A 112,320-nucleotide genomic window follows, 5' to 3' on the forward strand; every position below is an offset into this window, starting at 1 on the left:
GGGCCGGCGTAGCGGCGATGAAGCGCGGCGAAGGGTTCCTGCGGGCGATGCCGCGCCAGGTAGCAGGCCGCGTCGACAGCGACCCAGGCGACGATCGAAAACAGGTAGATGTGGGCATTGGCCAGGACCGGCCCGGCGTCGAGCACGATCCCGCGGCTTGCGAGCAGGGCCGCACAGAGCGCAAACAGCGCCAGCGTGGCGACAAAGACCGGGATTTCCCCGCTCCAGCGTCGCAGGATCGTGTCTCGCGTATCCATCGCAGCGCGGATAGAGCGATATGGTAAGCATCGCCCTAACGCCCGCGCGTTCGCCGCGATCCGCTTGTTTGCATCGCGCCAAGGCTCTAGATGGCACGGATGGCAGGCGAACTGGTCGATAACAAGGGACGCGGGGACATTGGCTGGCATTGGCCGCCGATTCACCCCGAAGGGCGCAAATTCGGGCTGATCGCGATCGGCATCAGCCTGTTCGCGGCGTTCATGGCGTGGGAGACGATCGCCTGGCCGATGGCCTTCCTGTCGCTCGGCGTGTTCGCGTTCTTTCGCGATCCCGAACGCGTGGTGCCCCAGGACGAGCGGTTTATCGTCTCGCCCGCGGACGGGCTTGTCTCGCTGATCGCGCAAGTCGAACCGCCGGCGGAACTGACGATGGACGACGGCAGCGGAACGCCGTCGCTGGCGCGCGAGCCGGTGACGCGAATCTCGATCTTCATGAGCGTGTTCGACGTTCATATAAACCGCGCCCCGATCGGCGGCACGGTGCGGCGGCTGGTCTATATCCCCGGCAAGTTCATGAACGCCGATCTCGACAAGGCGAGCGAGGACAACGAGCGCCAGCATATCCTGATCGAGCGGCACGACGGCCTCATGCTCGGTTTCACGCAGATCGCCGGTCTCGTCGCGCGGCGGATCGTCCCGTTCGTCAAGCCGGGCGACACGCTGGCCGCCGGCGCGCGGGTCGGCCTGATCCGTTTCGGCAGCCGGGTCGACGTCTATCTGCCGGCGGGGACCGATTCCCGGGTTCTGGTGGGGCAGAAGGTCGTTGCCGGCGAAACCGTGCTGGCCGAAATCGGCGAGCGTCGGCTGATCGAGGGCATCGCCCAGTGAACGACGACTATCCGCGCCTCGGCCCCAAGGCCGCGGAAGACGAAGTCCCCATTCCGGCGGGGCGGACGCGGGGGCTGTCGCTCCGCGCGGTCCTGCCCAATGCGATCACCGCCGCGGCGCTGTGTTCGGGCCTCACCGGCATCCGCTTCGCCATCGCGGAAAACTGGAGCCTGGCGATCTTCGCGGTCATTCTGGCCGGCCTTCTCGACGGTATCGACGGACGGATCGCCCGCCTGTTGAAAGCGCAGTCGCGATTCGGCGCCGAACTCGACAGCCTGGCCGATTCGCTTTCGTTCGGTATGGCGCCGGCGATCATCTTCTACCTCTGGACCTTGCAGGATCTTCCCCGGCTCGGCTGGTTCGCGGCGCTGGCCTTTGCCATCTGCTGCGCGCTGCGACTGGCGCGGTTCAACGCGCAGATCGATGTCGATCACCAGCCCCACAAATCGGCCGGCTTCCTCACCGGGGTGCCGGCGCCGGTCGGGGCCGGCCTGGCGTTCCTGCCGTTCTATCTCTGGATGGCGACGGGGCGGGAGGAATTTCGCGAGCCGATCGTCTGCGCCGTGTGGATGGTGGCCATGGCATTCCTGATGATCTCCAATATCGCGACGTTGAGCTGGACCTCGATCCGGCCGCGCAGGAACGTGCGCCTGGAACTGATCGCCGGGGTGGGGATTCTGTGCGCCGCGCTCTTGCTGGAACCGTGGTGGGCGCTGGTTGCGATTTGTGCGGTCTACCTCGCGCTGATGCCCTATGCACTGGTGCGCTATTCCCGGGTCAGGCGGCTGCGGCAAGCGAATGCCGGGCGCACGCCACCCCCCGCACCGGACGCGGCAGACGGTCGCCCGCCGGCCGACTGACCGGGCGAGGGCGCGATTCGCACAGTCCCCGGATATCGGTGGAGCACGCCGCCGGCCCCTCGATCGCAACCCGAACCGCACCGGCCGGCGCCTCGCGCCCCAGATCGCGCCGCAAGCGGGCGAATGCCTCCCGCCCGCGCAGGAAGCCGTCGATCAGCACCGCCAGCGAGGCTGCGGCTGCGGTGACGAACAGGGCAAACAGAATGGCGCCGAGCATGGTTTCGATCCTTACTGAGCCGATCCCGGCTGTTGACAGCCTGTGGATCGCATGTGGATAATCTGGCCGTCGCCCGGCTTGTTCCGTTCGACAGCGCCAATGTTCACTATTTGTTCCAACATGTCAAGCGCAAATGTGCGCGGCGCCGTTTTTTTGCGGCGAATCGAGGCTGGATTCGCCGCCCGCTTCGGGCTATGGGCGCCTCCGCGCAGCGAATCCGTGGGCGTTCCACCGGGCTCCGACTGTGCAAAATCCACATGGGGAGCGCCACATACCGGTGCCTGCCGCGGGATCTCCGCGAAAGGTTCCAGCTCTCCAGAGGCATAACCGGAAAGGAATTACCTATGGCGGCTTCCACCGTCACCATGCAGCAATTGATCGAGGCCGGCGCGCACTTCGGCCACCAGACCCACCGCTGGAACCCGCGGATGAAGCCGTACATCTTCGGCGCCCGCAACGGTGTTCACATCATCGACCTGTCGCAGACCGTTCCCCTGTTCTCGCGCGCGCTCGACTTCATCGAGCAGACCGTGCGCTCGGGCGGCAAGGTCCTGTTCGTCGGCACCAAGCGCCAGGCGCAGGAACCGATTGCCGAGGCGGCGCGTGCCTCGGGCCAGCACTTCGTCAACCACCGCTGGCTGGGCGGAATGCTCACCAACTGGAAGACGATTTCCGGTTCGATCAAGCGCCTCAAGACCCTGGAAGAGCAGCTTTCGGGCGACACCTCCGGCCTGACCAAGAAGGAAGTTCTCCAGCTCACGCGCGAGCGCGACAAGCTGGAACTTTCGCTCGGCGGCATTCGCGACATGGGCGGCATTCCCGACGTGATGTTCGTGATCGACGCGAACAAGGAAGATCTCGCGATCAAGGAAGCCAACGTGCTCGGCATTCCGGTGGTCGCGGTGCTCGACACCAATGTCGATCCCAGCGGGATCGCCTTCCCGGTGCCGGGGAACGACGATGCCAGCCGCGCGGTGCGCCTCTATTGCGATGCCGTGCGCGATGCGGCGGTGGCGGGGCGCGGCGGCAAGGTTGCCGAAAGCGGCGACGATGTCGGCGCGATGGAGGAACCCCCGGTCGAAACGGCCGCCTGATTTCAGGCGACTGTCACAAACATGACCTAGCGCGCCGGACCTGACCCTCGGGCCCGGCGCCCGGAATTTACACAGAGGAAACGATCATGGCTGCATTCACTGCCGCTGACGTGAAGACCCTGCGCGAGAAAACCGGCGCGGGCATGATGGACGCCAAGAAGGCGCTCGAACAGGCGAACGGCGATATCGAGGCCGCGGTCGATGCACTGCGCGCCAAGGGCCTTGCCACCGCCCAGAAGAAGTCCAGCCGCACCGCGGCGGAGGGCCTCGTCGGCGTCGCCGTCGAAGGGACCCGCGGCGTCGCGGTCGAGGTCAACTCGGAAACCGACTTCGTCGCCAAGAACGACAAGTTTCAGGACTTCGTTCGCAAGACCACCGAAGTCGCGCTCTCGGTCGAGGGCGACGATGTCGAGGCGCTCAAGGCGGCTGCCTATCCCGACGGCGGCACGGTGTCCGACAAGCTGACCGACAACGTCGCGACGATCGGCGAGAACCAGCAGGTTCGGCGGATGAAGACGGTGTCGGTCGATAACGGCGTCGTCGTCCCCTACGTCCACAACGCCGCGGCCCCCAACCTCGGCAAGATCGGCGTGCTCGTCGCGCTCGAAAGCGAGGCCGACGCGGCCACGCTCGAAGCGCTGGGCAAGCAGCTGGCGATGCACATCGCCGCCGCTTTCCCGCAGGCGCTCGATGCCGACGGTCTCGACCCCGAAGTGATCGAGCGGGAGCGCAAGATTGCCGCGGAAAAGGCGGCCGAGAGCGGCAAGCCGGCCGAAGTGCAGGCAAAGATGGTCGACGGCGCGGTGAAGAAATTCGCCAAGGAAAACGCGCTGCTGAGCCAGGTCTTCGTGATCGACAACAAGACCCCGATCGCCGATGTCGTCGCCAAGGCGGGCAAGGACGCCGGGCATGCCATCGTGCTGAAGGACTACGTCCGCTTCCAGCTCGGCGAAGGCATCGAGAAGGAAGAAAGCGACTTCGCGGCCGAGGTTGCAGCGGCCGTCGCCGGCTGATTCCTCGTCTCACACGAACATGCGGCCGCCGGACTTCGGGTTCGGCGGCCGTTTTCGTTCGGCGGGCCGCTGCCGGCTTTCCCTTTGCGCAGGCGGGGCGGGGCGGCTAAGGACGCCCGCGACCCTCACAATTTTCCGGAACCCGTTTCGTCCATGTCTTCCCCGAATTACAAGCGGATATTGCTCAAGCTCTCGGGCGAGGTGCTGATGGGGGATCAGCAGTTCGGGATCGATCCCGCCTTCGTTGCCGAACTTGCGCAAGAGGTGAAGGCGGCCAAGGATACCGGGCTGGAAATTTGCCTCGTGATCGGCGGCGGCAACATCTTCCGCGGCATGGCCGGCGCGGCGCAGGGCATGGACCGCGCCCAGGCCGACTATATGGGTATGCTGGCGACGGTGATGAACGCGCTCGCGATGCAGAATGCGCTCGAACAGATCGGCGTGCAGACCCGGGTCCAGTCGGCCGTGCAGATGGACCAGGTGTGCGAGCCGGTGATCCGGCGCCGTGCCGAACGCCATCTTGAGAAGGGGCGGGTGGTGATCTTTGCCGCCGGGGTCGGCGCGCCCTATTTCACCACCGACAGCGGTGCGGCGCTGCGCGCGGCGGAAATGCGCTGCGACGCGCTGTTCAAGGGCACCAGCGTCGATGGGGTCTACGACAGCGACCCCAAGAAGAACGCCGCTGCGAAACGATTCGACACCGTCAGCTACGACAAGGTTCTGGCGGACAATCTCAGAGTCATGGATGCCTCGGCCGTCGCGCTGTGCCGCGACAACGGGATTCCCATCGTGGTCTTCTCGATCCGCGAGAAGGGCAATCTCGCGCGGGTGCTCGCCGGCGACGGCGTCCAGACGGTAGTGAAAGAGGAAGCCTGACAATGGCCAAGTACGACAAGAGCGATATCGAACGTCGCATGCAGGGCGCCGTGGACAGCCTGAAGGGCGACCTGTCGGGGCTGCGCACCGGGCGCGCCAACACCAGCCTGCTCGATCCGGTGCAAGTGGAAGTCTATGGCGCGATGATGCCGCTCAACCAGGTGGCGACGGTCAACGCGCCCGAACCGCGCATGCTCGCGGTGCAGGTGTGGGACAAGGCGAACGTCACCGCGGTGGAGAAGGGGATCGCGCACGCGAACCTCGGCCTCAATCCGATGACCGACGGGCAGACGATCCGCCTGCCGATGCCCGACCTGACCGAAGAGCGGCGCCGCGAACTGGCCAAGCTCGCCGGCAAGTATGCGGAGAACGCGAAGATCGCGATCCGCAACGTGCGCCGCGACGGCATGGAAGCGCTCAAGGAAGATGAGAAGAAGAAGGAAATCTCCGAGGACGATCGCAAGCGCAGCGAGGAGGAAGTGCAGAAGCTGACCGACAAGTACGTCGCGGAAGCCGATGCCGCCGCGGCGCAGAAGGAGAAGGAAATCCTGACCCAGTGAGCGGGCTCGGGTCACGATATGCATTCGTGTCCCCCGGGGATACGATCGGCAACCGCGTGAAAGCTATGCGATGACGATCGCCAGGCACGTCGCCATAATCATGGACGGCAATGGCCGCTGGGCCAGGCGCCGCCATTTGCCGCGCGCGATGGGGCACCGGCGCGGGGTCGAGGCCGTGCGCGAACTCGTGCGCGGTCTGGCGGGCACCGGAATCGAGTGCCTGACGCTCTATGCCTTCAGTTCGGAGAACTGGAAGCGCCCCGGCGAAGAGGTCGACGACCTGATGAACCTGATGCGCAAGTTCGTGAAATCGGACTTGCCGGAATTCGTCGCCAACGACGTCAGGCTGAAAATTATCGGCGACTGGCAAGGGCTTGCCCCGGATATCGTCGCCATGTTGGAGGATGCCCTGGCACAGACGAGCCAGGGTTCGCGCACGCTCGCGGTGGCATTGAACTACGGCTCGCAGCAGGAAATCGCCCGCGCGGCAGCGAAAGCGGCGGCCCGGGGGGAGATCACGCCCGAGACGATCGCCGCGCAGCTCGACACGGCCGATCTGCCCCCGCTCGATCTGCTTATCCGCACGAGCGGGGAAGTGCGCCTGTCGAACTTCCTGCTCTGGCAATGCGCCTATGCGGAGATGATTTTCGTCGACACGCTCTGGCCCGATTTCACGCTGGCCCATCTGGCCGAGGCGCTGGAGGAATTCGCGCGGCGGGAGAGGCGATATGGCGGGCGGTAACGGCGAAACGGCGGTGTCGGGGGCGAAGCGTTCGGACCTGCCGGTCCGGCTGGCTTCGGCCGCGGCGATGCTCGCGGTTGCGGGGGCCGCGTTGTGGCAGGGCGGGCAAGTGCTGGACCTGTTCATCGGCCTGGTCGCCTTCGCCTGTTTCGCCGAGTTCACCGTGCTGGTCGTGCGCGCGACCGGCAACGTGCCCTACCGGCTCGCCGCGCTGATCGCGGGCGGGCTCTACATCGCCGCCGCCGCCGCCATCCTGGTGGGGGCGGGCGACTTCCTCCTCGTGCTGATCCTTGGCGCAACGATCTTCACCGATACGGGCGCCTATTTCGCGGGCCGGGCGATCGGCGGGCCGCGAATCGCCCCGAGCATCAGCCCGTCCAAGACCTGGGCGGGCCTCTTCGGCGGAATGATCGCCTCGGCCTTGTGGACCCTGGCCTGGGTGATGGCGATCGATTCCGGGCTCGACTGGCTGGGTCCGCGCTTCGCGCTCGGGATCCCGCTCGACGGTGCCAATCTGGCGTCGATCGCGGCTCTGGGGGCGGGGCTGGCGGTCGTGGCGCAGGCCGGCGATTTCTTCGAAAGCTGGCTGAAGCGGAAAGCCGGGGTGAAAGACAGCTCGCGCCTGATCCCCGGGCACGGCGGCGTGTTCGACCGGGTCGACGGGCTTCTGCCGGTCGCCATTGCAGTGGGCGGCATCGCCGCCTCGGTGGCCAATTGACCCGTTCGATCTCCATCCTCGGCGCGACCGGCTCGGTCGGTGCATCGACGCTGGACCTTATCCGCCGCAACCGCGATGCGTGGCGCATCGTTGCGCTCACCGCGAATTGCAACGCCGGCGAACTCGCGGCGCTCGCGCGCGAGTTCGAGGCCGAAATCGCGGTTGTCGGCGACGAGGCGTGCCTGCCCGAATTGCGCGCTGCACTGGCCGGTTCCGCGATCGAGGCGGCCGGCGGGTGTCAGGCGCTGTGCGATGCGGCCGGGCGCCCGGTGGACATCACGATCGCGGCCATTGTCGGCTGTGCCGGCCTGCGCCCCACGATGACGGCAATATGCCGCGGCGGTGCGATCGCCCTGGCGAACAAGGAAGCTCTGGTATCGGCCGGCGCCGTCATGACCGCGGCGGTCGCGGAACACGGTGCAACCCTGCTGCCGGTCGATTCGGAGCACAACGCGATCTTCCAGTGCCTGCAGGGCGGCAGAATCGCGGACGTGCGCTCGATCACGCTCACCGCCAGCGGCGGACCTTTACGGACCTGGAGCGCCGAACGTCTCGCCCGGGCCACGCCTGCCCAGGCAGTGGCGCACCCCAACTGGGACATGGGCGCGAAGATCAGCGTCGATTCGGCCACGATGATGAACAAGGGGCTGGAATTCATCGAGGCGCACCACCTGTTTCCGGTCGGCCTCGACGCCCTGCGCATCGTCGTTCACCCGCAAAGCGTCGTGCATTCGATGGTCGAGTATTGCGACGGTTCGACGCTGGCGCAGCTGGGACCGTCCGACATGCGGGTTCCGATCGCCTCGTGCCTCGCCTGGCCGGAGCGAATGGATACGCCGTGCGCTCCGCTGGATCTCGCGGCGATCGGGTCGCTGACCTTCGAAGCGCCGGACGAAGACCGTTTCCCCGCCACCCGTCTTGCGCGAAATGCCGCCCACGCCGGCGGTGCGGCGCCCGCCGTTCTCAACGCCGCGAACGAGGTGGCGGTGGCGGCCTTCCTCGCCGGTCAGATCGCGTTCACCCGCATTGCGCCAGTGGTGGAGGAAACCCTCGATCGCTATGCCCCCTCGGCACCTTCGACGCTCGACGACGTTCTCGCTGTCGATACGGAGGCGCGCTCTCGGGCTCGCGAAGTAATGGAGACCGCCGCAATTGGCTGATACCCCTTCGTTCTGGATGTACGTCGTCGGCTTTCTGCTCGTCCTCGGGCCGCTGATCACGATTCACGAATTCGGTCACTATCTCATGGGCCGTCTGTTCGGAGTCCATGCCGATGCGTTCTCCATCGGTTTCGGCAAGGAAGTCGCCGGCTGGACCGATCGCCGCGGGACCCGCTGGAAGCTTTCGGCCCTGCCGCTTGGCGGATATGTCCAGTTCCGGGGCGACATGAACCCGGCCAGTATTCCCGACGAGGATGGACTGGCGGCCATATCGGAGAGCGAGCGGGCGGGCGCGTTCCATTTCAAGCCGCTGTGGCAGCGCGCGTTGATCGTCTTTGCCGGGCCGGCAACCAACGTGCTGGTGGCGCTGGCGATCTTCGCCGCGTTCTTCATGGTCGTGGGCAAGCCGGTGCCGGTCGAAACGGACAGCCAGCTCACCGTGGCCGGGTTTGCCGAGGAATCGGCGGCGCGTTCGGTCGGGATCGAGATCGGCGACCGGATCGTGTCGATCGACGGCGAGCCGATGCACGATTTTCGCGATATTCAGGACGCGGTGATGCTCTATCCGGGGCGGACTTTCGACATTGTCGTCGATCGCGGCGGGCGCAGGCTGGATTTCGAGGTCACGGCACAAGCGCATGAGGTCGAAGACAATTTCGGCAATGCATCGACCATCGGCCTGATCGGCATCGCGCCGGCGGCGGTGGAGTTCGAGTTTGCGCGGCAGGGCCCGATAGGCGCGCTGGGCCTGGCGGTCGATCACAGTATCGACATCGCGCGGATGATGGTGACCGGGGTGGGGCAGATCCTGTCCGGCGACCGCTCGGTGCGCGAGCTGGGCGGACCGATCAAGATCGCGAAATATTCGGGCGAGCAATTCAGCCTCGGCCCGCTTGCCTTCATCAACTTCATCGCGCTGATCTCGCTTAATTTGGCATTCATCAACCTCTTGCCAATCCCCGCGCTCGATGGCGGGCACCTGGCCTTCTACGCTGCGGAGGCCATCCGGCGGAAGCCGGTGGGGCGGCGGGGGCAGGAACTGGCGTTTCGCACCGGGATCGCCCTGGTGCTGGCACTGATGGTGTTCGTCACGATCAACGATTTGGTTTCGCTGCCGATCTTCGGGAGCTGACCGCCCCGGGGGACGAGAGAGCGCGGGGGACTCGTTCCTTCCTTCGCTTGATCGGGGGCACGGCATCGGGCAAGGGCGGCATTTGCCGCATCGCCCGATGGATGGGCTGCGGCCCATTGGTGCAATGGATAAGGATTGGACGGGATCACCGTGGCGATGACAGAACGCGAGAAAGCCGCCGGCGCATTCGGCAAGACCGGCGCACGTTTCGCGCTTGCCCTGCTCGGGGGTACGATGCTGGCCGGGGTTCCCGCGCCGGTGCTGGCTCAGGACGCGGCGACGGCGGCCCAGCCGCCCGCTTCGCAACCCGCTCCGGCGCCGCAGGGCGATACGATCCGTTCGATCACGGTCGTCGGGGCGCAGCGGCTGGAGCCGGGAACGATCCTGTCCTACATCCAGATGCGCGCGGGGGATACCTACTCGCAGGCGCTCGCCGACCAGGCGCTGAAGGACCTTTACGCGACCGAGCTTTTCTCGGACGCCAGCGTTCGCAACGATGGCGGCAACGTGGTGATCTCGGTGACCGAAAACCCGGTGATCAACCGGATCATCCTGGAGGGCAACAAGCGGATCAAGAACGACAAGATCCTGCCTGAAATCCGCCTTGCGCCGCGCCAGATCTTCACCCGGTCGAAAGTTCGTGCCGATACGGCCCGCATCATCGAACTCTACAAGCGGCAGGGCCGCTTTGCCGCTTCGGTCGAGCCGAAGACCGTCGAGCTGAGCCAGAACCGCGTCGATATCGTGTTCGAGATCAGCGAAGGTCCCAAGTCCAAGGTCCGCCAGATCAACATCCTCGGTAACGAGGAGTTCGACGACGGCGAACTGAAGGGCGAGATGGTGACGAAGGAAGCGCGCTTCTTCCGTTTCTTCAGCTCGAACACCAGTTACGACCCGGACCGCCTGGCTTTCGACCAGCAGAAGCTGCGCCAGTTCTATCTCACCGAAGGCTATGCCGATTTCCGCGTCGTTTCTGCCGTGGCCGAGCTGACGCCGGACAAGCGCGACTTCATCATCACTTATGTGGTGGAGGAAGGGGAGCGCTATCGCTTCGGCGATGTCGAGGTGGACAGCCAGATTCGCGATTTCGACAGCGATCGGATGACCAACAATCTCGCGATCAAGAGCGGCGACTGGTACAACGCCAAGCTGGTCGAAGACACGGTCGAGCAGATGAACGAACTGGCCGGAACCTTCGGCTATGCGTTTGCCGATACCCAGCCGCAATTCGTGCGCAACCAGGAAGACCTCACGATGGACGTCACGTTCGTCCTTCGCGAGGCGCCGCGCGTCTATGTCGAACGGGTCGACGTGAACGGCAACACGCTGACGCAGGACAAAGTGATCCGGCGCGAATTCCGCGTGGCCGAGGGCGACGCGTTCAACTCGCTGCAGGTGAAGCGTTCGACCAACCGGATCAAGTCGCTCGGCTATTTCCAGGAAAACTTCGAGATCGAGCAGAAGGAGGGCAGCGCCCCCGACCGTATCGTGCTCGAAGCGAACGTGGAGGAGCAGCCGACCGGCGAGTTGCAGCTTTCCGCCGGTTTCTCGTCGATCGAGAATTTCATTCTTGCCGGCTCGATAAAGCAGAACAACTTTCGCGGCCGCGGTCAGACGGTTGGCGCCTCGGTGAACTACTCGCGTTATTCGCGTTCAGCCGCGCTGAGCTTCACCGAACCATACGTCTTTGATCGTAATATTTCCGCCGGGATCGATATTTACCGCAAAGATTACAACAGCTTCAATTTCACCAATAACGACCGGAACCGTACGTTCGAACAGTCCACCACTGGGTTCTCGATGCGCGTGGGCGTTCCGCTGACCGAATATATTTCGGCCATCGGCAGCTATACGCTCAACTACGACGACGTTTCGCTGGACGAGTTCACCTACTACAGCGATATCGACGGTGACGGGGTAACGGAATGCGATCCCGTTCTGGCCGGGCGTTACCTGTGCGAAGCGGTGGGCAACCGGTTGAGTTCGATCCTCGGCCTCACGCTGTCGATGCGGACGATCGACAATCCCTATCGCCCCACCCGCGGCCACACGCTGTCGCTCAGCACCGAATTTGCCGGCCTGGGCGGCGATGTGAAGTATCTGCGCCTGCGAGCGAAAGGCGCCAAGTACTGGCCCGTGTTCGGCGGCTTCATCTTCTCGATCCAGGGCGAAGGCGGCGTGATCAAGGGCCTTGAAGATCGCGGCCCGGGCGTGGACGATGTGCGCCTGACCGACCGCTTCTTCCTCGGCGAACCGCAGTTCCGCGGTTTCGACATCCGCGGCGTGGGTCCGCGCGTATTGCGCCAGCCCATCCGGGACCTTGATGGCGACGGTGTGGGCGAGGTGATTACCGACCGCGACCAGGTCGGCGACGACGCGCTGGGCGGCAATGCCTTTTACCTGGGCCGGGCGGAGCTTGAGATCCCGCTGGGGTCGGGCGCGCGCGAGATGGGGCTGCGCCCGTCGATCTTCGTCGACGTCGGCGCCCTGTTCAACGTCACCAAGCCGGTGTTGCAGAGCGCCCCGTTCCCGGACGGTATTCAGCGGCAATTGTTCGACAGCGACGGCAATCCGCTTTACGTCGACCCCGACGATCCCAACCAATGGACCACCGACCCGACCGACGGGTCCGGCAATCCGAACGATCCGTGGATGTATCAGGTCGCGGCCCCATTCCAGGAAGTCTTCCTGGGCGATTCCGCCAGCCCGCGTGTTTCCGTGGGTATCGGCGTCAACTGGAACTCCCCCTTCGGGCCGTTCCGCATCGACTTCGCTCACGTGCTCAAGAAAGAGCCGGGCGATGATACCAAGAGATTCACTTTCAATGTGGGGACACAATTCTGATGAAGAACTTTCTTAAACCGGTGGTCGCCGCCGGTCTCATGCTCACCGCTTCGGCCGCGCCGATGCTGGCGGTTCCCGCCGTGGCGCAGGATGCGCGCGGCGTGGGCGTCGTCAGCCTGCCGGCGGTGATTGCCAATTCGAACGCATACCGCACCGCCGAACAGCAGCGCCAGACCACTTACCAGGCACAGATCAGCCAGGCCGAAGCGCGCCGCCAGCAGATCGAAGCCCAACTGACCCCGTTGATCCAGCAGTTCAACACGGCGCGCCAGGCGGCCAACCCCGACCAGCAGGCATTGCAGCAGCAGATGGCGCAGATCCAGCAGATCGAACAGGCCGGCCAGCGCGAGCTGCAGACCATCCTGGCGCCGGTTTCGCTGAGCAGAGCCTATGTCACCGAGCAGATCGAAGATCGTCTCGACGAAGCCGTTCAGGCAGCTGCCGCCAAGCGCAACGTCAGCCTGATCCTCGACGCCACGTCGGGCCAGGTGGTCTACGCCGGTGCGCAGCACAACCTGACGCAGGACGTGCTGACCGAACTCAACACCCTGGTGCCGAGCGTGCAGATCACCCCGCCCGAAGGTTGGGTGCCGCGGGAAGTCCGCGAACAGCAGCAGGCTGCTGCCCAGGCTCAGCAGGCGACCCAACAGCAGCAGCCGAGCGGCCGCTGAGCGGTCGATCGACCGGCGACGAGCGAGAAGAAGGCAGGGCGATGAGCGAAGACACGGGTGCACGACCCGATTACGATATCCACAAAGTGCTCGGCGCCCTGCCGCACCGCTATCCGCTGTTGCTGGTCGACCGCGTCCGCTCGCTCGAACCGGGCGAACGCATTCACGCGGTGAAGGCGGTGACCTTCAACGAGGATTTCTTTCAGGGGCATTTCCCCGGCGCGCCGATCATGCCCGGCGTGCTGCAGGTGGAGGCCATGGCGCAGGCCGCGGCGATCCTGGGGATCGAAACGCTCGGACTCGCCGGAACCGGCAAGCTGGTCTATTTCATGGGAATAGAGAGCGCCAAGTTCCGCGCGCCGGTGACGCCGGGCTGCCTGCTCGACCTGGAGGTCGAATTTGTCCAGAAGCGCAGCCGGGTCTACAAGTTCAAAGGGCGCGCCAGCGTGGAAGGCAAGACCACGTCGGAAGCGGAGTTCACCGCGATGATCGCCGATCCGCCGTCCACCTGACGCAACCGCTGTCGCCGCTTTGCCGCGACCAGCGCGATCGGGGTTGCTTTCCAGCGCGAACCCGACTAGGCGCGCGCCTTTCCCGAGACTGCCGACCGGTCGGAACCGGTCACATGCACAAGGATTATCCGCCATGAAGGCCGACGCACATCCCGATTATCACACCATCACGGTCAAGATGACCGATGGTACCGAATTCCAGACTCGCTCCACATGGGGCAGCGAGGGCGATACGCTGACGCTCGATATCGATCCGACCAGCCATCCGGCCTGGACCGGCGGCAAGCAGCAAATTCAGGAAGGCGGCCGCGTCGCTGCGTTCAACAAGCGTTTCGGCGGGCTGTCGCTCAAGAAGGGCTGAGCCGTTCGGGTTCGCGGGGCCGGGTGCGCCGCAAATCAGCCGATAGAGGGCGGTCCGGCGGGCCGCCCTTTTCTTTGTGCAAGCTCAGGCGGTAACGGCACTGGCTCGGCACGCCCCCCGGATATTGCGTGCGTTCGCCGGATTCGTCCGCAGGATTGCAGGATCCGGGCGGCATCTGTCGATGCCGAACGGCAGGCGAAATAATCTTGCGCTTGCAAGGTCGCTGCGCAGTTTTCGCTTTGCAAACGGGCGTGCTTGTGCAACAGGCGCGCGCCTTGGCGGTTCGCGTCTTGACCGCGAAGCGCAGGGGCGTATCAGCCCCGCTTTATACGGCAGGCCCAGGTCGGGCCGGGTATGTGGCGATCGTAGCTCAGTTGGTTAGAGCGCCGGTTTGTGGTACCGGAGGTCGCGGGTTCGAACCCCGTCGATCGCCCCATTTTCCCAGTTTTTGTGCCGTCGTTTACAGCGGGGCTTTCTCACGGACATGACGGCTTTCTGGACCGAAGCGGACTTCGACGATCACGAACTCGTGCAGCTCGTGCGGGATCGCCGATCGGGACTTACCGCTATCATCGCGCTCCATTCCACCCACCTCGGGCCGGCGGCGGGGGGCACGCGGTTCTGGCACTATGCCGACCCGGGCGAAGCCATGCGCGACGCCCTGCGCCTGAGCCGCGGGATGAGCTACAAGAACGCCATGGCCGGCCTGCCGATGGGTGGCGGCAAGGCGGTGATCCTGGCGCCCGAGGACAAGGCCAAGACCCCGCAGATGCTCGCCGCATTCGGCGACGCGGTCGAGGCGCTGGGCGGGCGTTACGTCACGGCGGAAGACGTGGGCATCGGCGAAAGCGACATGGTCGCGGTGTCCGAACGCACCGAATACGTTTCCGGCCTGCCGGTATCGGGCGAGGGGGCCGCGGGCGGCGACCCGGGGCCGTTTACCGCGATGGGCATCTATCACGGGATCAAGGCGGCGGTTCGGTACAAGCTGGGCAAGGAAAGCGCCGAAGGGGTCCATGTCGCGATTCAGGGCACGGGCAGCGTGGGCGGCGGGGTCGCCCGGCTGCTGGCGAAAGACGGGGCCCGCCTGACGCTGTCCGATATCGACGAGAGCCGAGCCGCAGCGCTGGCCGAAGAACTTGGCGCTGCGACCGCTCCGCCCGATGCCGTCATGAGCGTTTCGTGCGACGTGTTCAGCCCGAATGCGCTGGGCGCGATCCTGGACGACGAGGGCATTGCGCGTCTCGACACGCCCATCGTGGCCGGCGGTGCGAACAACCAGCTTGCGCGGGCGCATCACGGCAGGATGCTGGCCGAGCGCGGTATCCTTTACGCGCCCGACTACGTGATCAATGCCGGGGGCATTATCAGCGTTACGCTGGAGTACCTCGCGCGTCGAAACGGCGAGCCGAGCGATATCAACGAAGTTCGCAAGCGTATCGGGCGGATTCCCGACCGTCTGGAGGAAGTGTGGCGCAAGAGCGACGCGAGCGGCGAATCTCCCGACGTGGTGGCCGACCGTATGGCACAGGAACTGATCGGGCGCGGATAGAACCCGGCCGGTTCGATCCTCGCATCGATCGCTGCCCCGCCTATGAAGCGATGGGGAATCGCGCGTGAATCGCTTGCCCCCGGGTTCGTGTCCTGCCATTGCGCCCGGCGAACGGACCTGATCGATGCATGGCTTTGCCAACCCCAAACGGTTCCTCTCCCTCGCTCGCTGGCTGACTCCACTATTGCTTGCGAGCGGGCTCCTGCTGTCTGCAGGAGCTTTGGCGTGGGGCCTTTTTGCCGTTCCACCCGACCGCTTGATGGGGGAAACGGTGCGGATTCTCTTCCTCCACGTCCCGGCGGCATGGCTGGGCATGGGCGGGTGGGCCGCTATCGCGCTGGCAAGCGCCGTATTCCTGGTGTGGCGCCATCCGCTGGCCGATCTCGCGGCGCGGGCGGCGGCCGTACCCGGCATGGTTTTCACGGCTGTATGCCTCGCCACAGGCTCGATCTGGGGGCGACCGACCTGGGGCACCTGGTGGGTATGGGACGGCCGCCTGACGTCGATGCTGGTGCTGCTGTTTCTATACCTGGGATATATCGCGCTGGCGCAGGCCGTTGCGCGGGAAGGCGGGTCGAGCCGGATACCGGCGATTTTCGGGCTGGTCGGTGCGATCAATATCCCGATCATCAACCGCTCCGTCGTCTGGTGGAATTCGCTGCATCAGCCGCCCAGCATCACCGTGGGCAAAAGCGCCATCGATGCCGAATTCCTCGTCCCTCTCCTGATTGCCGTGGCCGGATTTTCGCTGATATTCGGCGGTGTCGTACTTGCGCGGATGCGCGCGCTACTGGGCGATATCCAGGCGGATGCGCGCCTGCGGCGCAAGGCGAGCGAGGCGGCGTGATGCGCGAAGGGCTGGACCAGTGGGACTTCGTGATCGCGGCCTATGCGGTCGGGATCGTGGCGACCCTGGCCCTGGTGGTCTGGGCCTGGCGGGACATGCGCCGGGCGGAACGCCGACGTGACGAGGCGCGCCGCAAATGACCGCATTTCCCGATCGGATGAAGGCCAAGCATCAGCGGCTCGTGCTCGTCGCGATCGCGCTCGTCGCGCTCGTGTGCGCCGGGCTCCTTGCGGCCTGGGCGCTGCGCAGCCAGGCCAGCTATTTCTACGTGCCGGAGCAGATCGCGGCCGATCCGCCGGAAGCGGGGCGCGCGGTGCGCCTGGGGGGGATGGTCGAAGAAGGCTCGATCCGGACGTTGCCCGACGGTGTGACCACGGCATTCGTCGTCGGCGACGGAAAGGCGCGGGTCCCGGTGCGCTTTGCCGGGATTCTCCCCGATCTGTTCGTCGAGGGGTCGGGCGTCGTGGCGGAAGGCCGGTTGAATATCGATGGCACTTTCGTTGCCGACAATCTCCTCGCCAAGCACGACGAGAACTACGTCCCGCGCGAATTGCGGGAAATGACCGAACATCAGAAGCGCGAAGTCGTCGCCGAAACGGAGCAGGGCGCTTGATCGCGGAACTCGGCCTGGCCGCGCTGTGGCTGGCGGCGGCGCTGGCTGCCTTGCAGCTCTATGCCGGCGCCATGGCCCAGCGAGGCCACGCCGGCGGGCTGGCCGTGCTCGTGCGCCCGGCCGCCATCGTTCAGGGGCTGGCCTGCGCCTTTGCCTTTGCCATGCTGCTGTGGCTGTTCGCCATCACCGACTTGTCGGTCAAACTGGTCGCCACCAATTCGCATTCGGCCAAGCCGCTGCTTTACAAGCTGACCGGAGCCTGGGGCAACCACGAAGGCTCGATGCTGCTGTGGGTCGCTGTAATGGCCCTGTCCGGCGCGCTGATCGCGCTGGTGGAGCGCCGCTTGCCCGAACGGACGATGCTGGCCACGCTGGCCGCGCAGGCTTTTGTCGGCCTGGGCTTCTATGCCTTTCTCATCTTCAGCTCCAACCCGTTCGAGCGCCTTGTGCAGCCAGCGGCGGAAGGGCTGGGCCTCAATCCCCTGCTCCAGGATATCGGCCTCGCGCTCCATCCACCGACGCTGTACTTCGGCTACGTCGGGCTGTCGGTGGCGTTCAGCTTCGCCGTCGGCGCGCTGCTGACGCGGCAGGTCACGCCCGAATTTGCGCGGGTGATGCGGCCCTGGGTGCTGGGCGCCTGGGTCTTCCTGACGCTGGGGATCACTGCCGGATCGTATTGGGCCTATTACGAGCTGGGCTGGGGCGGCTGGTGGTTCTGGGACCCGGTCGAGAACGCTTCGCTCATGCCCTGGCTGGCGGCGACGGCGCTGCTCCATTCGGCGAGCGTGCTCGCCGCCCGCGACGCCTTGCGTGCCTGGACGATAATGCTGGGCGTCGTGGCGTTCTCGATGTCGATGCTGGGCACGTTCCTGGTCCGCTCCGGCATTCTCACCAGCGTTCATGCATTCGCTGTCGATCCCCAGCGGGGGACGTTCATCCTCGTGCTGCTCGCTCTCTACATCGGCGGGGCGCTGGTGCTGTTCGCGCTGCGTGCCGCCTCGATAGCGGAGGGCGAGCGCTTTTCCGCGACGAGCCGCGAAGGCGCGCTGGTGTTCAACAACGTCATGCTCACCGCGATTCTGGGAATTGTCCTGCTGGGCACGCTCTATCCCCTGTTGACCGAGGCGTTCGACGTGCGCGTCTCCGTCGGGCCGCCCTATTTCAATCCGGCCGGTGCCTTTTTCGCGGTCCCCATGCTGCTGGTCATGGCGGTGGGGCCCTTGCTGCGATGGCGGCGCGACAGTCTCGGGCGCATTCAGCGTCCGATCGTCCTATGCGGCGTGATTGTTCTGGCTACCACGGTCGCCGCGCTGGCGATAGGAGAGATGAGCATTCTCGCCCTGCTGGGCCTGGCGCTATCGGCTGGGCTGGCAGTGGCCAGCCTCCTGCCGCTGCGCGGAAGGAGGCTGCGGCGGGTGCCTTTGGCCGTGTGGGGCATGGTCGTGGCGCACTTCGGACTGGCCGTTGCCGTGTTCGGCATGGCGAGCGAAACGGCTTTCTCGCAGGAACGGCTCGCTGCGGTGACGGTCGGTGAAACGGTCCGGGTCGGTCCGTGGCAAGTGACGCTGACCGAAGTTCTGCCGAACGCCGGGCCCAACTGGACGGCGATCGAAGGCCACCTTGCCGCCAGCTATGCCGGCGGCGCTCCGGTCGAGTTGGACCCGCAATCGCGCAGTTTCTGGGCCCCGGTTCAGCAAACGACCGAGAGCGCGCTCGCAACCCGGTGGAACGGCCAGCTCTATGCCGTCGTCGGCAGCGAAGCCCGGGAGGAGGGGGCAGAGGCGCGATGGCAACTGCGCCTGTGGTGGAAACCCTTCGTGACCTTCATCTGGTATGGCGGCGTTCTGGTGGCGCTGGGCGGGGCGATCGCGCTGGTCGGGCGGGTCGGTGCCGATCTCAGGCGGCGGACCGTTCGCAGACGCGCGGCCGAGCGTCGTGCGGAAGGGACGGCATAATGCGTTGGTGGTGGATACCTCTCCTGCTGTTCGCCTTGTTCCTGGGTGTCGCTGCCTATCAGCTGACGCAGCCCAAGGACGAATTCGTGCCCAGCGCGATGATCGGCGAACCTTTGCCCGCGTTCGACTTGCGGCCGGCGCTGGAGGGAATGCCCGGTCTTTCCAGCGAGGATTTGCGCGACGGGAAGCCGCGCCTGCTCAACATCTGGGCCAGCTGGTGCGTCCCGTGCATTGCCGAAGCTCCGCAGTTGGAGCGTCTGCGCGACGAAGGGGCCGAAATCGTTGGCGTTGCGATCCGCGACCGGCCGGAGGATGTTGCAGCGTTCCTCTCGCGCTATGGCAATCCCTATACGCGTATCGGGGCCGACGATCTGTCCGAAGTGCAACTGGTGATCGGATCGTCGGGCGTGCCGGAAACGTTCGTGATCGACGGGGAAGGGCGGATTGCCTATCAGCACATCGGCGATATTCGGGCCGAGCACGTTCCCCGTCTGCTGGCGGAATTGCGAAAGGCCGGGGAATGAAGCGGTTCTGCGCCCTGCTTGCCCTGGGATCGCTCGTTTCGCCGGTTGCGGCGCAGGATGATGTGCCCCCGGCGCCCTATGCCTATCGCCAACTCGCCGACCCGGAGCAGGAGGCGCGAGCACAGGCCCTGATGGAAACGCTGCGCTGCCTGAAGTGCCAGAGCCAGTCGATCGCCGACAGCGACGCCCCGATGGCGGGCGACATGCGGCATCAGGTGCGCACACGCATTGCCGCGGGGGAGGAACCGGAAGCGATCCGGGCCTGGCTCGTGGCGCGTTACGGCGACTATGTCAGCTACGCTCCGGCGATGAGCGAAACCACCTGGCCGCTGTTTGCGATTCCGGTATTTCTGGCCTTGGTCGCCGCGGCGATCCTGTGGCGACGCCTGCGGGGCTCGCCATGAGCTGGCTGCCCGCCATCGCGCTGGCAGCGGCGCTGTTCCTCTTCGCCGCCTTTGCGCTCCGCCTGCCGCGCGGCGCATGGACGGCGTTCGCCTCCGCCCTGGGGTTCGGACTGGCAGGCTATGCTTTTCAGGCGCAGCCCGGTCTGCCGTCCGCCCCGAGAGTTGCCGCGCCCGAGGCGAACGAGACGAATGCCGCCATGATCGAGGCGAGGCGCACACTGTTCGACTCGTTCCTGCCGCCGAGCAAGTTCGTGATCGTCGCCGACGGCTTCGCCCGGCGGGGCCAGTATGCCGATGCGGCCCAGATTCTGCGCGGCGAAGTGCGCAAGGATGCCGGCAATGCGGAAGCCTGGGTGGCGCTGGGCAATGCTCTTGTGGAACATGCCGAAGGCAATCTGACGCCGGCCGCCACATATGCTTACGACCGGGCTGCGCAAGTCGCGCCCGGACATCCCGCGGCCCCTTATTTTCAGGGGCTTGCGCTGTTGCGGACCGGGCAGATCGACGAGACGCGGGCGCTCTGGGCCGATGCGATCGCGAACGCGCCGGAAGGCGCGGAATGGCTGCCGGAAATGCAGCAGCGGCTCGACCGGCTCGACGCTCTCATTGCGGCTCTGGGCAGGAACTGACCGCCCATGCGCCGTCCATGTTGCAGGCGCGAAGGGACGGTGCTAAGCGCCGCCGCCTTTGCAAAGGCGCATCGAAGGCAGCTCCGGGCAGAATCGGGAACGCCGTTTATATGAGCGAGACTTCCGTTTCACAGGAACCTGTGCCTTCGGGCGGCAGGCAGGCGGGCGCCCACGGCGCCCCCTCGTCCAAGGCCGCGCTGGCCGTGGGCGCGATCGGCGTGGTCTTCGGCGATATCGGCACCAGCCCGATCTACGCCTTCCGTGAAACTTTCGTCGGGCCGCACCCGCTCGCGCTCGACACGCTCCACCTTCTCGGTGTTCTCAGCCTGATTTTCTGGTCGATGACGATCGTCGTCTCGATCCAGTACGTCACGATCATGATGCGGGCCGACAACAAGGGGCAGGGCGGCACCCTAGCCCTGGTCGCGCTGATTTCGGGCCGCGTGGGCCGGACCGGCTATGGCTGGGCCGCGGTCATGCTGGGGGTGTTCGCGACCGCGCTGTTCTACGGCGACAGCATGATTACGCCCGCCATCTCGGTCCTTTCCGCGGTGGAAGGGCTGACGACGGTGGAAGACAGCTTCGAACCTTTCGTCGTGCCGATCGCGTTGGTCCTGCTCATTGGGTTGTTCCTGTTGCAACGGCGGGGCACGGCCAAGGTCGGGCGGCTCTTCGCGCCGGTCATGCTGATCTATTTCAGCGTGCTCGCGATCCTGGGCCTGATCCAGATCGTCCAGAACCCCGGGGTGCTCGCGGCGCTCAATCCCTGGTACGCCGTCCAGTTCTTCATGACCGACAAGCTCCTGGCCTTCCTGGCCCTCGGCTCGGTCGTGCTGGCGGTAACGGGGGCGGAAGCGCTCTATGCCGACATGGGCCATTTCGGCCGCGGCGCGCTGCGGATCGGGTGGTTCGGGTTCGTCATGCCCTGCCTCCTGCTCAACTATTTTGGCCAGGCGGCGATGATCATGGGGCTGGAAGCGGCCGCGGCGGCCGATGCGATCCGCAACCCGTTCTTCCTGATGGCGCCCGACGCCTATCGCTTGCCGCTCGTGCTCCTGGCGACATGCGCGACCTTCATCGCCAGCCAGGCGGTCATCACCGGGGCATTCTCGGTCACCCACCAGGCGATCCAGCTCGGTTACGTCCCGCGCCTGTCGATCCTGCATACGAGCGAGACCGAGCACGGGCAGATCTATATTCCGTTCGTCAACTGGGTTCTGATGATCGCCGTCATCCTGCTGGTGCTGACGTTCCGCAATTCGTCGAACCTGGCGAGCGCCTATGGCATCGCGGTGACCGGCGCGATGCTGATCGATACCTGCCTGATGGCGGTCCTGTTCATCGCGGTCTGGCGCTGGAAGATGTGGATCGTGATACCGGCTGCCGCGCTGTTCTTCGTGTTCGACGGCGCCTTCTTCGGCGCCAATCTGACCAAAGTGCCCGACGGCGGGTGGTTCCCGCTGCTGGTCGGCGCGATCGCCTTCACCTTCCTCACCACATGGTCGCGCGGGCGCAAGCTGATGCGCGAGCGGATGAGCGAAGTCGCATTGCCGATCGAGATCTTCGCCAAGTCGGCCAAGAACAGCGCCATCCGCGTGCCGGGCACGGCCATCTTCATGGCATCGAGCACGGCCGGCGTCCCTTCCGCGCTGCTGCACAATATCAAGCACAACAAGGTGCTGCACGAGCGGGTCGTGATCCTGACGGTCGAGATCGCGGAAGAGCCCTACGTCGATCCCGAATACCGCAGCGAGTTCCACGATCTGGGCGACGGCTTCTACCGCATGGTGCTGCACTACGGCTTCATGGAAGAAACCGACGTGCCTGCCGCGCTCAAGCAGGTGAAGAGCTGTGGCGGGGCGTTCGACATGATGAACACCAGCTTTTTCCTCAGCCGCCAGACGCTGTTGCCTTCGCGCAATCCGAGCATGATGATCTGGCGCGAGAAGATCTTCTCGTGGATGTTGCGCAACGCGGCGACGGCGATGGAGTTTTTCCGTCTGCCGACCAATCGCGTGGTCGAACTGGGCAGCCAGGTCGAAATCTGAGGCGTCGGTCCGCGACCGGCGGTCAGGCGGTCAGGCCGTCGGCGGCGGCGTCTGCTCCTCTTCCTTCACCCCTTCGGCGGCGAGCCCGTGCCGCAGGAGCATCGGGATCTGGGTGAAAGTGAAAAGGAAGCTGAGCGGGAGGAAGACCCACAGCTTGGCCCAGAGCCAGGATTCGAACGACAGCGTGGCGCGAAGGACCTCGTTCAGGCCGGCGAGGGCGAAGAAGAAGAACGCCCAGTTGCGCGACAGTTTGAGCCAGCCCTGCGCGTCCAGCCCTTCGAACGCGGCGCCGAGCAGGATTTCCAGCAGGGCCTTGCCGCGCAGCCACCCGACGATCAGCGCACTGCCGAACAGGACATAGATCACCGTCGGCTTGATCTGGATGAAGCTTTCATCGCGCAGCCAGATGGTCAGCGCACCGAAGCCGACAATCAGCGCGGTCGAAAGCCACAACATCGGCGAGACGCGGCCGAATTTCCACTTCGAGAATCCGAGAGCGAGAACGGCGGCAAGCATGAAGGCGACCGTGCCCCGGATAACAGCGGCAATCTCGCCCAGCGCACTCGATTCTGCGGGCGCGTAGAACTTGTAAACGCCCAGGAAGACCAGCAGCGGCCCATAATCGACGAGGATGTTGAGCCAGCCCGATTTTTGCTTCGTTTCTTCCATCAGGCCACTCCTGCGATAACGCGCGCGACCAGGTCGGGATCGAACGGCCGGAGGTCGGAAATCTTCTCTCCCACGCCGATCGCGTGGATCGGCAGGCCGTATTGCTCCGCTGCGGCAACGAGCACACCGCCGCGTGCCGTCCCGTCGAGCTTGGTCATGATCAGACCGGTCACCCCGGCCACTTCCCGGAAAACGTCGATCTGGCTGAGCGCGTTCTGCCCATTGGTCGCGTCGAGAACCAGGACGACGTCATGCGGCGCCTCCGGATTGAGACGGCCGAGCACGCGGCGGATCTTGGCCAGCTCGTCCATCAGCTCGCGCTTGTTCTGAAGCCGGCCGGCGGTGTCGACGATCAGCGCATCTGTCCCGCGGTCCGTCGCGGCCTTAACCCCGTCGAAAACTACCGATGCCGGGTCGCCGCCTTCGGGGCCGCGAACGATCGGAGCATCGATCCTTTCCGCCCATGTGGCCAGTTGGCCGATGGCGGCGGCGCGGAACGTGTCGCCCGCCGCGAGCATGACGTCGTAGTCTTCTTCCTGAAACCAGTGCGCCAGCTTGGCGATGGTGGTGGTCTTGCCGCTGCCGTTGACGCCGATCACCAGGATCACCTGCGGGCGCGGGAAAGCGACGATCTCCAGCGGTTTTGCGACCGGGCGCAGGATCGCGGCGATTTCCTCGGCCACCGCCTCCTTCAGCTCGCGCTCCGAGATTTCCAGGCCGAAGCGTTTCTCCGACAGCCGGGCGCGTATCCGTGCCGCTGCAGAGGGTCCCAGGTCGGACAGGATCAGCGCGTCCTCGACATCGTCGAGCGTAGCATCGTCGAGCTTCGCCGTGCCGATCACGCCGGTGAGATTGGTGGAAAGGCGGTCCGATGTCTTGCGGAACCCGGCAAAGAGACGTTCGCTCCAGCTCGTCTCGCTCATAGGAGCAGGCCTTTCTCGTGTCGCTGGGGAGTGAGGGTGACGATGGCGCCTGCGGCAACGCCGGCGGGAAGGGCGTGGCGGGCGAAAGTGTCGGAATAACCGGTGCCGTCGCTTTCCGCGAGCACCGTCTGCTCGCGTCCGACCAGGGTATCAAGCCACGCGTCCCGCACGCGCGTGACTTGCTCGCGCAATTCGGCCGCGCGCTGTTTCACCACCTGCCGATCCACTTGCGGCATCCGTGCAGCGGGCGTGCCCGGGCGCGGCGAATAAGGAAAAACGTGACCGTGGACGATCCCGAGTTCTCGCACGATCGACAGATTGTCCTCATGCGCGGCATCGCTTTCCGTCGGAAAGCCGGCAATCAGGTCTGCTCCGATGGCGATCTCCGGCCTTGCCTGCTTGAGGCGTCGGACCAGCGCCACTGCGTCTCCGCGCAGGTGCCGCCGCTTCATCCGTTTGAGGATCAGGTCGTTGCCGTGTTGCAGCGAAAGATGCAGGTGCGGCATCACGCGCGGTTCGCTGGCGAAAAGCTCGAACAGAACCGGATCCACTTCGATCCCGTCGAGCGAAGACATGCGCAGGCGCTGAAGTTCGGGAAAGGTCTCGAGGATCGTGGAAACCAGCCGGCCCAGCGGCGGCTTGCCGGGCAGGTCGTGTCCCCACGAGGTGACGTCGACTCCGGTCAGCACCACCTCGGGCGCGCCTTGGTCGAGGTGACGCTCCACCTCGTGCAGAACTTGCGCGATGGTGAGCGAGCGGCTCGGGCCGCGGCCTTGGGGGATGATGCAGAACGTGCAGGCGTGATCGCACCCGTTCTGGACCGCGACGAAAGCCCGGGTGCGTCGTGGCGGCGGCGGCGTGGTGCGTTCGGGAGCATTCCATGCCCGCGGATCGAGTTTGCGCTCGTTCGCGATAAAGCCGTCGATCTCGGGCATAGCGGCAAGCTGCTCGCGCTCGACCTCGGCCGCGCAACCGGTAACCAGCAGCCGCGCATCGGGCCGTTCGCGGCGCGCGCGGCGAATGGCCTGACGGGTCGTGCGCACCGCCTCGGCCGTTACGGCGCAGCTGTTCACCACGACCACCTCGCGCTCGCCGGAAAGCATTGCGCGAATGCGCTCGCTCTCGGCGATGTTGAGCCGGCACCCGAGCGAGATCACCTCGGTCCCGGCCGTCATGCGAAATGGCTCCATTCGAAAGTGCCGCGATAGGCTTCGGTTGCTGGGCCGGTCATGGCGATCCGCTCGTCCTCGCCCCAGGCGATCTGCAACGGCCCGCCCGGCAGGACCACCTCGACCTCGCGTTCGACCAGTCCGCGCCGCATGGCGGCGACCGCCGTGGCACAGGCGCCCGTGCCGCAGGCCCGCGTGAGGCCCGCGCCGCGTTCCCACACACGCAGTCTGATGCGCGTGGGCGTCTCGATCGTGGCGACGTTGACGTTGACGCGGCGGGGGAACAGCGGGTCGTGTTCGATTGTCGGCCCGAGATCCTCGAGCGGAACGGCATCGCAATCGGGGACGAAGAAGATCGCGTGGGGATTGCCGACGTTTACCGCTGCGGGGTTCTCCAGACCATCCCAGCCGACCGGCATGGAAAGGGTGTCCATCGCGTAGGAGAGCGGAATATCGTCCCACCCGAACCGCGGCACGCCCATGTCCACGGTGACACCGTATTCGCCGGGCCTGGCGTGCAGCAGTCCGGCCGCGGTTTCGATCGTCGCCGGGGCGCCGTGAAGCATGACCACCGCCCGGGTGGCATTGCCGCAGGCTTCGACCTCGCCGCCGTCGGCGTTGACAATGCGCATACGGAAATCCGCATTGTCGGCAGCTTCCAGAACGATCAGCTGGTCGCAGCCGATTCCCGTTCGCCGGTCGGCAATACGGGCGGCGATAGCGGGCGTCATCGCCGGGATCGCCTCTTCCCGCGCGTCGAGCACGACGAAGTCGTTGCCCAGGCCATGCATCTTGATGAACGATACCCGCATTGCCCGGCGCATCTATGCGTCGTGCGGGGGCGCGTCCAGTGCCATGGTCCGGTCAGGCTTTCTTGCGCGGCGCCTGTTCTGCCAGTTCGGGCGCGTTCGCGCCGTGCCTCGGGCCGGCCGGTGCCGCCAGGCGACCGAGCCCTTTCAGCCGTTCACGCACTTCCTCGATCGTTTCGGGGCGTCCATAGATGTAACCCTGCCCCTTGAGCTGCCCGAGCGCGCGCAGATTGGCGAGGATCGCGTCATCCTCGATCCCCTCGGCGGTGATCGGCATGCCGAGCCCCTGGCCCAGCGAAATGATGGCGTTGACGATCTGCGCGGTACCGCCCTCGCGCCCGATCTCGCCCACGAAGCTGCGATCGATCTTGATCCGATCGAACGGAAGAGAGCGCAGTTGCGCGAAACTGGAATAGCCGGTGCCGAAATCGTCGAGATTGACCTTGATACCCTGGTTTCTGAGACTCACGATCATCGAACGCACGAGGGGGACGTTCTCGTGCAGGCAGCTTTCGGTGATCTCGATCTCGAACCGCTGCGGTGGGAAATTCGCCTTCACCAGCAGTTTCAGGAGACGTTGCGGGAACCACGGATCGTTGAATTGCAACGGCGAGATATTGACCGATAGCGTCAGGCTCGGATCCCAGTCTCTGGCATCTTCCAGGGCTCGCTCAATCAATTGTTCCGACAATTCGGCGATCACGCCGATGCTTTCGGCAACGGGAATGAACACCTCCGGCGAAACCAGGCCCAGTCGCGGCGAGTGCCAGCGCGCGAGCATTTCGAAGCCGGTCAGTTCGCCGCTTTCCAGGTCGATCTGCTGCTCGTAGTACGGCAGGAATTCACCGGCCGCGAGGCCTTCGCGAATGCCGGTTTCGAGCGAGTTGCGAAACTGCAACTCGTCTTCCATCTGCGATTCGAACCAGTAATATCCGTTCTTTCCGCACTTCTTGGCGTGATACATTGCGATATCGGCGCGATGCATCAGCTCCTGCGCGTCGAGCGGTGTGTCGCGCGCGGTATCCGCCGGCAGCGTGGCCGCTATGCCGACCGAGACGGTCGCTTCGACTTCGCGATCTGCAATGGCGATCGGTTGGGCAATCGTGTCGATCATGCGCTGCACGAGGCGGTCGAGCTTCTCAGGTTGTGTGGCGTCGTAGGACAGAACGCAGGCGAATTCGTCCCCCCCGAGCCGGGCCACCAGCGTATCGCGCGGCATCAGCGCGACGATCCGCCGGGCCGTTTCGCGCAAAACCTCGTCGCCCGCGACGTGGCCGTTGATGTCGTTGACGCGCTTGAAATTGTCGAGATCGACCATGGCGAAGGCGACCCCGTTCCCGGCCGGGGCATGGAGCGCGATCAGGTCGTCGGTGGCCGGGGGCAGGCTGCGGCGATTGAGGCAGCCGGTCAATGGATCGGTTTCGGCCAGCATGCGCGCCTTTTCCTCTGCCGCCTTGCGATGGCTGATCTCTTCCACCAGCTCGCTGTACCGGCGCCAGCCGAAGATGATCAGCGCGATGTTCAGCAGCAATGCGTTGACGAGAAGGACGTCGGGCGCTTCGCCCACCCCTGTCCAGGAGCCGATGACTTTCGGGAGAACCGCCCCTCCGGTCCCCACGAACATGAGGATGGCGGCCACGGCGATGCCGATCGCGACGAGATCGCGCTCGGCCCTCTGGCCCGTCTCCCGGCTTGTGCTGTCCGCTGCCATATCTCCGGCGGCCCGACGCCGCCCCGCCCCTCGTTGTTGTTCGCAGCGCTTATGCGCCCACGGGTTAAAAGATAGGTTAACCAACCCTTCGGACCGTGACGGGGCGTGGCGCTGGCGCGGCAATGCGAGGTTCGCTATCGCGGGAGCCCGATTGAACGAACACAACTGCAGGAGCGCCGGCGTGCCGCGATACTGGCTGATGAAATCCGAACCCGACGTCTATGGCTGGGACGACCTGGTGGCCGAGAAGGAAGGGACCTGGGACGGCGTTCGCAACCACCGCGCCAAGAACAACCTTGCGGCGATGAAAGTGGGGGACCTGGCGTTCTTCTATCATTCCAATATCGGGCTCGAGATCGTCGGTATCGTCGAGATCAGCGAAGCGGGAATAGCCGATCCCACCGATCCCGAAGGCAAGTGGGCGGCTGTGAAAGTCGTGCCGCGCGAAAAACTGCCGCGGGCGGTGACGTTGAAGGAAATCAAGGCCGAACCAACGCTTTCCGAAATGGAGCTGGTCCGTCAATCGCGACTGTCCGTGTCGGAAGTGCGCCCGGATGAATGGAAGAAAATTCTTTCAATGGCAGGCGCTTAAGCCACGGAACCGCCCGCTGTGTCGGTGGTTGGTTGGGCATTGCGGCGCGCAATTGCGCCGCTGGAGAAGCAGGAGACCGATCATGGGCGAGATGAAAGACAAGGCCAAGGGAATGGGCAACGAGATTGCCGGAAATGCGAAACAGGCAGCTGCGGAAGCGACCGGCAATCCGCGTCTGGACGCCGAGGGCAAGGCTCAGGAACGCAAGGGCGAGGCGCAGAACCTGTCCGGGAAGGTGAAAGGCGCGCTGGGCGACAAGGTCTGAAGGGTTCATTCCCCCGCACACTCATGGGGCCGCCCGCCGGGCGGCCCTTTCGCATGGTATCGCGCGAGCACCGGTCTCGCTGTCGCAAGTGTCTCGCAATGCGACGCTTTGCAAAGCGCGGGAGCATAATGGTTAGTAAAGCGTTAACGTCGCTATCATGCGCCGTTGCCTTGTTCTTACCGATGAAGCCGCCCGTCACCCTTTCCGGGCGAGCCTTCCGCCGCACGTCTGCAGCCTGAAAGAAAAATCGGAAGAGGAGGTGGCAAGCTGGCGCGTCACGCTCGCGGACGTGCGGGGCTTCGCTTCTGCCTACGTCGCCTGCGTCGTGGCCGCCATCGCCTTCATCGCATGAGAAGCGGTCATCTTGCAGCCGCGGCCTTTTCCGCGTCGTAGAGCTTCTTTCCAAGCCAGCTGGACACGAGGCACATCGCCGCGCTGAGCAGCAGCTGGTCGACAATGGCGATATCCACCGCGCTCAGTCCCATAGCCAGCAGCGCCCCGCCGACCATCGCGCCCGAGTTGACGATATTGTTGGCGGCTATCGTGCGCGCAGTCTGGGTCTTGGGGACGAAGGTCGTCAGAAAGGCGTAGAGCGGCACGACGAACATTCCGCCCGCAATTGCAATGCCCAGCAGGCATAACAGCGCCGCGATGGCGAGCGGCTGCGCCATGAACTGCCCCACATCCATCAGGCTTTCCTCCGGAGCGGGCGTCCAGGCCCGGCATACGAGATAGAAGGCGAGCACGAACAGCGCCATCACGATGACCGATGCCGGCGAATAGCGGGCCGACACCGTGCCTTTGAGCAGCGCGTTCACCGAAACCGATCCGATCGCCACGCCGACCGAGAAGATGACCAGGAACAGGCTGGCCACTTCCTTGCTGGCGGTGAGCACGTTCTTCGCCAACGGGGGGAACTGGATGAACAGGACGGCGCCGATGGTCCAGAAGAAGCTGATCGCCATGATCGCCAGGAACACGCGGCGATCGTCGCTCGTGGATCGCACAAGCTTGAACATGGAGACAAGCTGGTCCGCAATCAGGACCGGCCCGAAGGCAAGGGCAGTGAACACGGGGCCCCGGCCCGAGCGCCGAAGCGGATCGAGAAGGGGGAAATCGAGTTCGTTGATCGCCCCCTGCGGCGGCGCCGGTGGAACGAACTGCGAGGTGATGAAGCCGAGCACCGCGATCGCGACGACCACGCCGGCCGCGACTTCGACCGGGATCCATCCTGCCAGGATCGTGCCGAACAGGATCGCCAGATAAGTGCCGGCTTCGACCAGGCCGGTGCCGGCCAGAACTTCATCGGGGTGCAAGTGCTGAGGCAGGATCGCGTATTTGATCGGCCCGATAAACGTCGAATGGACGCCCATCGCGAACAGTGCGGCGAGCAGCAGGGGAATCGCCATCTCGGCCGCCGCGGCGGGCGGACGGAACAGGCATGTATCGGCCGGACCGGCCGCGCATTGCACGGCCTGCCATGCGATGAGCAGACCGGCTGCACCCACGATCATGATGCCGATTTCGCAAGCTTTCACTATTCGGATGATGCGGGCCTTGTCCCGCATGTCGGCCAACTGGCCGGCAAGCGCGGACAGCACGAAGAAGGGCAGGATGAACACGCCCGACGCGACGGCGCTGAACAGCGCCTCCTCCGCCTCGGAGTTGTAGACGCTGTAGACCACGAACAGCACCATCGCGGTCTTGTAGAGATTGTCGTTGAAAGCGTTGAACAGCTGCGTGACGAACAGCGGCAGGAACCGCCGGCGCCGCAAGATGTGCGTCGATGTTGTCATGCGGCTCCATGCGCCCTTGCCAAGTCCCGGCACGCTGTAAAGCACGCGAGGATGCGGACAAGGGTTAATCCGGCTTTTGCCCGGGGCGGGGACGCGCTAGGAGGGAACTGCCGTGCTGAACCTGCCCAACATTCTCACGCTCTCGCGAATCGTCACCATTCCGCTGCTGGTGTTCCTCTTGTGGTGGCCGGGCTGGGCCTTCGGCTACCTCCTGGCATTCGCGCTCTATTGCCTGATGGGGATTACCGACTATTTCGACGGCTATCTGGCGCGGGCGAGCGGGACGGTGTCCAAGCTCGGCGTGTTTCTCGACCCGATTGCGGACAAGATCATGGTCGCCGCCGTCATCCTCGTGCTGACTGCGCAAGGCTGGCTGCGCGGGCCGGTGGCGGGCGATTTTCACGTTATCGCAGGGCTGATCATCCTCATGCGCGAGATCGCCGTCTCCGGGCTGCGCGAATTTCTCGGGCCCCTGCAGGTTTCGGTCCCGGTCAGCAAGCTCGCCAAATGGAAGACGGCGGCGCAGATGGTCTCGCTCGGCGCGCTGATCCTGGCAGGGGCCTTGCCCGGCTGGAACATGCAACTGGGGGATGCCATCTTCAACGTCCCTCACCTTACCGGAATCGTGACCTTGTGGACGGCGGCGGTGCTGACGTTGGTGACCGGTTGGGACTATCTTCGGGTCGGCATCAGACACATGGACTGACGGTGCCCTGCGCCGCCGCCGTCAAGGCATCGCGATAGGCGCTTCGCACGCGGCGCGAGCTGCGGACCGACGGGCCCGGGGATGGGGGCGATACGCGGAGTGCCGGGGAAGCGCTGCTCATGAATTCGCTCGTGAGATTTTCGACTTCGGCCAACGTGGCTTTGCTGGCGCGGGCGAGATCGGGAAGAAGCCGCAGATCGAGGTGAGTCAGGCCGAACTGGAACAGTTCGCGAAAGGCCACCCGCTCCGACAATCCCTGGCCGATACGGAAATCCTGCTGTTCCGCCAGTTTGGACAGAGCGGCATCGATCCGCTCGATCTGCCGGCGTTCGCAGCTGCGCACCCGGTTCTTGGCAACCAGCCAGTCGACAGGAGCGAGGCCGATGCGCCGCCGTGCGCTGCGCAGATCGGCCACGGTTCGCCCGAAACAGGTCACAAGGCCAGGACGGCCCGATACCGGATCGATCCGTCCGAAAACCTGCAGATCGACGAACGAGGCGTTGATCGGGGTCACCAGCGTTCCTGCCATGGCGACGGCGCGACGGAAAATCGGGCTGTCGGCGCCCGGCGCGTCGAGCACGATGTAATCGGCGTTGGCGTCGAGCCGGGTCACTTCCTGCTGGAGCTGGGCGGCGGAAGGGTGGTGCAGGACGGCATGCCGGGGCATCGGCAGATCGACGTGCAGAACGCGCGCCGTGCCCTCGCGGAACGACAGGCTCTGATCGAGCGTGGCCTGCCGCGAATCGAGATCGAGCGCGACCACCCGATATCCGGCGTGCGCCAGGGCGACGGCGCAGTGGAAGGCGAGCGTCGACTTGCCGACGCCGCCTTTCTCGTTTGCGAAAGTGATCACCCGGCCGACGGGAAGGTGTGCAGCCACGTCGGCGACTACGACCTGAGGGTGCTCTCCGTCGGTCCAGCGCGGGTTGGGCGGACCGTGATCGTCAATCGGACATTTGGCATCTTTCCACACCGCGCAGTTCCCCAGTCAGCGCCCACCGAATCGGTTATCCACAGCTTTATCACATTTTCCCAACAAGACCTTGCCGTGGTTTCAGGGGGAGGTCGCCGGTTCTCCGGTCGGGTGCGGGCCGGTGCCGTCTCGATGAAAACGACTTTAACCGGCGCGCAGTTCTTCCGCGAGAAGTTCGAAATCGGCCTTGCGCGGCGAATTCTTGCGCCAGATCAGCGCGATCTCGCGACTGGCGGCCTGCGACTTCAGCGGGCGGGCAACGACCTGGGTGTCGTGCAGAATGCCGGCCTCGATCGCCATTTCGGGAAGCATTGTCAGCCCCAGATCGTTGTTCACCATTTGCACGAGCGTGTGCAGCGAAGTGCCGATCATGGTCGCCGAGGCGCGCAGTTCGGGGCGGTTGCAGGCGGCGAGGGCATGCTCCTTGAGACAATGCCCGTCCTCCAGCAGCAGCAATCGCCCTTCGTCGATCATCGACGGGGGAACGACTGCGGGCGGGTCGCGCGGATCGTCCTGGGGAAAGGCCACATAGAGACGGTCGTTGCCGATGTGGGCCTTGTCGACCTCGCCAGTGGCGAACGGCAGCGCGAGGAGCACGCAATCGACTCTGCCGTGATGGAGGCTCTCCACGGCATCGTGGCTCGTTTCCTCGCGCAGGAACAGCTTGAGATCGGGGCGCTCTGCGCGCAGCCGGGGGAGGATGCGCGGCAGCATGAACGGAGCGATCGTCGGGATCACGCTCATGCGCAAAGTGCCCGAAAGCGGCTTGCCGCTCGCGCGCACGAGGTCGGACAGTTCCTCTGCCTCGCGCAACAGGCGATGGGCCTTCTCGACCACCTGTTCGCCCAGCGTGGTGAAGCGCACCACGCGCCGGCTGCGTTCGACGAGCGTCACGCCGAGCAGCGATTCCAGCTCGCGTATGCCGGCGGAAAGCGTGGATTGCGAAACGAAGCTGGCTTCGGCAGCGCGCCCGAAATGGCCGTGTTCGTGCAACGCGACCAGATACTGCAGTTGCTTGATCGTGGGCAGGTAAGTGCTCACTCGGCCGCCTGCGCTTCGGCCATATCATCGGCCATGTCGTCGATGTGGGTCATGTGCAGCTTGCCGCCCTTGACCGCGAAGGCCAGCTTGCCTTCGACCAGTTCCAGCGCGTCGCGCCCGAACACCTCGTAGCGCCACCCTTCCAGAACCGGCAGCTTGCGCACGCCGGCCGCCAAAGCCTCCATTTCATCGGAACGGGTCAGCAGGCGTGCCGCGACATCGATTTCGCGCGTGCGGATCTTGAGCAGGAGCTTGAGAAGATCGGCCACCAGCGCGCCTTCCTTGCCCAGCGGCGCGCCGCGTTTGGGCTTGTCGGGCATTTCGTCGGCCGGCAGCGGCTCGGCCTTCTCGAGCACTTTCATCAATCGCTTGCCTATATCGTTGTCTTTCCAGGCATTCGACAGACCGCGTACCTTAACCAGATCGCCTTGCTGCTTCGGGGGATGGCTGGCGATATCGGCCAGCGTTTCGTCGCGCATGATCCGACCGCGCGGGATATTCTTGTGCTGCGCCTCTCCCTCGCGCCAGGCGGCAAGCGCCTTGAGCCGGCCCAGGACCGCCGGGTTGCGCCCGGCCTGGCGAATGCGGCGCCAGGCATCGCCGGCATCGTTGCGATAATTGGCCGGGTCGGCCAGCTTTTCCATCTCCGCGTCGAGCCATTCGCCGCGTCCGGTCTTGATCAGCTTGCGCAGGATCTTCGGAAAGATCTTCGAAAGATGCGTGACGTCGCCGATCGCATACTCGATCTGGCGTGCGGTCAGCGGCCGGCGGCTCCAGTCGGTAAAGCGCGCGCCCTTGTCGACCGTTATGCCGAGCCAGCTTTCGACCAGGTTGGCATAGCCGATCTGTTCCGACTGGCTGATCGCCATCATCGCGATCTGCGTGTCGAAGATCGGGTGCGGCGTCTTGCCGGTGAGGTTGTAGATGATTTCCACATCCTGCCCGCCGGCATGGAAGACTTTCAGAACGTCCTCGTTGTTGCACATCAGGTCGAGCAGGGGGGCGAGGTCGATCCCGTCGGCCAGCGGGTCGATCGCCGCGGCCTCTTCCGCGTTGGCGATTTGCACCAGGCACAGTTCCGGCCAATAGGTGTTTTCACGCATGAATTCGGTATCGACGGAAACGAAGTCGGACTTCGCAAGGCGTTCGCACAAAGCGGCGAGCCCGTCGGTGGTTGTAATCAGATCGTGTATCTTCATAGGTCTTTTCTGTTGTCGGGCGGAGTACCGCCGCTCGGCCGGCCCGGCGCCTTGACAAAGCTCCGTGCTTGCCCTGTTAGCGCGCGCGATATGCGCAGTGCGCCGCTCGGTGGCGCGCCCTTAGCGCCATAGCTCCAAAAATGGAAAGATTTTAGATGCACGCCTATCGAACCCACAACTGCGCACAGCTGACCAAGGCGGACGTCGGCGATACGGTTCGCCTGTCGGGCTGGATCCATCGCAAGCGCGATCACGGCGGCGTGCTGTTCGTCGACTTGCGCGATCACTACGGCATGACCCAGATCGTCGCCGACGAGGATAGCGAGGCGCTGCCGATCCTCGAAGCGCTCAAGCTGGAATCGGTCGTGACGATCGACGGTACGGTCAAGGCACGCGGCGAGGGCACGGTGAACCCGAACCTGCCGACCGGCGAGATAGAGGTCTTCGCCCGCGGCGTCAGCGTCCAGAGCCAGGCGGAAGAGCTGCCGCTGCCGGTGGCGGGCGAGCAGGACTATCCCGAGGATATCCGCCTGAAGTACCGCTTCGTCGACCTGCGCCGCGAGACCATGCATCGCAATATCATGCTGCGCAGCCAGGTCATCGCTTCGATCCGGCGCCGCATGACCGATCAGGGCTTTACCGAGTTCCAGACACCGATCCTCGGCGCCTCCAGCCCCGAGGGCGCGCGCGACTACCTCGTGCCCAGCCGCCTCCACCCGGGCCGCTTCTACGCACTCCCGCAGGCGCCGCAGATGTTCAAGCAGCTTCTGATGGTCGCCGGTTTCGACCGCTATTTCCAGATCGCGCCGTGCTTCCGCGACGAGGACCTGCGCGCCGATCGCAGCCCCGAGTTCTATCAGCTCGACTTCGAAATGAGCTTCGTCACCCAGGAAGACGTGTTCCAGGCGCTCGAGCCGGTGCTCGCCGGCGTGTTCGAGGAATTCGCCAACGGCAAGAGCGTGACGCCCGCCGGCGAGTTTCCGCGCATCCCCTATGCCGAAGCGATTCTGAAATACGGCACCGACAAGCCGGATCTGCGCAATCCGCTGATCATCAGCGACGTGACCGATCATTTCGAAAAGTCCGGGTTCGGATTGTTCGAGAAGATCGTCGGTTCGGGCGGCCGCGTTCGTGTCGTTCCCGCGCCGAATACCCATGAGAAGAGCCGCAAGTTCTTCGACGACATGAACGACTGGGCGCGGCGCGAAGGCTTCGCCGGGCTCGGCTACGTCACCCGCAAGGGCGGCGAGTTCGGCGGCCCGATCGCCAAGAACCACGGCACCGAAGGCATGGAGAAGCTCTACGCGGAACTCGGCCTGGGCGAGAACGACGGCCTGTTCTTCGCCGCGGGCAAGGAGAAGGACGCGGCGAAGCTCGCCGGTGCCGCCCGCACCCGCGTGGCCGAGGAACTGGGCCTGATCGAACAGGGATGCTTCAAGTTCTGCTGGATCGTCGACTTCCCGATGTTCGAGTACGACGAGGAACTGAAGAAGGTCGATTTCAGCCACAATCCGTTCTCGATGCCGCAGGGCGAGATGGAAGCGCTGGAAACGATGGACCCGCTGGAGATCAAGGCCTGGCAGTACGATATCGTCTGCAACGGCTACGAGCTGTCGTCGGGCGCGATCCGAAACCATCGGCCGGACATCATGTACAAGGCATTCGAGATCGCCGGCTATTCGAAGGAAGACGTCGACGCGAATTTCTCCGGCATGATCGAGGCGTTCAAGCTCGGCGCCCCGCCGCACGGCGGCTCGGCGCCGGGGATCGACCGCATCGTCATGCTGCTGGCCGACGAGCCGAACATCCGCGAAGTCATCGCCTTTCCGCTCAACCAGCGCGCGCAGGACCTGATGATGGGCGCCCCCTCGATGGTCAGTCCGCGTCAGCTGCGCGACGTGCATATCCGCACGGTCGATGCTCCCAAGCCGGAAGGGGCCGAGGCGACGCGGATCGATCGGGCAGGGGATTCCTGACAATGGCATTGGCAATGCGCAGGACGTGGACCGGCCGGACCGACCCGGCGTTTCGCGGTGTCGCCCGGCAATAGCGCCGGCGCCTTTCCCATGCGCGGACGATCGATTTCGTTTTTCCACGAGCAACGTGTGTTGCGAGCCATTGCCGGAATCGCGCTCTCGCTGATCCTGGTCGGGGCGGTTCCGGGCGGTGTCGCTCCGGCAGTCGGCGCCGCGCCGCGGACTGAGGTGGGGCTTCCGCTGGCCAATGAGGCGAACCCTTACGAGCGGCCGGTCGCGAGAATGATGACGCTCCTGGCCGGCTTTACCCACTGGCCCGACCGCCCCGAGTCGCTGCGTCTGTGCGTTGTGCAGCCGGCCGATCACGCCGGGGGTTTGACAGCATCGGGTTTTGCCCGCGAAACGGGCATCCGCACAACTCTCGTGACGGCGCGCACCGTCGCCGAGGAGAATTGCCAGATCGTCTACGTGGGACGCATGTCGATTGCCGAACAGCGCGCGATTACCGATGCCTTTCGCGACCGGCCGACGCTGACGGTGGCCGAAAACGATCCGGCGTGCCGCAGCCGGGCGATGGTCTGCCTGTTGTTCGGCACCGATTCGCTCTCGTTCCGCCTGAATATCGATGCCGTTTCGAGATCCCGCGTCAGGATCGACCCGCGGGTGCTGCGCATGGGCATGGGGGCGTCGCAATGAACCTCGCCGAACGTGCTCCGGCAGGAAGCCTTCCCTTGCGCCAGATGCTGGCGCGGGGGCATTTCCGCCTCGTTATTCTGGCCGTCCTGCTGGCGGCTGTGACGCTGACCGTTAGCGGCGTGGTCCTGATTCGCAGCCACGCGGCGGCCAACGCTGCGCTCACGGCGCGCACCGTCAGCTATGCGGTCGAGCCTGCGGTTCTCTTCGGCGATACCGAAGCGATAGACGAAGCGATCGAGACCGTGGGCAAGACCGGCGGCGCGGATCGGATCGCGGTGATCGACGCGCAGGGCAATCCGCTTGCGGTATGGGAGACCGACCATGACGGTCTCACGGGCTCGATCGAGGCTCTCGCTTCGGGCGCTCTCCGCGGTCCGGCCGAAGTGGTGCCGGTCACGAGCGGCGGGCGCAGGATCGGTTCGGTGATCGTGCGCAGCAGTCTTGCCGATATGCTGCGCTACGCAACGACGGGCTTCGTCATTGCGCTTTGCTGCCTCGGCCTTACGATCATCGCCACGCGCGTGTTGGCCCGGCGGCTGGAGGAAGCCGTGGTCGTGCCGCTGGAGCATGTGGGCGAAATCGCGCACGCCGTCCGTGCGGATCGGACCTTTGGACGCCGCGTGACCGTGTCGGGCATTGCGGAAATCGATCGTCTTGCCCGCGATTTCAACGCATTGCTGGCCGAATTGCAAAGCTGGCACGAAGCCCTGCTGTCGGAAAACGTCGAATTGGCGCGGCGGGCGGAGCACGATGCCCTGACCGGTCTGGCCGGACGCCGGCGGTTCGAGCGCGATAGCGAGAAGATCATCGAACGGGCCCGGTGCGACGGAACCTCGTTCGCGGTACTCTACCTCGATTGCAACGATTTCAAGGAGGTCAACGACGATTTCGGCCACGACGTCGGCGACATGGTCCTGTGCGCGATCGCCGATCGATTGCAGAACAGCGTGGGCGATTGCGGGCACGTCTATCGATTCGGCGGCGACGAATTCGCCGTGGTCTTGCCCCAGACCGGCGAGGACACGTTCGTCGACGGTATATGCGAAAGCATTCGGAAAGCGATGGCCGAGCCGTTCACCCTTGCTCTGCGCAAGGAACGGCAGCTCAGCGTAAGCCTTGGACGTGCGGTCTATCCGCGAGATGGCGAGAGCTGGCGCGAACTGCTGCGCGTGGCCGACAGGCGCATGTATCAGGAGAAGAGGAATGTTCCGAGCGATCCGGCCAGCGCGCGCTAGTTTCGCCCGATTGCGCGCTCTGATCCTCGCCATCGGCCTGGGCCTGGTTGCAGCCTGCCAGACGGTGCCGGAACGGCCCGCCTTCACGCCGGAGCAGGTCGAGGCGCTCGAACGGGCCGGATTTTCCCGCGACGGGGACAGGTATCTCCTGGGGATTCCCGATCGCCTGCTCTTCGCGTTCGACAGCAGCGACTTGCTGCCCGAAAAACGGGTGGCGCTGAACGAGATCGCGGCGGCGCTGTCCGATGTGGGGATTCTCGGCGCCCGGATCGAAGGCCACACCGACTCCGTCGGCGCAGAAGAATACAACCGGGCTCTTTCCCATCGGCGAGCCGAAACCGTCATGCGGGCGCTGGCATACGGCGGGATGAACGCCGGCGCCATGGAGGTGCTGGGGCTTGGCGAGTCGGACCCTATCGAGACCAACGACACCGAAGAAGGCCGCAGCCAGAACCGCAGAGTCGTCATCATCGTCACGCCTGGCGCGGCAATCCCGCTCTGAACGGAAGCCGAAGAAACGCGGCCGCGCGTTCGCATGTCAGGCACTTGCCAGCGGGTCCGGCGTTCATTAGGGCGAAAGCCAATTCCTAACCCCAATCCAAGAGGGCATAACATGAGCGATACCGCCGACCGCGTGCAGAAGATCGTTGTCGAGCATCTGGGCGTCGAGGCCGACAAGGTCACGCAGGATGCGAGCTTCATCGATGACCTGGGCGCCGACAGCCTCGACATCGTCGAGCTGGTGATGGCATTCGAGGAAGAGTTCGGGGTCGAGATTCCGGACGACGCAGCCGAGAAGATCACCACCGTCGGCGACGCGACGAAGTATATCGAAGAGCACAAAGGCTAAGCCGGCGGGAGGTCGCTTCCGTTCGCCTCGTCCCGGCCCCGCGGCTACGCAGGAGGGAACGAGAGGAGGGGAGGATCGGTTTCCGCATGGGCGGGAACGAGCAGGCTCAGCCCGGGCGGGTTGGGCCTGTTGCTCTATCTGGCGGATTTATTCGGATATTCGGAGATGCAGATGCGCCGTGTGGTCGTTACCGGACTGGGTCTCGTCACTCCGCTGGGCGGTGATGTCGAAACAACCTGGGCCAACCTGATCGGGGGTAAAAGCGGGGCGGGGACCATTACCCGTTTCGACGCGAGCAATCAGAAATGCACCATCGCTTGCGAGGTGAAGCCCAAGGATCACGCCTGGGGTTTCGACCCCGACAAACGCGTTGACCACAAGGTGCAGCGGCAGGTCGATCCGTTCATCGTTTACGGTATCGATGCGGCAGGGCAGGCCCTGGAAGATGCCGGCCTGGACGAAATGGGCGACGATCTCAAGCTACGCACCGGCGTCTCGATCGGCTCCGGCATCGGCGGGTTGCCTGGGATCGAGAGCGAGTCGATCGTTCTGCACGAACGTGGCCCCGGACGCGTTTCGCCGCACTTCGTTCACGGCCGGCTGATCAATCTGATCAGCGGACAGGTTTCCATCAAATACGGCCTGATGGGCCCCAACCATGCCGTGGTCACCGCGTGTTCGACCGGTGCGCACTCGATCGGTGACGCGGCGCGGATGATCCGCGACGGTGACGCCGATGTGATGCTGGCCGGCGGGGCGGAATCGACGATCAATCCGCTCGGCGTCGCCGGATTCGCGCAGGCGCGGGCGCTGAACATGAGCATGAACGACACACCGGAAAAGGCCAGCCGGCCTTACGACCGCGACCGCGACGGTTTCGTCATGGGCGAGGGTGCAGGGGTCGTCGTTCTCGAAGAATACGAACATGCCAGGGCGCGCGGGGCGAAGATCTATGCCGAGGTGGTCGGATACGGCCTGTCGGGCGATGCCTATCACGTCACTGCGCCGCACCCGGAAGGGAAGGGCGCGGAACTGGCGATGCGCATGGCGATCGAAAAGTCGGGCTTGCAGCCGGGAGACATCGATTACGTCAATGCCCACGGCACCTCGACAATGGCCGACACGATCGAACTGGCGGCGGTGAAGCGCGTGATGGGCGACGATCTGGGCGGCGCCTCCATGTCGAGCACGAAGTCGGCGATCGGTCACCTGTTGGGCGGTGCCGGTGCCGTCGAGAGCATCTTCTGCATTCTTGCCATCCGCGATCAGATCGTGCCTCCCACTCTCAACCTCGACAATCCCGACGAGGGGACCGAAGGCGTCGACCTGGTGCCCCACACCGCGAGGAAGCGCGAAGTTGCAGCCATCCTGAACAACAGTTTCGGATTCGGCGGTACGAACGCCAGCCTGGTGATGAAGAAGGTGGACTGATATGCGCCGCAGGGGCTGCCTGGCCATCGGGGTGCTCGGCGCCCTTGCGCTGCTGGCAGCCGTGTTCGGGGCCAGGTTCGCGTTCGGCAGCGCGCAGGTGGACGAGGAAACGGCGTTCGTCGTGCCCTCGGGCTCGACGCTCACCGCAGTCGCGCACAAGCTGGAAGACGAGGGGCTGATCACGTCGGCGGAAGGGTTCCTCCTGCGGGCAAAGCTGCTCGGCAGTTCCGACCCGATCCAGGCGGGCGAGTTTCTGCTACCCGCCGGGATCGGATTGGGCGGTATCCTCGACACGTTCCAGCACGGCGAGGTTATCCGGCGTTTCATCACCATACCCGAAGGCATGCCCTCGATCCTGGTGCACGAAAAACTGATGGCGGAACCGTTGCTGACCGGCGAGATTCCTGTGCCGGAAGAAGGATCGGTGCTGCCGGATACCTACGATTTCGAGCGCGGAGAGGCGCGCACCGCGGTATTGGCGCGAATGCAGGCGGCGATGCGCAATTACCTGGCCGAAGCCTGGCCGAGGCGACGGCCCGATATTGCGGTCGACACCGTCGAAGAAGCGGTGACGCTGGCGTCGATCGTCGAGAAGGAGACTGCGCTGCCCAGCGAGCGCCGGATGGTCGCGGGCCTCTATTCGAACCGTTTGAAAGAGGGGATGTATCTTCAGGCGGACCCGACGATTATTTACCCGATAACCCGCGGCAAGCCATTGGGGCGCCGGATTCGCCAGTCCGAAATCGCGGCGGTCAACGATTACAACACGTACGCCATGGCGGGGTTGCCGAAAGGGCCGATCACCAATCCCGGGCGCGAAAGCATCGCCGCCGTGCTCGATCCGGCCGAGACCGACGCGCTCTACATGGTGGCGGACGGAACTGGCGGGCATGTCTTCAATTCCGATTACGCCGCGCATCAGGACGCGGTGGACAAGTGGTTCGAACTGCGCCGGAAACGCGGGGAGATGTGAGCGGAGGCCTGATAGTCACGGCCGAGCTTCCCCCCGATCTCCACAGCTGGGCCACCCGGTTGCGGACCGCGCATTATCCGGCCGAGCGCAACCTGCTGGAAGCGCACGTCACGCTGTTTCATGCCCTGCCGCCAGGCAGCGAGCCCGAGCTGAAAGGGCGCCTTGCCGCGATCACGGCAGAATATGCGCCGGTTGCCGCGCATCTCGACGGTGTGATGCCGCTGGGTGGGGGTACAGCGTTGCGACTGACCAGTCCCGGCATGCTGGCGCTCCGCGACCGGCTGGCAGAGGAATTGCACGGGCTGCTGACGCCGCAGGATTGGCAGGAGCCGCAGCTGCATGTCACGGTTCAGAACAAGGTTTCCAACCGCGCGGCGAAAGAACTGCAGGCGACGCTGGCAGCGCAGATCGAGCCGCGCGGATTCCGCTTTTCCGGTCTTGCGCTGCATCGATATCGGGGCGGCCCCTGGGCGCCTGTGCGACGATGGCCGTTCAGGGGCAAAAGCGAGGTTGACCGGGCCACAAGCCGGCCCTAAATGCGCCGCCTGTCCTTGCTCCGGCAAGGGCGCGCCGAGCTCGCTTCGCGGTCGGCAGGGCCCATGGGGCGGAGTAGCTCAGGTGGTTAGAGCAGCGGAATCATAATCCGCGTGTCGGGGGTTCGAGTCCCTCCTCCGCTACCATTTTCCGGCATAAAGTCAGCGGCTTGAAATATCGCAAGGTTTCCGGCGGTTGGCCGGTTTACAATGCTTCTGCCTTGTCGTCCCTCGAAGCGCCACTTTTTGGCTTCCCCTCCGTCGCAGACGTGCCAATTTGCGAGGGTGCCGGAATTTTGCATCAGGAAAGCAACTTATGCAGACGCGGTGGAGGGCGCCGAGGTGCTGCGGCGCTCGATCGCGGAGCTGTGTCAGGCAGACCACAACGGCGATAAAGCGGCAATAGCCGCGTGGAGCGCCAACAAGACACCCGAGATGTGGAAGGTTTGGGTCGATCAAGAGGCGACCGAGCTTTACGTCGCCGTAGAGGCCGACCGCATTCTGGGTGTCGGAATGCTCGGTCGAACGGGTGAAATAATGCTGAACTATGTCGCCCCCGACGCTCGGTGGCGCGGGGTGAGCAAGAAGTTGCTCGCACATATGGAAGCCGAAGCCCTCAGCAGCGGCTTGCAGCAATGCACACTGGACAGCACCAGGACTGCCCGTGCTTTCTACGAAGCTGCAGGGTATCGTTCCACGGGCGTTGGCAGCGTCATGTTCAAGCACCTGACCGGTGCGGTCGAGCAACGGAGGCCGTAGGCGGTCCGGGAGCGGGATGGGGTGGCTGCCAGACAGCCGAAACCCCAAGTCCCTCCGCTGCCATTCCTGCCTGGGCTGCTGCCTATTTGCGCTTACCGGCAGGGCCGGGATTGTTCCCTTTGGGCCGCTTGTCCCCCTTCGCGGCGCCATTGTGTGCCTTGCCTCTGCCCTTTTCGAATTTCTTTCCGCCCTGCCGAGCCTTTGCACGGGGAGGGCCGCCTCGGTCGCGCGGATGGGGACGCTTGCCACCGCCCGCGGCTTCGGGAGGGCCGCCTTGCGACAATGCGATCGTGACCGGTTCCTCGTCGCCGTCGTTCCCGGCGGTTCGCGCGGCAGCGGCGGCAAACTTCTCGGCAATATTGCGCGGGATCTGGAAATAGGTTTCGCCCGGACCGATACGGATCGCCCCGATCTCGTTCCGGGTTATGTGCCCCCGGCGGCATAGCAGGGGCAGGATCCAGCGCGGATCGGCATTCTGGCGCCGGCCGATGTCCATGCGAAACCAGACCACGTCCTCGAACCCGGGACGATGCCGTTCCTTCTGCGCCTCCCGCCGTGCTTCGGGCGTATTGGCGATCAGATCTTCCGGCTCCGGCAAATGCGAACGATGCGAATGGACGAGCATCGCGGCAATCTCCGCCGGCGTGCGCTCGGCGAGAAGGCGTTCGGCCAGTTCCCGATCCCCTTCGTCGACGTCGACCGGCTCCAGCAGCTTTGCCAGCAACCGCTCGCGGTCCCTGGCCTTGATCGCATCGCGATCCGGGGTATCGATCCATTCGGCCGCGATGCGGGCGTGCCGCAACATCGATTCCACGCGCTTGCGCCGGGAGAATGGCACGATGAGAACGGCGGTTCCCTTCCGTCCGGCGCGGCCGGTACGCCCCGAACGGTGCTGCAGCGTTTCCGCATCGCGCGGTATTTCCACATGCACGACCAGGCTCAGCGAAGGCAGGTCGATCCCGCGCGCGGCGACGTCGGTTGCGACGCAGACCCGCGCCCGCCGGTCGCGCAGCGCCTGGAGGGCCTGGTTTCTCTCCGACTGCGAGTGCTCGCCCGATAGTGCGACCACGGCAAAGCCGCGTTCGCGAAGCGTGGCGTGCAAATGCCGGACCTTTTCGCGCGTGGCGCAGAACAGGATCGCCGTGTCCGCCTCGTGATAGCGAAGGAGATTGACCACAGCGTTTTCGATCTCGGGCGGAGACACGGTGACGGCCCGATAGGCGATATCCCCGTGACCGCGGCTGTCGCCGATCGTCGCGATTCGCAGGGCGTCGCGCTGGTAACGGCGTGCCAGAGCCTCGATCGGGCGCGGCATGGTGGCCGAGAACAACAGCGTCCGGCGCGCTTGCGGCGTGGCGTCGAGGATTTCCTCCAGCTCTTCGCGGAAACCCATGTCGAGCATCTCGTCGGCTTCGTCGAGCACGACCGCCGCAAGCCCCGACAGGTCCAGCGCACCGCGCTCCAGATGGTCGCGCAGGCGGCCCGGCGTGCCGACCACGATGGTCGCCCCGGAACGCAGGGCCTGGCGTTCCTGCGATGGATTCATCCCGCCGACGCAGGTCGCGATCCGCGCACCGGTCTGTCCATAAAGCCAGGCCAGTTCGCGGCTGACCTGCAAGGCCAGTTCCCGTGTCGGCGCAATTGCCAGGGCGAGCGGCGCGCCGGCGGGCGCGACCCGGCCGTTCGCATCGAGCAGCTCCTTCGCCAGGGCGAGCCCGAATGCGATGGTCTTGCCCGACCCCGTCTGGGCGGAAACGACAAGATCCCGCCCGCGTGCATTCGGTTGGAGAACCTCGGCCTGAACCGGGGTTGCGGTCGTATAGCCGCGCTCCTGAAGGGCGGCTTCGAGGGTGGGCGGAAGATCTGGAAATGTCATGGCACCGGCTTGCAGAAGAGGGCGCGCGCAAAAAGCGCCGCAACGGCTGAATGGCTTCTGGGATAGAAGGAGAGGCGCAAATCGCCTGCGTTTCGGGTGTCTCCATAGGCGTGTGAATGGCGTTTGGCTTGCCAAAAATGCCCGGCGGCCCGGCCATGCCCGCATTTTCGGGCAAAGGTGCACTTTCACGCCGGTGCATGACCCGGCCGGAAATGCAGTCCGCCTGCGCCCCCGAGCATTGTCGACGCCGGAAATCGTATTCGGGTTTGACGTGGGAGTTTGCTGGACTAAGACCCGGCGCGGATGGACGGCGCAATCGAACTTCCCCCTCCGCCACCGCTCGTGCGGTTGATGGAAAAACGCGCCCATGCGCTGTTTCTCGATTTCGACGGCACACTGGTCGATATCGCACCGACACCGGGCGGGATTGCCGTGCCGGATCGTCTGGCCGATCGACTGCGCGCTTTGTCGCAACGGTTGGACGGGCGGTTGGCCCTGGTCACGGGCCGGTCGCTCGAAGACCTTGCCGGACACTGCCCGATCGATGGCATAGCCTGCGCGGGCTCGCACGGCGCGGCGCGGCGCGATGCCGAGGGGCGGCCGCTGGGCGCCGCGGCACAGCCGCTGCCCGATGCCGTGTTCGAGGCTCTTCACCAGGGTGCCCGCGATCTCGGCGTCGTTCTCGAAGCGAAAACGCATGGCGCGGCGCTGCACTTCCGGTCCGATCCCGAAAGGGCCGCACAGGCGCACGCTTTCGCAGCGGATCTGGCCGGCCGGCATGCGCTCGCGGTAAAGCAGGGCAAGGCCGTGGTCGAGATCACCCAGGCTGGGGCCGACAAGGGAGGGGCGGTGCGCGAGTTCCTGAAGCATCCCCCGTTCGTCGGCGCGGTCCCGATCTTCGTCGGTGACGACGTCACGGACGAGGACGGGATGGCCGCCTGCAACGACGCCGGCGGTTTCGGCGTTCTGGTGGGCGACCGTTCGCCCACCGTCGCACGATACCGCTTGCCGAACGTTTCCTCCGTCTACGAATGGCTCAGCCTTTGACACGCAACGATCAATCGTCGCTCGACCTCTGGCCCGTCGGCAACTGCCAGGTAAGCGGGCTGATCGACCGTCGCGGCGCGCTCGTCTGGGGATGCGCTCCGCGGGTCGATGGCGACCCGATATTCTGTTCGCTGATAAACGGCGATCGTCACGATGTGGGCGAGTGGCGCTTCGAGCTGGAGGGGCAGATCGCCGCGAGCCAGTATTACGAGCGCAATACGCCGATTCTCGTCACCCGGCTCGAGGCCGACGACGGCAGTGCGGTCGAGATCCGCGATTTCTGCCCGCGTTTCGAACGGTCGGGGCGGATGTATCGTCCCGTCGCGTGGGTGCGGATCGTTCATCCGATTGCCGGCGCCCCGCGCATGAAGGTCGTCCTGCGGCCCACGCGCGGCTATGGCGAGCACGTTGCGGAAACGACCAACGGCACCAACCATATCCGCTATCTCGTCGGCGCACAGGCAATCCGCCTCAGCACCGACGCGCCGGTGGGCCATGTTCTGGCGGGCCGCGTGTTCCGGGTCGAAAGCGACCAGCACTTCTTCCTCGGTCCCGACGAGCCGTTTTCGGGCAATCTGCGCGCGGAATTGCGCCAGATGCACGAGCAGACCCGCAAGTACTGGACGCTTTGGGTGCGCGGCCTCCACATTCCGCTCGAATGGCAGGACGAGGTGATCCGCTGTGCGATCGCGCTGAAGCTTTGCCAGCACGAAGAAACCGGCGCGATCGTCGCCGCGCTGACGACCTCGATACCCGAAGCGCCGCATAGCGAGCGGAACTGGGACTATCGCTTCTGCTGGATTCGCGATTCGTATTTCACCGTGCAGGCCTTGAACCGGATCGGCGCGCTGGACGTGCTGGAGAAGTATCTCGCTTATCTGCGCAACATCATCGATTCTGCGCAAGGGGGGCAGATTCAGCCGCTCTATTCGGTGATGGGGGACAGCGAACTCGAAGAGACCACCGCCACCCACCTCGCGGGATATCGGGGAATGGGCCCGGTGCGGGTGGGGAACGCCGCTTACTATCAGGTCCAGCACGATTGCTATGGTCAGATCGTCATGCCGACGGCGCAGGCGTTTTTCGATCGGCGGCTTCTGCGCATGGCCGACGATCGCGATTTCGCCAGCCTCGAGAAAGTCGGGGAGATGGCCTGGAAGATGCACGACCAACCCGACGCCGGGCTGTGGGAGTTTCGCACGCGCCGGGAAGTTCACACATACTCCGCGGTCATGTGCTGGGCAGCCTGCGATCGCCTGGCGAACGTGGCGGCCCATCTCGGCAAGGACGATCGCCACGCGCTCTGGCGCGAACGGGCCCAGACCATCCGCGAGAAGATCGAGCGCGAAGCCTGGGTGGACGATGGCGGCGAAGGGCATTTCGGGGCCAGCTTCGAAAGCGACTATCTCGACGCCAGCCTGCTGCAGATGGTCGAACTGCGCTTCCTGCGGCCCGAAGACCCGCGCTTTCAGAGCACTTTCGCCGCGGTGGAAAAGGCCCTGCGCCGCGGCGAGCACATGCTGCGCTACGACAGCGAAGACGATTTCGGACTGCCCGAAACCGCATTCAACGTATGCACATTCTGGTTGATCGAGGCGCTGCACATGGTCGGCCGCGATGAAGAGGCGCGGGTTCTGTTCGACACCATGCTCGCCCACCGGACCGCCTCGGGAATGCTGTCCGAAGACATCGATTTCGACAGCGGCGAGCTATGGGGGAACTTCCCCCAGACCTACTCGCTTGTAGGGATAATCAATTGTGCCGGCCTGTTGTCCAAACCATGGAGCGAAGTCCGATAAACCGTTTAGTCGTCGTTTCGAATCGCGTTGCAGTTCCCAAGGCGCGGGGAGTGGCCGGGGCCCAGGGCGGCCTGGCCGGCGCTCTCAATGCCGCGCTCAAGAAGCATGGGGGCGTCTGGTTCGGCTGGTCGGGCCAGGAATGCGAGGAATTCACCGGCAATATCAATCTCCAGCGGCATGAAGGGGTGACCACCGCCACTGTCGACCTCGGCCATCAGGACATCGAAGAATACTACAACGGTTATGCGAATTCGACGCTCTGGCCGCTGTTCCACTTCCGCCTCGACCTGACCGAGTACGAGCGGGAGACGGGTAAGGGGTACGAGCGCGTCAACGAGCGCTTTGCCGAGAGCGTGGCACCGCTGGTCGATCGCGACGATCTGGTCTGGGTCCACGATTACCATCTTCTGCCGCTCGGTGCGCGATTGCGGGAGCGGGGGCTGAGGAACCGGATGGGGTTCTTCCTCCACACGCCGTGGCCGCCCACCCGCCTGTTCGTTTCGCTGCCGTATCACGAGCGCCTGGTGCGCACGATGCTGGAATACGACCTGATCGGCTTCCAGACCGATGAATGGCTCGAAAGCTTCTGCCATTACTGCAAGAAGGAACTGGGCGCCGAAGTCGACGAGGACAGCGGGCGGATCGCCTATGACGGGCGGGTGACCCATGCCCGCGCCTATCCGATCGGAATCGATTACGAACACCTGATGGCCCAGGCCGAGACCGGGGAAGCCCGGCAGGCCGGCCAGCGCCTGCTTGCCAGCACCCGCCGCCGGACGGCGATGATCGGGGTGGACCGGCTCGACTATTCCAAGGGGCTGCCCGAACGGCTGGACGGAATTGCGCGATTTTTCGACAATCATCCAGAACGGGTGCGCGATGTCGTGTTCATCCAGATCGCCCCGCCGAGCCGCGAGGATGTGGAATCCTATCAGCGCATTCGCGCGACGCTCGAACAGAAGGCGGGCCAGATCAACGGCGCCCGTTCCGAAGTCGACGTGGTGCCGATCCGGTACGTCAACAAGGGGCACTCCTTGGCCGAACTCTGCGGATTCTACCGCGCGGCGAAGATCGGGCTCGTGACTCCGCTGCGCGACGGGATGAACCTGGTCGCCAAGGAATATGTCGCCGCGCAGGACCCCGAAGATCCCGGCGTGCTGATCCTGTCGCGCTTTGCCGGCGCCGCGCGCCAGCTCACCGATGCGGTCCTGGTCAATCCGCACAGCCCCGACGATCTGGCGCAAGCGATCGACATGGCGCTGTGCATGCCGCTGGAGGAGCGCAAGCGGCGGTGGGAGGCGATGATAAAGACCGTGCGCGAGGACAATGTGCAGCGCTGGACGGAGAACTTCACCAACGACCTCGCGGCGCTCCAGCCGCAAGACCGATCGGGCTGAAGCCCACGCTTGTGCCGGGCGCGGGCACATGGCAGGGCCGGGCGCGATGGATCGAGATCGCGTAATTCCCCTCGACGGGATTCACAACTTCCGCGACTACGGCGGATATCCGGTGGCCGGCGGCAGGCGGATGAAGCGTGGCCTGTTGTTCCGTTCGGGGCAGCATGTGGAGGCGAGCGACGCCGACCTTGCCGCCATCGACCGGCTCGGCCTGCGTCATGTGATCGATTTTCGCGGCGCCAGCGAACGCAAGAGCTATCCGTGCCGTCGGGGAGAAGGCTTCTGCGCGCAAGTCATCGCGTTCGACGGAGAGACCGCCAATCTCGCCCCTCACATGGAAGCGGCCGACGGCGTCCTGACGTCGGAGGGGGCCCATCGGGCGATGGAGCGCATCTACCGCAACCTTCCGGCGCGAGAGCCGGTGCTTTGGGTCATGCGGCAGTATTTCGCGGCCCTTGCCCGCGGGGACGGGGCGAGCCTCGTGCACTGCCTGGCGGGCAAGGATCGCACCGGCATGGCGGTGGCCCTGCTGCATCATGCCGTAGGCGTCCACCCGGATGATGCGATGGAGGATTTCCTGCTGACCAACAGCGCCGGCAATATCGAGGCGCGCATTGCCGCCGGCGGCGATGCCATTCGTGCAAAGTACGGTGCGATAGACGACGATACGATTCGCGTCCTGATGGGGGTCGATCCGCGCTATCTGCATGCTATGCGCGAAGCTGTGGAGGAAGCGCACGGTTCGCTCGACGCATTCCTGGCCGATGTGCTGGAAGTGGACGATGCGCGACGCGAGGCGCTGCGCTTGCATTTGACCGAGGGGTAACCCACTTCTCCGGTCCGCCCCAACCACACGGAAGGTCCCGATGGCTACCCACCGCACCAAGATGCTCATCATAGGTTCCGGCCCCGCCGGGCTGTCAGCGGCGATATACGGCGCACGCGCGATGATGGAACCGATCGTGGTGCAGGGGCTCCAGCCTGGCGGGCAGCTGACCATTACGACCGATGTCGAGAACTATCCCGGCTTCAAGGACGTGATCCAGGGCCCCTGGCTGATGCAGGAAATGCAGGCGCAGGCCGAACATGTCGGCACCCGGATGATGTGGGATACGATCGTTTCGGTCGATGTCGAAAACGGCTCTCCGTTCCGCGCGGTCGGTGACAGCGGGGACGAATATCTCGGCGATACGCTGGTGATCGCCACCGGTGCCTCGGCGAAATGGCTTGGCGTTCCGGGCGAACAGGAACTGGGCGGCAAGGGGGTGTCGGCGTGTGCCACATGCGACGGGTTCTTCTATCGCGGCAAGAAGGTCGCGGTGATCGGCGGCGGCAATACCGCGGTTGAGGAGGCGCTCTATCTCACCAACCATTCGGACGATGTGACCCTGATCCATCGCCGAGACGAATTGCGTGCGGAGAAGATCCTGCAGGAACGGCTGTTCAAGTCGGACAAGATATCGACCCTGTGGAACAAGACGGTGGAAAGCTTCGAGGGCGATCCGGCGGCCGGGGGTCTGACGCATCTCGTGCTGCGCGACACCGTGACCGGCGAAAGCTCGAATCTGGAAGTCGACGGTGCCTTCGTCGCCATCGGCCATGCGCCGGCGACCGACTTGTTCAAGGGCAAGCTGGACATGGACGAGAGCGGGTATCTGGTTGTCGAGCCGGGGTCCCCGAAAACGGCCGTGCCCGGCGTGTTCGCCTGCGGCGACGTGATGGATCACGTCTATCGGCAGGCCGTCACGGCCGCGGGCACGGGATGCATGGCTGCGCTCGACGCCGAGCGCTTTCTGGCTGCGCGGGACTTCGCGAAGGAAGAAGTCGAGGTCGCAGCCGCGGAATAGGGGCAGCCCGGCCAGAAGCAGCGGGGCCGGGCTGCCTGTTCAGGCGAGTTCGAACACCGCTATCGCCGCATTGATGATCAGCGCGATGAGCACGAGGCTCGACAGAGCGAAGAGCACGAACCGCACCATGACTTTGTTCGCGGTCGCCTGAACCAGCGAATGGATCACGCGCAGGCCGACATAGATCCACGCGATCAGCGCGTTCATTCCGTCGCCCTGTCCGATCAGCGCCAGCACCAGACCGACCGCATAGAACAGCGTCGGGGCTTCGTGCAGGTGGTTGTAGTTATGGGCTTTCCACTGGACCCTGTCGGGCACGACGCCGTCCAGATCCTTGCCAGTGCCGCCCGTCAGGTTCGCGGTGTCGATCTTGGCCCGGCTCATCGCCGGGATCCGCGTGACATACATCCACAGCCACATGATCATGGTCCAGACCATGAGAGCGATCAGGGGCTGGAGAATCGTCATTCCGATCATGTGGTCATTCTCCAATCAATAATTCAGCGTCAGCACGACGGCGCGAACCGACAGCACGATGAGACAGATGGTCGAGGCAAGGAAAAGCAGAAAGCGCACCGAAACCTTGTTGACGGTCGCCTGCCAGATCGAATGGATCACCCTGATCGCGACGTAGGCCCAGGCGAAGGCGATATCGTGCGCCTGCGGCCCCAGAATCGCGAGAATCACAACCACCGCGTAAAACAGCGTCGGCTGTTCGTGCAGGTGGGTATAGTTGTGCGATTTCCAGTTGATCCGGTCGTCGATCACTCCTTCCAGATCCTGCCCGCGGCCGCCGGGTTTTGCGTTGGCCATTCCGCCGAGATTCTTCAGCGCAGGCAGCCGCGTCATTGCCATCCAGACCAGCATGACAAGGGTCCACGCCACCAGCACGGCGGCGGGTGCGAGTATCTGAGCCTGCATCGAAGTGACCCTCCCTTGTTCCCGCGGGGAGATTGCGCCGGAGCGGTTTCGTTGTCAAACCTCTCCGGCGCTCAGCGCGAGATGCTGGCAATATCCGAAACGACCCCGGCGGTACCGACACGACAGCGCCCGGTCCGCCGCGATCCGTTCCCCGACGGCGGCCAGACGGTTCCGGGGTTCGACGTGGAACCTGGCCAGCCAGGCCCGCAGCCCCCGCGCAAACGGTGATGGCAAGCCCTCCAGGTCGCCGAAATCGACGACGTGGAGCGTGCCCCCGGGCGCAAGCAGGCTCGCGGCATGGTTCAGCGCCGCTTCCCAGTCGGGGATCATCGACAGCGAATAGGAAAGAACGACGCGATCGAACAGGGCGCGCCCCAGCACTGCCTGCGGATCGAAGCCGCAGGCATCGGCGGCCGCCAGAACGGCCCGGTCGCCCAGGCTGGCCTCGGCGGACCGCAGCATTTCCCGCGATATGTCGATCCCGTAGAGCTGTGTGCCCGGCCAGCGACGTCCCACCTTGGCGAGGTTCCTGCCCGTGCCGCAGGCGATTTCCAGCACTGCGTCGCCCGGCCGGCAGGCGAGATCGGCGATCAGCCGGTCACGCCCGAGCAGATAGTATTTCCGTGTAAGGTCGTAGATATGCCGCTGGCCGCGATAGACGCGGTCCATCAACGCGGCGTGATCGCGCTCCCTCTGCGGGAAGGGCGCTTCCATCAGGCAAGCTCGTAGAGATGGACGCCGCCGTAGATCGACGACCGGTCGCGCGCGGTGAGATCCGATGACAGCTCCTCGCGATAGATCCAGCGGTCGAGAAGATCGGGGGCGAGGCGACCGGGCAGGAGGGTCGGCGCGGCAGCGGTGCGGAACAGGACCCGTGCACCGGGGCGCGCCGTGCGCGTGATCTGCGCCCACAGCGCGTTGAGCTGGCCGTCGTCCATCCAGTCCTGCGCATCCAGCAGGACATAGCGGTCGTGACTGGTCGCATCCCGATCCTCGAGATAGTGCACGAGGTTCGCATTGCGCAGGTCGATCCGATCGGCGCGCTCGCGCAGGGTTTCCCAGTTCGCGCGCTGCAGATAGGGTGGCAGCGAAGCCTCCGGCCGGCGATCGTATCCGCGGGCAAAGGCCTGCCAGGCGAAGTAGTTGTCGGCCACCGAGAAACCGCAAGCGAGCTTTTCCAGCCTCCGGCGGAGCACGGCCGCCATTCTTTCGTCGCCGGCAAGCACCGTATACTGCGCCGGCGGGATTCCCAGCCCGAACAGAGAAGCCGGATGATCGGTCAGCCAGCGAACGAAGCGCCGGTCGAACACCGGGGCCAGCTCGCGCTCGAACACTTCGCGCTGTTCCTCCAGCGTGGCGGCTGCCAGCACCCGCGACAGGTCGATACGGTACAGGCGGGCGAAAAGATGCGCGAGGCCGATAAAGCCGCCGAGCAGCCCCTGGCGGTAGATCCCGCGGGTGAAATGGGTGATCCGGCGCCGGCCGGTGATGTCGCGACTTTCCCAGTACCGGCGGCTCTCCGGGTCGAGGTGGGGGGCGATGAGAGTGTCGTAAACCTCGCGGTTTTCCTTGTGGTCGGCCTCCGCGAAAAAGCGGCGGAAGCGGTCGTAAGTCGGCAGATGGCGGATCGCCGCGATCTTGAGTCGACCGAGCGCGACATGCGCGCGGTTGAGGTCCACCGCGACCACCTGCGCCGGGTCGGCCACAAGGTAGGACAGGGCATTGCAGCTTCCGCTGGCGATGCACAGGACCCGGCTGTCGGGTTCGATCGCCAGACCTTCCATATCGACCACCGGGTCTTCCCAGATCTGGGCATAGACCAGCCCCTTGAACGCGAGCGCGAAGGCCCGGTCGAGCAGCCTTTCGCCCGGCTTTGCCGCCTTGCGCACCACTGCATCGTCGATGATGCGCTTTGCCTGTACCGTCATCTTGCCCGCTTCCCGCTGGTGGTTTCGGGTCGCGATTAGGTCGCCTGCATGTCCGCCGTGTGACGGTTTCCACAACTGCCGCGCTATCCGGCGGCGGCAAGCGTCTCCGCGAAACGCTGCGGATCGCAGTTCCCCCCGGTCAGCATGACGACGCTGCTGTCATCCACCGTCACTTTCCCGGCCAGCACGGCGGCAAGTGCAGCCGCACCGCCCGGCTCGACCACCAGCCGCAGCTTCGCGAAGGCGAACCGCTGCGCAGCGCGGACTTCCTCGTCGGTTACCGTAAGCCCCGGTTCGCTGCGGCCACGCAGGACCGAGAGGTTGATCGGCGCAGTGGCGGTGGGTTGCAGCGCATCGCAGATCGTCTTCGGGGCATCGTCGCCGGCGCGCACGATCTCGCCGGCGGCGAGGCTGCGTCCGACCACGTCCCACCCTTCCGGCTCGACCGGGTAGATACGCGAGTCGGGGCAGGCGAGAGCCAGCCCCGCGCTCAATCCGCCGCCGCCGCACGGGACGACGATGCGCGAAGGCGCACGCCCGAGCTGTTCGGCGATTTCGATGCCTGCGCTGCCCTGGCCCTCGATCACCCATGGATCGGCGAAGGCATGGACCAGCACCGCCCCGCGCCGCTCCACCTCGCGTGCGGCGACTGCGTCGCGATCCTCGCCCGGGCGATCGTAGAGCACGATTTCCGCCCCCAGTGCGCGCGTGGCGTCGAGCTTCACCCCGGGCGCGTCGTGCGGCATCACGATGGTCGCGGCAATGCCCAGTCGCCGTGCGGCCCAGGCCACACCCTGCGCGTGGTTGCCGCTCGACACGGCGACCACGCCGCGCGCGCGCTCGTCTTCGTCCAGCGCGTTCAGCCGGTGCCATGCGCCGCGGATCTTGAACGCACCGATCGGCTGGAGCATCTCGGCCTTGGCCCATATGCGCGAGCCTGCAACTTCGACCGGCAGCAGCGGGGTCGGGGGCAGGATCGCGGCAATGGCCGAGGCGGCACGAAGCACGCCATCGCGATTCGGGGCGGGGGTCGAGCGGGGCTGGGCGGTCATTTCTGGATATCCTCACGCGAGAGAGGGACTGCATGGTCGCAGTCCTGAAGCAACACGCCGCGCGCGACGCTGGCAAACCGGTGCCGGAAGGGCGGCGGAACAACGGGCGCGACGCAAGGGCGCATGCGCACGCCATGCCCAATCCGGGCGGAGTAAGGAACCGATTTCGGATCGTATTGCGATGGCGGCGCATTTCCCTATGTGAGCGGGCATTATCCATGAGCCTGCGCGAAGGCTCATCAGAAACGAGATTGGAGCAGCTATGTCGAAAGTGCTGGTAATCGGGGCAGGCGGGGTCAGCTCGGTCTGCGTCCACAAGATGGCGATGAATCCCGACATTTTCAGCCAGATCCATCTCGCCAGTCGTACCAAATCGAAATGCGACGCGATCGCCGAATCGGTCAGGCAGCGCACCGGGCAGGAAGTGGCCACATACGAGATCGACGCGGAGGAAGTCCCCGCGATGGTCAACCTGATCCGCAAGCTGGGGCCGAGCCTGGTGGTCAACCTTGCGCTCCCTTACCAGGACCTGCCGATCATGGACGCCTGCCTGGAGGCCGGCGTCGATTACCTCGACACTGCCAATTACGAGCCGAAGGACGAGGCGAAGTTCGAATACAAGTGGCAGTGGGCTTATCACGACCGGTTCAAGGAAGCCGGGATCATGGCGCTGCTGGGCAGCGGTTTCGACCCGGGCGTGACCAGCGTGTTCACGATGTGGCTGAAGAAGCACAAGCTGAAGACGATCCGTCAGCTCGACATCCTCGACTGCAATGGGGGCGATCACGGACAGCACTTCGCGACCAATTTCAATCCCGAAATCAATATTCGCGAAGTGACCGCGCCCGCCCGCCACTGGGAAAACGGCAAGTGGGTGGAAACCCCCGCCATGGCGGAGAAGGTCGAGTTCGAGTTCGAGGGTGTCGGCCCCAAGAACATGTACATGATGTATCACGAGGAGCTGGAAAGTCTCGCGAAGTTCAATCCCGAGCTGGAGCGGGCGCGTTTCTGGATGACGTTCGGCGACGAGTACATCAAGCATTTGACCGTGCTACAGAATGTCGGGATGACGCGGATCGACCCGGTCAAGTACCAGGGGCACGATATCATTCCGCTCCAATTCCTCGCCGCCGTGCTGCCCAAGCCGGAAACGCTGGGGGAAACGACCAAGGGGAAGACCAATATCGGCGTGATCGCGACCGGCGAGGCGCTCGACGGTTCGGGCGAGAAGACGTTCTATATCAACAATATCTGCGATCACGAGGACGCCTACGAGGAAACCGGCAACCAGGCCGTGAGCTATACCACCGGCGTTCCCGCGATGGTCGGTTCGGCGATGATGCTGCAGGGCAAATGGTGCGCGCCCGAAGGCGAGGGCGGCGTCTTCAATATGGAGCAGTTCGACCCCGATCCCTTCCTCGACATGCTCGGCGAGCAGGGCCTGCCGTGGAACGTGAAAGAGCTGGACGGTCCGGTGGACTTCTGAACGCACTCGCTTCGCGCGGCGACGCGGACGGGGAATAGTGCGGGCACAGACCTGCCTTGATTTCCGCAATGAGGCTTGAACATGGAAACCAGAGCCGGCGATCCGGGCGCTTTCGCCCACTTCGACCTGAACCGGGTCGATAGCCCGGCGTTCGTCGTCGACACGGCCAGGCTGCGCGCCAACCTGCAAGTGCTTGCCGACATCCGCGACGCGGCGGAGATCAAGGTGCTCGCCGCGCTCAAGGCGTTTTCCATGTGGTCCGTCGCGCCGATCGTCGGCGAATACCTCGACGGGGTGTGCACGTCCGGGTTGTGGGAGGCGCGGCTTGCGGGCGAATTCTACGACGGCGAGATCGTGACCTATTCGGCTGCGTACAAGCCCGACGAGCTGGAGGAGATCTGCCGCCTTTCGGATCACGTCATCTTCAACACGCCGGGCCAGCTTGAGCGTGCGGCGCTGATCCTCGAGCAGGCCCGTGCCGGGGGGCAGGATTTCGATGTCGGCCTGCGCATCAATCCACAGGTGCCGACCGGGGACGTTCCCCGCTACGACCCGTCCTCGCCCGGTTCGCGGCTCGGCTTCCCGATCGACCAGCTCACGCCCGAGATCATGGATCGGGTCGACGGAATCCATTTCCACAATCTGTGCGAGCAGGATTTCGAACCGCTGCGCCAGACATGGGACAAAGTGTTCGACGCGATCGAACCGTGGTTCGGCCAGCTCAAATGGATCAACATGGGCGGTGGCCACCACATCACCCGCGCCGACTACCAGCGTGAGGAACTCGTCGCGTTCCTGCGCGACGCGCGGGAGGATACCGGAGCGGAAATATACCTGGAGCCGGGCGAGGCCGTGGCGCTCGATGCCGGCATTCTGGTCGGCACAATACTCGATTCGCACTGGAACGGGATGCCCCTCGCCACGCTGGACGTTTCGGCAACCTGCCATATGCCCGATGTGATCGAGGCGCCCTACCGTCCGGCATTGATGGGCGAGCGCGCTGCCGATGCGGGTGAGGCAGTGCGCCTCGGCGGCCCGTCCTGCCTCGCCGGCGACGTAATCGGCGACTATCGCCTGCCCGTGCCCTGCGAGCCGGGCCAGAGGATCGCCTTTCTCGACCAGGCGCACTATTCGATGGTGAAGACCAACACCTTCAACGGGGTGCAGTTGCCGTCAATCTGGCTTTGGGACAGCGAGACCGATACGCTCGAACAAGTGAAGCGTTTCGGCTACGAAGACTTTCGCGATCGGCTCAGCTAGGGGTGCCGGCGAGCCCTTTCGCGTTGGCCCTTGGCTATAATTGTTTGGGAAACGGGGGAAATCCGATGCGTAAACTGTCTGCATGCGCTGCGTCCATTGCGCTGGCCGCGAGCGGCCTGTCCGCTGCTGCGCCGGCCGCGGCGCAAGACTATTCACCCTCGCGCATGATCAGGGCAGTGGACACCGCCGATCTCAAGGCGATCGTGACCTCGCTTGGCCACGAGTTGAAGGGCGAGGGCGAGTTCGGGAATGTCAGCGTCTCGGCAAGCTCCGACAGCGGGACCAACTATCTCGTCGTCGGCACGGCCTGCGACGTGGGCGATATCGCCGGGTGCCAGGGTGTCATGATGCAGGTCCGGTTCGATGCCGACTCCGATATCACCGACCAGGCGCTGCTGCAGGCAAACCTGACCCAGGCCGCGGTCAATACGTGGCGCGATTCCAGCGGTACCATCGGTATCACGCGGTATGTCGTTCTCGACCACGGCGTCACGATGGCCAACCTGCGCGAGAATGTCGTCGTTCTCCTGAGCCTCACTCCCAGCGTGGTCGAAACCTTGCTGGGCGAATGAATCGATCGGTCGGGCAGGCGGCGCACGACCTGTCCTGCCGCACGCCCGCTTCGTCCGACCCGATCTTGCGCCGGCAAACGCGAGTTTTCACTTGCGGTTCACGCTGTGAGCCTTATAGGCGGCACCCCGCTGCCCCAAGGGGACTTCCTGACCGTAAGGCAGCCTCGTTAGAACTTAACCGTTTGGGGGTCCCTTGAGTTGCACATTCATCCTGACGCCCGGTCTGTAGTTCGCGCACTGGCGCCGGACGAACCGGTTATCCTCAATCGCCCGCATGCCGCGGAGCGCGCCGCGCGTTTCTTCGTCGAGAAGTTTCCCGGCAAGTCGCTCTACGCGGTGAAGGCCAATCCTTCGCCCGACCTGCTCAAGGTCCTCTGGGCGGGCGGGATCACGCATTACGACGTCGCCTCGATCGCCGAGGTGCGCCTGGTTCGCGACGCCCTGCCGCAGGCGACGCTGTGTTTCATGCATCCGGTGAAAACACCGCGCGCGATCCGTGAGGCCTATTTCGAACATGGCGTGAAAACCTTCAGCCTCGACACGATCGAGGAACTGGAGAAGATCGTTGCCGCCTGCACCAACGAAGCCGGCGAGCCGGCGAAGGACCTGCGCCTTCTGGTGCGCCTGCGCGTCAGCTCCGACTATTCGGAGCTGAGCCTGGCGTCCAAGTTCGGCGTCGATCTGGCCGACGCGGCGCCGCTGCTTCAGGCGACCCGTCAGCACTGCGACTGGCTGGGCGTGTGCTTCCACGTCGGCAGCCAGGCGATGACGCCGTTCGCTTATGTTCAGGCGCTGGAGCGGGTTCGCGTGGCAGTGGCCGAAGCCAGCGTCGTGATCGACGTGGTCGATGTGGGCGGCGGCTTCCCTTCGATCTACCCGGACATGGAGCCGCCTCCGCTGGAGGACTATTTCGGGGTTATCCACCGGCATTTCGAAAACCTGCCGATCGCCTACAACGCGGAACTGTGGTGCGAGCCGGGGCGGGCGTTGTGTGCCGAGTATTCCTCGGTGGTCGTGCGGGTGGAGAAGCGTCGCGGCGACGAGCTCTACATCAACGATGGCGCCTATGGCGCGCTGTTCGATGCCGCGCATGTCGACTGGCGCTTTCCGGTGACCGCTCTGGCCGAGGATCTGCGCGATCCGCCGCAGGAGTTCGCCTTCTACGGGCCGACCTGCGACGATGCCGATTACATGAAGGGGCCGTTCGTTCTGCCGGGCGACATTCAGGCGGGCGACTATATCGAAATCGGCATGATCGGGGCCTATGGCGCGGCGATGAAGACCGGCTTCAACGGTTTCGGCAATGCCGAGCAGATCGTGGTCGCGGACGAACCGATGGCGAGCCTCTATCGCGGTGACCGGGTCATGCCGGCGAGCGACAACGTGGTGAGCCTGCGCTGATCCGGCAGGAGTGTCGCGGCCGGGACGCGATCGTCCCCGCCGCGACCGCCTCAGACCGCTTCGAAGGCGTAACCGGCCGAACGGACGGTGCGGATCGGATCGGGCGCATTGGTCAATTCCAGCGCCTTGCGCAGCCGACGGATGTGGACATCGACCGTCCGCAGCTCGATATCGCTGCCCGTGCCCCAGACGCCGTCGAGCAGCTGGTTGCGGCTGAACACCCGGCCCGGGCTTTCCATGAAGAACTTCAGCAGGCGATATTCGGTCGGGCCCATCTGCAGGCTCTGGCCGCGCCGGATGACCTTGTGCGCCACGGGGTCGAGCTTGATATCGCCGACTTCGATCGTCTCGCCCGCAAGCGCGGGGCGAATCCGGCGCAGCACGGCGGCCACGCGGGCCAGCAGCTCGCGCGGCGAGAACGGCTTGGTCACATAGTCGTCAGCACCGGTTTCGAGACCGCGAATGCGATCGTCCTCCGCCTCGCGCGCGGTCAGCATGATGATCGGGACATGTGCCGTCGTCTTGTCGCGGCGCAAGCGGCGGCAGACCTCGATTCCGCTGGTCCCTTCGATCATCCAGTCCAGGATAACGAGGTCGGGAACCTCTTCGGCCGCGAGCACCAGCGCCTCGTCCCCGTCGGCGGTCGCACGCACGCGATAGCCTTCGTTGGAGAAGCGGTACTCGAGCAGGTCCGAGAGCGCGGGGTCGTCTTCGACGAGAAGCAGGGTTGCGGTGGTCATGACGAATTCAAGACACCGCTAATATTTCACTTTGACGACAAAGATGTCATAAATCGTCGTCCACCGGATATGTGCCGGTGGCGGCGAAGTGGACCATTTCGGCGACATTGGTCGCGTGGTCGCCGATCCGCTCGATATTGCGGGCGACGAACAGCAGTTGCGCCGCAGTCGAGATGGTCGAGGGATTTTCGACCATGTGGCTGACCAGGTTGCGGAAGATCGAGTTGTAGAAGTTATCGACCTTGCGGTCGGCCGCGATCACTTCGCGCGCAAGCGCGGCATCGCGCGCGCCATAGGCGGTCAGCACGTCGTGAACCATCTCGGCAGCGAGTTCGCCCATCGCGGGGAGCAGGGTCAGCGGCTCGAACCGTTTGCGGTCCGCGATCTCGCGGCTCGCCTTGGCGATCGCCTTGGAATAATCGCCGATCCGCTCCACCACGCCGGCGATCTTGAGCGCGGCGATCACCTCGCGCAGATCATCCGCCATCGGCGCGCGCAGGGCGATCACCCGGACTGCCAGCTTGTCGACTTCCGATTCGAGCGCGTCGATCTTCTTGTCGCCTTCGATGATCTTCTTCGCGAGGGCATCGTCGCCCCTGACCAGAGCGTCCATGGCATTCTGCACCGCGACTTCCGCCAGCCCGCCCATTTCGGCGATCAACCCGCGCAGGCGGGTGATGTCCTCGTCGAACGCCTTGACTGTATGCTCGGTCATCAGCCGTACCTGCCCGTAATATAGTCTTTCGTCCGCTCTTCGAGCGGATTGGTGAATATGTCAGATGTACGGCCGTATTCCACCATCTTTCCGAGGTGGAAGAAGGCCGTGCGCTGCGAGACCCGTGCCGCCTGCTGCATCGAGTGGGTGACGATCACGATGGCGTAGCGGCCATTGAGCTCGTCGATCAGCTCCTCGATCTTGGCAGTCGCGATCGGGTCGAGCGCGGAGCAGGGCTCGTCCATCAGGATGACTTCCGGGTCGACCGCGATCGCCCGGGCAATGCACAGCCGCTGCTGCTGCCCGCCGGAAAGCGCGGTTCCGCTGTCGTCCAGCCTGTCTTTCACCTCGTTCCACAATCCGGCCCGCTGGAGGGACGTTTCCACGATGGCGTCCAGTTCCTGCTTCCCTTCGGCCAGGCCGTGGATGCGCGGGCCATAGGCGATGTTCTCGTAGATCGATTTGGGGAAGGGGTTGGGTTTCTGGAACACCATTCCCACGCGCGCGCGCAAGTGCACCACGTCCATCTTCGAACGATAGATATCTTCGCCGTCGAGCAGGATCTCGCCTTCGACCCTGGCCGAAGGGATCGTGTCGTTCATGCGGTTGAGCGTGCGCAGGAAAGTCGATTTGCCGCAACCCGAAGGCCCGATGAAGGCCGTGACGTACTTGGTCGGAATGTCGATCGAGACGTTGTCGATCGCCCGTTTGTCGCCATAGAACACGGAAACGTCCCGCGTGCTCATCTTGGCTTCGGTGTCTTCCAGATTGGGATGGACTACGGTCACCACTTTTTCTCGAATTTGTTGCGCAGGTAGATGGCCAGCCCGTTCATCACGAGGAGGAAGAGCAGCAGGACGATAATCGCCGCGGATGTCCGTTCCACGAACCCGCGGTCGATTTCGTCCGACCATAGAAAGATCTGCACGGGAAGGACAGTGGCGGGCGAAGTGAACCCGTCCGGCGGGCTGGCGACGAAGGCACGCATGCCGATCATCAGCAGCGGCGCGGTCTCGCCCAGGGCACGGGCCATGCCGATGATCGTGCCGGTCAGGATGCCGGGCAGGGCGAGGGGGAGAACATGGTGGAACACGACCTGCACGGGCGATGCGCCGATCGCCAGCGCGCCGTCGCGGATGGAAGGCGGCACCGCCTTGATCGCGTTGCGCCCGGAAATCACGATCACCGGCATTGTCATCAACGCCAGCGTCATGCCGCCGATCAGCGGTGCGGAACGCATCGACGGGAACATCCACAAGAAGACGGCAAGGCCGAGAAGTCCGAAAATTATCGAGGGGACCGCTGCCAGATTGTTGATCGACACTTCGATCAGGTCGGTCCAGCGGTTCCTCGGCGCGTATTCTTCCAAATAGAGCGCGGCAAGCACCCCGATCGGGAAGGCGAGGGCGAGGGTGACGATCATCGTCAGAATCGATCCCTTGAGCGCCCCCCAGATGCCGACCTGTTGCGGATCGGTGGCATCCGCACGGGTCAGGAAGCCCACGTCGAACCCGGTTCCCAGTTTCCCCTCGGCTTCGAGCCGCGCCGCCAGCGCCTCCATCTCGGGCGCCCCTTCGCCGTTGAGCGCCGCAGCCAGATTGGCGCTTGCCGGGAGGTCGAAAACCGCGCGTCGGTTGAGCAATGCAGGATCGGCGACAATCGCTTCTCCAACCTCGCGCCAGGCGCCGTTCCCCAGTTCCGCCGCCCCTTCGGGCCCCAGTTCGCGCTCTGCGAAGAACTGCACGACCGCCGGCAGGCCCTGCGCCTCGAGGTTCTGCAGGCCGCCCGGCTGCGACAGAACGGCAGGGTCGCCGGTAAGTCCCGCTTCGGTAAAATCGATGGGTACGGTCAGTTCGGTTCGCTGGAAACCGCCGATTCCGTTGAGCGTCATGGTGCCCAGCAAGAAGGCCAGCACCACGATAGAGAACGCGATCGCGCCGATACCCGCCAGCCGGAAGCGGCGTTCTGCGGCATAGCGCTTCTTCAGCCGTGCCTCGAAGGCTTCGGTCCGAGTGGGAAGACGCTCACTCATAGGCTTCACGGAACCTCTTGACCACGCGCAGGGCGATAAAATTCAGGCCGAGGGTGACCAGGAACAATACGAAGCCGAGCGCGAAGGCACTCAGCGTGGCGGGATGGTCGAAGCTTCCCTCGCCCGTCAGCATGGCGACGATCTGCACGGTGACCGTGGTCATCGCTTCCAGCGGATTGGCGCTGAGATTGGCCGCAGTGGACGCGGCCATGACCACGATCATCGTTTCGCCGATCGCACGGCTGATCGCCAGCATGACGCCGGCGACGATGCCGGGCAGGGCGGCAGGCACCAGCACACGGCGGATGGTTTCCGACGTGGTCGCGCCCATGGCCAGGCTGCCGTCGCGCATGGCCTGCGGAACCGCGGCGATCGAATCGTCGGCCATCGAAGAAACGAACGGAATGATCATTACGCCCATGACCAGGCCCGCGGCGAGCGCGCTTTCGCTGGATGGGTTGGACATCCCGGCCGCAACCGCGAGATCGCGGATGAAAGGCGCCACCGTGAGCGCGGCGAAATAGCCGTAAACCACCGTCGGCACGCCGGCGAGAATCTCCAGCGCCGGCTTGACCCACGATCGCACCCGCGGATCGGCATATTGGGTCAGGTAGATCGCGCTCATCAGGCCCAGCGGGATCGCTACGATCATGGCAATGATCGCGCCGATGAAGATTGTGCCCCAGAACAGAGGGATCGCGCCGTACCGGCTGGGATCGGGATTGGCCGCATTGGCCATCGGATCGGGGCCCCAGTGCAATCCGAAGAGGAAATCGATCGGATTGACCATGCCGAAGAACCGGATGGTCTCGAACACCAGGCTGACGAAAATGCCCAGCGTGGTCAAAATCGCCACCAGCGAAGCCAGTAGCAGGATCACCATGACCGTTCGTTCGACACGGGTGCGCGCCGTGAAATCCGGCTTGATCCGCAGGAACGACCAGACCCCGCCGATGAAGCCGAGTATCAGCGCGACGACGATGCCGATCGTCTGATACCGTCCGATCGCCTCGCGATAAGGTTCCACCAGAGCGGCCGCCTCCTGATTGAAGACCGCAGTGGCCGCTCCGGTGGCGACGGCACGCGCCTCCGACAGCAGCGATTCGCGTTTGAACCCAAATTCAGGCAGGTCGGCTGCCGCGGGCGATGCCAGGACATGCTGGCTGATGAGCTGGGGCGCAATCACGCTCCAGGCGGCGATGAAAATGATCATCGGCACGACGATCCATAGCGCGACGTACCAGGCATGATAGCTGGGCAGGGCGGCGAGGCTGCCGGCCCCCGCACTGCGACGGAAGCTCCAGGCGCGAGCCCGTCCGGCGAGCCAGCCAGCCAGTCCGAGGCCCAGCGCGAGCAGTAGGAGGATAGTGAGAGACACGCGGATCGGGACCTAGATCGCCTGGATTACGACGGCCCGGGATTCCTGCGCCGTCCGAGCCGCGGGCTGAATGCCCGCTGCAGACGCCCTGTCGAAGTTTTGTGACAAATTCATGACTGCCCCTCCGATACCGATTCCCCGTCGCTGTCCACCGCCGGGATACGCACTGTAACCGTCGTGCCTTGGCCAAGCTTGCTGGCAATGTCGAGCCGCCCGCGATGCCGTTCCACGATATGCTTCACTATCGCGAGCCCCAGCCCGGTGCCGCCCGAGGCGCGGCTGCGGCCGGGATCGGTGCGATAGAAGCGCCGGGTGAGGTGCGGCAGGTGTTCGGGGGCGATACCTTCGCCCCGGTCGGTGACCGTGAGTTGGGCTTCTCCTTCGGGCAAGCGGCGGAGGCTCACCCGGACTTGCTCGTCGGCGGCACCGTATTTCAGTGCGTTGTCCACCAGGTTGCGGACAAGCTGTTCGATCTGGCGCGCATCGCCCCGGATCGCGATTTCCTGCTCGCAGTCGAGCGTCACGCGATTCTGCCGATCGGGGCCGGCCGCGTCGCGGGCCGCTGTTTCGACCAGTTTCCGCAGCGGCAGATGCTCGTCGGGCAGATCGTGCTTTTCCGCCTCGACATGCGACAGCGACATCAGGTCGCTGACCAGGTTCTGCAGCCGCTTGGCTTCGCTCAACACGGTATCGAGGAATTTGCGGCGCATCTCGGGCGGCGCCTGGGCCCCGTCTTCGCGCAGCGTTTCGACATAGCCGATGATCGAGGAAAGCGGCGTGCGCAACTCGTGGCTGGCATTGGCCACGAAATCGGTATGCGCCCGGCTGATATCGGCCTCGGCCGTCTGGTTGAGCAGTTCGATCACGCCCAGCCCATCGGCCAGGCGTTGAAAGTTCAGGATCCAGATGTCGCGCCGGCGGATGAGGCCTTGCACCACGGCCTGCCCGCTCGCGCCCCGCTCGAGCAGTGAAACCGCCTCAGGATGGCGAAAGGCGACGCGGATATCCTGGCCCAGAACGTGGGCGCCCAGCAGGTTCCGGGCGGACTTGTTGGCAATGGAGATCCGGCCGTTTTCGGCAACGAGCAGCGGGGTCCCCGCGTGTTCGATAAATTCGCCCATGTCGTCGCGGTTGAAAGTGCCGTTGGTGGTCGGCTCCATCGCTCGCGGAGGAGCGGCTACCGCGAGCCAGAGCGATCCTGCCCAGACCAGGAACACGGCGAAGGCAAGCCACAGCGGCGTACCGGCGAATCCCATTGCAACTGAAGCGACGGCCGCAAGCGTCAGGGAGGCGACGGGGAAAGCGCGATCCTGCTCCATTGCGGCGCGTGCTTAGCCGCCGAATGTGACATCGGCCAGACGCGATTGATGCAAGCGCCGGATTTTTTAATCGTGCCGGGATGGTGACCCCTACGGGAATCGAACCCGTGTTTCAGCCGTGAGAGGGCCGCGTCCTGACCGCTAGACGAAGGGGCCATGCCGCGAAGCGATGGCGCACCACGGCGATCTTTGCCGGTGGTGACCCCTACGGGAATCGAACCCGTGTTTCAGCCGTGAAAGGGCCGCGTCCTAACCGCTAGACGAAGGGGCCAGACCGTCAGGTGCCGGTGGCGTGGCGGCGCACTTAGGGGCGCTGCCACCTGCGGTCAACCCTGTGTTGCGGTTTGGCCCCGTCGTGCGGCTTTGGCACAGCGCATCAGTCGGCCCAGGCCGCGTCTTCCAGATGAAGCTCGGCTGCGGGGCGCGCGCCCCAGTCGTCGATCTTTGCACGGCCGGCGAGCCAGAGGCGCCTGCCCCGGGCGCCATGGAGCAGCGACTGGCCCAGATCGCTTTCCGCCATGCGAAAACCGATCGCCTTGAACGATCGCCCGTCGTCGCCGCCGGCGATCAGGCGAACGTGATCGCTCCCGACCAGATCGGCCTTGATCAGGCGAACCGGCCCGATCGCGAGTTTCGGTCCCGGCCAGCCGACGCCGAAAGGCCCCGCACGCTCCAGCGTTTCCACCAGCTCCGGGGTCAGCCCGCCCGGCGCCAGCGAAAGGTCGAGCGACAGCGTCCGTTTCGCGCTGGCGCGCTGCACGGCCCCGGCGAGCCGGGCGTCCAGCCAGTCGGCAAACGATTCGAGCCGGTCCGATTCGATCGTCAGCCCTGCCGCCATCGCGTGGCCGCCCCCGGCCACCAGCAGGCCTGCCTCGCGCGCCGCGATGATCGCCGCGCCGAGGTCGACGCCCGATATGGAGCGCCCCGAACCTTTGCCCTGGCCCTGGGCTTCGTCGAGCGCAACCACGATCGCGGGCTTGCCCGTCTTTTCCTTTATCCGCCCGGCGACGATGCCGATGACGCCGGGATGCCATCCGGTCCCTGCCAGAACGCAGACCGCGCGATTGTGCTGGCCCGCAAGCTGCGCCTCGGCCGATTCCTGGACTGCCGCTTCGATCGCGCGACGTTCATCGTTGAGTGCGGAAAGCTGCGCTGCAATCGCCTGTGCTTCGTGCGCATCTTCGGTCGTGAGCAAACGCACGCCGAGCGTCGATTCGCCCACCCGTCCCCCGGCATTGATCCGCGGACCCAATGCGAAGCCGAGGTCGCTGCACACCGGCGCCCGGGTCAGCCGGCTGGCATCGATCAGCGCGGACATGCCCACGTTCTGCCGCTTTGCCATGACCTTGAGCCCCTGGGCCACGAATGCACGGTTGAGACCGTGAAGCGCGGCAACGTCGGCCACGGTGCCGAGCGCGACAAGATCGAGCAGCCCGCGCAAGTCCGGCTCGGGCCGCGATTCGAAATAGCCGCGCGCGCGCAGCGTGCGAACGAGCGCGACCGCGAGCAGGAAGGCCACGCCCACTGCCGCGAGGTGCCCGTGCTGCGCCGCCAGGTCGCTTTCGTCGAGGCGATTCGGGTTCACCAGGGCCGCCGCCCTGGGCAGTTCGGATGCGCACTTGTGATGGTCGACCACGATCACGTCGACCCCGGCGTCGTGCGCCATCGCCAGTGCCTCGTGCGCCATCGCCCCGCAGTCGACGGTGACGATCAGGCTCGATCCCTGCTCTGCCAGGCGGACCAGGGCTTCGCCGCTCGGGCCGTAGCCTTCCAGCAGGCGGTCGGGAATGTAATGCCCGGCATCGTGGCCGAGCATTCGCAGCAGGCGAATCAGCAGAGCGGAACTTGTCGCTCCGTCGACGTCGTAGTCGCCGTAAATCGTGATCGTTTCCCCGCCGAGAACGGCCTGCGCGATCCGTTCGGCCGCCACCTCCATGTCGCGGAATGCTGATGGATCGGGAAGGAATTCGCGCAAGGTGGGCATGCGATGGCGCTCGAGATCGTCGCGCGCGACGCCGCGCGACAACAGCAGTCGCGCGACGATGTCGTCGTCGAACGCTGCGCCGTCGCTGCCGAGCGCCATGTTTCCCCCGCGCCAGCGCCAGGCCTTGCCCGAAAGCGAGCGTTCGATCCCGAAGACGCTGGAAAGCGAGTGCGACGCCATGGGCTGCATCTAGCCCACCCCGAGGCCCGGCGCAAAGCAGGCGGTTTGACAATCGACAGGCGGGTGCGATGCTCGTGCCGATGAACGACGAACCCGGCAGACTTCTGATCGCCTGGCACAGCCGGACCGGTGCGAGCGAGGCTATGGCGCAGGCGGCTGCGGAAGGGGCGGGGGATGTCGCACGGCTGATGCCGGCCGACGCGGTCGCGCCGGACGACCTGCTGGCGGCTGCCGCCTACCTGTTCGTCTGCCCCGAGAACCTGGCCGCGATGAGCGGCGCGATGAAGGAAATGTTCGATCGCTGTTATTACCCGGTGCTCGGCCGCATAGAAGGCCGGGCCTACGCCACGATAATTGCTGCAGGCTCGGACGGGGAGGGCGCGCAGCGGCAGATCGACCGCATCGCCAAGGGGTGGCGCCTGCGCCGGGTGCAGGACCCGGTGATCGAATGTTTCGACGCCCAGACCCCGGAAGCCATCCTGGCCCCCAAGACGGTATCGCAGGACCGTCGTGATCGCTGCCGCGAAATGGGTGCCGCACTGGCCGAGGGGATTGCGCTGGGGGTATTCTGATCGGGGTCAAATCGGCTCCGAATCGGATGCGAGTGCCTCTCGGCGCACTCGACCTTGCAAGCGATTCGCGCCAAGAAGCACGCGACGAAGCCGAAGGGACGCTCCATTACCGATAGCCCGGCCATGGCAGGAGATCGACGATCGCCCGGGCTGCTGCTGCTGTTTCGTGCAGGGGAGCGGCCGGGCGTCGCCGCACTTCGCCGTGCGCTCGCCGCTTCCGGGCGGGTTGCGATCAGTCATGAATCCGCACCTGCCAGACCCGGCGCCGCCGATGGGACGGTGTGGGTGGAGCTTCTTATCGACGGGATGACGTTCGATCTGGACGGCCTGGCGCCCGGTCCGGGGTTTCCGGCACAAGAAGTGCGCCACCGGTTCGAAGTGGCGGAAACCGTTGCCGACAACCCGGGGGAGGGCCTGTCGCTGTCTCCCGGCCCCCACATCGGCGGTGCGCGCGCGACGATGCCGGTTGTTCGCGTGCAGGTTGCGCTGGCCGCCGAACTCCTCCGCGCTTTCCCTGGCGCGACGGCGGTTGTCTGGACTCCGGCGCGGAGTGCGATGGGGCGGTCGTTCTTCCTTTCGCTGGCCGACGAATGGCTGAAGGGCGGGGCATTTCCCGCGCTCGGCCTTACCGCCTTTCGGCGCGCCCTGGACGGTGCGGTCCAGTCCGACGGACTTGCCTTTTTCACCGGACAGGAACTGCATTTCGATGCGATCGCGTTTCCCGATCCGGTCGAAGCGACCCGGATCGGCATCCGCCTGATCAACGAACTGGTCGATCTGGACGCGCTGGAGGAGCCGGTCGACCTGACGGCGCCCGACGGTTCGGGGTTGAGGCTGCGGCCATCGCGCAACGGGCGGTTCGTCCGCGTCGACCGGGGCTGACGCCGGTGCGCGAACCCGCGGGGCAACGTCGTGCGATATCCTTTGCCTCCGTCAATCGCCGGCAGTCGCCCGGACACGATCCGGCGCTGCAACGGCATCACCTTCTTCCGCGCCAGCTGCACACGGTGCGCAGCTTCGCGCGCATGTTCGCGGAACTGGGGGCCGGGCGGATCGGGCTGGAGGACTTTCGCCGCAACGGGATGCTGCTCCCGGCGCGCGAGCAGGCTGCACTGCGCCTGGCGCTGCCGCTGCACCGCGGACCGCACCGGGCGTACAACGAACTGGTTGCGCAGCGGGTCGGGCAGATCGAACGGCGCTGGGCCGTCCTTCGCGCAGCCGGTTCCGAATGCGCCGGGGTGGAGGCGCTGATGCGGCTGGGCCTGCTTCAGCGGGCGCTGCGTCGGCGATTGCTGGACGGGCGCCGGCGGTTCGTCCTCAACCGGCGCGATCCCGTCGGCAGCGGCTTCGACTTCGCCACCATGGATGCGCTGGCCGAAACGCTCTGGAGCGCGACCGAGCCTCAAGCCGATCTGGCGGCAAGCGCTTCTTTCGCAGCGTGATATTCGCGTTCGAGCCGGTCGACTCTTTCGGCCACCGTGTCCACTGCATCGACCATGCCCACGCCCTGGCCGGAGCCCCAGATATCCTTCCAGGCCTTGGCCTTCGTGTTGCCGCCGGAACCGAAGTTCATCTTGCTCGGATCGCTGCTCGGCAGGTTTTCGGGGTCGAGCCCTGCCGCCTCGATCGAGCCGCGCAGATAGTTGCCGTGCACCCCGGTGAAGAGATTGGTGTAAACGATATCGGCCGCGCGGCTTTCGACGATGCTCTGTTTGTAGCGATCATCCGCGTTCGCCTCCTTCGTCGCGATCCATGGCGATCCGATATAGGCGAAGTCGGCCCCCATCGCCTGCGCCGCCAGAACCGAGCGGCCGTGCGCGATCGAGCCGGACAGGGCCACCAGCCCGTCGAACCACTGGCGGATTTCCTGCATCAGCGCGAAAGGCGACTGCACGCCCGCATGGCCGCCCGCACCGGCGGCGACCGGGATCAGCCCGTCGGCCCCTTTCTCGATCGCCTTGCGCGCAAAGCGGTCGTTGATCACATCGTGCATCGTGATCCCGCCCCAGCCGCGCACCGCGGTGAAGATCTCCTCTCGCGCGCCAAGCGAAGTTATCACCATCGGCACCTGCCACTTGGCGCAGACCTGCATGTCCTCTTCCAGCCGATCGTTCGACTTGTGCACGATCTGGTTGACCGCGAATGGGGCCGCCGGCCGATCGGGATTGTCGCGGTTGTGGGCCGCCAGTTCCTCTGTGATGCGGTGCAGCCATTCGTCGAGCACGCCCGAGGGGCGGGCGTTGAGCGCCGGGAAAGCGCCGATAATGCCCGCCTTGCACTGGGCGATCACCAGGTCCGGCCCGGAGACGATGAACAGCGGAGAGCCGATCACCGGAAGGCGCAGGCGGTTGAAAGGGGCGGGCAGGGGCATCCGTATCTCCGTTGTCGATTGCAACTTTATACGGGCTATCGGGCGCGGACGGGCTTGTCGAGATTGCCGTTACGTAAACGTAAGGCGAGCAGGGCCTCCAGGCCGTAGACCCGCGCGGCCGTTCCGGCGAACAAGTCGCGCTTTTCCGTCTCGCTCGCGCCTGCGGCAAGCCGCTTGAAGGCGTTCCACAGCACCGGGTAGGTCGCGCCCCAGCGATCGACGGGGTAGTTGCTTTCGAACATCGCCCTGGCGGGGCCGAAGGCTTCGATGCAGGTTTCGACGTAGGGCTGCCACAGCCTCGCCAGCGCTTGCGAATCGAGGCCCGCCGCGGGCCCTTCTTCCGGCATACCGCAGAAGGCCATGGCCAGCCCGCCCAGCTTGACGGTCACATTCTCGCACGCGGCCAATGCGCGGATACTCTCGCGCCAGTGGGCGAACCGTTCGGGGAGCTTTCCGCGATAGCTGGCGATGCCCAGCGGCGTGCCGCAATGGTCGAGCACGATGGGCTGGTCGGGGAAGGCGCGGGCGAGCGCAATCACGTCGCCGAGCTGCGGTTCCAGCACCCAGGCGTCGAAAGTGAGGCCGCGCCGCCCCAGTTCGGCGAAGCCTTCGCGGAAACGCGCTTCGCCGAAAAGACCTTCCGGCGCGTGGAAGGGCGGGCCGAGGACTTCGGGATCGGCGTCCCACGCCCCGGAATGGCGAATGCCCACGAAACGGGACGAGGCGGCCTGCAGAGCATCGAGCACTTCGCCCGCCGCGGCGCCGCGCGTGAGGTCGGCATGGCCGACGATCGCCGCGCAGGGGCGCCAGGCGCCATAGGCTCCGCTTGCCCCCTGGGCCGCCACGCCGTTCACGAACTCGACTTCGCCGACCGGCCTGAACGGTTCGCTGCGCCCCGCGTCGTAGAAGGCTCCGCATTCCATGAACACGGTGGCGAGCACGTTATGGCCGCTGGCGGTATCGGCGTGAAGCTGGTCGAAAGTGTAGTAGGCCGCGCCCGCGATCGCCTCGAGAAAGGGGTGGCGCGGTTCGGGGAAGGCGGGGAGCAGCGGCCGCAGGTCCCACAAGTGGTGATGCGGATCGATAATCGGCAGGTCGGGATCGAGAATCGCTTCGGTCATCGCGGCACTCCGTTCATCGCGGCCGGGGAAAAGATGGACCGCATGTCGCACAGTCCGGGAGCGAAAAAGTTTGGCCGCCGGGAGCGGCCTGAAAACGGGGTGGGGAGGGGGTGCGAGCGGTCCATCACCGGGATGCTAGCGTCCCCGGGGGCCTGTAGGAAAGAAGCGATTGGGGGAGCTGAATCTGCCAATCCCGTCATGCTGAACTTGTTTCAGCATCCATCGCGCCGCCTCGTGCGGGCGGTAGTGGAGGCGAAATGGACCCTGAAACGAGTTCAGGGTGACAGTGAAGCAGGGAAAGGCACATCGACGCACTCCCCCTGCCGGCAGGTCATCAGCTCTCCGCGCGCTCCACCGCGCCGTTGGCCGCGCTCAGCACGGCGCGGACGCTGGCCGTCGCCACGTCCTCGTCGATCCCGCAGCCCCAGACACGCTCGCCGGAGGGCAGGGCGCATTCGAGATAGGCTGCGGCGCGCGCGTGCGAGCCGGTGGAGAGCGCGTGTTCGGTGTAATCGCACACCTCCAGCTCGACGCCGAAGCTTTCCCTCAGCGTCGCGACGACCGACGAGATCAGGCCGTTGCCGCGCCCCGAAACGCTCTGCACCTGGCCGTCGACCTCGATCGTGCCGGCAAAGACGCGGGTGCCGTCTGCCGCGCGGCTCTCCTCGTAATCGACGAGCTGGAAGTGCTTGGGCCGGACCTGCACGTGATAGGTGCGCTTGAACACCTCCCAGATGTCCCCCGCGTTCAGCTCGCGGCCCATTTCGTCGGCCATGCGCTGGACCTGGCGGGAGAAATCGGCCTGCATCTTCTTGGGCAGTTTCAGCCCCTGGTCCTGCTCCAGCACCCAGGCGAAGCCGCCCTTGCCGCTCTGCGAATTGACGCGGATCACCGCCTCGTAATTGCGGCCGAGGTCGGCCGGGTCGATCGGCAGGTAGGGGACGCGCCAGCGTTCGTCGTTCTGCCGCTCGTGCGCCTCGAAACCCTTCTTGATCGCATCCTGATGGCTGCCGGAAAAGGCCGTGAAGACCAGTTCGCCGCCATAGGGATGGCGCTGGTGCACCGGGATCTGGTTGCAGTATTCGACCGTCTCGATGACCCGGTCGATGTCCGAAAAGTCCAGCCCCGGATCGACCCCCTGGGTATAGAGGTTCAGCGCCACGGTCACGAGGCAGCAGTTGCCCGTTCGCTCGCCGTTGCCGAACAAGCAGCCTTCGACCCGGTCCGCGCCGGCCATCAGGCCCAGTTCCGCCGCGGCGACTCCGGTCCCGCGGTCGTTGTGGGTGTGCAGGCTGATCACCGCGCTTTCGCGGTTCGGCAGGTTGCGGCAGAAATATTCGATCTGGTCGGCGTAGATATTGGGCGTCGCCGCCTCTACCGTCGCCGGCAGGTTCAGGATGATCGGCCGTTCCGGCGTGGGGGCGAGCACGCCCATCACTGCCTCGCAAACCTCGATCGAAAAATCGAGCTCCGCGGTGGAGAAGGTTTCGGGCGAATACTGGAAATGCCAGTCGGTCGCCGGGCGGCTGCCCGCCTCGTCGCGCATGATCTTCGCCCCGGCGACGGCGATCTCGCGCACTTCTTCCCGGCTCATGCGGAACACGATGTCGCGCCACGCCGGGCTGACCGCGTTGTAGAGATGGACGATTGCCGCGCGTGCGCCGTCGAGACTGGCGAAGCTCGTGCGGATCAGATCCTCGCGGCTCTGCGTCAGGACCTGGATGGTCACATCCTCGGGGATGCGGCCGGAATGGACGAGCGAGCGGATAAAGTCGAATTCGGTCGCCCCTGCGCTGGGGAAGCCGACCTCGATCTCCTTCACGCCGATTTCGACCAGCAGGTCGAAGAACCGGTTTTTCTTCACCGCGTCCATCGGATCGACGATGGCCTGGTTGCCGTCGCGCAAATCGGTGGAAAGCCAGCGCGGCGGGGCGGTGATCGTGCGGTTCGGCCACTGCCGGTCGGGCAGGGGCACCTGGGGGAAAGCGGTGTATTTGCGCGAAGGTTCGCGGAGCATGGGCATAGGGTGATTCTCGTAACGGATCGGTCTGCTTCGGATGGGCGGTCGGTCCCTTGGGCGCGGCGCGCGCCCAGGGGACACGCGTCAATTCACGCCCAAGGGCGAATAAGTCGAAGCAGGATTAGTCCGTTGCGTGCCATGCGCCCGGCAATGGGCGAAAATTGCCCGAAAGGCAAGGCGCACTCTCGCATCACTGCGTGTCGCGTTTCTCGAAGGCCACGCTGAATTCCAGTTCGACGTCGTCGCCGACCATCGGAACGCCGAAGCCGAGGCCGAAATCCGAACGCCGGATCGTGGTGCGCCCCTCGAACCCCACGGTTTCGTATTCGGTTTGCGGCGCGGTGCCGGCGCCGGTGAAGCGCGTTTCCAGCGTAACCGGCTTCGTCACGCCGTTGAGCGTCAGATCGCCGGTAACTTCCGCCGTCATGCCGCCCGGGCTGACCTTCACGGCGGTCGAGGCGAAGCGTGCGGGCGCCGGCTCCGGGCCGAAGAAATCGGGATCGCCCCCGTCCTTGCCCGGCCGCAGCAGGTGTTCGCGCAGGCCCGCACTGGGCACGGTCACGCTGGCAACGGGGATCGTCACTTCGACCGTTGCCTGGCCGGGATCCGCGGGATCGAGTTCCAGCGTGCCCTCGACATCGCCGAATATACCGAAATAGTCGTTGAAGCCCAGGTGATCGATCCGCCACCCGACCATGCTGTGCGCGGCGTCGGCCTGATAGGTTCCGCCGGTGATCCGCGTGGGATCGACCCGGCCCGGGGCTTCGCTGGGCATCCCCTGGGCGATTAGCGTGGTTGTGGCCGCCAGCCCGAGCGTGGCGGCGCCGATGGTAGCAATCACGGTTTTCTTGCGCATTTCCGGTCCCCTTGGTTCTCGGGCGGGAAGTCTGCCTTCAGTTCCTGTCCTTGTCGACCAGCTTGTTCTTGCCGATCCAGGGCATCATGGCACGAAGCTTCGCTCCGGTCTGTTCGATCGGGTGGGCTTCGGCGGCCTTGCGGGCGGCCTTCAGCTCGGGCTGGCCGGCGCGATTGTCGAGCACGAAGTCCTTGACGAAACGGCCCGACTGGATGTCGGCCAGCACGCGCTTCATCTCGGCCTTGGTTTCCTCGGTGATGATCCGCGGGCCGGTTGTGATGTCGCCGTATTCGGCCGTGTTGCTGATCGAATAGCGCATGTTGGCGATCCCGCCTTCGTAGAGCAGGTCGACGATCAGCTTGGTTTCGTGCAGACATTCGAAATAGGCCATCTCGGGCGCGTAGCCGGCCTCGACCAGCGTTTCGAACCCGGCCTGGATCAGATGGGTGATACCGCCGCACAGCACCGCCTGTTCGCCGAACAGGTCGGTTTCGCACTCTTCCTTGAAATTGGTTTCGATAATGCCGCTGCGCCCGCCGCCGACGCCGCTGGCATAAGCGAGCGCGAGGTCGTGCGCGTTGCCGGTCGCGTCCTGATGCACGGCGATCAGGCACGGGACGCCGCCGCCGCGCTGGTATTCGCTGCGCACGGTGTGGCCCGGCCCTTTGGGCGCGATCATGATCACGTCGATATCGACGGGCGGCTCGATCAGGCCGAAGTGGATGTTGAGCCCGTGCGCGAAGGCGAGCGCGCTGCCCGGTTTCATCTTCCCCTTCAGGTCGCTCTCCCAGATCGCGGCCTGGTGTTCGTCGGGGGCCAGGATCATCAGCACGTCGGCCCATTTCGCCGCTTCGCTGTTGCTCATCACGGTGAAGCCGGCATCCTGCGCCTTCTTTGCCGTGGCCGAGCCTTCGCGCAGCGCGATCGCCACTTCGCCGACCCCGCTGTCGCGCAGGTTCTGGGCATGGGCATGGCCCTGGCTGCCATAGCCGAGCACGGCGATCTTCTTGCCCGCGATCAGGTTCAGGTCGGCATCGGCGTCGTAGTAGACTTTCATGTTCTTCCCCACGTCACCCCTGCGGAGGCAGGGGTCCAGCTAAGTTCGTTCTGCGGCGGCAGGTTGGATAGGCCCCTGCCTTGGCAGGGGCGAAGAGGTTTTTCTAGGGTCGGCTCAAGCCCCCTGCGCCCCGCGCATCATCCCCACGATCCCGGTGCGGCCGACCTCGACCAGCCCCAGCTCGCGCATCAGGCCGACGAAGCTGTCGACTTTCTCCGGCGGGCCGGTGATCTCGAAGATGAAGCTGCCGGTGGTCGTGTCCACCGGGCGGGCGCGGAAAATGTCGGCCAGGCGCAGCGCCTCGACCCGCTTTTCCCCGGTGCCCGCGACCTTGACCAGCGCCAGCTCGCGTTCGACGTGCGGGCCTTCCTCGGTCAGGTCGACGACCTTGTGCACCGGAACCAGCCGGTCGAGCTGGGCGTGGATCTGGTCGATCACCGCGGGCGGGCCGTTGGTAACGATGGTGATGCGGCTGACCGCATGGTTTTCCGTGATGTCGGCCACGGTCAGGCTGTCGATGTTATAACCGCGCGCGGTGAACAGCCCGGCGATTTTCGCCAGAATTCCGGCTTCGTTGTCGACCGTTATCGCCAGCACGTGGCGCTGCGATTCTTCCTGCTTGATTTGCATCGGTGCGGCGCCCCTAGACCAGTGCCTTGGCTTCATCGTTCATCGTCCCGCTGACCATATCGCCGTAAAGCAGCATCTCGGTATGCGCTGCGCCGCTGGGGATCATCGGGAAGCAGTTTGCTTCCTTCGACACCAGGCAATCGACCATGACCGGCCCGTCGTGCGTAATCATTTCCGCGATGCCGGCGTCCAGCCCCGCCTCGTCCTCGATCCGGATGCCCTTCCACCCGTACGCTTCGGCGAGCTTCACGAAATCGGGCAGGCTGTCGGAGTACGAATTGGAATAGCGGCTTTCGTAAGTCAGTTCCTGCCACTGGCGGACCATGCCCATATATTCGTTGTTGAGGATGAACACCTTGACCGGCAGGCGATACTGGCTGGCCGTGCCCAGTTCCTGGATATTCATCTGGATCGATGCCTCGCCCGCGATATCGATCACCAGCGCTTCGGGATTGCCCAGCTGCGCACCGATGGCCGCAGGCAGGCCATAGCCCATCGTGCCCAGCCCGCCGCTGGTCAGCCAGCGGTTGGGGCCGGTGAAGCCGAAATATTGCGCCGCCCACATCTGGTGCTGGCCGACTTCGGTCGAGACGATCGGGCTCCGCTTGCGGGTGAGGGCGAAAAGCCGCTCGATCGCCTTTTGCGGCATGATCGCTGCGGGGTTGGGCGGGTAGGCGAGCGATTCGCACGCGCGCCAGCCGGCCACGCGCGCTTTCCATTCGCCGAGGTCGGCCGCCTTGCGGTTGCCCCAGACCCCGACGAGCTGTTCCAGCACGCTCGCACAATCGCCCAGGATTGCCAGGTCCACCGGCACTGTCTTGTTGATGGAGCTGCGATCGATGTCGATGTGAATCTTCTTCGAATCAGGCGAGAAAGCGTCGAGCCGCCCGGTCACGCGATCGTCGAACCGGGCCCCGATGCAAACCATCAGGTCGCACCGGTTCATGGCCATGTTCGCCTCGTACGTGCCGTGCATCCCGACCATGCCCAGCCAGTCCGGGTGGTCGTGAGGAAAGGCGCCAAGCCCCATCAGCGTGCTGGTGACCGGTGCACCGGTGAGATCCTGCAGCCGACGCAGCAGTTCGCTTGCCCGCGGGCCCGAGTTGATGACGCCGCCGCCGGTGTAGAACAGCGGCCGCTCGGCCTGCGCCAGCATCTCCACTGCCTGGGCCACGGCCGCTTCGTCCCCACGGGTTTGCGGCGCATACCGGGTGGAGGGGAGGGCGATATCATCCTGCCCCGACCAGGTCGCGAGCGCGATCTGCACGTCCTTGGGAATATCGACCACGACCGGGCCCGGCCGCCCGGTGGTGGCGATGCGGAACGCTTCCTCGATCGTGGCGCGCAGCTCCACCGGGTCCTTCACCAGGTAATTGTGCTTCGTGCAGTGGCGCGTGATGCCAACGGTGTCGGCTTCCTGGAACGCGTCGGTCCCGATCAGCGTGGTCGGGACCTGGCCGGTGATGACGACCATCGGGATCGAATCCATGAAGGCGTCGGCAATGCCGGTCACGGCATTGGTCGCCCCCGGGCCGGAGGTAACGAGGACGACGCCGGGCTTGCCGGTCGAGCGGGCATAGCCTTCCGCCGCGTGGGCCGCGCCGGCTTCGTGCCGCACGAGGATGTGGCGAATACGCTCGTCGGAAAAGAGTTCGTCGTAGATCGGCAGCACCGCCCCGCCGGGGTAGCCGAATACGAACTCGACCCCCTGCTTGACCAGGCATTCGATCAGGATGGACGCGCCGCTGCGCTCCTCCGCCATTGTTCGACCCTTCCGTCTTCGTTTCATCGACTGCCGGAAAAAGATCGACCCGGCGCGAGGGGGAGCGCGCCGGGCCAGGTTCCTTCCGTTGCCCGATCGACTATGCGACAGAATATGATATGTCAAGGCTTAATCAGGTAATAATGATGCAAATATCTGATCTATGGAATCCAAATATGATTCTATGCGATGCCAATCTTGCGGTGGTTGATGGCGAAACCAGGTATACTGCCGCTTGGCATATTGCCGCGTCGCCTGTTGACCGGCGGCGATCGCCTGTTCGCGTGTGAGCTTCCCCGCAAGCCAGGCGGCAATCTCGCGCACCCCGATCGCGCGCATCACGGGCAGGTCGGGATCGAGCTTGCGGGCCAGGAGTGCCTCCACCTCGGCAACCGCTCCGCCATCGAGCATTGCCGAAAACCGCCGATCGCACCGGTCGTAGAGCCATTGGCGATCGGGCAGGAGGACCGCCGGATGGAGCGTCACATCGCCGCCGATCCCCCCCTGCCGATTCGCCTGCCAGTGGGCCAGCGGTTTGCCGGTCGAGAGTACGACTTCGAGTGCGCGGGCGACGCGCGTCGTGTCGGTGGGGGAGAGCTGCGCCGCGCGTTGGGGGTCGAGCTTGCGCAGTTCCTCATGCGCTTCGCCGACCGGCTTTGCCCGAACCGCCGTGCGGACATCGGGGTCGATCGGTGGCACCGGTGCGATTCCGTCGATCAAGGTGCGCAGGTACAGGCCCGTTCCGCCCACCAGGATCGGAACGCCGCCGCGCGCGTGGGTCGCCGCGATCTCGCGCCGCGCAGCAGCGGCCCAGTCTGCCGCCGAGCACGGCTGCGCTCCGTCCCAGGTGCCGAACAGGCGATGCGCCACGCCGCCGGTTTCCTCTGGCGAGGGGCGCGCGCTGAGCACGCGCAAGTCGCGATAGACCTGCGCGCTGTCGGCGTTGATCACGCAGGCCTCGCGCCCGCTCGCGATCAGGGCTTGCGCCAGACGCACGGCCAGATCGCTCTTGCCGCTGGCGGTAGGCCCTGCAATGAGCGCGACCGGCGGCCGCCCGTCGCCGGCAAGCGGAGGAATCTCGGTGCTCATCGCCCGGCTGATAGCAGACCCGGCCAAGCTGGAAACACGCCTCGACCGCGCGACCGTCGCGCTGGAGGGGGAGGGCATGCGCGTTGCGCTTGCTCAGATGCTCGATTTCTGCGGCGATGTTCTCCAGCTCAGCCTGCCCGAGGGCGACGCCGCCACCCTGCGCGCCGTGCTCGACGAGCACTTTTCGCCCGCCGACCTGCTGGTTTCGGAACGGGATATTGCCGTGCCCGACCTGTTCGTATCCGACATGGATTCGACCATGATCGGGCAGGAGTGCATCGACGAACTGGCCGATTTCGCCGGTTTCAAGGAGCGTGTCGCGCAGATTACCGAGCGGGCGATGCAGGGCGAACTCGATTTCGCCAGTGCGCTGGCCGAACGGGTCGCTCTCCTCGCCGGTCTGAGCGAGGAAACGGTCGAGACCTGCCTTGCCGAACGTATCCGGCCGATGGACGGAGCGCGAACGCTGGTCGCCACGTTGAAAGCGCGCGGCTGCCGGACCGTGCTGGTCACCGGGGGGTTCCATCACTTTGCCGATCCGGTGGCGGAGCAACTCGGCTTCGACCGCGTCGTCGGCAACCGCCTGGCCGTCGCGGACGGAAAGCTCACCGGTGCCCTGACCGGTACCGTTACCGACAGTTCGGTGAAGGAGCGCGTCCTGCGGGAGGAGGCCGACCGCCTCGGCCCCGATACGACCAGCCTCGCGACCGGCGACGGGGCGAACGACATTCCCATGCTTCGGGCGGCGACCTGGGGTATCGCCTTCCGCGCCAAGCCCAAGGCGCGCGCCGCAGCCACAGGATGGATCGACCGCGGCGACCTGACCGCTCTGCTCGACCTGTTCGGCATCCCGCGCGACGAATGGACAAGCCGATAGGCCGCGCCAGCCCAGCCTTCCTCCGCGATCGGCGAAAAGCGCCAACTGCCTTTCAATTGGCAACCTGCCTGCTATATTGACATTCATGTCAGTACAGGATGCGATGCAATGACCCGACCGCAACCCCTTTCCTGCCCCGATGCGAGCGCCGAGCGCGCTGCCGACGGCACGCCGTTCCGCAATCCCGCGCGGCCGCAGCCGAGGCGCAATGTGCGCAAGGCGCTCCATCACTTTCGCGAGCTGGTGAAGGACAAGGAAGACACCGAGCAGGTGTTCCACATCTACGAGGCGCTGCCATCGAAAACGTTCATCCCGCGCGCACGCGCGTTGACGCTGAGTGCGGAAGGCGAGGCGCTGCGTGCCAGCGAACCGTTCCTTCCCCCGATCCTCGACGATCACGAGGCGCTGCTGAAACTGCCGAAGGGCAGCGTCGCCCACGCCTATGTCGATTTCATGCGCAAAGAAGGGCTGAGCGCGGCGGGTCTGGTGGCCGAGTCGGAAAAGATGGGGCGACCGAAATACGGCGACTTGATCGAATGGTTCGCCTTTCGCCAGCGCGACACCCACGATCTGATGCACGTGCTGACCGGATATGGTCGCGATGCCTTGGGGGAGCAATGCGTGCTGCTGTTCACCCACGGGCAAAGCCCGAGCCACGGGCACCTTCTGCTCGGCTATGCCGGCGCGTTCAATATTCGCAAGCAAGTGTCCAGCGCCGCGCCGGTCTTTCGCGCCGTGCGCGAAGCGCACCGGATCGGCAAGGCGTGTCCGCCGATCGTGGCCATGTCCATCCGCGAACTTCTGGCAACGGATCTGGCCGAGGCGCGGCGCAGGCTGCGGATCACCGAACCGACATGGTATCGCCGCTGTCACGAAGTCTGGCGCAGCGAGGGAATCGACCCCTACGACCTTCTCGCCAGCAGGCGAACGGATGGGGAGCCGGCGACCGCCTGACGCGGTCGTCAACCTCGCGCAGCGGCGAAGATCAGGCTTCCATCCATTCGCGGAAAAAGCTTTCGTGCGCGGCGCGTAAGTCGGCCAGCGGGACGCCTGCGACCTCGTCCCCGCCGACGGTGCCGATCCGGTGCATCGGGATGCCTGCGGCCTGGATGCGGTCGGCCCGGCTGCTGGTGACGATATAGCGCCCCTGGTCTTCGCCGAAGGCCGTGAAGTGGTCGCCCACCTGCTCCAGCGAACAGCCGATGTTCCCCGCCAGCGCCATTTCGGCGAGCGCCACCAGCAGGCCCCCGTCGGACACGTCGTGGACCGCACTCACCAGTCCGTCGCCGATCAGCCGCCGCACGAATTCGCCCCGCTGGCGTTCCTGCGCGAGATCGACCGGCGGCGCGTCGCCGGCCTCGTCGCCGTGCAGCACGCGCAGCCACAGCGACTGGCCGAGGTGACCGTTGTTGTCTCCGATCACGAAAATCGCGTCGCCTTCCGCGGCGAAGCCGATCCGCGCCATCCTGGCATAGTCTTCGAGCACGCCGACGCCGCCTATGGCCGGGGTGGGCAGGATCGCGCTGCCGCCGCCGGTCGCCTTGCTCTCGTTGTAGAGGCTGACGTTGCCGCTGACGATCGGGAAGTCGAGCGCGCGACAGGCCTCGCCCATCCCTTCCAGGCAGCCGGTGAACTGCGCCATGATCTCGGGCCGCTGGGGGTTGGCGAAATTGAGGCAGTTGGTCACCGCCAGCGGACGCGCACCGACCGCGCAGAGGTTGCGGTAAGCTTCGGCAATCGCCTGCTTTCCGCCTTCATAGGGATCGGCATAGCAATAGCGCGGCGTGCAGTCGGTCGTCATCGCCAGCGCCTTGCGCGTGCCGTGGACGCGGACCACGCCGGCATCGCCGCCGGTCTGGAGCGTGTCGGCGCCGACCTGGCTGTCGTACTGCTCTGCAATCCAGCGGCGCGAGGCGAGGTCGGGGCTGGCCATCAGCTTGAGCAGGTCCGCGCCGAGATCGGTGCTCGGCGGCACGTCATCGAGCGGTTTGACCTTCGCCCAGGCCTTGTAGTCCTCGCGGCTCATCGCCGGGCGGTCGTAAAGCGGAGCGTCGGCGGCGAGGGGGCCGAGCGGGATGTCGCACACGACTTCGCCGTCGAACTCGAGCACCATGTGCCGGGTATCGGTGACTTCGCCGATGACCGCGAAATCCAGCTCCCACTTGCGGAAGATCTCTTCGGCCATCTTTTCCTTGCCGGGCTTGAGCACCATGAGCATCCGCTCCTGGCTTTCGCTCAGCATCATTTCGTAAGGGGTCATGCCCTCTTCGCGGCAGGGCACCTTGTTCATGTCGAGCCGGATGCCGGCCTTGCCGTTGGTCGCCATCTCCACGCTGGAGGAGGTGAGGCCCGCCGCACCCATGTCCTGGATCGCGACGATCGCATCGGTCGCCATCAGCTCGAGGCAGGCTTCGATCAGCAGCTTCTCGGTGAAGGGGTCGCCGACCTGAACCGTGGGCCGCTTGGCGTCGGCATCTTCGGCGAAGTCGGCGCTTGCCATGGTCGCACCGTGGATGCCGTCGCGCCCGGTCTTGGAGCCGACGTAGACGATCGGATTGCCTACCCCGGTCGCGGCGGAATAGAAGATCTTGTCCGCATCGGCGACGCCCACGGTCATCGCGTTGACCAGAATGTTGCCGTCGTAGGCCGGGTGGAAATTCGTCTCCCCGGCCACGGTCGGCACGCCGACGCAGTTGCCGTATCCGCCGATCCCCGCGACGACGCCCTTTACGAGGTGCTTCATCTTCGGATGATCGGGCCGGCCGAAGCGCAGGGCGTTGAGGTTCGCGACGGGCCGCGCGCCCATTGTGAAGACGTCGCGCAGAATGCCGCCCACGCCGGTCGCCGCGCCCTGGTATGGCTCGATATAGCTCGGGTGGTTGTGGCTCTCCATCTTGAAGATGGCAGCCTGGCCGTCACCGATGTCGATCACGCCCGCGTTCTCGCCCGGCCCGCAGATGACCCAGGGCGCCTCGGTCGGCAGCTTCTTCAGGTGCAGGCGCGAGGATTTGTAGGAACAATGCTCCGACCACATGACCGAGAATATGCCGAGTTCGACCAGGTTCGGCTTGCGTCCCAGTGCATGCAGCACGCGCTCGTACTCTTCGGGGCTGAGGCCGTGCTGCTCGACGACTTCGGGGGTGATCGCGGACTCGGTGCGGGACTCGGGGGTAGCCATGCGCGCGCCCTTACGTTTCAATCCCGGCAAGGGCAACGATCCTTGCGCGATCCGGTCAGCGGCGCCAGGTCGGCACGGCCAGCCCCATCTCGCGCTTGTGCCATCGCGTCTCGCCGACCCACCACGCGGCCCAGGTGGCCGCTCCGAAGGCGACGAGGGCGAGCAGGTGAAATCCGGCCCCCGCGGACTGCGGCTGCGGGCCGAACCAGTTGACGGCCTGCATTGCCAGCAACAGCGCCAGCAGAACGATCGGCGGCCCGGCCGGTCCGCGCGTGCGCCGCAGATAGATCGCGAACGCCCCCACCGTCAGCGCAAGTTCCAGCGGGATGGCGATCTGGGGGTGATCCCACAGGCCGAAGCCCAGCTTCCGCTCCCCGCCGGCAAGGGTGAGATCGGGGCGATGCACGAGCAGGTCGAGCAGCCAGTGCGACAACACGACCGCACCGCCGATCAGCGCGGTCGCGGCATCGCGCCGCCACACGAACAGCGCCAGCGCGAAGGCGAGCGCCCACAGTGCATTGCCGGCAAGGCTGTGCGTATAGGGCATGTGGTAGAGATCGAGCGGGTTCATCGCCGTGGCTCCGGGGACGATCCGCAGCTTCTCTATCCCCACGATCGCGAAGGCGAAGAACGCCCAGTCGACCAGCTGGGCGGCGACGAACAGGGTGCCGAGCTTCGGCGCCCGCCTGCTGGCGGCACCGGCGATAAAGGCGGCGGACCAGTGCCCGATGAACATCTAGCGGCGCCCGGTCGAACCTGTGGCTTCCGAATGCGGCGCATCTGGAAGCCCGAGGCACATGACCGCTCTGCCGGTCGAGATCCCCGCCATTCCCCGTTCCCCTTTTCGCTGTCAACTTGACCAAGCTCCGGGCGGGCGTCAATGCTCTATCGCCATGACCAAGGACGCACCCGATATTGCCGGCATGACCTTCGAAGACGCGCTGAAAGCGCTGGAGGAAATCGTCAGGAAACTGGAAGGGGGCGAGGCGGCGCTGGACGAATCGATCGCGCTCTACGAACGGGGCGAGCAGTTGCGACAGCATTGTCAGGCCCGGCTGGATGCCGCGCAGGCCCGGATCGAAAAGATCGTCCAGGGCGCGGACGGTCAGGCACGCGGAACCGCACCCTTCGACGCGGCGAGCTGAGATGCAGCTCGTCGGCGATCGGGCCAACCTGCTGGCCGATGGCCTCGCCCGCATACAGCGAGAGGTCGACGACCTCTTCGACGAACTGCTGCCGATCCCCGACGACGCGCGAGCCCGCCTGGTGGAGGCGATGCGCTACGCCACGATCGGCGGCGGCAAGCGCGTGCGCCCGCTGCTCCTTGCGGCGACGGCCGGGATGTACGGGGTCGCTCGCGAAACCGCGGTGCGTTGCGGCTGTGCGATCGAGGCGATCCATGTCTATTCGCTGATTCACGACGACCTGCCGTGCATGGACGATGACGATCTGCGCCACGGCAAGCCGACCCTGCATCGCCGGTTCGACGAGGCGACGGCCGTGCTTGCGGGCGACGCGCTCCACGCCTTCGCCTTCGAAGTGCTGTCGATGCCTGAAACCGTCGGCGACCCGTTCGTGCGCGCCGAGCTGGTCGCGACGCTGGCTTCGGCCAGCGGCATGGGCGGCATGGCGGGTGGGCAGATGATGGACATCGCCGCCGTCGGCCAGGATTACGATCTGCACGCGATCACCCGGCTGCAACAGCTCAAGACCGGGGCCTTGCTGTCCGCCGCAGTGGAAATGGGCGCCATTCTCGGCCGTGTGCCGGGCGATTCCCGCGCGCCGTTGCGCAACTATGCCCGCGATATCGGCCTTGCCTTCCAGATTGCCGACGATCTGCTCGATCACGAGGGCGACGAGAACAAGGCAGGCAAGGCCCTGCGCAAGGACGACGAGCAGGGCAAGCAGACTTTCGTGACGCTGATGGGCGTCGAAAAGGCGCGCCACCAGGCGCATGCGCTGATCGAGCAGGCGGTCGGCCACCTCGCGCCCTATGGCACCGAGGCGGACCTGCTGCGCGCTCTGGCGCGGTTCATCGTGGAGAGAGACAGGTGAGTGCCAAGGAAATGGGGGAGCGGATCGGTGTCTATCCGGGCACGTTCGATCCGATAACGCTGGGCCATGCCGATATCATCCGGCGCGGCAGCAAGCTGGTGGACCGCCTGATCATCGGCGTGACCACCAATCCTTCCAAGGATCCGATGTTCACACCGGAGGAACGGATGGCGATGGTCCGGCGCGAAGTCGATGCGCTCGGGCTCGACAACGTCGACGTGGTGGGATTCAACGCGCTGCTGATGAAATTCGCGCGCAAACAGGGGGCCAGCGTGATCGTGCGCGGACTGCGCGCCGTCGCCGACTTCGAGTACGAATACCAGATGGCGGGCATGAACCAGCAGCTCGACGACCGGATAGAAACCGTCTTCCTGATGGCGGATGTCTCGCTGCAGCCGATCGCTTCGAAGCTGGTCAAGGAAATCGCGGTGTTCGGCGGCGACATTTCGCCTTTCGTCAGCCCGGAAGTCCGCGACGAGGTCGTGGCGCGTGTCGAGAAACTCGGGCGCAGGGGGGACTATTGATTGCGGGTAGTGCCTGCCGCATCATTCATTGAACCGACAGTCCCCCGCCGCTAGATGCTGGCGGCCAATCGTCTATTTCCATTTTCTGTTTCGACGTCTTTGCCAATTCGACCACGGGAATTCCATGTCCAGATGCCTGATTGCCGCCGCGGCCCTGCTGTCGCTGGTCGCCGCCCCCCCGATCGCTTCCGCACAGGACAACCCGTTCGAGGAGAGTGTCGGGACCGAGGAGGAGGCGGTCTCGAACACCCAGTCGGCGCGGGTCTACCAGCCGATCAACTACAACGTTGAGGAAGATCGCGAGAATATTCTCCTGCTCGACTTGTCGACCGGGGAGCGGGTCGCGATCCGCCTGATGCCGAGCTGGGCGCCCAACCATGTCGAACGGATCAAGACGCTCACCCGCCAGGGCTTCTACGACGGCGTGATCTTCCACCGCGTGATCGACGGGTTCATGGCGCAGACCGGCGACCCGACCGGCACGGGGCAGGGCGGTTCCAATCTCCCCGACCTGGAAGCGGAGTTCAACCCGATGCCGCATGTTCGCGGCACGGTCGCGATGGCGCGCGCGCAGGACGAGAACAGCGCCAACAGCCAGTTCTTCATCGTCTTCTATCCGCGTTTCGCGCTGGACAAGCGCTATACCAATTTCGGTCGGGTCATCGGAAACATGGCAGCGGTCGATGCGATTGCGCGCGGCGAACCGCCCGCCAATCCCACGCGCATCCTTCAGGCATCGATCGCAGCCGACAACAAGGGCCGGCCCGCCGCGCAAGCGCCGGCGGCGCCACAGGAAGAGATCACTGCCGAGATGCTCGGCGCGCCGGTTGAGCAGGTCGAGGGGCAATAGCGCCGCCATCGGCGTTGCGGGGCGGCCGGTGCGGTTCTCCGGCCGTGACGCGCCGGACACGGGATTGACGTCGCATGCGCATCGACCTTTTCGATTTCGAGCTGCCGCAGGACCTGATCGCGCTGCGTCCTGCCGTGCCGCGCGATTCGGCACGGATGCTGGTGGTCGACGGCGATAGGGACTTTGCCGATCGCATAGTGCGCGATCTGCCCGATATTCTCGCTCCGGGCGATGTCCTGGTGTTCAACGACACGCGCGTCATTCCGGCACAGCTTGAGGGGCGGCGTGGCGATGCGCGGATCGGCGTGACGCTCCACAAGCGAGTCGACTTGCGCCGCTGGCAAGCCTTCGCACGCAATGCGAGGCGATGCCGCGAGGGCGATCGGGTGGAGTTCGGCGGTGACGTCGCCGCCATCGTCGAGGAACGCCATGCCGACGGCAGCCTCACCTTTGCCTTCGAAGGGGACGAGCCGGTCGAAGTGCTGCTGGAGCGTGCCGGACGTATGCCGCTGCCGCCCTATATCGCCGGCAAGAGGCCCCCGGACGAGCGCGATGCGAAGGATTATCAGACGATGTTCGCCGCGCACGACGGAGCGGTTGCCGCCCCGACCGCCGCGCTCCACTTTACGCCGGAACTGATCGCCGCGCTCGACGCGCGTGGTGTCGCTCGCGAGACATTGACGCTGCATGTCGGCGCGGGGACGTTCCTGCCGGTCAAGGTGGAGGATACCGACGACCACCGGATGCATAGCGAATGGGGCCGGATCGAGGCCGCGACCGCCGATCGGCTCAACGCTGCACGGCGCGAGGGGCGGCGTGTGATCGCCGTCGGCACGACGAGCCTGCGCCTGCTCGAAAGCGCGGCCGATTCCGAGGGGACGATCCGGCCTTTCGAAGGGGACACCGCGATCTTCATCACCCCCGGATATGTCTTTCGCGCGATCGACGGGTTGATGACCAATTTCCACTTGCCGAAATCCACGCTGTTCATGCTCGTCAGCGCGTTGATGGGGCGCGAGCGGATGCAGGCCGTCTATTCCCACGCGATAGAGCGGAAATACCGGTTCTACAGCTACGGTGATAGCAGCCTCCTCTTGCCCTGAGGACACTTCGTCTCCTGCCTTGGGATGAGGCGGCGGGGAATAGCCGCGCCGCGGGCCGGTGCCGTCTCAATGAAACCGATTCTGGCGCGAAGCTGCACCAGGGAAGAGCGTTTCGGGGTCGATCACGCGGTCTATCAATGTCTCGTCGGCGGGCAACCGCCCATCGAGCATGAGCATCGCCAGCCCGTGGACGATCGACCACGCCTGCAGTGCAAGGCGCTCGGCCGCCGGCCCTTCGCCCGCGAGCGCAACGGTGCTTCGCTTCAGCAGGTCCCAGGCGGGATCGGTCTTGTCCCTCTGCGCGGATCCCGTCTCGCCATGGGTGAAAATCAGCCGGAACAGCGCCGGATTCGCAAGGGCGAAGCGGACATAGGCCCGGCCGGTCGCTGCGAAGCCGGCGCGATCGCCGCCTGCCGCGGCACAGGCCTGTTCCTGCGCGGCACCGAGCCTGGCGAGCCCGGCTTCTCCCAGCGCCGCGAGAAGGGCGCTCTTGTTGGGGAAGTGGCGATAGACCGCGGCCGGCGAAACGCCCACTTCGCGGGCCAGTTCGCGCAGGGAGATCGCGCCGCCCTCCGCCGCCTCGAGCGCGCGCAAGCCGGCTTCGATCAGAGCTTCGCGCAGGGCGCCGTGATGGTAGGGGGATTGCGATGTTGACACTGTTGACATAGCCGATATGTTGACGCTGTTTACATGGACTAGCCATCGGAGTCGGGCATGACAAGCGTTCTGGAAAAGACCATCCGCGGCGCGGTGACCGCGGGTATCGGCAAGCTGGCCGGAATCAATCGCATCGGGCTCAAGTCCGACAATCCCTTTACCGCCGGCCTGCACGCCCCCATGCGCGAGGAGCTGACGCTGGAAGACCTGCCGGCGACGGGCACGATTCCCGCGCAGCTCGACGGTCGCTATGTTCGCATCGGTCCGAACCCGCAATTTGCCGATCCGCGCGGTCATCACTGGTTCGTCGGCGAAGGCATGGTGCACGGCGTGCGTCTGTCGGGTGGTCGGGCCGAGTGGTATCGCAATCGCTATATCCGGTCCCGCGCGCTGGAGGATGTCGCCGGCTTGCCGGCGGCACCCGGGCCGCGCCGGGGGATGAGCGATAACGTCAACACCAATGTGATCGCTTTCGGATCGCAAATCCTGGCGCTGGTGGAAGCCGGGTCGTACCCGGCCGAGCTTTCGGGCGATTTGGAGACGGTGGCTTACAGCGATTTCGGCGGCGGGCTGGCCGGATCGTTCACCGCCCATCCGCATCGCGACCCGGCCACCGGGGAGTACCATGCGATCTGTTACGACGCCGGCAATCCGGGCTGGATAACCCATGTGGCGCTCGACCCTGCGGGCAAGGTGATCCGCGAATTGCCGATCGCGGTAGAGCACGGCCCTTCGATCCACGATTGCGCGCTCACACCGTCCTACGTCGTGATTTTCGATCTTCCGGTGACCTTTTCGATGAAAGCGCTGATCGCCGGCCACAGGTTCCCCTATCGCTGGAATCCTTCCCACACTGCGCGCGTGGGCCTGCTGCCGCGTGCGGGCGATGCCGATGCGATCACCTGGCACAGCGTCGATCCCGCCTATCTCTTCCATGTCGCCAACAGCTTCGAGGACGAGGCGGGCCGGGTCGTGGTCGATTGCTGCCCATACGAAACGATGTTCGACGGGCCGATGGCCGGGCCCTTCGGCCGCAACCTGGGGCTGGAGCGCTGGACGATCGATCCCGCTGCCATAGCGGTGGAACGCCGCATTCTGAGCGGCGTGCCGCAGGAGTTTCCCCGGCCCGACGAACGCTTCTTCACGCGCCCATATCGCTATGTCTGGACCGTGGGCCTGCCCGACGATGCGAGCGCGGAGTTCTTCGCAGCCGCGCCGCTCTATCGCCACGACCTCGCAAGCGGAGACACGATCTCCCGCTCGTTCGGCGAGAACGCAGTGCCCGGCGAATTCGTATTCGTGCCGCGCGGGCCGGATGCGCCGGAGGGCGATGGCTGGATGATGGGCCTGGTGATCGATCGCGCCAACTGCGTGACGGACCTTGCAATTCTGGACGCGAGCACGCTGGAAGATGTCGCGCGGGTGCATATTCCGCACCGCGTTCCCCCCGGTTTTCACGGCAACTGGATGCCGGTCGTTTAGCACTTGGCAATCGCGGACAAGGCGGCGATTGTCCGCCGCCTATGGAACCGATTCACGAACCGATCCTCGATATCAACGGGTTGACCAAGGTCTATCCGGGCGGGCTGAAAGCCCTCGACAATGTCGACCTGACCATCCGGCGCGGAGAAATCTTCGCTCTCCTCGGCCCAAACGGCGCGGGCAAGACCACGCTGATCGGGGCCGTTTGCGGTATGGTGCGCGTCACTTCGGGGACGATCCACGCATTTGGCGAGAACTTGTCCGACAGTTGGCGGACTGCACGCAAACGCATCGGGTTGGTGCCGCAGGAACTGGGTTTCGACATGTTCGATACGGTGGAACGCCAGATCGGCTATTCGCGCGGATTGTTCGGCCGCGCTCCCGATCCGGCCCGGATCGAGGAAGTCCTGCGCTCGCTCAGCCTGTGGGACAAGCGCGACGAGGAAATCCGCAAGCTCTCGGGCGGGATGAAGCGCCGCGTGCTGATCGCCAAGGCGCTGGCGCATGATCCCGAGTTGCTGTTTCTCGACGAGCCGACAGCCGGCGTGGACGTGGAGCTTCGGCGCGACATGTGGCGCCAGATAGACAGCCTGCGCGAACAGGGCGTCACCGTGATCCTTACGACACATTATATCGAGGAAGCCGAGGAAATGGCCGATCGGGTCGGCGTGATCGACAAGGGCCGCCTGCTGCTGGTCGACGAGAAAGCCGAGATGATGAAGCGGCTGGGCCGGACGGAGGCGCATTTCATCCTCGCCAGCCCGATTGCGCAGATACCCGACGCGCTCGGTTCCTATCCGGTCACTCTTGCCGACGATGGCGCAATCTTGTGTTATCGCGGCGGCGACGGGACCGGAAAAGGCAAGGCGGAAGTCGCGGCAATCGCAACCGCGCTGGTCCATAGCGGGGTCGCCTTCACCGCGCTGGAGCAGAAGGAATCGAGCCTGGAAGACATCTTCGTCGACCTGGTCGAACGGCAGGGGCTGGCAGCATGATCAATTGGCGTTCCACGCTCGCAATCTACCGCAACGAGCTTTCACGTTTTCGCCGCACCGTGTTCGGCTCGATCGTCTCGCCGGTCCTGACCACGAGCCTTTATTTCATCGTGTTCGGAGCCGCTATCGGCGGGCGCATTTCCGAAGTCGGCGGGGTCGATTACGGCGCCTTCATCGTGCCCGGCCTGCTGATGCTGACGCTGCTGTCGGAAAGCACCAGCAATGCAAGTTTCGGCATTTACATGCCCAAGTTCACCGGGTCGATCTACGAACTGCTGTCGGCCCCCGTCGGAGTGGTCGAGACGCTGCTGGGCTTCGTCGGGGCGGCCGCGACCAAGAGCCTGATCCTGGCCGCGATCATCCTGGTCACCGCCATGCTGTTCGTCGACTATTCGATTGCCCATCCTTTGTTCGCGTTGGTCTATATCATGCTGGTCGCGGCCAGTTTCTCGTTGCTCGGCTTCATCCTCGGCGTCTGGGCAGAAGGGTTCGAGAAACTGCAGATGGTCCCCCTTCTGATCCTGACCCCGCTCACCTTCCTCGGCGGGACTTTCTATTCGATCGACATGCTCCCCTCGCCGTGGGACAAGATCGCGCTCGCCAATCCGATCGTCTATCTCGTCAGCGGACTGCGCTGGACGTTTTACGGCGAGTCCGACGTATCCATCGGCATTTCGTTCGGCCTCACACTGGGTTTCCTCGCAGTTTGCGTGGCAATCATCGCAGTGATCTTCCGCACGGGCTGGCGTCTCAGGACATGACTCGCTACCCCGTTGACGTCATGCCGAAGCAAATGTTTCCGCTGATCGCAATCGGGGCCGCAATCCTGGCACTGGCATTGCCCACGCCCGCGCGCGCCGAATTGCCGGAAGGGGTGCGCGCCATGATCGAGGCGGCCATGGAGACCGGCGATGAGGGCAAGATCAAGACCGTTCTCGCCCTGGCGCGGCAGACCCATCCCGACGGTGCGGAAGAAATCGACACGATCGAGAAGGGGTGGAAGACCCGGCGAGCCGAAGCCGCCCGTCTCGCGCGGGAAGAGAAGGCGCGCAAGATCGAGGAAGCCGGACTGTTCGATCTGTGGAGCGGCGAAGGGCAGCTTGGCGGCTTCGATTCGAGCGGCAACAGCAACAATATCGGCTTGTCTGCAGGCCTCAAACTCAAGCGCCAGGGCAAGGACTGGAGCCACGCGCTGCGCGCCACCGCCGACTATCAGCGTTCGAACGGAGTCACGAGCCGCGAGCAGTTTCTTTTTGCCTACGAGCCGCGTTACCAGACGAGCGACGAGCTGTTTTTCTATGGGTTGGCGCAGTACGAACGCAATGCGCTGCAGGGTTTCACCGGGCGCTACGCGGTTTCGGGCGGCGTCGGCTACCAGGTCGCCAATAGCGCCGATCTGAAGCTATCGGTCAAGGCCGGCCCCGCCTTGCGTTTGACCGATTTCGAGGAAGGGGAAAACGAAACCCGCCTTGCGGCCCTGTTCGGTTTCGATTTCGACTGGCGGATTGCCGAACGCCTGACCTTCACCCAGGATGCCAATATGGTTGCCGAGACGGGCGGCGCGGCGACGGTGATCGTCGATTCCACGCGAACCACGCTCAACCTTGTCACCGGGCTGGACGCCAAGGTTAGCGACCGGCTCCGTTCGCGCGTGACTTATGCCGTCGATTACGACAGCAAACCCCCGGCGGGGAAAGTCTCGACCGATACGATCACCCGGCTGACTCTCGTCTACGACTTCTGATGGCCGCGCCAAGATTCGCTTTTCGGGTCGACGCTGTCGACGGCAAGGCCCGTACAGGCATGATCGCCATGCGTCGCGGAGAGATCCGCACGCCGGCCTTCATGCCGGTCGGCACGGCGGCGACGGTCAAGGCGATGAAGCCGGAGACGGTTCGCGCGACCGGCGCCGACATCCTGCTGGGCAATACCTATCATCTGATGCTGCGCCCCGGCGCGGATCGGGTCGCCCGGCTCGGCGGGTTGCACACATTCATGAACTGGCACCGCCCCATCCTCACCGACAGCGGCGGCTATCAGGTGATGAGCCTTGCCGCGCTGCGCAAGCTGACCGAAGACGGGGTGGAATTCCGCAGCCACATCGACGGGGCGCGGCACATGCTTTCGCCCGAACGGTCGATGGAGATTCAACGGCTTCTCGGTTCGGATATTGTCATGGCGTTCGACGAATGCCCGCGGGCCGATCGCCCGCGCGACGAGATCGCGGCATCGATGGAACTGTCGATGCGCTGGGCACGGCGCAGCCGGGATGCGTTCGATCACGGCGGCGAACATGCGCAAGGCGCCGCGCTGTTCGGCATTCAGCAGGGCGCGCTCGACGAGGACCTGCGGCGCATCTCCGCAGAAAAGCTGATCGACATCGGCTTCGACGGTTACGCGGTGGGCGGCCTTGCCGTGGGGGAGGGGCAGGACGCCATGTTCGCGACGCTCGACTTCGCGCCTGACATGTTACCGCAGGACCGCCCGCGCTACCTTATGGGCGTCGGCAAGCCCGACGACCTGGTCGGCGCAGTCGAGCGGGGGATAGACATGTTCGACTGCGTCCTCCCGACACGCTCCGGCCGCAACGGCCAGGCATTCACCTGGAACGGACCGCTGAACCTGCGCAACGCGCGCCATGCCGAAGACAGCACGCCGCTCGATCCGAGATGCGCCTGCCCTGTCTGCGCAAACTATTCGCGCGCCTATCTCCACCACTTGCACAAGGCCGGCGAAATCCTCGGCGCGATGCTGACGACCGAACACAACCTGGCTTTCTACCAGCAGCTGATGGCGGCCATGCGCGGCGCAATCGCGGACGGCGCCTTTGCGCGTTTCGCGGCCGATTTCAGGCGCGATTACCTCGGTTGACCGGTATTCGGCTTGCAAAGCGCCGTCGCTCTTTGCAACTATGCTCCAAAGCACACCGCTATAGGGGGGACTTTCGGTGCAATATCTTGGGGGTATAGTCGCGATCGCGGCCGCGCTGCTGCTTGCCGGAACGGCGAGAGCCGAAACGGCGGAAGAGGCGGCCCGCATCTTCGGGGCACGCCAGTCGGTCGAGCATATCAGCCTTAGCCCATCAGGCTCGAAGATCGCCTATATCGCGCCGCACCAGGACAGCGGCGAAATCCTCTACATCGTGGACCTCGAAGGCGATGCAGTGCCGCGGCCGATCGCTCGCAATACCGAACCGCGTCTTGATCTGCTCAACTGCAAATGGGTTACCGACGACCGTCTCGTCTGCCGCTTCTACGGTATCGGCCAATCCAGCAACGCGCTGCTGGGGTATACGCGAATGATCGCCATCGGAGCCGACGGAAGCGATCTCGACCTGCTTTCGCGATCCACGACATGGCGGGCGCTGGGGCCGATGCAGCACGGCGGGACCGTGCTCGCGCTCGATATCGAAGGGAGCGACAGCAAGATCCTGATGACCCGCCAGTGGGTGGAGGAAACGACGATCGGCACCCGGTTGGCAAACAAGGACAGCGGGCTGGGGGCCGAGGAGGTCGATATCAACACGCTGGCCAGGCGTCGGGTCGAACCGCCGGACGACGGTGCGGTCGGCTATATCGCAGACGAAAACGGCCGCGTCAGGATCAAGGCCAGGCGCCCACTCGATTCGTTCGGCAGGCTGTCGCAAGACGCGATCTATTACTATCGCACCCGCGATTCCGATCGATGGGAGCGGCTCTCCAGTCCGGAAGGGGAAGACAAGATTCTGGCCGAGTTTCACCCGGCCGCGGTCGATACGGCAAAGGATGTCGCTTACGGCTTCAGCGAGGTGGATGGGTACGATGCCATCTTCTCGGTCGCCCTGGACGGATCGCTCGCCAGCCAGAAGGTTCTGGGGCGCGATGATGTCGATGTCGACAGTCTCATCCGTATCGGCCGCAAGAACCGCGTGGTCGGTGCGAGCTATGCCACCGAGAAGCGCGAAGTCGTCTATTTCGATCCGGAACTGGCGGCGCTTGCCGAAAGCCTTTCCGCCGCGCTGCCAGGCAAGCCACTGATCGATATCGTCGATTCCAGCGCCGACGAGAGCAAGCTGCTGCTTATCGCATCGAGCGACGTCGATCCCGGCATGTCGTATGTTCTCGACCGGCACAAGGGGGAGCTCAATCCGATCCTGCCCATGCGCGAAGAGCTGCACCAGCGGCCCATGGCCACGATGTCGCACATCCAGTTCCCCGCCGCGGATGGAACGATGATACCCGGTTATCTGACGATGCCGGTGGGAGGCGGCGACAAGCGGAATCTTCCCGCCGTAGTCCTGCCGCACGGCGGCCCCGGCGCACGCGACGAATGGGGGTTCGACTGGATCGTGCAGTTCTTCGCGGCGCGCGGCTATGCAGTGCTTCAGCCCAACTTTCGCGGCTCGGCCGGATATGGCGCGGCCTGGTTCGGTCGCAATGGTTTCCAGGCCTGGCGAACCGCAGTCGGCGACGTGAACGATGCGGGGCGCTGGCTGATCGCGGAAGGAATTGCCGACCCCGATCGCCTGGCAATCGCCGGATGGTCCTACGGCGGATATGCGGCGCTGCAATCGCAGGTTCTCGATCCGCAGCTCTACCAGGCCGTCGTTGCCATCGCTCCGGTAACCGACCTCGACGAGCTGCGCGCGGAGGCACGCCATTTCACCAATTATAGTCTCGTCGACAATTTCATCGGCGACGGGCCGCATGTGGAGGCGGGCAGTCCTGCACGCAATGCCGAATCTTTCAACGCACCGGTGCTGCTGTTCCACGGCACGCTCGACCAGAACGTCGGCGTCCGTCAGTCGCGGCAGATGAAGGATCGCCTGGAGAAAGCGGGAAAGTCGGTGCAATACACCGAGTTCGAAGATCTCGATCACTACCTCGATTCCAGCTCGGCCCGTCAGCGCATGTTGCGTGAGATCGATGCCTTTCTGACCGCCGCTCTGGACGGGTAACCTCGACGCCCGAACGAGAAAGGGCGGCCCCGCGGGACCGCCCTTTCGCTTGTTCGGTATCGAACCGGATCAGCGCGAGTAGAACTCGACCACCAGGTTCGGTTCCATCGTCACCGGATAGGGCACTTCGTCGAGCGTCGGGACGCGCGTGAAAGTGACCTTGTCGGTGCCGTCGGGGGCCACGTAGTCGGGAATGTCGCGCTCGGGCAGGCTCTGCGCCTCGATCACCAGCGCCATTTCCTTGGCCTTGTCCCCCAGGCTGACGACGTCGCCGACGTTGATGCGGCGGCTCGCGATGTTGCACTTCACGCCGTTGACGCGAATGTGCCCGTGGCTGACGATCTGGCGCGCAGCGAAGATCGTCGGCGCGAACTTGGCGCGATAGACGACCATGTCCAGACGCTGCTCCAGCAGGCCGATCAGGTTCTGGCTGGTGTCGCCCTTCATCCGGGACGCTTCCTGATAAGTGCGCTTGAACTGCTTCTCGGTCACGTCGCCGTAGTAGCCCTTGAGCTTCTGCTTGGCGCGCAGCTGCAGGCCGTAGTCGCTCATCTTGCCCTTGCGGCGCTGGCCGTGCTGGCCGGGGCCGTAGGAACGCTTGTTGACCGGGGAGTTCGGGCGACCCCAGATGTTTTCGCCCATCCGGCGGTCGAGTTTGTACTTGGCGCTCTTGCGCTTCGACATATGTCGTATCCTTCGATTTGCTGGATCGCCTCCCGCACCGACCATCGGGGCGGGACCGACCATTGAACCCGGCATCGCACCGCCTGAGCAAAAAACCTCAGACGCGGCCGCCGCTTCACCGGGATGCGGAGCCAATTCGCGAAGGCGCGCCATTAGCAGGATCGGATGCGCGGTCAAGGGGCGGATCGGAATATGGGGCGAATGCGCCGGCGCAACCCGCCATGGGTGCTCGACAAGCGAAGCAACGCAAGGCAGGGCGCTCTCCATGACCGATACGTTCAAACAACCCGACGCCTGCACCGACATGGGCGAGGTGCGCGCGGGCGTCGATGCCACCGATCGCGAACTGATGGCCCTGCTCGCGAGGCGTTTCGGCTATATGCGCGCGGCGGCGCGGATCAAGGCGTCGCGCGACGCCGTTCGCGACGAAAGGCGCAAGGCGGCGGTCGTGTCCGCCGCCGTTGCGGATGCCGCGGCGCGCGGGCTTCCGGCCGAAGCGATCGGGGATATCTGGGATCGGCTGGTGGAAACCTCGATCGCCTACGAGTTCGAGGAGTGGGACCGCCTGCGCAGTTAGTCGCGCGGCGGCCTGGCGAGGCTCGACAGAACGCCGCGCATCGTGCGGACCTCGAGATGGTTCCACCCGGGCTTGGTCAGCATCGATCGCAGCGTGCGCCGCGTGGCGGCGGCACGGCTCTCTGGAAGGAAATAGCCGCGCGGCGCCAGCATGCCCTCCAGCTGCGCGATCATCCCTTCCAGGTCCGCTTGCGGGGCGGGAGGGAGGCTTTCTTCGTCGGTCGGCTGGACCAGCGTACCGCGCTCCGCCTGGGTCTTCGACCATTCGTAAGCGCACAGAATCACCGCCTGGGCGAGGTTGAGCGAGCCGAATTCGGGATTGATCGGAACGGTCAGAATTGCGCGTGCCAGCGCGACATCGTCGGTTTCGAGACCGGACCTCTCGGGCCCGAAAACGATGGCCGAGCGACCTTGTGCGCCCGCGATCGCCACCGCGGCCTGTGCCGGGGTGACGACCGGCTTGGTCACCCCCCGTTTCCGTACGGTCGTTGCATAGACATGCGCGCAGTCCGCCACTGCGTCGGCCAGGGTGTCGTGGACGGTCGCGTGTTCCAGCACGATGTCGGCCCCGGCAGCCGCCGGACCGGCGGCCGGATTGGGCCATCCGTCGCGAGGCGCCACCAATCGCATTTCGGTCAGCCCGAAATTGAGCATGGCCCGCGCGGCCTTGCCGATATTTTCCCCCAGTTGCGGGCGGACGAGCACGATGACGGGGCGTTCGCACCCTTCGCCGGTTTCATTCATGCGAATGTTCGACACTCAATCGTCGCCTCTGTCGCGCGTGCCGGCATCGTGGATCGAGCTGGCGAATTCTTCGAAATCGCGCGCTTCGCTGAAATCGCGATAGACGCTGGCGAAGCGGATATAGGCGACGCTGTCGATCTGGCGCAGCCCCTCCATCACCAGTTCGCCGATTCTCGTGGAGGGCACTTCGCTTTCGCCGGCGGTTTCCACCTGGCGCTGGATCCCCGAAACGAGCTGGTCGATCCGTTCCTGCTCTATGCCGCGCTTGCGGCAGGCGAGGGCGACCGAATGTTCCAGCTTCGACCGGTCGAAAACCTCGCGCCTCTCGCCGCTCTTGACGATCGTGACCTCGCGCAGCTGCACGCGTTCGAACGTGGTGAAGCGCGCGCCGCAGCTGGTGCACTGGCGCCGGCGGCGAATGGCCGAGCCGTCCTCCGCCGGGCGGCTGTCCTTTACCTGGCTGTCGTCATGCGCGCAGAAGGGGCATCGCATCGCGCATCACATTCCGGGGTAGACGGGGAAGGCTTCGCACAGCTCGCTCACCCGGCCACGAACGCGCTCTTCGACCTGTGCGTCGCCTTCCGGGCCATTCTTGGCGAGACCGTCCACGACTTCGGCGATCAGTTCCCCCACCTTGCGGAACTCGGCCGGGCCGAACCCGCGGGTCGTCCCCGCCGGCGAGCCGAGGCGAACGCCGCTGGTGACGAACGGGCTGCGGGTGTCGAACGGAATGCCGTTCTTGTTGCAGGTGAGCCAGGCCCGATCGAGGCCCTTTTCGGCTGCCTTGCCGGTCACGTCCTTTGCCGTGAGGTCGACCAGCATCAGATGGTTGTCGGTGCCGCCGGACACGATCCGCAGCCCGTTTTCCTCCAGGCTGGCGGCGAGCGCGCGGGCGTTTTCGACCACGCTGGCGGCATAGGCCTTGAACTCGGGGCGAAGCGCCTCGCGGAAGGCGACGGCTTTGGCCGCGACGACATGCATCAGCGGGCCGCCCTGCATGCCCGGGAAGACCGCGCTGTTGATCTTCTTCGCGATACCTTCGTCATTGGTGAGGATCACGCCCGAACGCGGACCGCGCAGGCTCTTGTGCGTGGTCGTGGTGACGACATGGGCATGGGGGAAGGGCGAGGGGTGTGCACCGCCGGCGACGAGGCCGGAGAAATGCGACATGTCGACCAGCAGCCAGGCGCCGACCGCATCGGCGATCTCGCGGAACTTCGCAAAATCCCACTGGCGCGAATAGGCCGTGCCCCCGGCGATGATGAGCTTCGGCCTGTGCTCGTGCGCCAGCCTTTCGACCTGTTCCATGTCGAGCAGTTCGTCGTCCTTGCGAACGCCGTACGGGACGACATTGAACCACTTGCCGCTCATGTTGACCGGCGATCCGTGAGTCAGGTGTCCGCCCGAATTGAGGTCGAGGCCCATGAACGTATCGCCCGGCTCCAGCAGCGCCAGGAACACCGCCTGGTTCATCTGGCTGCCGCTGTTGGGCTGCACGTTGGCGAACTCGCAGCCGAACAGTTGCTTCGCGCGCTCGATCGCCAGGGTTTCGACGACGTCGGCATATTCGCAGCCGCCGTAGTAGCGCTTGCCCGGATACCCCTCGGCATACTTGTTGGTGAGGACGCTGCCGGTCGCTTCGAGCACCGCCTTGCTGGCGATATTCTCGCTCGCGATCAGTTCGATCTTGGTGCGTTGGCGCCCCAGTTCGTCCTGGATTGCGCGGGCGATCTCGGGATCGGCTTCGGCAAGGCTGTCGTGCCAGAAGTTGCGCATGATATCGGCGTCGGAGGCGGTCGCAGTGGTCATCGGCGTTCTCAGCAGCTTGGGTTTGAAAGTTTGTCGACACGGCGCTGATGGCGGCCGCCGCCGAAGTCGGTGCCGATGAAGGCCGCCACGCAGGCCTTGGCCTGTTCGATCCCGATCAGGCGGGCACCCAGGGCAATCACATTGGCATCGTTATGCTCGCGCGCGAGCCGGGCGGAAAGCGGTTCCGACACGAGCGCGCATCGCACGCCGGGGTTGCGGTTGGCGGCGATCGAGATGCCGATGCCGGAACCGCACAGTGCGATCCCGCGCTCGGCCGTGCCTTCGGCGACAACTGCCGCCAGTTTGTAGCCGTAGTCGGGGTAATCGACGCTGTCGTGACTGTCCGGTCCGAGGTCGGCGACTTCGTGGCCTTCCTCTATCAACCATTCGCGCAGGGCGGCTTTCATGTCGATGGCCGCGTGGTCGGAAGCTATGGCAATACGCATGGCCGGCCCCATAAGGCTTTCGGCCGCAGTGTGCCACCGCAAAGCGACAGTTCTCCCGAGTTCGTTCGCCCTGCACCTGCTCGACGCAGCCGGAACGCGGCGAACGCCCGGCCCGCCGGGGCGGCGCCGCCCCTACTGATCGAGGAAGCTGCGCATCTTGCGGCTGCGGCTCGGATGCTTGAGCTTGCGCAGGGCCTTCGCCTCGATCTGCCGGATGCGTTCGCGCGTCACGCTGAACTGCTGGCCGACTTCCTCCAGCGTGTGATCGGTGTTCATGCCGATGCCGAAGCGCATGCGCAGCACGCGCTCCTCGCGCGGAGTGAGGCTGGCGAGCACGCGGGTGACGGTTTCCTTCAGGTTCGCCTGGATCGCGGCATCCACCGGGATGATCGCGTTCTTGTCCTCGATGAAATCGCCGAGGTGCGAATCCTCCTCGTCGCCGATCGGCGTTTCGAGGCTGATCGGCTCCTTGGCGATTTTCATCACCTTGCGGACTTTCTCGAGCGGCATGGAGAGGCGTTCCGCCATCTCCTCGGGCGTCGGCTCGCGGCCCTGTTCGTGGAGGAACTGGCGGCTGGTCCGCACGAGCTTGTTGATCGTTTCGATCATATGGACCGGGATGCGGATCGTGCGCGCCTGGTCGGCGATCGAGCGGGTGATGGCCTGCCGGATCCACCAGGTGGCGTACGTGCTGAACTTGTAGCCGCGGCGATACTCGAACTTGTCGACCGCCTTCATCAGGCCGATATTCCCCTCCTGGATCAGGTCGAGGAACTGCAGGCCGCGGTTGGTGTATTTCTTGGCGATCGAGATCACGAGGCGCAAGTTGGCCTCGACCATTTCCTTCTTGGCGATACGCGCCTCGCGCTCGCCCTTCTGGACCATGTTCACGATCCGGCGGAACTCGTCCAGGCTCATGCCGGTCTGGCTGGCGATGTCGGAAATCTCGGCGCGAATACGTTCCACCGCATCGGCTTCCTTCTCGGCGAAGGCGGCCCATTTCTTGTCCTTCTTCGCCCGTTCCTTGAGCCAGGCATCGTCAAGCTCGTTGCCGATATAGGCATTCAGGAAGTCGACGCGCTTGATCTTGTGCCGCTCGGCAAGGCGCAGCATCTGGCCGCCGAGGGCGGTCAGCCGGCGGTTGAAGGCATAGAGATTGTCGACCAGGAACTCGATCTTGGTCGCATGGAACTGCACGCTTTCGACCTCGGCGGTGAGGTCTTCGCGCAGCTTCTCGTATTTCTTTTCCTTCGCCGCAGGGAAGTCTTCCCCCCGGCCGAGAGTCTCGACCCGCTCCGCCTGAATCCGCTCGAACTTCTTGAACAGGTCGGTGATGCGGGCGAACCGTTCGATCGCGTCGGGCTTGAGCGCGGCCTCCATCTGCGCGAGCGACATCGTGTTGTCTTCTTCGTCGTCATCATCATCGCGCTGACGCGAGCTTTCGCCGTCTTCATCGTCTTCGTCGGCGGCTTCGTCGCTTTCGTCGTCGTCGCGGATCGAGGGGCCGGCAGTCTCTTCGGAGATCTCGCCGTCGTCGTCCTCCGCACCCTCTTCCATCTTGTCCGCGGGCGGTTCCTTGGAGAGCATGGCATCGAGATCGAGGATTTCACGCAGCTGCATCTCTTCGCTGTTGAGCGCTTCGGACCACTGGATGATGGCATGAAACGTGATCGGGCTTTCGCACAGGCCGATGATCATCGTGTCGCGGCCGGCCTCGATCCGCTTGGCAATGGCGATCTCGCCTTCGCGGCTCAGCAGTTCCACCGCGCCCATTTCGCGCAGGTACATCCGTACCGGATCGTCGGTGCGGTCGGTCGTGGTGACTTTCTTGGTCGCGGTCGCGGCGGCTTTCTTGGCGGGCTTGGCATCCTCGCCATCGGCATCGCCGGCGATTTCCTCGACTTCGCTTTCCGCGTCGGCTTCGGCTTCCGCCTCTTCGTCGTTTTCGACGATATTGACGCCCATTTCGGAAATCGCGGACATCACGTCCTCGATCTGGTCGGTCGTCATCTGATCCTGCGGCAAAGCCTCGTTGAGTTCGTCAACGGTGACGTATCCGCGCTTCTTCGCACGGGTAATGAGCTTCTTGATCGATGCCTCGTTGAGGTCGATCAGCGGTGCGTCATCGGTTTCGGAGTTCTTGGACTTGGTTGCCATGAAGGTGCGTTCAATCCGTGTCTGCGCCATTGGCGGGCCCTGTTCCCCCCCGACGCGTTGAATCAGCTTGGGCCGCCGAAGCAGCCCGTCGGCTCGACATCTGCCCTAGTCGTCGCTCGAATTCCAGCTTTCGTTTAAGCAATCTCTGCTGCTCGACGAAAGCTCCTTCCGGGTCGGTTTCGAACCGCGCTGTCGCTGCGGCGAGCGCAGCCTCCAGCGCGGGCCTTTCGACCAGCAACGCCACGGCTTCGGCCAACTGTTCGCGCGCGACTTGCGGATCGATGCCTTGCCCGAGGAAGGCGAAACGGGTGTTATCCGGCGGCGCGACGGGGCCATCCAGAGACGATATGGGCAAAGTTTCACCCGGTTCAAGCATTTCGACCGCTTCCAGCACGGCATCGACCGCCGGGCCGGCCTTCGGATCGAGCTGCGCGAAGCGGCCGAGCTGTTCGGCATGACGCAGCGCCTCGTCGGGAAAACGCATCAGTCCGGCAATGACGGCCGAGACAAGCTGGTCGCGCGATCCCGCCTGCGCGCCGCGCAGCCGCTGTGCCGCTTCGGGCGAAAGCCGGGGGATCGGCGGTTTGCGCCAGTCGCCGCCCTGGCGCCCTCGCGGCAGCGATCCGCCCCGTTCGCGGCGGGGAAAGGCGAAGGCGGAGAAACGCTCGAGCAACTCGCGCTTGTACAGCGCGCGAATGTCGGGATGTTCGATTTTCTCCACGTGATCGAGCAGGCGCTGTTTCAAGCCGGCCTTGTCCTCCGGCGTGTCGAGGGGCTGCGCGGCGCGTTCGAAATCCCACAGCGTCTCGATCAGGGTCGCAGGCGCTTCGAGCAGCTTTTCCATCGCGCGCGGTCCCTGCTGGCGCAGAAGGTCGTCGGGGTCGAGGCCCGTGGGCAGGCGCACTATCGCCAGCGAGTGGGCCGGGCGGAGCAGGGGCAGGGCGCGTGCGATCGCCCGCATCGCGGCCCGCTGGCCGGCGGCATCGCCGTCGAAGCACAGCACGGGGGTTTCCACCATGCGCCAAAGCAGCTCGATCTGTTGCTCGGTCAGCGCGGTCCCCAGCGGCGCGACGGCATCGTCGAACCCATGCGCGGCCAGGGCGATCGCGTCCATATAGCCTTCGACCACGATCAGCCGCCCGGTCCGGCGCGAAGCGGGACCGGCGCGATGGAGGTTGTAGAGCGTGCGCCCCTTGTCGAACAGCGGCGTATCGGGCGAGTTCAGATACTTCGGCGCGTTGGTGTCGCTGTCCAGAATACGCCCGCCGAACGCGATCACCCGGCCGCGCGCGTCCTGGATGGGCAGCATCAGACGCGCGCGGAACCGGTCGTAGGGATCGCGATCGTCGACCGCGATCCTCAGGCCGGCTTCGACCAGCAGGCTTTCGTCGAACTGCGAAAGCGCGGCCTTCAGCGCCTGACGGTCGGCCGGGGCGTAGCCGAATCCGAAACGCTCCACCGTTCGCGCGTTGAAACCCCGCGACTGCAGATAGTCGCGTGCTTTCGCGCCGCCGGAACCGGCGAGATTGGCGGCGAACCAGTCCTGCGCCGCCTGCATCACCTCGTGCAGCCCGGCGTGTTCCTGCGCTCGCTGCGCCGCGCGCGGATCGGGGGCGGGGACTTCCATGCCCGCCTCGGCCGCAAGTTCCTTCACCGCGTCCATGAACGACAGCCCGCGCTGGTCCGTCATCCAGCGGATCGCGTCGCCATGCGCGCCGCAGCCGAAGCAATGATAGAAGCCCTTCTCGTCGCTGACCGTGAAGCTGGGCGTCTTCTCGTCATGGAACGGGCAGCAGGCCTTCCACTCGCGCCCCGCGCGCTGGAGCTTGGTCGTGCGCATGATCACGCTCGAAAGCGTTATGCGCGATCGCAGCTCGTCCAGCCATTGTGGGGTCAGCGCCATCCGCGATCAATGCGCGGCGCGGCCCTCCAGTTCAAGGGCGATCAGCGAGGCTCGGCGGGGGTGGCGCAGGCGTTTGGGGCAGAAGCGTCGGCAGCCGGATAGGGACCGGGACCGTGCGCGGCGGTGTAGTTGGCGAAAATCGCATAGGCATCGCGCGGACCCGCGGGCGGCACGGTCGATCTCCAGTAGAACGTCAGCGGCTCTGCCTGCTTCCACTGATCGCCGCCGTCGCCGGCACTGACGGTCCAAACCAGACCGCCTTCGTGGCATGTCACCACCACATCGGCCTTGGCGCCGACCGCGGCGAGAGCTTCCGCCTTCGAATAGCCGGCCTCGCCCGTAAAGCCGTGCGCGGGCATTGTCAGGCGAAACTCGGTTGCCCGCTCGACATTCGACGAGGTATTGCCCTCGCCGTCGCCCGAGGTCGGATCGTTGTCCTCGCCGGGATGGACGACGTGGACATAAGTAAAGACCGTACCCTCCGGTGCCGTGGCAGGATTGCACGGGTCCATGCCGGCCGGACAGGCGACATAAGACCGGACATCGGCGAAATTGCCCGTCGCGTTGCTCAGCGCGCCCTTGACCTCGTCGCCTTGCGGACCGGCGACTTTGGCACCAAGGGTCAGTGCGCCGAAATCGCCCGCCGGCAGGGTCTTCGCCGCCGCATCGGCCGCGCCGTCCGTGTCGATCCGTTCGAGGTCGGTCACGGCTTGTTCGCCGGACTCGCCGGAACCGTCGGAACAGGCTGCAAGCGCGAGCGCCCCGGCAGCGGCGAGAACGGCGAAACGGCAGGTCATGCTAGGCTCTCCTTCACCAGGGCGCTGGCCCGGCTCATGTCGAGCACAGCGCCGTGGCGCGCCTTCAGTTCCGCCATGACCCGGCCCATGTCCTTGATCGATTCGGCGCCGAGGTCCGCCTTCACGGCCTCGATCGCGGCGCGGGTCTCGGATTCGTCCATCATCTGCGGCAGGAATTCTTCTATCACCGCCAGTTCGCCGCGCTCCTGCTGCGCCAGCTCTTCGCGACCGCCTTCCTCGTACATCTGGATCGATTCGCGCCGCTGTTTGGCCATCTTCTGCAACACCTCGATCACCAGGTCGTCGTCGCCGACGTCCTTGCCGCTGGTGCGCTGTTCGATGTCGCGGTCCTTGATCTTGGCGGCGATCAGGCGGAGAGCGGCGGTCCGCTGCTTGTCGCCCGCCTTCATCGCCTGGACAGTGGCCTGCTTGATGTCGTCGCGGATCATGAGGATGGTCTTTCTGTCGCAAATGTGGGGTGTGCGCTGGCTTTACCCCGATATTTCGCAATTGGACAGGTTGACGGGCACCGCGGCTGGGCCTAGCGGCTGAGACTTAGCAACATTGCCGGAAACCAACGAACTCGGAGCGCCCAATGGCAGACCCCGTTACCACGCCTGCGCAACCCAAAGGAGCGACCGGCGTGCTGGTTCTGGCCGACGGGACGATCGTCTGGGGCATGGGCTTCGGGGCCAGGGGCAGCGCGGTGGGCGAAGTGTGCTTCAACACCGCGATGACCGGATACCAGGAAGTGATGACGGACCCGTCCTATGCCGGGCAGATCGTGACCTTCACTTTCCCGCATATCGGCAATGTCGGCGCGAATGCCGAGGATGTCGAATCGCAGGTCGAAGGGGCCGTCGGCTGCATCGTGCGCGAGGAGGTGACGCCGCACTCCAATTTCCGCGCGCGCGAAGAGTTCGGCGAATGGCTGGCGGCGATGGACAAGATCGGCCTGTCGGGCGTCGACACTCGCGCGCTCACCCGCCGTATCCGGCTGCAGGGTGCCCCCAATGCGGTGATCGCGCACGATCCTGCGGGCGAGTTCGACATTCCCGCACTGCTCAAGCGCGCGCAGGAATGGCCGGGGCTGGAGGGGATGGACCTTGCCCAGCGCGTCAGCCGCGACAAGCAGGAAAGCTGGGAAGGCGGCTACTGGCGCCTCGGCACCGGTTACGGCCGCTCGCCGCACGACGACGCGCGGCCGCATGTCGTCGCGATCGATTATGGCAGCAAGGACAATATCTTCCGCAACCTGGTGAAGGCCGGCGCGCGGGTGACGGTGGTGCCGGCGAAGACCTCGCTCGACGAAGTGCTCGCGCTCTCGCCGCAGGGGGTCTTCCTGTCCAACGGTCCGGGCGATCCGGCGGCGACCGGCGAGTACGCAGTGCCGACGATCAAGGCGCTGCTGGAGCACGACATGCCGATCTTCGGCATCTGCCTCGGCCACCAGATGCTCGGTCTCGCCGCCGGTGCGAAGACCGCCAAGATGCACCAGGGCCATCGCGGCGCGAACCACCCGGTCAAGCGGCTGGAGGACGGCGTGGTCGAGATCACCAGCATGAACCACGGTTTCGCGGTCGACAATTCGACGCTTCCCGACGGGGTCGAGGAAACCCACGTCAGCCTGTTCGACGGCTCCAACTGCGGCATCGCGATCAAGGGCAAGCGCGCATTCGGCGTGCAGTACCACCCCGAGGCAAGCCCTGGACCGCAGGACAGCTTCTACTTGTTCGAGAAGTTCGTGGCGATGTTGGGGGCTCAACATTGACCCGCTGGTCTTATGGGCCGCGCGGCGTTTTGACGCATTTACGAAGCGATTTTCGTGCTCGACGCGGGCGAAGAGGAGATTTTCAGCCGCCTATTTATTCGCGCCTCTATCTTCGAGAACGTGGCTTGGAGCGTATTTTGAAGCACTATGGTTTCTCGATAGAGGCGCGGACGAAGAGGACGGTCTTGGTCAAGGTTTCTGGTGACCTAAGCTCGGATCGCGCTTCGCGTGCAGCTGAGCATTTTCTTCGGCAATCCGCGCTGTCACGGCTCCGCCGCGTTGCAATCAAATTGATGCGCAGCAATCAATCAAACAACAGGTTCGGCTTCTGATGCCCAAACGCACTGACATCTCCTCGATCCTCGTTATCGGCGCCGGGCCGATCATTATCGGCCAGGCCTGCGAGTTCGATTATTCGGGCACGCAGGCGATCAAGGCGCTGAAGGAGGAGGGCTATCGCGTCATCCTCGTCAACTCCAACCCGGCGACGATCATGACCGATCCCGAGTTCGCCGACGCGACCTATGTCGAGCCGATCACGCCCGAGATCGTCGAGAAGATCATCGCGAAGGAGCGGCCAGACGCGCTGCTGCCGACGATGGGCGGGCAGACCGCGCTCAACTGCGCGCTTGCGCTGTTCAACGACGGCACGCTGGAGAAATACGGCGTCCAGATGATCGGCGCCGATGCCGACGCGATCGACAAGGCGGAAAACCGCCAGCGCTTTCGCGAGGCGATGGACAAGATCGGGCTGGAATCCGCGCGCAGCGGCGTGGCCAACACGCTGGACGAGGCTTTCGCAGTGCTCGAACGCACCGGCCTGCCGGCGATCATCCGCCCCAGCTTCACGCTGGGCGGCACCGGGGGCGGGATCGCCTACAACAAGGCCGAGTTCGAGCAGATCGTACGCGAAGGGCTCGACGCCAGCCCCACGACCGAGGTTCTGATCGAGGAATCGCTGCTCGGCTGGAAGGAATACGAGATGGAAGTCGTGCGCGACCGGCACGACAATGCCATCATCATTTGCTCGATCGAGAACGTCGATCCGATGGGCGTCCACACCGGCGACAGCATCACTGTCGCCCCGGCGCTGACCCTCACCGACAAGGAATACCAGATTATGCGGTCGGCCAGCATCGCGGTGCTGCGCGAGATCGGCGTGGAGACGGGCGGGTCGAATGTGCAGTTCGCGGTCAATCCCGCCGACGGCCGCCTGATCGTGATCGAGATGAACCCGCGCGTCTCGCGCTCCTCCGCGCTCGCATCGAAGGCCACCGGCTTCCCGATCGCCCGCGTCGCGGCCAAGCTGGCGGTCGGCTATACGCTGGACGAGATCACCAACGAGATCACCGGCGCGACCCCGGCCAGTTTCGAGCCGACGATCGACTATGTCGTGACCAAGATCCCCCGCTTCGCCTTCGAGAAGTTCAAGGGTGCGAAGACCGAGCTTTCGACCGCGATGAAGTCGGTCGGCGAGGTCATGGCCATCGGCCGCAATTTCCAGGAATCGATGCAGAAGGCGCTGCGCGGCCTCGAAACCGGGCTGGACGGGTTCAATGGCGTGCCGGAGCTGGAAGGCGCCGATCGCGAGACGATCACGACCGCGCTCAGCCGCCGCACGCACGACCGGCTGCTGAAAGTCGCCCAGGCGATGCGCGAAGGCTTCTCGGTCGAGGATATCCAGGCGATTACCGGATACGATCCGTGGTTCCTGCGCCAGATCGCCGCCATCGTCGCGGCCGAGAAGGACGTGAGCGAGAACGGGCTTCCGAGGGATGCGGAGAGCCTGCACCGGCTGAAGGCTATGGGCTTTTCCGACCGCCGCCTGGCCAAGCTGGCCGTGCGCTCGGTGGGGGTTGCCGGGGGGCTGGCGGAGACCCAGGCCACTCGTTCCGGCCTGCTACACGATACCGTGCGCGCCATGGCTGGCGCGACCAGCGAGGAAGAAGTCCGCAAGCTGCGCCGCAAGCTGGGCGTCCTGCCCGTTTTCAAGCGGATCGATTCCTGCGCTGCCGAGTTCGAGGCGGTCACGCCCTACATGTATTCGACGTACGAGAAGCCGAGTTTCGGCGAGGGCGAGGACGAGGCCCGGCCGAGCGACCGGCGCAAGATCGTGATCCTCGGCGGCGGGCCGAACCGGATCGGGCAGGGCATCGAGTTCGATTACTGCTGCGTCCACGCCTGCTTCGCGCTCAACGAAGCGGGCTACGAAACGATCATGGTCAACTGCAACCCGGAAACGGTGAGCACCGACTACGACACTTCGGATCGCCTCTATTTCGAACCGCTCACTGCCGAGGATGTGCTGGAAATCCTGCGGGTGGAGCAGCAGAGCGGCGAGCTGGTCGGCGTCATCGTCCAGTTCGGCGGACAGACTCCGCTCAAGCTGGCGCAGGCGCTGGAGGATGAAGGGATCCCGATCCTCGGCACCAGTCCCGACGCGATCGACCTGGCCGAAGATCGCGAGCGCTTCGCCAAGCTGGTCAACCAGCTGAAGCTCAAACAGCCGCTCAACGGTATCGCCAAGAGCCGCGACGAAGCCGCGGCGGTGGCGGCGCGCATCGGCTATCCGGTGCTGCTGCGCCCCAGCTACGTGCTCGGCGGTCGCGCGATGGAGATCGTCGACAGCGAGGCGCAGCTCGACGACTATATTGCCACTGCGGTCCACGTCTCGGGCGACAGCCCGGTGCTGGTCGACCAGTACTTGCGCGACGCGATCGAATGCGATGTGGATGCCCTGTGCGACGGCGAGGAAGTGCGCATCGCCGGCGTCATGCAGCATATCGAGGAAGCCGGGGTCCACTCGGGCGACAGCGCCTGCACCTTGCCGCCCTATTCGCTTCCGCCGGAAATCGTCGAGGAGATGGAGCGCCAGGCGGAGGCCCTGGCCAAGGCGCTCAAGGTCGTCGGCCTGATGAACGTCCAGTTCGCGGTCAAGGATGGCGAGGTCTATCTGATCGAGGTGAATCCGCGCGCCAGCCGCACCGTGCCTTTCGTGGCCAAGGCCATCGGGCAGCCGGTGGCCAAGATAGCCGCCCGGGTGATGGCGGGCGAGCCGCTGTCCTCGTTCCCCCCGTTCCGCCGCGATTTCGATTACATGGCGGTGAAGGAGGCGGTTTTCCCGTTCACCCGCTTCCCCGGTTCGGACCCGATCCTGACCCCGGAAATGCGCTCCACGGGCGAAGTCATGGGGATCGATCGCGACTTCCCCGCTGCGTTCCTCAAATCGCAACTCGGCGCCGGGGCGCGCTTGCCCGAGGCCGGAACGGTGTTCGTTTCGGTCAAGGACAGCGACAAGGCGATCATCCTGCCTGCGATCCAGTCGCTGATCGAGCAAGGGTTCGACGTGATCGCGACCGCGGGCACACAGGCCTATCTGGCGGAGCAGGGCCTGCCGGTGGAACGGGTCAACAAAGTGGCGCAGGGGCAGCCGCATATCGTCGACAGGATGATCGACCGCGAGGTTGCGCTGGTGTTCAACACGACCGAAGGGTGGCAGAGCCTGATCGATTCGAAATCGATCCGCGCGACGGCGCTGGAAATGAAAATCCCCTACTACACCACCGCCGCAGCCTCGCTTGCGGCGGCGAAGGCGATTCGCGCGGTCCGGGCCAGCCAGCTTGAAGTGCGGCCGTTGCAAGACTATTATAGCTGAAACAACCCGCGTTCTCTCCCGAACATTCCGCCCGCACAGCCGCCGCCTCCCGACGGAGGGGCAGAGGGCGGAATTGCCGTGGCAGGGACGCATGGAGGAAAGACGCGATGGCTACCATGGAAAAGGTCCCGATGCTGGCAGAAGGTTACGAGCGGCTGACCGCCGACCTGAAGCAGCTGCGCGCGGAACGCCCGAAAATCGTCGACGCGATCGAGGAAGCGCGCGCGCATGGCGACCTCTCGGAAAATGCCGAGTATCACGCTGCGAAGGAACGCCAGGGCCAGGTCGAGGCGCAGATCGCCGAGATCGAGGATCGCGTCAGCCGCGCGCAGATCATCGACCCGACCACGCTGTCGGGCGACAAGATCGTTTTCGGGGCCACTGTGACCCTGCTCGACGACGACGACAAGCCGGTGAAATACCAGATCGTCGGCCAGACCGAAGCCGACGCCAACAGAGGCCGGATCAGCTACAATTCGCCCCTGGGGCGCGCGCTGATCGGCAAATCGGTCGGCGACGAGATCGAAGTGACCGTGCCGTCGGGCGACAAGTTCTACCTGGTCGACAAGATCGAGTTCATCTGACCCCCCAAGGGCCTCCTGAGGGACGCAGCAGGGGCCTGGCAATAGCGGGAAGCGTCCAGGCCCGCGCTCGGCGGCGCAGCGGCGCACACGCGGGCCCCAAGGGCGCCTGAGCGCTCTTGGGGCGCAGGCTCCCCGTTACACTTCCGGCGTCAGCAAACGATGCAGGTGAACGATGACGTATTTCATTTCGGCATCGTCGACTGTCCGCTGGGCGTTGGCACGCCAGGCTTCGACCGCGTTGTCGTAATCGCTGAACACGCCCACGACGTGAATGCTTTCGGGGTCCTGGAACTCGAGGGTTCGCGGATCTTTGACACGCCCGCCCATGACGAGGTGCAGGCGCTGTCTGGTTTCGGTTTCTTCCATGTCGTTATTCCCGGGGCCATGAGGAGGGGTGGGGGAGAACGGCGCGGCCCATAAAGCAAACGGCGCGGCAGGCAAGCCTGACGCGCCGCTGCGAAAAGTCCGGCCGCTCGTTCACTGCGCGATGCGCGTTCGCAGATCCCGCATCCGGCGGCCGGTCTTCTTCCCGACATCCCTGGTCAGCCGGCGGGCGGATTCGCGCACCGTCTCGCTTTGCGCGCCCGCTTCGCGGCGCAAGTCGCGCGCACCGTCGCCGATCGCATCGCCCAGATCTTCCAGCCGGTCGCCGCCCGCGCGGGCCGCATGGCCGAGGCTGTCCAGCAGCGAGGCGCCATAGGCCGTGCCAAGCTCCGCCAGCATCGCTGCAAGCGCCGATCCGCGCTGTGTCGCCCTTCTGCGCATCCGCCGTCCCGGGCCCGGGACGATACTCGCGATAAGGACACCGACGGCCACACCGCCCGCGACCGTGGCGATCGGGTGTTCCTTCACGAATGCCGTGGCACTGTCGCGCGCATCGCGCGCATAGTCGGCCACTGTGCGGTCGGCATGCCGCTGCTGACCCGCTTCGATGCGATTCTTGAGCTCTTCGCGCTTTTCTGTGTCGGCCATAGCCCTCTATCTCCGTTGAATTTTGTGCTTCGACGAACGAACGGACTCACGCGTCTTCGGGTTCCGCATCGTCGGGTTCCGCATCGTCGCCGTCATCTCTGCCGGAAAACAGGGCAATGAGCGGATTGCGCGAAAACCACAGAGCAACCGCCGCCAGCAGGGCCACCAAAACGCCGCGGTTGTCCTTCGCAAGGTTCGAGGCTTCGTCGAGCACGTCGCTCGCACGCTCGGTCACGCGATCCAGCAGCCGGGTGCCCACGCTCCTGGCGTTCAGATCGGCCTGCAAATGCGCCACGTCGGCCTTCACAAGGGCGAGCGCCGCGTCGCGCAATGTGCGATCCTCGATCATCCGGCGTTCGATCTCGCTCACTTTCCATCGTCTCCGAAACTTCTGCCGGCAGCGCGGAAC

The 112,320-nt window shown here is 65.2% G+C and carries 111 protein-coding genes and 4 tRNA genes (2 of these 115 only partly in view); 66 read left to right on the forward strand and 49 right to left on the reverse strand.

Annotated features, from left to right (window positions below):
- A protein-coding gene (locus tag V5F89_RS11275; protein ID WP_338445735.1) for a phosphatase PAP2 family protein crosses the window boundary here: on the reverse strand, positions 1–257 show its 5' end (the start). 826 nt of this gene lie to the left of the window's left edge; the window shows 257 of its 1,083 coding nt (coding positions 1–257); its start codon is at positions 255–257; its stop codon lies off the left edge, out of view.
- 99 nt (positions 258–356) lie between these two features.
- Between V5F89_RS11275 and V5F89_RS11280 the strand changes: the two genes are divergently transcribed.
- The 24 genes from V5F89_RS11280 (at position 357) to V5F89_RS11395 (ending at position 22,438) form a co-directional block, all read left to right on the forward strand.
- Positions 357–1,106, forward strand: a complete 750-nt coding sequence (locus V5F89_RS11280) for a phosphatidylserine decarboxylase (protein ID WP_338447567.1) — start codon at positions 357–359, stop codon at positions 1,104–1,106.
- A complete protein-coding gene (locus V5F89_RS11285) occupies positions 1,103–1,966 on the forward strand; it encodes a CDP-alcohol phosphatidyltransferase family protein (protein ID WP_425334353.1) in 864 nt (287 codons plus the stop codon). The genes V5F89_RS11280 and V5F89_RS11285 overlap by 4 nt, the downstream gene beginning before the upstream one ends.
- 561 nt (positions 1,967–2,527) lie before the next feature.
- The gene (gene rpsB, locus V5F89_RS11290) at positions 2,528–3,277 is read left to right on the forward strand and encodes a 30S ribosomal protein S2 (protein WP_338445736.1); all 750 of its coding nucleotides are present in this window, start codon (positions 2,528–2,530) and stop codon (positions 3,275–3,277) included.
- An 86-nt stretch (positions 3,278–3,363) separates the two neighbouring features.
- Positions 3,364–4,290, forward strand: coding sequence for a translation elongation factor Ts (gene tsf / locus V5F89_RS11295; RefSeq protein ID WP_338445737.1), 927 nt, complete (start codon positions 3,364–3,366; stop codon positions 4,288–4,290).
- Positions 4,291–4,443: 153 nt separating this feature from the next.
- Entirely contained in the window at positions 4,444–5,166 is a 723-nt protein-coding gene (gene pyrH, locus V5F89_RS11300) for a UMP kinase (protein ID WP_338445738.1), read from the forward strand.
- A 2-nt stretch (positions 5,167–5,168) separates the two neighbouring features.
- On the forward strand, positions 5,169–5,726 hold the full coding sequence (frr, locus tag V5F89_RS11305) for a ribosome recycling factor (RefSeq protein ID WP_338445739.1): 558 nt from the start codon (positions 5,169–5,171) through the stop codon (positions 5,724–5,726).
- 70 nt (positions 5,727–5,796) lie between these two features.
- Positions 5,797–6,468 (forward strand): polyprenyl diphosphate synthase, encoded by a 672-nt coding sequence (uppS, locus tag V5F89_RS11310; RefSeq protein ID WP_338445740.1) that lies wholly within the window; start codon positions 5,797–5,799, stop codon positions 6,466–6,468.
- On the forward strand, positions 6,455–7,186 hold the full coding sequence (locus V5F89_RS11315) for a phosphatidate cytidylyltransferase (protein ID WP_338445741.1): 732 nt from the start codon (positions 6,455–6,457) through the stop codon (positions 7,184–7,186). The genes uppS and V5F89_RS11315 overlap by 14 nt, the downstream gene beginning before the upstream one ends.
- Positions 7,183–8,346, forward strand: a complete 1,164-nt coding sequence (locus V5F89_RS11320; protein WP_338445742.1) for a 1-deoxy-D-xylulose-5-phosphate reductoisomerase — start codon at positions 7,183–7,185, stop codon at positions 8,344–8,346. Before V5F89_RS11315 ends, V5F89_RS11320 begins: the two co-directional genes overlap by 4 nt.
- The gene (rseP, locus tag V5F89_RS11325) at positions 8,339–9,478 is read left to right on the forward strand and encodes an RIP metalloprotease RseP (RefSeq protein WP_338445743.1); all 1,140 of its coding nucleotides are present in this window, start codon (positions 8,339–8,341) and stop codon (positions 9,476–9,478) included. The genes V5F89_RS11320 and rseP overlap by 8 nt, the downstream gene beginning before the upstream one ends.
- A gap of 156 nt (positions 9,479–9,634) precedes the next feature.
- A complete protein-coding gene (gene bamA, locus V5F89_RS11330) occupies positions 9,635–12,322 on the forward strand; it encodes an outer membrane protein assembly factor BamA (protein WP_425334386.1) in 2,688 nt (895 codons plus the stop codon).
- Positions 12,322–12,993 (forward strand): OmpH family outer membrane protein, encoded by a 672-nt coding sequence (locus V5F89_RS11335; RefSeq protein WP_338445744.1) that lies wholly within the window; start codon positions 12,322–12,324, stop codon positions 12,991–12,993. The genes bamA and V5F89_RS11335 overlap by 1 nt, the downstream gene beginning before the upstream one ends.
- 41 nt (positions 12,994–13,034) lie before the next feature.
- Positions 13,035–13,505: a 3-hydroxyacyl-ACP dehydratase FabZ gene (gene fabZ / locus V5F89_RS11340; RefSeq protein ID WP_338445745.1), complete on the forward strand. Its 471-nt coding sequence runs from the start codon at positions 13,035–13,037 to the stop codon at positions 13,503–13,505.
- A 133-nt stretch (positions 13,506–13,638) separates the two neighbouring features.
- A complete protein-coding gene (gene rpmE / locus V5F89_RS11345) occupies positions 13,639–13,866 on the forward strand; it encodes a 50S ribosomal protein L31 (protein ID WP_047805932.1) in 228 nt (75 codons plus the stop codon).
- A gap of 359 nt (positions 13,867–14,225) precedes the next feature.
- Positions 14,226–14,302: transfer RNA gene (locus V5F89_RS11350), tRNA-His, on the forward strand.
- Positions 14,303–14,350: 48 nt separating this feature from the next.
- The gene (locus tag V5F89_RS11355; RefSeq protein WP_338445746.1) at positions 14,351–15,418 is read left to right on the forward strand and encodes a Leu/Phe/Val dehydrogenase; all 1,068 of its coding nucleotides are present in this window, start codon (positions 14,351–14,353) and stop codon (positions 15,416–15,418) included.
- Positions 15,419–15,542: 124 nt separating this feature from the next.
- The gene (gene ccmC, locus V5F89_RS11360) at positions 15,543–16,265 is read left to right on the forward strand and encodes a heme ABC transporter permease CcmC (protein WP_338445747.1); all 723 of its coding nucleotides are present in this window, start codon (positions 15,543–15,545) and stop codon (positions 16,263–16,265) included.
- Positions 16,265–16,405, forward strand: coding sequence for a hypothetical protein (locus V5F89_RS11365; RefSeq protein ID WP_338445748.1), 141 nt, complete (start codon positions 16,265–16,267; stop codon positions 16,403–16,405). The genes ccmC and V5F89_RS11365 overlap by 1 nt, the downstream gene beginning before the upstream one ends.
- Positions 16,402–16,878, forward strand: coding sequence for a cytochrome c maturation protein CcmE (ccmE, locus tag V5F89_RS11370; protein WP_425334354.1), 477 nt, complete (start codon positions 16,402–16,404; stop codon positions 16,876–16,878). Before V5F89_RS11365 ends, ccmE begins: the two co-directional genes overlap by 4 nt.
- Entirely contained in the window at positions 16,875–18,833 is a 1,959-nt protein-coding gene (locus tag V5F89_RS11375) for a heme lyase CcmF/NrfE family subunit (protein WP_338445749.1), read from the forward strand. Before ccmE ends, V5F89_RS11375 begins: the two co-directional genes overlap by 4 nt.
- On the forward strand, positions 18,833–19,357 hold the full coding sequence (locus V5F89_RS11380; RefSeq protein ID WP_338445750.1) for a DsbE family thiol:disulfide interchange protein: 525 nt from the start codon (positions 18,833–18,835) through the stop codon (positions 19,355–19,357). Before V5F89_RS11375 ends, V5F89_RS11380 begins: the two co-directional genes overlap by 1 nt.
- Positions 19,354–19,761 carry a cytochrome c-type biogenesis protein gene (locus tag V5F89_RS11385; protein ID WP_338445751.1) on the forward strand — a complete coding sequence of 136 codons (408 nt, stop codon included), beginning with the start codon at positions 19,354–19,356 and terminating at the stop codon, positions 19,759–19,761. The genes V5F89_RS11380 and V5F89_RS11385 overlap by 4 nt, the downstream gene beginning before the upstream one ends.
- Positions 19,758–20,390 (forward strand): cytochrome C biosynthesis protein, encoded by a 633-nt coding sequence (locus V5F89_RS11390; protein WP_338445752.1) that lies wholly within the window; start codon positions 19,758–19,760, stop codon positions 20,388–20,390. Before V5F89_RS11385 ends, V5F89_RS11390 begins: the two co-directional genes overlap by 4 nt.
- A 110-nt stretch (positions 20,391–20,500) precedes the next feature.
- Positions 20,501–22,438 carry a potassium transporter Kup gene (locus V5F89_RS11395; RefSeq protein WP_338445753.1) on the forward strand — a complete coding sequence of 646 codons (1,938 nt, stop codon included), beginning with the start codon at positions 20,501–20,503 and terminating at the stop codon, positions 22,436–22,438.
- Positions 22,439–22,468: 30 nt separating this feature from the next.
- On the opposite strand, the gene V5F89_RS11400 is transcribed toward V5F89_RS11395, so the two are convergent.
- From V5F89_RS11400 to V5F89_RS11420, 5 genes are read right to left on the reverse strand one after another with little or no spacing between them, the layout of a single operon-like run.
- Complete coding sequence (locus V5F89_RS11400) at positions 22,469–23,107, reverse strand: inner membrane-spanning protein YciB (protein ID WP_338445754.1); 639 nt, start codon at positions 23,105–23,107, stop codon at positions 22,469–22,471.
- Entirely contained in the window at positions 23,107–24,030 is a 924-nt protein-coding gene (gene ftsY, locus V5F89_RS11405) for a signal recognition particle-docking protein FtsY (RefSeq protein ID WP_338445755.1), read from the reverse strand. The genes V5F89_RS11400 and ftsY overlap by 1 nt, the downstream gene beginning before the upstream one ends.
- Positions 24,027–25,205 (reverse strand): MiaB/RimO family radical SAM methylthiotransferase, encoded by a 1,179-nt coding sequence (locus V5F89_RS11410; protein WP_338445756.1) that lies wholly within the window; start codon positions 25,203–25,205, stop codon positions 24,027–24,029. Before V5F89_RS11410 ends, ftsY begins: the two co-directional genes overlap by 4 nt.
- Positions 25,202–26,011, reverse strand: a complete 810-nt coding sequence (gene dapF, locus V5F89_RS11415) for a diaminopimelate epimerase (RefSeq protein WP_338445757.1) — start codon at positions 26,009–26,011, stop codon at positions 25,202–25,204. The genes V5F89_RS11410 and dapF overlap by 4 nt, the downstream gene beginning before the upstream one ends.
- 52 nt (positions 26,012–26,063) lie before the next feature.
- Entirely contained in the window at positions 26,064–27,719 is a 1,656-nt protein-coding gene (locus V5F89_RS11420; RefSeq protein WP_338445758.1) for a putative bifunctional diguanylate cyclase/phosphodiesterase, read from the reverse strand.
- A 199-nt stretch (positions 27,720–27,918) separates the two neighbouring features.
- Between V5F89_RS11420 and V5F89_RS11425 the strand changes: the two genes are divergently transcribed.
- Together V5F89_RS11425 and V5F89_RS11430 are read left to right on the forward strand one after the other, a co-directional pair.
- Positions 27,919–28,311 (forward strand): EVE domain-containing protein, encoded by a 393-nt coding sequence (locus V5F89_RS11425; protein ID WP_338447571.1) that lies wholly within the window; start codon positions 27,919–27,921, stop codon positions 28,309–28,311.
- Positions 28,312–28,393: 82 nt separating this feature from the next.
- Positions 28,394–28,576: a CsbD family protein gene (locus tag V5F89_RS11430; RefSeq protein ID WP_338445759.1), complete on the forward strand. Its 183-nt coding sequence runs from the start codon at positions 28,394–28,396 to the stop codon at positions 28,574–28,576.
- Positions 28,577–28,935: 359 nt separating this feature from the next.
- On the opposite strand, the gene V5F89_RS11435 is transcribed toward V5F89_RS11430, so the two are convergent.
- Entirely contained in the window at positions 28,936–30,372 is a 1,437-nt protein-coding gene (locus V5F89_RS11435) for an MFS transporter (RefSeq protein ID WP_338445760.1), read from the reverse strand.
- Positions 30,373–30,484: 112 nt separating this feature from the next.
- Between V5F89_RS11435 and pgsA the strand changes: the two genes are divergently transcribed.
- The gene (gene pgsA / locus V5F89_RS11440) at positions 30,485–31,078 is read left to right on the forward strand and encodes a CDP-diacylglycerol--glycerol-3-phosphate 3-phosphatidyltransferase (RefSeq protein ID WP_338445761.1); all 594 of its coding nucleotides are present in this window, start codon (positions 30,485–30,487) and stop codon (positions 31,076–31,078) included.
- Here the strand turns inward: pgsA and V5F89_RS11445 are convergent.
- The 3 genes from V5F89_RS11445 to rnd all read right to left on the reverse strand — a co-directional run bounded on the left by V5F89_RS11445 (position 31,062) and on the right by rnd (position 34,291).
- Entirely contained in the window at positions 31,062–31,958 is an 897-nt protein-coding gene (locus V5F89_RS11445) for a division plane positioning ATPase MipZ (RefSeq protein WP_338445762.1), read from the reverse strand. The two genes, pgsA and V5F89_RS11445, sit on opposite strands and share 17 nt — an antisense overlap.
- A gap of 237 nt (positions 31,959–32,195) precedes the next feature.
- A complete protein-coding gene (locus V5F89_RS11450; protein WP_338445763.1) occupies positions 32,196–33,092 on the reverse strand; it encodes a hydrogen peroxide-inducible genes activator in 897 nt (298 codons plus the stop codon).
- Entirely contained in the window at positions 33,089–34,291 is a 1,203-nt protein-coding gene (rnd, locus tag V5F89_RS11455) for a ribonuclease D (RefSeq protein ID WP_338445764.1), read from the reverse strand. Before rnd ends, V5F89_RS11450 begins: the two co-directional genes overlap by 4 nt.
- 155 nt (positions 34,292–34,446) lie before the next feature.
- Here rnd and aspS point away from each other — a divergent pair, with 155 nt between their 5' ends.
- The 10 genes from aspS (at position 34,447) to V5F89_RS11505 (ending at position 42,744) form a co-directional block, all read left to right on the forward strand.
- Positions 34,447–36,267, forward strand: coding sequence for an aspartate--tRNA ligase (gene aspS / locus V5F89_RS11460; protein ID WP_338445765.1), 1,821 nt, complete (start codon positions 34,447–34,449; stop codon positions 36,265–36,267).
- Between the two features lie 129 nt (positions 36,268–36,396).
- Complete coding sequence (locus tag V5F89_RS11465) at positions 36,397–36,963, forward strand: YfiR family protein (protein WP_338445766.1); 567 nt, start codon at positions 36,397–36,399, stop codon at positions 36,961–36,963.
- Complete coding sequence (locus V5F89_RS11470; RefSeq protein ID WP_338445767.1) at positions 36,960–38,198, forward strand: diguanylate cyclase domain-containing protein; 1,239 nt, start codon at positions 36,960–36,962, stop codon at positions 38,196–38,198. The genes V5F89_RS11465 and V5F89_RS11470 overlap by 4 nt, the downstream gene beginning before the upstream one ends.
- Entirely contained in the window at positions 38,167–38,700 is a 534-nt protein-coding gene (locus V5F89_RS11475; RefSeq protein ID WP_338445768.1) for an OmpA family protein, read from the forward strand. Before V5F89_RS11470 ends, V5F89_RS11475 begins: the two co-directional genes overlap by 32 nt.
- 111 nt (positions 38,701–38,811) lie before the next feature.
- Positions 38,812–39,048, forward strand: a complete 237-nt coding sequence (locus tag V5F89_RS11480) for an acyl carrier protein (protein WP_047805955.1) — start codon at positions 38,812–38,814, stop codon at positions 39,046–39,048.
- A 171-nt stretch (positions 39,049–39,219) separates the two neighbouring features.
- Complete coding sequence (fabF, locus tag V5F89_RS11485; protein ID WP_338447572.1) at positions 39,220–40,479, forward strand: beta-ketoacyl-ACP synthase II; 1,260 nt, start codon at positions 39,220–39,222, stop codon at positions 40,477–40,479.
- A 1-nt stretch (position 40,480) separates the two neighbouring features.
- Positions 40,481–41,452: an endolytic transglycosylase MltG gene (mltG, locus tag V5F89_RS11490; protein WP_338445769.1), complete on the forward strand. Its 972-nt coding sequence runs from the start codon at positions 40,481–40,483 to the stop codon at positions 41,450–41,452.
- Positions 41,449–41,988, forward strand: a complete 540-nt coding sequence (locus V5F89_RS11495) for a 2'-5' RNA ligase family protein (protein ID WP_338445770.1) — start codon at positions 41,449–41,451, stop codon at positions 41,986–41,988. The genes mltG and V5F89_RS11495 overlap by 4 nt, the downstream gene beginning before the upstream one ends.
- 67 nt (positions 41,989–42,055) lie before the next feature.
- Positions 42,056–42,132, forward strand: a tRNA-Met gene (locus V5F89_RS11500).
- A 180-nt stretch (positions 42,133–42,312) separates the two neighbouring features.
- A complete protein-coding gene (locus V5F89_RS11505; protein WP_338445771.1) occupies positions 42,313–42,744 on the forward strand; it encodes a GNAT family N-acetyltransferase in 432 nt (143 codons plus the stop codon).
- 82 nt (positions 42,745–42,826) lie between these two features.
- Here V5F89_RS11505 and V5F89_RS11510 read toward each other — a convergent pair whose 3' ends face one another.
- A complete protein-coding gene (locus tag V5F89_RS11510) occupies positions 42,827–44,620 on the reverse strand; it encodes a DEAD/DEAH box helicase (protein WP_338445772.1) in 1,794 nt (597 codons plus the stop codon).
- 303 nt (positions 44,621–44,923) lie between these two features.
- Here V5F89_RS11510 and otsB point away from each other — a divergent pair, with 303 nt between their 5' ends.
- From otsB to trxB, 5 genes are read left to right on the forward strand one after another with little or no spacing between them, the layout of a single operon-like run.
- The gene (otsB, locus tag V5F89_RS11515) at positions 44,924–45,667 is read left to right on the forward strand and encodes a trehalose-phosphatase (protein WP_338445773.1); all 744 of its coding nucleotides are present in this window, start codon (positions 44,924–44,926) and stop codon (positions 45,665–45,667) included.
- On the forward strand, positions 45,652–47,466 hold the full coding sequence (locus V5F89_RS11520) for a glycoside hydrolase family 15 protein (protein ID WP_338445774.1): 1,815 nt from the start codon (positions 45,652–45,654) through the stop codon (positions 47,464–47,466). The genes otsB and V5F89_RS11520 overlap by 16 nt, the downstream gene beginning before the upstream one ends.
- Positions 47,463–48,863 carry an alpha,alpha-trehalose-phosphate synthase (UDP-forming) gene (gene otsA, locus V5F89_RS11525; protein WP_338447573.1) on the forward strand — a complete coding sequence of 467 codons (1,401 nt, stop codon included), beginning with the start codon at positions 47,463–47,465 and terminating at the stop codon, positions 48,861–48,863. Before V5F89_RS11520 ends, otsA begins: the two co-directional genes overlap by 4 nt.
- Before the next feature lie 46 nt (positions 48,864–48,909).
- Positions 48,910–49,689 (forward strand): tyrosine-protein phosphatase, encoded by a 780-nt coding sequence (locus V5F89_RS11530; protein ID WP_338445775.1) that lies wholly within the window; start codon positions 48,910–48,912, stop codon positions 49,687–49,689.
- Positions 49,690–49,729: 40 nt separating this feature from the next.
- On the forward strand, positions 49,730–50,710 hold the full coding sequence (gene trxB, locus V5F89_RS11535) for a thioredoxin-disulfide reductase (RefSeq protein ID WP_338445776.1): 981 nt from the start codon (positions 49,730–49,732) through the stop codon (positions 50,708–50,710).
- A 39-nt stretch (positions 50,711–50,749) separates the two neighbouring features.
- On the opposite strand, the gene V5F89_RS11540 is transcribed toward trxB, so the two are convergent.
- The 5 genes from V5F89_RS11540 to V5F89_RS11560 form a co-directional block, all read right to left on the reverse strand.
- A complete protein-coding gene (locus V5F89_RS11540; RefSeq protein ID WP_338445777.1) occupies positions 50,750–51,187 on the reverse strand; it encodes an MAPEG family protein in 438 nt (145 codons plus the stop codon).
- A gap of 15 nt (positions 51,188–51,202) precedes the next feature.
- Positions 51,203–51,631, reverse strand: a complete 429-nt coding sequence (locus V5F89_RS11545) for an MAPEG family protein (RefSeq protein ID WP_338445778.1) — start codon at positions 51,629–51,631, stop codon at positions 51,203–51,205.
- 54 nt (positions 51,632–51,685) lie between these two features.
- Positions 51,686–52,345 carry a class I SAM-dependent methyltransferase gene (locus V5F89_RS11550; protein ID WP_338445779.1) on the reverse strand — a complete coding sequence of 220 codons (660 nt, stop codon included), beginning with the start codon at positions 52,343–52,345 and terminating at the stop codon, positions 51,686–51,688.
- Positions 52,345–53,559 (reverse strand): DUF3419 family protein, encoded by a 1,215-nt coding sequence (locus V5F89_RS11555; protein ID WP_338445780.1) that lies wholly within the window; start codon positions 53,557–53,559, stop codon positions 52,345–52,347. The genes V5F89_RS11550 and V5F89_RS11555 overlap by 1 nt, the downstream gene beginning before the upstream one ends.
- Positions 53,560–53,642: 83 nt before the next feature.
- On the reverse strand, positions 53,643–54,611 hold the full coding sequence (locus V5F89_RS11560; RefSeq protein WP_338445781.1) for a threonine ammonia-lyase: 969 nt from the start codon (positions 54,609–54,611) through the stop codon (positions 53,643–53,645).
- A gap of 262 nt (positions 54,612–54,873) precedes the next feature.
- Here V5F89_RS11560 and V5F89_RS11565 point away from each other — a divergent pair, with 262 nt between their 5' ends.
- The 4 genes from V5F89_RS11565 (at position 54,874) to V5F89_RS11580 (ending at position 59,330) form a co-directional block, all read left to right on the forward strand.
- Entirely contained in the window at positions 54,874–56,097 is a 1,224-nt protein-coding gene (locus V5F89_RS11565; RefSeq protein ID WP_338445782.1) for a saccharopine dehydrogenase family protein, read from the forward strand.
- Between the two features lie 81 nt (positions 56,098–56,178).
- Positions 56,179–57,357, forward strand: a complete 1,179-nt coding sequence (locus V5F89_RS11570; RefSeq protein WP_338445783.1) for a carboxynorspermidine decarboxylase — start codon at positions 56,179–56,181, stop codon at positions 57,355–57,357.
- Positions 57,358–57,422: 65 nt separating this feature from the next.
- Positions 57,423–57,929: a hypothetical protein gene (locus V5F89_RS11575; RefSeq protein ID WP_338445784.1), complete on the forward strand. Its 507-nt coding sequence runs from the start codon at positions 57,423–57,425 to the stop codon at positions 57,927–57,929.
- A gap of 198 nt (positions 57,930–58,127) precedes the next feature.
- Positions 58,128–59,330, forward strand: coding sequence for a type III PLP-dependent enzyme (locus V5F89_RS11580; protein ID WP_338445785.1), 1,203 nt, complete (start codon positions 58,128–58,130; stop codon positions 59,328–59,330).
- 50 nt (positions 59,331–59,380) lie between these two features.
- On the opposite strand, the gene phoB is transcribed toward V5F89_RS11580, so the two are convergent.
- The 9 genes from phoB to recJ all read right to left on the reverse strand — a co-directional run bounded on the left by phoB (position 59,381) and on the right by recJ (position 67,678).
- The gene (phoB, locus tag V5F89_RS11585) at positions 59,381–60,070 is read right to left on the reverse strand and encodes a phosphate regulon transcriptional regulator PhoB (protein WP_338445786.1); all 690 of its coding nucleotides are present in this window, start codon (positions 60,068–60,070) and stop codon (positions 59,381–59,383) included.
- A gap of 46 nt (positions 60,071–60,116) precedes the next feature.
- Positions 60,117–60,785 carry a phosphate signaling complex protein PhoU gene (gene phoU, locus V5F89_RS11590; RefSeq protein ID WP_338445787.1) on the reverse strand — a complete coding sequence of 223 codons (669 nt, stop codon included), beginning with the start codon at positions 60,783–60,785 and terminating at the stop codon, positions 60,117–60,119.
- A complete protein-coding gene (gene pstB, locus V5F89_RS11595) occupies positions 60,785–61,531 on the reverse strand; it encodes a phosphate ABC transporter ATP-binding protein PstB (protein ID WP_338447574.1) in 747 nt (248 codons plus the stop codon). Before pstB ends, phoU begins: the two co-directional genes overlap by 1 nt.
- A 38-nt stretch (positions 61,532–61,569) precedes the next feature.
- Entirely contained in the window at positions 61,570–62,817 is a 1,248-nt protein-coding gene (gene pstA, locus V5F89_RS11600; protein ID WP_338447575.1) for a phosphate ABC transporter permease PstA, read from the reverse strand.
- Complete coding sequence (gene pstC, locus V5F89_RS11605; protein WP_338445788.1) at positions 62,810–64,195, reverse strand: phosphate ABC transporter permease subunit PstC; 1,386 nt, start codon at positions 64,193–64,195, stop codon at positions 62,810–62,812. The genes pstA and pstC overlap by 8 nt, the downstream gene beginning before the upstream one ends.
- A 110-nt stretch (positions 64,196–64,305) precedes the next feature.
- On the reverse strand, positions 64,306–65,514 hold the full coding sequence (locus V5F89_RS11610) for an ATP-binding protein (protein WP_338445789.1): 1,209 nt from the start codon (positions 65,512–65,514) through the stop codon (positions 64,306–64,308).
- A gap of 81 nt (positions 65,515–65,595) precedes the next feature.
- Positions 65,596–65,670: transfer RNA gene (locus V5F89_RS11615), tRNA-Glu, on the reverse strand.
- Positions 65,671–65,710: 40 nt separating this feature from the next.
- Positions 65,711–65,785, reverse strand: a tRNA-Glu gene (locus V5F89_RS11620).
- Between the two features lie 105 nt (positions 65,786–65,890).
- Positions 65,891–67,678, reverse strand: coding sequence for a single-stranded-DNA-specific exonuclease RecJ (gene recJ / locus V5F89_RS11625; RefSeq protein ID WP_338445790.1), 1,788 nt, complete (start codon positions 67,676–67,678; stop codon positions 65,891–65,893).
- A gap of 80 nt (positions 67,679–67,758) precedes the next feature.
- Between recJ and V5F89_RS11630 the strand changes: the two genes are divergently transcribed.
- The 3 genes from V5F89_RS11630 (at position 67,759) to V5F89_RS11640 (ending at position 69,692) form a co-directional block, all read left to right on the forward strand.
- Positions 67,759–68,250: a flavodoxin family protein gene (locus V5F89_RS11630; protein WP_338445791.1), complete on the forward strand. Its 492-nt coding sequence runs from the start codon at positions 67,759–67,761 to the stop codon at positions 68,248–68,250.
- 123 nt (positions 68,251–68,373) lie between these two features.
- Positions 68,374–69,132, forward strand: coding sequence for a hypothetical protein (locus tag V5F89_RS11635; RefSeq protein ID WP_338445792.1), 759 nt, complete (start codon positions 68,374–68,376; stop codon positions 69,130–69,132).
- Positions 69,133–69,137: 5 nt separating this feature from the next.
- A complete protein-coding gene (locus V5F89_RS11640; protein ID WP_338445793.1) occupies positions 69,138–69,692 on the forward strand; it encodes an AHH domain-containing protein in 555 nt (184 codons plus the stop codon).
- On the opposite strand, the gene V5F89_RS11645 is transcribed toward V5F89_RS11640, so the two are convergent.
- From V5F89_RS11645 to miaA, 8 genes are all read right to left on the reverse strand, one after another.
- Positions 69,653–70,621, reverse strand: coding sequence for a nitronate monooxygenase family protein (locus V5F89_RS11645; protein ID WP_338445794.1), 969 nt, complete (start codon positions 70,619–70,621; stop codon positions 69,653–69,655). The two genes, V5F89_RS11640 and V5F89_RS11645, sit on opposite strands and share 40 nt — an antisense overlap.
- Positions 70,622–70,656: 35 nt before the next feature.
- Positions 70,657–71,742, reverse strand: coding sequence for an amidohydrolase family protein (locus V5F89_RS11650; RefSeq protein ID WP_338445795.1), 1,086 nt, complete (start codon positions 71,740–71,742; stop codon positions 70,657–70,659).
- A 334-nt stretch (positions 71,743–72,076) separates the two neighbouring features.
- Positions 72,077–73,765, reverse strand: a complete 1,689-nt coding sequence (leuA, locus tag V5F89_RS11655; RefSeq protein ID WP_338445796.1) for a 2-isopropylmalate synthase — start codon at positions 73,763–73,765, stop codon at positions 72,077–72,079.
- 187 nt (positions 73,766–73,952) lie between these two features.
- Complete coding sequence (locus tag V5F89_RS11660; protein WP_338445797.1) at positions 73,953–74,618, reverse strand: YceI family protein; 666 nt, start codon at positions 74,616–74,618, stop codon at positions 73,953–73,955.
- Positions 74,619–74,655: 37 nt separating this feature from the next.
- Complete coding sequence (gene ilvC / locus V5F89_RS11665) at positions 74,656–75,675, reverse strand: ketol-acid reductoisomerase (RefSeq protein ID WP_338445798.1); 1,020 nt, start codon at positions 75,673–75,675, stop codon at positions 74,656–74,658.
- Between the two features lie 114 nt (positions 75,676–75,789).
- Positions 75,790–76,305: an acetolactate synthase small subunit gene (ilvN, locus tag V5F89_RS11670; RefSeq protein ID WP_338445799.1), complete on the reverse strand. Its 516-nt coding sequence runs from the start codon at positions 76,303–76,305 to the stop codon at positions 75,790–75,792.
- 13 nt (positions 76,306–76,318) lie between these two features.
- Positions 76,319–78,067 carry a biosynthetic-type acetolactate synthase large subunit gene (gene ilvB / locus V5F89_RS11675; RefSeq protein WP_338445800.1) on the reverse strand — a complete coding sequence of 583 codons (1,749 nt, stop codon included), beginning with the start codon at positions 78,065–78,067 and terminating at the stop codon, positions 76,319–76,321.
- A 129-nt stretch (positions 78,068–78,196) separates the two neighbouring features.
- Complete coding sequence (gene miaA, locus V5F89_RS11680) at positions 78,197–79,156, reverse strand: tRNA (adenosine(37)-N6)-dimethylallyltransferase MiaA (RefSeq protein ID WP_338445801.1); 960 nt, start codon at positions 79,154–79,156, stop codon at positions 78,197–78,199.
- Between miaA and serB the strand changes: the two genes are divergently transcribed.
- Positions 79,149–80,033, forward strand: coding sequence for a phosphoserine phosphatase SerB (gene serB, locus V5F89_RS11685; RefSeq protein WP_338445802.1), 885 nt, complete (start codon positions 79,149–79,151; stop codon positions 80,031–80,033). The two genes, miaA and serB, sit on opposite strands and share 8 nt — an antisense overlap.
- Positions 80,034–80,141: 108 nt before the next feature.
- Positions 80,142–80,987 carry a Coq4 family protein gene (locus tag V5F89_RS11690; RefSeq protein WP_338445803.1) on the forward strand — a complete coding sequence of 282 codons (846 nt, stop codon included), beginning with the start codon at positions 80,142–80,144 and terminating at the stop codon, positions 80,985–80,987.
- A 31-nt stretch (positions 80,988–81,018) separates the two neighbouring features.
- Here the strand turns inward: V5F89_RS11690 and purL are convergent, their stop codons facing one another.
- Both purL and V5F89_RS11700 read right to left on the reverse strand, forming a co-directional pair.
- Complete coding sequence (gene purL, locus V5F89_RS11695; protein WP_338445804.1) at positions 81,019–83,211, reverse strand: phosphoribosylformylglycinamidine synthase subunit PurL; 2,193 nt, start codon at positions 83,209–83,211, stop codon at positions 81,019–81,021.
- A gap of 55 nt (positions 83,212–83,266) precedes the next feature.
- The gene (locus V5F89_RS11700) at positions 83,267–83,947 is read right to left on the reverse strand and encodes a hypothetical protein (RefSeq protein WP_338445805.1); all 681 of its coding nucleotides are present in this window, start codon (positions 83,945–83,947) and stop codon (positions 83,267–83,269) included.
- A gap of 157 nt (positions 83,948–84,104) precedes the next feature.
- Here V5F89_RS11700 and V5F89_RS11705 point away from each other — a divergent pair, with 157 nt between their 5' ends.
- From V5F89_RS11705 to queA, 5 genes are all read left to right on the forward strand, one after another.
- Positions 84,105–84,356, forward strand: coding sequence for an exodeoxyribonuclease VII small subunit (locus V5F89_RS11705; protein ID WP_338445806.1), 252 nt, complete (start codon positions 84,105–84,107; stop codon positions 84,354–84,356).
- 1 nt (position 84,357) lies between these two features.
- The gene (locus V5F89_RS11710; RefSeq protein WP_338445807.1) at positions 84,358–85,266 is read left to right on the forward strand and encodes a farnesyl diphosphate synthase; all 909 of its coding nucleotides are present in this window, start codon (positions 84,358–84,360) and stop codon (positions 85,264–85,266) included.
- A gap of 11 nt (positions 85,267–85,277) precedes the next feature.
- Positions 85,278–85,790 (forward strand): pantetheine-phosphate adenylyltransferase, encoded by a 513-nt coding sequence (coaD, locus tag V5F89_RS11715; protein ID WP_338447576.1) that lies wholly within the window; start codon positions 85,278–85,280, stop codon positions 85,788–85,790.
- Positions 85,791–85,914: 124 nt separating this feature from the next.
- Positions 85,915–86,640 (forward strand): peptidylprolyl isomerase, encoded by a 726-nt coding sequence (locus V5F89_RS11720; protein ID WP_338445808.1) that lies wholly within the window; start codon positions 85,915–85,917, stop codon positions 86,638–86,640.
- Positions 86,641–86,714: 74 nt separating this feature from the next.
- A complete protein-coding gene (queA, locus tag V5F89_RS11725) occupies positions 86,715–87,743 on the forward strand; it encodes a tRNA preQ1(34) S-adenosylmethionine ribosyltransferase-isomerase QueA (RefSeq protein ID WP_338445809.1) in 1,029 nt (342 codons plus the stop codon).
- 66 nt (positions 87,744–87,809) lie between these two features.
- On the opposite strand, the gene V5F89_RS11730 is transcribed toward queA, so the two are convergent.
- Positions 87,810–88,409 (reverse strand): TetR/AcrR family transcriptional regulator, encoded by a 600-nt coding sequence (locus tag V5F89_RS11730; RefSeq protein ID WP_338445810.1) that lies wholly within the window; start codon positions 88,407–88,409, stop codon positions 87,810–87,812.
- Between the two features lie 48 nt (positions 88,410–88,457).
- Here V5F89_RS11730 and V5F89_RS11735 point away from each other — a divergent pair, with 48 nt between their 5' ends.
- The 6 genes from V5F89_RS11735 to V5F89_RS11760 all read left to right on the forward strand — a co-directional run bounded on the left by V5F89_RS11735 (position 88,458) and on the right by V5F89_RS11760 (position 95,813).
- Complete coding sequence (locus V5F89_RS11735) at positions 88,458–89,882, forward strand: carotenoid oxygenase family protein (RefSeq protein ID WP_338445811.1); 1,425 nt, start codon at positions 88,458–88,460, stop codon at positions 89,880–89,882.
- 41 nt (positions 89,883–89,923) lie between these two features.
- The gene (locus V5F89_RS11740) at positions 89,924–90,877 is read left to right on the forward strand and encodes an ABC transporter ATP-binding protein (protein WP_338445812.1); all 954 of its coding nucleotides are present in this window, start codon (positions 89,924–89,926) and stop codon (positions 90,875–90,877) included.
- Complete coding sequence (locus V5F89_RS11745) at positions 90,874–91,638, forward strand: ABC transporter permease (protein ID WP_338445813.1); 765 nt, start codon at positions 90,874–90,876, stop codon at positions 91,636–91,638. The genes V5F89_RS11740 and V5F89_RS11745 overlap by 4 nt, the downstream gene beginning before the upstream one ends.
- The gene (locus tag V5F89_RS11750) at positions 91,635–92,621 is read left to right on the forward strand and encodes a DUF481 domain-containing protein (protein ID WP_338445814.1); all 987 of its coding nucleotides are present in this window, start codon (positions 91,635–91,637) and stop codon (positions 92,619–92,621) included. The genes V5F89_RS11745 and V5F89_RS11750 overlap by 4 nt, the downstream gene beginning before the upstream one ends.
- On the forward strand, positions 92,621–93,748 hold the full coding sequence (gene tgt, locus V5F89_RS11755) for a tRNA guanosine(34) transglycosylase Tgt (RefSeq protein WP_338445815.1): 1,128 nt from the start codon (positions 92,621–92,623) through the stop codon (positions 93,746–93,748). The genes V5F89_RS11750 and tgt overlap by 1 nt, the downstream gene beginning before the upstream one ends.
- A 76-nt stretch (positions 93,749–93,824) precedes the next feature.
- On the forward strand, positions 93,825–95,813 hold the full coding sequence (locus V5F89_RS11760) for an alpha/beta hydrolase family protein (protein WP_338445816.1): 1,989 nt from the start codon (positions 93,825–93,827) through the stop codon (positions 95,811–95,813).
- 69 nt (positions 95,814–95,882) lie between these two features.
- Here the strand turns inward: V5F89_RS11760 and rpsD are convergent, their stop codons facing one another.
- The gene (gene rpsD, locus V5F89_RS11765) at positions 95,883–96,497 is read right to left on the reverse strand and encodes a 30S ribosomal protein S4 (RefSeq protein ID WP_338445817.1); all 615 of its coding nucleotides are present in this window, start codon (positions 96,495–96,497) and stop codon (positions 95,883–95,885) included.
- A 265-nt stretch (positions 96,498–96,762) separates the two neighbouring features.
- On the opposite strand from rpsD, the gene V5F89_RS11770 reads away from it, so the two are divergent.
- Positions 96,763–97,074: a chorismate mutase gene (locus tag V5F89_RS11770; RefSeq protein ID WP_338445818.1), complete on the forward strand. Its 312-nt coding sequence runs from the start codon at positions 96,763–96,765 to the stop codon at positions 97,072–97,074.
- Here the strand turns inward: V5F89_RS11770 and V5F89_RS11775 are convergent.
- The 8 genes from V5F89_RS11775 to V5F89_RS11810 form a co-directional block, all read right to left on the reverse strand.
- On the reverse strand, positions 97,071–97,817 hold the full coding sequence (locus V5F89_RS11775; protein ID WP_338445819.1) for an RNA methyltransferase: 747 nt from the start codon (positions 97,815–97,817) through the stop codon (positions 97,071–97,073). The two genes, V5F89_RS11770 and V5F89_RS11775, sit on opposite strands and share 4 nt — an antisense overlap.
- A 15-nt stretch (positions 97,818–97,832) precedes the next feature.
- The gene (gene nrdR, locus V5F89_RS11780; protein ID WP_338445820.1) at positions 97,833–98,309 is read right to left on the reverse strand and encodes a transcriptional regulator NrdR; all 477 of its coding nucleotides are present in this window, start codon (positions 98,307–98,309) and stop codon (positions 97,833–97,835) included.
- Positions 98,310–98,315: 6 nt separating this feature from the next.
- Entirely contained in the window at positions 98,316–99,626 is a 1,311-nt protein-coding gene (glyA, locus tag V5F89_RS11785) for a serine hydroxymethyltransferase (RefSeq protein ID WP_338445821.1), read from the reverse strand.
- 8 nt (positions 99,627–99,634) lie between these two features.
- Positions 99,635–100,072 carry a ribose 5-phosphate isomerase B gene (gene rpiB, locus V5F89_RS11790; RefSeq protein ID WP_338445822.1) on the reverse strand — a complete coding sequence of 146 codons (438 nt, stop codon included), beginning with the start codon at positions 100,070–100,072 and terminating at the stop codon, positions 99,635–99,637.
- 132 nt (positions 100,073–100,204) lie between these two features.
- The gene (gene rpoD / locus V5F89_RS11795; protein WP_338445823.1) at positions 100,205–102,229 is read right to left on the reverse strand and encodes an RNA polymerase sigma factor RpoD; all 2,025 of its coding nucleotides are present in this window, start codon (positions 102,227–102,229) and stop codon (positions 100,205–100,207) included.
- A 10-nt stretch (positions 102,230–102,239) separates the two neighbouring features.
- Positions 102,240–104,132 (reverse strand): DNA primase, encoded by a 1,893-nt coding sequence (gene dnaG / locus V5F89_RS11800; RefSeq protein WP_338445824.1) that lies wholly within the window; start codon positions 104,130–104,132, stop codon positions 102,240–102,242.
- 41 nt (positions 104,133–104,173) lie between these two features.
- Positions 104,174–104,929 carry a hypothetical protein gene (locus V5F89_RS11805; protein ID WP_338445825.1) on the reverse strand — a complete coding sequence of 252 codons (756 nt, stop codon included), beginning with the start codon at positions 104,927–104,929 and terminating at the stop codon, positions 104,174–104,176.
- Positions 104,926–105,378, reverse strand: a complete 453-nt coding sequence (locus V5F89_RS11810) for a GatB/YqeY domain-containing protein (RefSeq protein WP_338445826.1) — start codon at positions 105,376–105,378, stop codon at positions 104,926–104,928. Before V5F89_RS11810 ends, V5F89_RS11805 begins: the two co-directional genes overlap by 4 nt.
- Before the next feature lie 146 nt (positions 105,379–105,524).
- On the opposite strand from V5F89_RS11810, the gene carA reads away from it, so the two are divergent.
- From carA to greA, 3 genes are all read left to right on the forward strand, one after another.
- Positions 105,525–106,700 (forward strand): glutamine-hydrolyzing carbamoyl-phosphate synthase small subunit, encoded by a 1,176-nt coding sequence (gene carA / locus V5F89_RS11815; protein ID WP_338445827.1) that lies wholly within the window; start codon positions 105,525–105,527, stop codon positions 106,698–106,700.
- 331 nt (positions 106,701–107,031) lie between these two features.
- The gene (gene carB, locus V5F89_RS11820; RefSeq protein WP_338445828.1) at positions 107,032–110,355 is read left to right on the forward strand and encodes a carbamoyl-phosphate synthase large subunit; all 3,324 of its coding nucleotides are present in this window, start codon (positions 107,032–107,034) and stop codon (positions 110,353–110,355) included.
- Between the two features lie 107 nt (positions 110,356–110,462).
- Positions 110,463–110,939: a transcription elongation factor GreA gene (greA, locus tag V5F89_RS11825; protein ID WP_338445829.1), complete on the forward strand. Its 477-nt coding sequence runs from the start codon at positions 110,463–110,465 to the stop codon at positions 110,937–110,939.
- A 135-nt stretch (positions 110,940–111,074) separates the two neighbouring features.
- On the opposite strand, the gene V5F89_RS11830 is transcribed toward greA, so the two are convergent.
- The 4 genes from V5F89_RS11830 to V5F89_RS11845 form a co-directional block, all read right to left on the reverse strand.
- A complete protein-coding gene (locus tag V5F89_RS11830) occupies positions 111,075–111,305 on the reverse strand; it encodes a DUF4170 domain-containing protein (RefSeq protein ID WP_338445830.1) in 231 nt (76 codons plus the stop codon).
- 111 nt (positions 111,306–111,416) lie between these two features.
- Complete coding sequence (locus V5F89_RS11835) at positions 111,417–111,911, reverse strand: hypothetical protein (RefSeq protein ID WP_338445831.1); 495 nt, start codon at positions 111,909–111,911, stop codon at positions 111,417–111,419.
- 46 nt (positions 111,912–111,957) lie between these two features.
- Entirely contained in the window at positions 111,958–112,281 is a 324-nt protein-coding gene (locus V5F89_RS11840; protein ID WP_338445832.1) for a hypothetical protein, read from the reverse strand.
- Positions 112,278–112,320: the 3' portion of a phage holin family protein gene (locus V5F89_RS11845; protein ID WP_338445833.1), read on the reverse strand. It continues 368 nt past the right edge of the window; only the last 43 of its 411 coding nucleotides appear in the window; its start codon lies beyond the right edge, outside the window; it ends in the stop codon at positions 112,278–112,280. The genes V5F89_RS11840 and V5F89_RS11845 overlap by 4 nt, the downstream gene beginning before the upstream one ends.

The organism is Pelagerythrobacter marensis (assembly GCF_036700095.1).
Classification (GTDB): Bacteria; Pseudomonadota; Alphaproteobacteria; order Sphingomonadales; family Sphingomonadaceae; genus Pelagerythrobacter; species Pelagerythrobacter marensis_A.

Bases quoted from the DNA above. Each gene is read 5' to 3' on its own strand.
- V5F89_RS11650 (WP_338445795.1), bottom strand. From the start codon at position 71,742: ATGACCGAAGCGATTCTCGATCCCGACCTGCCGATTATCGATCCGCAT.
- ilvB (WP_338445800.1), bottom strand. From the start codon at position 78,067: ATGGCGGAGGAGCGCAGCGGCGCGTCCATCCTGATCGAATGCCTGGTC.
- V5F89_RS11575 (WP_338445784.1), top strand. From the start codon at position 57,423: ATGCGTAAACTGTCTGCATGCGCTGCGTCCATTGCGCTGGCCGCGAGC.
- otsB (WP_338445773.1), top strand. From the start codon at position 44,924: ATGGACGGCGCAATCGAACTTCCCCCTCCGCCACCGCTCGTGCGGTTG.
- V5F89_RS11395 (WP_338445753.1), top strand. From the start codon at position 20,501: ATGAGCGAGACTTCCGTTTCACAGGAACCTGTGCCTTCGGGCGGCAGG.
- mltG (WP_338445769.1), top strand. From the start codon at position 40,481: ATGCGCCGCAGGGGCTGCCTGGCCATCGGGGTGCTCGGCGCCCTTGCG.
- V5F89_RS11705 (WP_338445806.1), top strand. From the start codon at position 84,105: ATGACCAAGGACGCACCCGATATTGCCGGCATGACCTTCGAAGACGCG.
- rpiB (WP_338445822.1), bottom strand. From the start codon at position 100,072: ATGCGTATTGCCATAGCTTCCGACCACGCGGCCATCGACATGAAAGCC.
- V5F89_RS11660 (WP_338445797.1), bottom strand. From the start codon at position 74,618: ATGCGCAAGAAAACCGTGATTGCTACCATCGGCGCCGCCACGCTCGGG.
- fabF (WP_338447572.1), top strand. From the start codon at position 39,220: ATGCGCCGTGTGGTCGTTACCGGACTGGGTCTCGTCACTCCGCTGGGC.
- V5F89_RS11805 (WP_338445825.1), bottom strand. From the start codon at position 104,929: ATGACCTGCCGTTTCGCCGTTCTCGCCGCTGCCGGGGCGCTCGCGCTT.
- V5F89_RS11380 (WP_338445750.1), top strand. From the start codon at position 18,833: ATGCGTTGGTGGTGGATACCTCTCCTGCTGTTCGCCTTGTTCCTGGGT.
- ftsY (WP_338445755.1), bottom strand. From the start codon at position 24,030: ATGAGCGAGACGAGCTGGAGCGAACGTCTCTTTGCCGGGTTCCGCAAG.
- frr (WP_338445739.1), top strand. From the start codon at position 5,169: ATGGCCAAGTACGACAAGAGCGATATCGAACGTCGCATGCAGGGCGCC.
- V5F89_RS11480 (WP_047805955.1), top strand. From the start codon at position 38,812: ATGAGCGATACCGCCGACCGCGTGCAGAAGATCGTTGTCGAGCATCTG.
- V5F89_RS11435 (WP_338445760.1), bottom strand. From the start codon at position 30,372: ATGACAACATCGACGCACATCTTGCGGCGCCGGCGGTTCCTGCCGCTG.
- phoB (WP_338445786.1), bottom strand. From the start codon at position 60,070: ATGACCACCGCAACCCTGCTTCTCGTCGAAGACGACCCCGCGCTCTCG.
- V5F89_RS11730 (WP_338445810.1), bottom strand. From the start codon at position 88,409: ATGTCAACAGTGTCAACATCGCAATCCCCCTACCATCACGGCGCCCTG.
- V5F89_RS11720 (WP_338445808.1), top strand. From the start codon at position 85,915: ATGTCCAGATGCCTGATTGCCGCCGCGGCCCTGCTGTCGCTGGTCGCC.
- V5F89_RS11700 (WP_338445805.1), bottom strand. From the start codon at position 83,947: ATGTTCATCGGGCACTGGTCCGCCGCCTTTATCGCCGGTGCCGCCAGC.
- V5F89_RS11420 (WP_338445758.1), bottom strand. From the start codon at position 27,719: ATGGCAGCGGACAGCACAAGCCGGGAGACGGGCCAGAGGGCCGAGCGC.
- V5F89_RS11470 (WP_338445767.1), top strand. From the start codon at position 36,960: ATGAACCTCGCCGAACGTGCTCCGGCAGGAAGCCTTCCCTTGCGCCAG.
- V5F89_RS11315 (WP_338445741.1), top strand. From the start codon at position 6,455: ATGGCGGGCGGTAACGGCGAAACGGCGGTGTCGGGGGCGAAGCGTTCG.
- V5F89_RS11390 (WP_338445752.1), top strand. From the start codon at position 19,758: ATGAGCTGGCTGCCCGCCATCGCGCTGGCAGCGGCGCTGTTCCTCTTC.
- uppS (WP_338445740.1), top strand. From the start codon at position 5,797: ATGACGATCGCCAGGCACGTCGCCATAATCATGGACGGCAATGGCCGC.
- V5F89_RS11745 (WP_338445813.1), top strand. From the start codon at position 90,874: ATGATCAATTGGCGTTCCACGCTCGCAATCTACCGCAACGAGCTTTCA.
- V5F89_RS11555 (WP_338445780.1), bottom strand. From the start codon at position 53,559: ATGACGGTACAGGCAAAGCGCATCATCGACGATGCAGTGGTGCGCAAG.
- ilvN (WP_338445799.1), bottom strand. From the start codon at position 76,305: ATGCAAATCAAGCAGGAAGAATCGCAGCGCCACGTGCTGGCGATAACG.
- V5F89_RS11565 (WP_338445782.1), top strand. From the start codon at position 54,874: ATGTCGAAAGTGCTGGTAATCGGGGCAGGCGGGGTCAGCTCGGTCTGC.
- aspS (WP_338445765.1), top strand. From the start codon at position 34,447: ATGCACGCCTATCGAACCCACAACTGCGCACAGCTGACCAAGGCGGAC.
- phoU (WP_338445787.1), bottom strand. From the start codon at position 60,785: ATGACCGAGCATACAGTCAAGGCGTTCGACGAGGACATCACCCGCCTG.
- V5F89_RS11560 (WP_338445781.1), bottom strand. From the start codon at position 54,611: ATGACCGCCCAGCCCCGCTCGACCCCCGCCCCGAATCGCGATGGCGTG.
- nrdR (WP_338445820.1), bottom strand. From the start codon at position 98,309: ATGCGATGCCCCTTCTGCGCGCATGACGACAGCCAGGTAAAGGACAGC.
- V5F89_RS11530 (WP_338445775.1), top strand. From the start codon at position 48,910: ATGGATCGAGATCGCGTAATTCCCCTCGACGGGATTCACAACTTCCGC.
- V5F89_RS11610 (WP_338445789.1), bottom strand. From the start codon at position 65,514: ATGGAGCAGGATCGCGCTTTCCCCGTCGCCTCCCTGACGCTTGCGGCC.
- rnd (WP_338445764.1), bottom strand. From the start codon at position 34,291: ATGAAGATACACGATCTGATTACAACCACCGACGGGCTCGCCGCTTTG.
- V5F89_RS11425 (WP_338447571.1), top strand. From the start codon at position 27,919: ATGAAATCCGAACCCGACGTCTATGGCTGGGACGACCTGGTGGCCGAG.
- V5F89_RS11740 (WP_338445812.1), top strand. From the start codon at position 89,924: ATGGAACCGATTCACGAACCGATCCTCGATATCAACGGGTTGACCAAG.
- pstB (WP_338447574.1), bottom strand. From the start codon at position 61,531: ATGAGCACGCGGGACGTTTCCGTGTTCTATGGCGACAAACGGGCGATC.
- V5F89_RS11540 (WP_338445777.1), bottom strand. From the start codon at position 51,187: ATGATCGGAATGACGATTCTCCAGCCCCTGATCGCTCTCATGGTCTGG.
- V5F89_RS11750 (WP_338445814.1), top strand. From the start codon at position 91,635: ATGACTCGCTACCCCGTTGACGTCATGCCGAAGCAAATGTTTCCGCTG.
- V5F89_RS11430 (WP_338445759.1), top strand. From the start codon at position 28,394: ATGGGCGAGATGAAAGACAAGGCCAAGGGAATGGGCAACGAGATTGCC.
- rpsB (WP_338445736.1), top strand. From the start codon at position 2,528: ATGGCGGCTTCCACCGTCACCATGCAGCAATTGATCGAGGCCGGCGCG.
- dapF (WP_338445757.1), bottom strand. From the start codon at position 26,011: ATGCGGGTATCGTTCATCAAGATGCATGGCCTGGGCAACGACTTCGTC.
- leuA (WP_338445796.1), bottom strand. From the start codon at position 73,765: ATGCCCATGCTCCGCGAACCTTCGCGCAAATACACCGCTTTCCCCCAG.
- V5F89_RS11770 (WP_338445818.1), top strand. From the start codon at position 96,763: ATGACCGATACGTTCAAACAACCCGACGCCTGCACCGACATGGGCGAG.
- V5F89_RS11810 (WP_338445826.1), bottom strand. From the start codon at position 105,378: ATGATCCGCGACGACATCAAGCAGGCCACTGTCCAGGCGATGAAGGCG.
- V5F89_RS11335 (WP_338445744.1), top strand. From the start codon at position 12,322: ATGAAGAACTTTCTTAAACCGGTGGTCGCCGCCGGTCTCATGCTCACC.
- V5F89_RS11775 (WP_338445819.1), bottom strand. From the start codon at position 97,817: ATGAATGAAACCGGCGAAGGGTGCGAACGCCCCGTCATCGTGCTCGTC.
- V5F89_RS11835 (WP_338445831.1), bottom strand. From the start codon at position 111,911: ATGGCCGACACAGAAAAGCGCGAAGAGCTCAAGAATCGCATCGAAGCG.
- V5F89_RS11635 (WP_338445792.1), top strand. From the start codon at position 68,374: ATGGCAGGAGATCGACGATCGCCCGGGCTGCTGCTGCTGTTTCGTGCA.
- V5F89_RS11830 (WP_338445830.1), bottom strand. From the start codon at position 111,305: ATGGAAGAAACCGAAACCAGACAGCGCCTGCACCTCGTCATGGGCGGG.
- V5F89_RS11520 (WP_338445774.1), top strand. From the start codon at position 45,652: ATGGCTCAGCCTTTGACACGCAACGATCAATCGTCGCTCGACCTCTGG.
- V5F89_RS11280 (WP_338447567.1), top strand. From the start codon at position 357: ATGGCAGGCGAACTGGTCGATAACAAGGGACGCGGGGACATTGGCTGG.
- V5F89_RS11645 (WP_338445794.1), bottom strand. From the start codon at position 70,621: ATGCCCCTGCCCGCCCCTTTCAACCGCCTGCGCCTTCCGGTGATCGGC.
- V5F89_RS11735 (WP_338445811.1), top strand. From the start codon at position 88,458: ATGACAAGCGTTCTGGAAAAGACCATCCGCGGCGCGGTGACCGCGGGT.
- V5F89_RS11570 (WP_338445783.1), top strand. From the start codon at position 56,179: ATGGAAACCAGAGCCGGCGATCCGGGCGCTTTCGCCCACTTCGACCTG.
- coaD (WP_338447576.1), top strand. From the start codon at position 85,278: ATGGGGGAGCGGATCGGTGTCTATCCGGGCACGTTCGATCCGATAACG.
- pyrH (WP_338445738.1), top strand. From the start codon at position 4,444: ATGTCTTCCCCGAATTACAAGCGGATATTGCTCAAGCTCTCGGGCGAG.
- dnaG (WP_338445824.1), bottom strand. From the start codon at position 104,132: ATGGCGCTGACCCCACAATGGCTGGACGAGCTGCGATCGCGCATAACG.
- V5F89_RS11510 (WP_338445772.1), bottom strand. From the start codon at position 44,620: ATGACATTTCCAGATCTTCCGCCCACCCTCGAAGCCGCCCTTCAGGAG.
- rpsD (WP_338445817.1), bottom strand. From the start codon at position 96,497: ATGTCGAAGCGCAAGAGCGCCAAGTACAAACTCGACCGCCGGATGGGC.
- tgt (WP_338445815.1), top strand. From the start codon at position 92,621: ATGGCCGCGCCAAGATTCGCTTTTCGGGTCGACGCTGTCGACGGCAAG.
- ccmE (WP_425334354.1), top strand. From the start codon at position 16,402: ATGACCGCATTTCCCGATCGGATGAAGGCCAAGCATCAGCGGCTCGTG.
- pstA (WP_338447575.1), bottom strand. From the start codon at position 62,817: ATGAGTGAGCGTCTTCCCACTCGGACCGAAGCCTTCGAGGCACGGCTG.
- queA (WP_338445809.1), top strand. From the start codon at position 86,715: ATGCGCATCGACCTTTTCGATTTCGAGCTGCCGCAGGACCTGATCGCG.
- V5F89_RS11410 (WP_338445756.1), bottom strand. From the start codon at position 25,205: ATGACGGCCGGGACCGAGGTGATCTCGCTCGGGTGCCGGCTCAACATC.
- rpmE (WP_047805932.1), top strand. From the start codon at position 13,639: ATGAAGGCCGACGCACATCCCGATTATCACACCATCACGGTCAAGATG.
- carB (WP_338445828.1), top strand. From the start codon at position 107,032: ATGCCCAAACGCACTGACATCTCCTCGATCCTCGTTATCGGCGCCGGG.
- carA (WP_338445827.1), top strand. From the start codon at position 105,525: ATGGCAGACCCCGTTACCACGCCTGCGCAACCCAAAGGAGCGACCGGC.
- V5F89_RS11550 (WP_338445779.1), bottom strand. From the start codon at position 52,345: ATGGAAGCGCCCTTCCCGCAGAGGGAGCGCGATCACGCCGCGTTGATG.
- V5F89_RS11545 (WP_338445778.1), bottom strand. From the start codon at position 51,631: ATGCAGGCTCAGATACTCGCACCCGCCGCCGTGCTGGTGGCGTGGACC.
- trxB (WP_338445776.1), top strand. From the start codon at position 49,730: ATGGCTACCCACCGCACCAAGATGCTCATCATAGGTTCCGGCCCCGCC.
- purL (WP_338445804.1), bottom strand. From the start codon at position 83,211: ATGGCTACCCCCGAGTCCCGCACCGAGTCCGCGATCACCCCCGAAGTC.
- fabZ (WP_338445745.1), top strand. From the start codon at position 13,035: ATGAGCGAAGACACGGGTGCACGACCCGATTACGATATCCACAAAGTG.
- ilvC (WP_338445798.1), bottom strand. From the start codon at position 75,675: ATGAAAGTCTACTACGACGCCGATGCCGACCTGAACCTGATCGCGGGC.
- V5F89_RS11400 (WP_338445754.1), bottom strand. From the start codon at position 23,107: ATGGAAGAAACGAAGCAAAAATCGGGCTGGCTCAACATCCTCGTCGAT.
- V5F89_RS11690 (WP_338445803.1), top strand. From the start codon at position 80,142: ATGACCCGACCGCAACCCCTTTCCTGCCCCGATGCGAGCGCCGAGCGC.
- V5F89_RS11475 (WP_338445768.1), top strand. From the start codon at position 38,167: ATGTTCCGAGCGATCCGGCCAGCGCGCGCTAGTTTCGCCCGATTGCGC.
- greA (WP_338445829.1), top strand. From the start codon at position 110,463: ATGGCTACCATGGAAAAGGTCCCGATGCTGGCAGAAGGTTACGAGCGG.
- recJ (WP_338445790.1), bottom strand. From the start codon at position 67,678: ATGGCGTCGCACTCGCTTTCCAGCGTCTTCGGGATCGAACGCTCGCTT.
- V5F89_RS11630 (WP_338445791.1), top strand. From the start codon at position 67,759: ATGAACGACGAACCCGGCAGACTTCTGATCGCCTGGCACAGCCGGACC.
- bamA (WP_425334386.1), top strand. From the start codon at position 9,635: ATGACAGAACGCGAGAAAGCCGCCGGCGCATTCGGCAAGACCGGCGCA.
- V5F89_RS11385 (WP_338445751.1), top strand. From the start codon at position 19,354: ATGAAGCGGTTCTGCGCCCTGCTTGCCCTGGGATCGCTCGTTTCGCCG.
- V5F89_RS11355 (WP_338445746.1), top strand. From the start codon at position 14,351: ATGACGGCTTTCTGGACCGAAGCGGACTTCGACGATCACGAACTCGTG.
- tsf (WP_338445737.1), top strand. From the start codon at position 3,364: ATGGCTGCATTCACTGCCGCTGACGTGAAGACCCTGCGCGAGAAAACC.
- V5F89_RS11710 (WP_338445807.1), top strand. From the start codon at position 84,358: ATGCAGCTCGTCGGCGATCGGGCCAACCTGCTGGCCGATGGCCTCGCC.
- rpoD (WP_338445823.1), bottom strand. From the start codon at position 102,229: ATGGCAACCAAGTCCAAGAACTCCGAAACCGATGACGCACCGCTGATC.
- ccmC (WP_338445747.1), top strand. From the start codon at position 15,543: ATGCATGGCTTTGCCAACCCCAAACGGTTCCTCTCCCTCGCTCGCTGG.
- glyA (WP_338445821.1), bottom strand. From the start codon at position 99,626: ATGACCACTGCGACCGCCTCCGACGCCGATATCATGCGCAACTTCTGG.
- miaA (WP_338445801.1), bottom strand. From the start codon at position 79,156: ATGAGCACCGAGATTCCTCCGCTTGCCGGCGACGGGCGGCCGCCGGTC.
- V5F89_RS11365 (WP_338445748.1), top strand. From the start codon at position 16,265: ATGCGCGAAGGGCTGGACCAGTGGGACTTCGTGATCGCGGCCTATGCG.